The organism is Cupriavidus campinensis (genome assembly GCF_905397395.1).
GTDB classification, from domain to species: domain Bacteria; phylum Pseudomonadota; class Gammaproteobacteria; order Burkholderiales; family Burkholderiaceae; genus Cupriavidus; species Cupriavidus campinensis.
In genome coordinates, this window is the sequence record NZ_CAJPVH010000009.1 from 1 (window position 1) to 114,062 (window position 114,062).

General features: G+C 66.5%; 102 protein-coding genes and 3 pseudogenes (1 of these 105 running past the window's edge). 42 read left to right on the forward strand and 63 right to left on the reverse strand.

Annotated elements, in window-relative coordinates:
• Window positions 1–177: 177 nt before the first annotated feature.
• The 9 genes from KHO18_RS07885 to KHO18_RS07925 form a co-directional block, all read right to left on the reverse strand.
• Window positions 178–693, reverse strand: coding sequence for an RNA polymerase sigma factor (locus KHO18_RS07885; protein ID WP_144198520.1), 516 nt, complete (start codon window positions 691–693; stop codon window positions 178–180).
• A gap of 3 nt (window positions 694–696) precedes the next feature.
• Window positions 697–1,410: an STN domain-containing protein gene (locus KHO18_RS07890; RefSeq protein WP_144198523.1), complete on the reverse strand. Its 714-nt coding sequence runs from the start codon at window positions 1,408–1,410 to the stop codon at window positions 697–699.
• A 155-nt stretch (window positions 1,411–1,565) separates the two neighbouring features.
• The gene (locus KHO18_RS07895; RefSeq protein ID WP_144198526.1) at window positions 1,566–2,093 is read right to left on the reverse strand and encodes a YbjN domain-containing protein; all 528 of its coding nucleotides are present in this window, start codon (window positions 2,091–2,093) and stop codon (window positions 1,566–1,568) included.
• A 37-nt stretch (window positions 2,094–2,130) separates the two neighbouring features.
• Window positions 2,131–2,871, reverse strand: coding sequence for a hypothetical protein (locus tag KHO18_RS07900; RefSeq protein WP_092295233.1), 741 nt, complete (start codon window positions 2,869–2,871; stop codon window positions 2,131–2,133).
• A gap of 10 nt (window positions 2,872–2,881) precedes the next feature.
• A complete protein-coding gene (locus KHO18_RS07905) occupies window positions 2,882–4,720 on the reverse strand; it encodes a putative porin (RefSeq protein ID WP_211942956.1) in 1,839 nt (612 codons plus the stop codon).
• A gap of 47 nt (window positions 4,721–4,767) precedes the next feature.
• On the reverse strand, window positions 4,768–5,478 hold the full coding sequence (locus tag KHO18_RS07910) for an energy transducer TonB (protein ID WP_244844615.1): 711 nt from the start codon (window positions 5,476–5,478) through the stop codon (window positions 4,768–4,770).
• Between the two features lie 10 nt (window positions 5,479–5,488).
• A complete protein-coding gene (locus KHO18_RS07915; protein ID WP_092295239.1) occupies window positions 5,489–5,899 on the reverse strand; it encodes an ExbD/TolR family protein in 411 nt (136 codons plus the stop codon).
• 15 nt (window positions 5,900–5,914) lie between these two features.
• Entirely contained in the window at window positions 5,915–7,696 is a 1,782-nt protein-coding gene (locus KHO18_RS07920) for a DUF2341 domain-containing protein (RefSeq protein WP_211942957.1), read from the reverse strand.
• 39 nt (window positions 7,697–7,735) lie between these two features.
• Complete coding sequence (locus KHO18_RS07925; RefSeq protein ID WP_211942958.1) at window positions 7,736–9,361, reverse strand: ShlB/FhaC/HecB family hemolysin secretion/activation protein; 1,626 nt, start codon at window positions 9,359–9,361, stop codon at window positions 7,736–7,738.
• A gap of 282 nt (window positions 9,362–9,643) precedes the next feature.
• Between KHO18_RS07925 and KHO18_RS07930 the strand changes: the two genes are divergently transcribed.
• The 7 genes from KHO18_RS07930 to KHO18_RS07960 all read left to right on the forward strand — a co-directional run bounded on the left by KHO18_RS07930 (window position 9,644) and on the right by KHO18_RS07960 (window position 17,212).
• On the forward strand, window positions 9,644–9,997 hold the full coding sequence (locus KHO18_RS07930) for a hypothetical protein (protein WP_211942959.1): 354 nt from the start codon (window positions 9,644–9,646) through the stop codon (window positions 9,995–9,997).
• Between the two features lie 222 nt (window positions 9,998–10,219).
• Window positions 10,220–12,151, forward strand: coding sequence for a TonB-dependent receptor plug domain-containing protein (locus tag KHO18_RS07935; protein WP_244844616.1), 1,932 nt, complete (start codon window positions 10,220–10,222; stop codon window positions 12,149–12,151).
• Window positions 12,152–12,182: 31 nt separating this feature from the next.
• Window positions 12,183–13,502 carry an HmuY family protein gene (locus tag KHO18_RS07940; protein WP_144198546.1) on the forward strand — a complete coding sequence of 440 codons (1,320 nt, stop codon included), beginning with the start codon at window positions 12,183–12,185 and terminating at the stop codon, window positions 13,500–13,502.
• 28 nt (window positions 13,503–13,530) lie between these two features.
• Window positions 13,531–14,568, forward strand: coding sequence for a hemin-degrading factor (locus KHO18_RS07945; RefSeq protein ID WP_211942960.1), 1,038 nt, complete (start codon window positions 13,531–13,533; stop codon window positions 14,566–14,568).
• A 28-nt stretch (window positions 14,569–14,596) separates the two neighbouring features.
• Window positions 14,597–15,439, forward strand: a complete 843-nt coding sequence (locus tag KHO18_RS07950; RefSeq protein ID WP_211942961.1) for a heme/hemin ABC transporter substrate-binding protein — start codon at window positions 14,597–14,599, stop codon at window positions 15,437–15,439.
• A complete protein-coding gene (locus KHO18_RS07955; RefSeq protein ID WP_144198554.1) occupies window positions 15,439–16,428 on the forward strand; it encodes a FecCD family ABC transporter permease in 990 nt (329 codons plus the stop codon). The genes KHO18_RS07950 and KHO18_RS07955 overlap by 1 nt, the downstream gene beginning before the upstream one ends.
• Window position 16,429: 1 nt before the next feature.
• The gene (locus KHO18_RS07960; protein WP_144198557.1) at window positions 16,430–17,212 is read left to right on the forward strand and encodes a heme ABC transporter ATP-binding protein; all 783 of its coding nucleotides are present in this window, start codon (window positions 16,430–16,432) and stop codon (window positions 17,210–17,212) included.
• A gap of 36 nt (window positions 17,213–17,248) precedes the next feature.
• Here KHO18_RS07960 and KHO18_RS07965 read toward each other — a convergent pair whose 3' ends face one another.
• The 5 genes from KHO18_RS07965 to KHO18_RS07985 are packed head-to-tail and all read right to left on the reverse strand — an operon-like array spanning window position 17,249 to window position 22,083.
• A complete protein-coding gene (locus KHO18_RS07965; RefSeq protein WP_211942962.1) occupies window positions 17,249–17,950 on the reverse strand; it encodes an RraA family protein in 702 nt (233 codons plus the stop codon).
• 26 nt (window positions 17,951–17,976) lie between these two features.
• Window positions 17,977–19,179, reverse strand: a complete 1,203-nt coding sequence (locus tag KHO18_RS07970) for a pyridoxal phosphate-dependent aminotransferase (protein ID WP_211942963.1) — start codon at window positions 19,177–19,179, stop codon at window positions 17,977–17,979.
• Between the two features lie 2 nt (window positions 19,180–19,181).
• Window positions 19,182–19,781, reverse strand: coding sequence for a LeuD/DmdB family oxidoreductase small subunit (locus KHO18_RS07975; protein WP_211942964.1), 600 nt, complete (start codon window positions 19,779–19,781; stop codon window positions 19,182–19,184).
• Entirely contained in the window at window positions 19,778–21,091 is a 1,314-nt protein-coding gene (locus KHO18_RS07980) for a 3-isopropylmalate dehydratase large subunit (RefSeq protein ID WP_244844617.1), read from the reverse strand. Before KHO18_RS07980 ends, KHO18_RS07975 begins: the two co-directional genes overlap by 4 nt.
• A gap of 17 nt (window positions 21,092–21,108) precedes the next feature.
• Complete coding sequence (locus KHO18_RS07985) at window positions 21,109–22,083, reverse strand: Bug family tripartite tricarboxylate transporter substrate binding protein (protein WP_144198569.1); 975 nt, start codon at window positions 22,081–22,083, stop codon at window positions 21,109–21,111.
• A 158-nt stretch (window positions 22,084–22,241) separates the two neighbouring features.
• On the opposite strand from KHO18_RS07985, the gene KHO18_RS07990 reads away from it, so the two are divergent.
• From KHO18_RS07990 to KHO18_RS08005, 4 genes are all read left to right on the forward strand, one after another.
• Complete coding sequence (locus tag KHO18_RS07990) at window positions 22,242–23,180, forward strand: LysR family transcriptional regulator (protein WP_144198572.1); 939 nt, start codon at window positions 22,242–22,244, stop codon at window positions 23,178–23,180.
• 112 nt (window positions 23,181–23,292) lie between these two features.
• The gene (locus KHO18_RS07995; protein ID WP_144198575.1) at window positions 23,293–25,395 is read left to right on the forward strand and encodes a hydantoinase/oxoprolinase family protein; all 2,103 of its coding nucleotides are present in this window, start codon (window positions 23,293–23,295) and stop codon (window positions 25,393–25,395) included.
• A complete protein-coding gene (locus KHO18_RS08000) occupies window positions 25,392–27,017 on the forward strand; it encodes a hydantoinase B/oxoprolinase family protein (protein ID WP_211942965.1) in 1,626 nt (541 codons plus the stop codon). Before KHO18_RS07995 ends, KHO18_RS08000 begins: the two co-directional genes overlap by 4 nt.
• Window positions 27,018–27,122: 105 nt before the next feature.
• Window positions 27,123–28,115, forward strand: a complete 993-nt coding sequence (locus tag KHO18_RS08005) for a Bug family tripartite tricarboxylate transporter substrate binding protein (RefSeq protein WP_244844618.1) — start codon at window positions 27,123–27,125, stop codon at window positions 28,113–28,115.
• Between the two features lie 51 nt (window positions 28,116–28,166).
• Here the strand turns inward: KHO18_RS08005 and KHO18_RS08010 are convergent, their stop codons facing one another.
• Both KHO18_RS08010 and KHO18_RS08015 read right to left on the reverse strand, forming a co-directional pair.
• Entirely contained in the window at window positions 28,167–29,177 is a 1,011-nt protein-coding gene (locus KHO18_RS08010; protein ID WP_211942966.1) for a LysR family transcriptional regulator, read from the reverse strand.
• A gap of 217 nt (window positions 29,178–29,394) precedes the next feature.
• On the reverse strand, window positions 29,395–30,306 hold the full coding sequence (locus tag KHO18_RS08015; RefSeq protein WP_144198584.1) for a LysR substrate-binding domain-containing protein: 912 nt from the start codon (window positions 30,304–30,306) through the stop codon (window positions 29,395–29,397).
• A 248-nt stretch (window positions 30,307–30,554) separates the two neighbouring features.
• On the opposite strand from KHO18_RS08015, the gene KHO18_RS08020 reads away from it, so the two are divergent.
• A complete protein-coding gene (locus KHO18_RS08020) occupies window positions 30,555–31,505 on the forward strand; it encodes a ring-cleaving dioxygenase (RefSeq protein WP_144198587.1) in 951 nt (316 codons plus the stop codon).
• A gap of 26 nt (window positions 31,506–31,531) precedes the next feature.
• Window positions 31,532–32,158, forward strand: a complete 627-nt coding sequence (gene wrbA, locus KHO18_RS08025) for an NAD(P)H:quinone oxidoreductase (protein WP_144198590.1) — start codon at window positions 31,532–31,534, stop codon at window positions 32,156–32,158.
• Between the two features lie 101 nt (window positions 32,159–32,259).
• Here wrbA and KHO18_RS08030 read toward each other — a convergent pair whose 3' ends face one another.
• Genes KHO18_RS08030 through KHO18_RS08045 form a run of 4 tightly spaced genes read right to left on the reverse strand, consistent with a single transcriptional unit; the run spans window position 32,260 to window position 36,762 of the window.
• Entirely contained in the window at window positions 32,260–33,306 is a 1,047-nt protein-coding gene (locus tag KHO18_RS08030) for a glutathione S-transferase family protein (protein ID WP_211942967.1), read from the reverse strand.
• On the reverse strand, window positions 33,303–34,205 hold the full coding sequence (locus tag KHO18_RS08035) for a tryptophan 2,3-dioxygenase (protein ID WP_211943004.1): 903 nt from the start codon (window positions 34,203–34,205) through the stop codon (window positions 33,303–33,305). Before KHO18_RS08035 ends, KHO18_RS08030 begins: the two co-directional genes overlap by 4 nt.
• A gap of 23 nt (window positions 34,206–34,228) precedes the next feature.
• Window positions 34,229–35,644 (reverse strand): amidase, encoded by a 1,416-nt coding sequence (locus tag KHO18_RS08040; RefSeq protein WP_144198596.1) that lies wholly within the window; start codon window positions 35,642–35,644, stop codon window positions 34,229–34,231.
• Window positions 35,644–36,762 carry an iron-containing alcohol dehydrogenase gene (locus tag KHO18_RS08045; RefSeq protein WP_144198599.1) on the reverse strand — a complete coding sequence of 373 codons (1,119 nt, stop codon included), beginning with the start codon at window positions 36,760–36,762 and terminating at the stop codon, window positions 35,644–35,646. The genes KHO18_RS08040 and KHO18_RS08045 overlap by 1 nt, the downstream gene beginning before the upstream one ends.
• 427 nt (window positions 36,763–37,189) lie before the next feature.
• On the opposite strand from KHO18_RS08045, the gene KHO18_RS08050 reads away from it, so the two are divergent.
• Window positions 37,190–37,879 carry a nitroreductase gene (locus KHO18_RS08050; RefSeq protein ID WP_144198842.1) on the forward strand — a complete coding sequence of 230 codons (690 nt, stop codon included), beginning with the start codon at window positions 37,190–37,192 and terminating at the stop codon, window positions 37,877–37,879.
• A gap of 10 nt (window positions 37,880–37,889) precedes the next feature.
• Here the strand turns inward: KHO18_RS08050 and KHO18_RS08055 are convergent, their stop codons facing one another.
• Window positions 37,890–38,711, reverse strand: coding sequence for a sulfite exporter TauE/SafE family protein (locus tag KHO18_RS08055; protein WP_211943005.1), 822 nt, complete (start codon window positions 38,709–38,711; stop codon window positions 37,890–37,892).
• A gap of 122 nt (window positions 38,712–38,833) precedes the next feature.
• On the opposite strand from KHO18_RS08055, the gene KHO18_RS08060 reads away from it, so the two are divergent.
• Window positions 38,834–39,604 (forward strand): AraC family transcriptional regulator, encoded by a 771-nt coding sequence (locus KHO18_RS08060; RefSeq protein WP_144198602.1) that lies wholly within the window; start codon window positions 38,834–38,836, stop codon window positions 39,602–39,604.
• Between the two features lie 7 nt (window positions 39,605–39,611).
• Here the strand turns inward: KHO18_RS08060 and KHO18_RS08065 are convergent, their stop codons facing one another.
• The 10 genes from KHO18_RS08065 to KHO18_RS08110 all read right to left on the reverse strand — a co-directional run bounded on the left by KHO18_RS08065 (window position 39,612) and on the right by KHO18_RS08110 (window position 50,212).
• Window positions 39,612–40,205, reverse strand: a complete 594-nt coding sequence (locus KHO18_RS08065; protein ID WP_144198605.1) for a helix-turn-helix domain-containing protein — start codon at window positions 40,203–40,205, stop codon at window positions 39,612–39,614.
• A gap of 52 nt (window positions 40,206–40,257) precedes the next feature.
• Window positions 40,258–41,607: a M20 family metallo-hydrolase gene (locus KHO18_RS08070; RefSeq protein WP_211942968.1), complete on the reverse strand. Its 1,350-nt coding sequence runs from the start codon at window positions 41,605–41,607 to the stop codon at window positions 40,258–40,260.
• A 12-nt stretch (window positions 41,608–41,619) separates the two neighbouring features.
• Window positions 41,620–42,921 carry an amidase gene (locus KHO18_RS08075; RefSeq protein WP_144198610.1) on the reverse strand — a complete coding sequence of 434 codons (1,302 nt, stop codon included), beginning with the start codon at window positions 42,919–42,921 and terminating at the stop codon, window positions 41,620–41,622.
• A gap of 34 nt (window positions 42,922–42,955) precedes the next feature.
• Window positions 42,956–43,669 carry an ABC transporter ATP-binding protein gene (locus KHO18_RS08080; RefSeq protein WP_144198613.1) on the reverse strand — a complete coding sequence of 238 codons (714 nt, stop codon included), beginning with the start codon at window positions 43,667–43,669 and terminating at the stop codon, window positions 42,956–42,958.
• Window positions 43,666–44,448, reverse strand: a complete 783-nt coding sequence (locus KHO18_RS08085; protein ID WP_211942969.1) for an ABC transporter ATP-binding protein — start codon at window positions 44,446–44,448, stop codon at window positions 43,666–43,668. The genes KHO18_RS08080 and KHO18_RS08085 overlap by 4 nt, the downstream gene beginning before the upstream one ends.
• Complete coding sequence (locus KHO18_RS08090; protein ID WP_186296867.1) at window positions 44,445–45,653, reverse strand: branched-chain amino acid ABC transporter permease; 1,209 nt, start codon at window positions 45,651–45,653, stop codon at window positions 44,445–44,447. Before KHO18_RS08090 ends, KHO18_RS08085 begins: the two co-directional genes overlap by 4 nt.
• Entirely contained in the window at window positions 45,640–46,569 is a 930-nt protein-coding gene (locus KHO18_RS08095) for a branched-chain amino acid ABC transporter permease (protein ID WP_092295344.1), read from the reverse strand. The genes KHO18_RS08090 and KHO18_RS08095 overlap by 14 nt, the downstream gene beginning before the upstream one ends.
• 86 nt (window positions 46,570–46,655) lie before the next feature.
• Window positions 46,656–47,831, reverse strand: a complete 1,176-nt coding sequence (locus tag KHO18_RS08100; RefSeq protein ID WP_144198619.1) for a branched-chain amino acid ABC transporter substrate-binding protein — start codon at window positions 47,829–47,831, stop codon at window positions 46,656–46,658.
• A gap of 388 nt (window positions 47,832–48,219) precedes the next feature.
• Entirely contained in the window at window positions 48,220–49,209 is a 990-nt protein-coding gene (locus KHO18_RS08105) for a Bug family tripartite tricarboxylate transporter substrate binding protein (RefSeq protein ID WP_144198622.1), read from the reverse strand.
• Between the two features lie 211 nt (window positions 49,210–49,420).
• Window positions 49,421–50,212 (reverse strand): HpcH/HpaI aldolase family protein, encoded by a 792-nt coding sequence (locus tag KHO18_RS08110; protein ID WP_211942970.1) that lies wholly within the window; start codon window positions 50,210–50,212, stop codon window positions 49,421–49,423.
• Between the two features lie 118 nt (window positions 50,213–50,330).
• On the opposite strand from KHO18_RS08110, the gene KHO18_RS08115 reads away from it, so the two are divergent.
• A complete protein-coding gene (locus KHO18_RS08115) occupies window positions 50,331–51,269 on the forward strand; it encodes a LysR family transcriptional regulator (RefSeq protein WP_144198628.1) in 939 nt (312 codons plus the stop codon).
• Between the two features lie 45 nt (window positions 51,270–51,314).
• Here KHO18_RS08115 and KHO18_RS08120 read toward each other — a convergent pair whose 3' ends face one another.
• From KHO18_RS08120 to KHO18_RS08145, 6 genes and pseudogenes are all read right to left on the reverse strand, one after another.
• Window positions 51,315–52,343, reverse strand: a complete 1,029-nt coding sequence (locus KHO18_RS08120) for a hypothetical protein (protein WP_211942971.1) — start codon at window positions 52,341–52,343, stop codon at window positions 51,315–51,317.
• A gap of 187 nt (window positions 52,344–52,530) precedes the next feature.
• Entirely contained in the window at window positions 52,531–56,388 is a 3,858-nt protein-coding gene (locus KHO18_RS08125; RefSeq protein ID WP_211942972.1) for an autotransporter domain-containing protein, read from the reverse strand.
• 265 nt (window positions 56,389–56,653) lie between these two features.
• Window positions 56,654–57,739 (reverse strand): alpha/beta hydrolase, encoded by a 1,086-nt coding sequence (locus KHO18_RS08130; protein WP_211942973.1) that lies wholly within the window; start codon window positions 57,737–57,739, stop codon window positions 56,654–56,656.
• 9 nt (window positions 57,740–57,748) lie between these two features.
• Window positions 57,749–58,341 (reverse strand): annotated as a pseudogene (locus KHO18_RS08135) (aldo/keto reductase).
• 27 nt (window positions 58,342–58,368) lie between these two features.
• Complete coding sequence (locus KHO18_RS08140; RefSeq protein ID WP_244844620.1) at window positions 58,369–59,190, reverse strand: (R)-mandelonitrile lyase; 822 nt, start codon at window positions 59,188–59,190, stop codon at window positions 58,369–58,371.
• 17 nt (window positions 59,191–59,207) lie between these two features.
• Window positions 59,208–60,188 carry an aldo/keto reductase gene (locus tag KHO18_RS08145; RefSeq protein WP_144198643.1) on the reverse strand — a complete coding sequence of 327 codons (981 nt, stop codon included), beginning with the start codon at window positions 60,186–60,188 and terminating at the stop codon, window positions 59,208–59,210.
• Window positions 60,189–60,317: 129 nt separating this feature from the next.
• On the opposite strand from KHO18_RS08145, the gene KHO18_RS08150 reads away from it, so the two are divergent.
• Window positions 60,318–61,292 (forward strand): LysR family transcriptional regulator, encoded by a 975-nt coding sequence (locus KHO18_RS08150; RefSeq protein WP_211942974.1) that lies wholly within the window; start codon window positions 60,318–60,320, stop codon window positions 61,290–61,292.
• A 15-nt stretch (window positions 61,293–61,307) separates the two neighbouring features.
• Here KHO18_RS08150 and KHO18_RS08155 read toward each other — a convergent pair whose 3' ends face one another.
• Genes KHO18_RS08155 through KHO18_RS08175 form a run of 5 tightly spaced genes read right to left on the reverse strand, consistent with a single transcriptional unit; the run spans window position 61,308 to window position 67,451 of the window.
• A complete protein-coding gene (locus KHO18_RS08155) occupies window positions 61,308–62,126 on the reverse strand; it encodes an enoyl-CoA hydratase (protein ID WP_144198648.1) in 819 nt (272 codons plus the stop codon).
• A 25-nt stretch (window positions 62,127–62,151) separates the two neighbouring features.
• On the reverse strand, window positions 62,152–63,567 hold the full coding sequence (locus KHO18_RS08160; RefSeq protein WP_211942975.1) for an aldehyde dehydrogenase family protein: 1,416 nt from the start codon (window positions 63,565–63,567) through the stop codon (window positions 62,152–62,154).
• The gene (locus tag KHO18_RS08165; RefSeq protein WP_144198654.1) at window positions 63,564–64,334 is read right to left on the reverse strand and encodes an enoyl-CoA hydratase/isomerase family protein; all 771 of its coding nucleotides are present in this window, start codon (window positions 64,332–64,334) and stop codon (window positions 63,564–63,566) included. Before KHO18_RS08165 ends, KHO18_RS08160 begins: the two co-directional genes overlap by 4 nt.
• Window positions 64,335–64,336: 2 nt before the next feature.
• On the reverse strand, window positions 64,337–66,427 hold the full coding sequence (locus KHO18_RS08170; protein WP_244844621.1) for an acetate--CoA ligase family protein: 2,091 nt from the start codon (window positions 66,425–66,427) through the stop codon (window positions 64,337–64,339).
• Window positions 66,420–67,451 carry a Bug family tripartite tricarboxylate transporter substrate binding protein gene (locus KHO18_RS08175; RefSeq protein WP_144198660.1) on the reverse strand — a complete coding sequence of 344 codons (1,032 nt, stop codon included), beginning with the start codon at window positions 67,449–67,451 and terminating at the stop codon, window positions 66,420–66,422. Before KHO18_RS08175 ends, KHO18_RS08170 begins: the two co-directional genes overlap by 8 nt.
• Before the next feature lie 127 nt (window positions 67,452–67,578).
• Between KHO18_RS08175 and KHO18_RS08180 the strand changes: the two genes are divergently transcribed.
• Window positions 67,579–68,487: a LysR family transcriptional regulator gene (locus KHO18_RS08180; protein ID WP_144198663.1), complete on the forward strand. Its 909-nt coding sequence runs from the start codon at window positions 67,579–67,581 to the stop codon at window positions 68,485–68,487.
• 142 nt (window positions 68,488–68,629) lie between these two features.
• Here KHO18_RS08180 and KHO18_RS08185 read toward each other — a convergent pair whose 3' ends face one another.
• Window positions 68,630–69,496, reverse strand: a complete 867-nt coding sequence (locus KHO18_RS08185) for a LysR substrate-binding domain-containing protein (RefSeq protein WP_092293593.1) — start codon at window positions 69,494–69,496, stop codon at window positions 68,630–68,632.
• A gap of 125 nt (window positions 69,497–69,621) precedes the next feature.
• On the opposite strand from KHO18_RS08185, the gene KHO18_RS08190 reads away from it, so the two are divergent.
• The 7 genes and pseudogenes from KHO18_RS08190 to KHO18_RS08220 all read left to right on the forward strand — a co-directional run bounded on the left by KHO18_RS08190 (window position 69,622) and on the right by KHO18_RS08220 (window position 78,656).
• Entirely contained in the window at window positions 69,622–70,209 is a 588-nt protein-coding gene (locus KHO18_RS08190) for a cysteine dioxygenase family protein (protein WP_144198666.1), read from the forward strand.
• A 149-nt stretch (window positions 70,210–70,358) separates the two neighbouring features.
• On the forward strand, window positions 70,359–71,972 hold the full coding sequence (locus KHO18_RS08195) for a rhodanese-like domain-containing protein (RefSeq protein WP_144198669.1): 1,614 nt from the start codon (window positions 70,359–70,361) through the stop codon (window positions 71,970–71,972).
• A gap of 72 nt (window positions 71,973–72,044) precedes the next feature.
• Window positions 72,045–73,046 (forward strand): annotated as a pseudogene (locus KHO18_RS08200) (Bug family tripartite tricarboxylate transporter substrate binding protein).
• A 99-nt stretch (window positions 73,047–73,145) separates the two neighbouring features.
• A complete protein-coding gene (metC, locus tag KHO18_RS08205; RefSeq protein WP_211942976.1) occupies window positions 73,146–74,369 on the forward strand; it encodes a cystathionine beta-lyase in 1,224 nt (407 codons plus the stop codon).
• Window positions 74,353–75,378: a M14 family metallopeptidase gene (locus tag KHO18_RS08210; protein ID WP_211942977.1), complete on the forward strand. Its 1,026-nt coding sequence runs from the start codon at window positions 74,353–74,355 to the stop codon at window positions 75,376–75,378. Before metC ends, KHO18_RS08210 begins: the two co-directional genes overlap by 17 nt.
• A 58-nt stretch (window positions 75,379–75,436) precedes the next feature.
• The gene (locus KHO18_RS08215) at window positions 75,437–76,405 is read left to right on the forward strand and encodes a Bug family tripartite tricarboxylate transporter substrate binding protein (protein WP_244844622.1); all 969 of its coding nucleotides are present in this window, start codon (window positions 75,437–75,439) and stop codon (window positions 76,403–76,405) included.
• 4 nt (window positions 76,406–76,409) lie between these two features.
• Window positions 76,410–78,656 carry a molybdopterin-dependent oxidoreductase gene (locus KHO18_RS08220; RefSeq protein WP_244844623.1) on the forward strand — a complete coding sequence of 749 codons (2,247 nt, stop codon included), beginning with the start codon at window positions 76,410–76,412 and terminating at the stop codon, window positions 78,654–78,656.
• 21 nt (window positions 78,657–78,677) lie between these two features.
• Here the strand turns inward: KHO18_RS08220 and KHO18_RS08225 are convergent, their stop codons facing one another.
• The 5 genes from KHO18_RS08225 to KHO18_RS08245 form a co-directional block, all read right to left on the reverse strand.
• Entirely contained in the window at window positions 78,678–79,433 is a 756-nt protein-coding gene (locus tag KHO18_RS08225) for an aspartate/glutamate racemase family protein (protein WP_211942978.1), read from the reverse strand.
• Between the two features lie 11 nt (window positions 79,434–79,444).
• Entirely contained in the window at window positions 79,445–80,863 is a 1,419-nt protein-coding gene (gene hydA / locus KHO18_RS08230) for a dihydropyrimidinase (RefSeq protein ID WP_144198687.1), read from the reverse strand.
• Window positions 80,864–80,890: 27 nt separating this feature from the next.
• On the reverse strand, window positions 80,891–81,619 hold the full coding sequence (locus KHO18_RS08235) for a maleate cis-trans isomerase family protein (protein ID WP_144198690.1): 729 nt from the start codon (window positions 81,617–81,619) through the stop codon (window positions 80,891–80,893).
• A gap of 63 nt (window positions 81,620–81,682) precedes the next feature.
• Entirely contained in the window at window positions 81,683–82,882 is a 1,200-nt protein-coding gene (locus tag KHO18_RS08240; RefSeq protein ID WP_211942979.1) for a serine hydrolase domain-containing protein, read from the reverse strand.
• 25 nt (window positions 82,883–82,907) lie between these two features.
• Complete coding sequence (locus KHO18_RS08245) at window positions 82,908–84,206, reverse strand: MFS transporter (RefSeq protein WP_211942980.1); 1,299 nt, start codon at window positions 84,204–84,206, stop codon at window positions 82,908–82,910.
• Between the two features lie 193 nt (window positions 84,207–84,399).
• On the opposite strand from KHO18_RS08245, the gene KHO18_RS08250 reads away from it, so the two are divergent.
• Window positions 84,400–85,122, forward strand: a complete 723-nt coding sequence (locus KHO18_RS08250) for a GntR family transcriptional regulator (RefSeq protein WP_144198699.1) — start codon at window positions 84,400–84,402, stop codon at window positions 85,120–85,122.
• Between the two features lie 155 nt (window positions 85,123–85,277).
• The gene (locus KHO18_RS08255) at window positions 85,278–86,417 is read left to right on the forward strand and encodes a hypothetical protein (protein WP_244844624.1); all 1,140 of its coding nucleotides are present in this window, start codon (window positions 85,278–85,280) and stop codon (window positions 86,415–86,417) included.
• Between the two features lie 7 nt (window positions 86,418–86,424).
• Here the strand turns inward: KHO18_RS08255 and KHO18_RS28420 are convergent.
• Both KHO18_RS28420 and KHO18_RS08265 read right to left on the reverse strand, forming a co-directional pair.
• A pseudogene (locus tag KHO18_RS28420) lies at window positions 86,425–86,745 on the reverse strand (SDR family oxidoreductase); the annotation flags it as partial.
• 84 nt (window positions 86,746–86,829) lie between these two features.
• Entirely contained in the window at window positions 86,830–88,155 is a 1,326-nt protein-coding gene (locus KHO18_RS08265) for a hypothetical protein (protein ID WP_211943010.1), read from the reverse strand.
• Between the two features lie 251 nt (window positions 88,156–88,406).
• Between KHO18_RS08265 and KHO18_RS08270 the strand changes: the two genes are divergently transcribed.
• The 8 genes from KHO18_RS08270 (at window position 88,407) to KHO18_RS08305 (ending at window position 97,452) form a co-directional block, all read left to right on the forward strand.
• Window positions 88,407–89,114, forward strand: coding sequence for a LuxR C-terminal-related transcriptional regulator (locus KHO18_RS08270; protein ID WP_244844626.1), 708 nt, complete (start codon window positions 88,407–88,409; stop codon window positions 89,112–89,114).
• Window positions 89,115–89,187: 73 nt separating this feature from the next.
• Window positions 89,188–91,083: a sensor histidine kinase gene (locus KHO18_RS08275; protein WP_211942982.1), complete on the forward strand. Its 1,896-nt coding sequence runs from the start codon at window positions 89,188–89,190 to the stop codon at window positions 91,081–91,083.
• A gap of 108 nt (window positions 91,084–91,191) precedes the next feature.
• Window positions 91,192–91,584: a cupin domain-containing protein gene (locus KHO18_RS08280; RefSeq protein WP_144198711.1), complete on the forward strand. Its 393-nt coding sequence runs from the start codon at window positions 91,192–91,194 to the stop codon at window positions 91,582–91,584.
• Window positions 91,585–91,630: 46 nt separating this feature from the next.
• Entirely contained in the window at window positions 91,631–92,530 is a 900-nt protein-coding gene (locus KHO18_RS08285; RefSeq protein WP_211942983.1) for an N-acyl homoserine lactonase family protein, read from the forward strand.
• Between the two features lie 375 nt (window positions 92,531–92,905).
• Complete coding sequence (locus KHO18_RS08290) at window positions 92,906–94,096, forward strand: mandelate racemase/muconate lactonizing enzyme family protein (protein ID WP_144198716.1); 1,191 nt, start codon at window positions 92,906–92,908, stop codon at window positions 94,094–94,096.
• 195 nt (window positions 94,097–94,291) lie between these two features.
• On the forward strand, window positions 94,292–95,623 hold the full coding sequence (locus tag KHO18_RS08295) for an MFS transporter (RefSeq protein WP_144198718.1): 1,332 nt from the start codon (window positions 94,292–94,294) through the stop codon (window positions 95,621–95,623).
• Window positions 95,624–95,684: 61 nt separating this feature from the next.
• Window positions 95,685–96,614, forward strand: coding sequence for a 2-dehydropantoate 2-reductase (locus KHO18_RS08300; protein WP_211942984.1), 930 nt, complete (start codon window positions 95,685–95,687; stop codon window positions 96,612–96,614).
• Window positions 96,615–96,771: 157 nt separating this feature from the next.
• On the forward strand, window positions 96,772–97,452 hold the full coding sequence (locus KHO18_RS08305; RefSeq protein WP_211942985.1) for a GntR family transcriptional regulator: 681 nt from the start codon (window positions 96,772–96,774) through the stop codon (window positions 97,450–97,452).
• Window positions 97,453–97,466: 14 nt separating this feature from the next.
• Here the strand turns inward: KHO18_RS08305 and KHO18_RS08310 are convergent, their stop codons facing one another.
• A complete protein-coding gene (locus KHO18_RS08310) occupies window positions 97,467–97,871 on the reverse strand; it encodes a nuclear transport factor 2 family protein (protein WP_186296870.1) in 405 nt (134 codons plus the stop codon).
• Window positions 97,872–98,146: 275 nt separating this feature from the next.
• Between KHO18_RS08310 and KHO18_RS08315 the strand changes: the two genes are divergently transcribed.
• The 4 genes from KHO18_RS08315 to KHO18_RS08330 all read left to right on the forward strand — a co-directional run bounded on the left by KHO18_RS08315 (window position 98,147) and on the right by KHO18_RS08330 (window position 102,573).
• Complete coding sequence (locus tag KHO18_RS08315; protein WP_211942986.1) at window positions 98,147–98,332, forward strand: hypothetical protein; 186 nt, start codon at window positions 98,147–98,149, stop codon at window positions 98,330–98,332.
• Window positions 98,316–99,290 carry an LLM class oxidoreductase gene (locus tag KHO18_RS08320; protein WP_144198728.1) on the forward strand — a complete coding sequence of 325 codons (975 nt, stop codon included), beginning with the start codon at window positions 98,316–98,318 and terminating at the stop codon, window positions 99,288–99,290. The genes KHO18_RS08315 and KHO18_RS08320 overlap by 17 nt, the downstream gene beginning before the upstream one ends.
• Window positions 99,291–99,365: 75 nt before the next feature.
• The gene (locus tag KHO18_RS08325) at window positions 99,366–100,277 is read left to right on the forward strand and encodes a LysR family transcriptional regulator (RefSeq protein WP_144198730.1); all 912 of its coding nucleotides are present in this window, start codon (window positions 99,366–99,368) and stop codon (window positions 100,275–100,277) included.
• Between the two features lie 178 nt (window positions 100,278–100,455).
• The gene (locus tag KHO18_RS08330; RefSeq protein ID WP_144198732.1) at window positions 100,456–102,573 is read left to right on the forward strand and encodes a LamG-like jellyroll fold domain-containing protein; all 2,118 of its coding nucleotides are present in this window, start codon (window positions 100,456–100,458) and stop codon (window positions 102,571–102,573) included.
• Window positions 102,574–102,672: 99 nt separating this feature from the next.
• Here KHO18_RS08330 and KHO18_RS08335 read toward each other — a convergent pair whose 3' ends face one another.
• A complete protein-coding gene (locus KHO18_RS08335) occupies window positions 102,673–102,894 on the reverse strand; it encodes a tripartite tricarboxylate transporter substrate-binding protein (RefSeq protein WP_211942987.1) in 222 nt (73 codons plus the stop codon).
• A gap of 45 nt (window positions 102,895–102,939) precedes the next feature.
• Here KHO18_RS08335 and KHO18_RS08340 point away from each other — a divergent pair, with 45 nt between their 5' ends.
• Both KHO18_RS08340 and KHO18_RS08345 read left to right on the forward strand, forming a co-directional pair.
• Complete coding sequence (locus tag KHO18_RS08340; RefSeq protein WP_211942988.1) at window positions 102,940–103,224, forward strand: hypothetical protein; 285 nt, start codon at window positions 102,940–102,942, stop codon at window positions 103,222–103,224.
• Window positions 103,225–103,321: 97 nt separating this feature from the next.
• Window positions 103,322–103,819 carry an outer membrane lipoprotein gene (locus KHO18_RS08345; RefSeq protein ID WP_144198736.1) on the forward strand — a complete coding sequence of 166 codons (498 nt, stop codon included), beginning with the start codon at window positions 103,322–103,324 and terminating at the stop codon, window positions 103,817–103,819.
• 36 nt (window positions 103,820–103,855) lie between these two features.
• Here the strand turns inward: KHO18_RS08345 and KHO18_RS08350 are convergent, their stop codons facing one another.
• The 9 genes from KHO18_RS08350 to KHO18_RS08390 form a co-directional block, all read right to left on the reverse strand.
• Window positions 103,856–104,104 carry a hypothetical protein gene (locus tag KHO18_RS08350; protein WP_144198738.1) on the reverse strand — a complete coding sequence of 83 codons (249 nt, stop codon included), beginning with the start codon at window positions 104,102–104,104 and terminating at the stop codon, window positions 103,856–103,858.
• Window positions 104,105–104,272: 168 nt separating this feature from the next.
• Window positions 104,273–105,121, reverse strand: a complete 849-nt coding sequence (locus KHO18_RS08355; RefSeq protein WP_244844628.1) for a Pnap_2097 family protein — start codon at window positions 105,119–105,121, stop codon at window positions 104,273–104,275.
• Between the two features lies 1 nt (window position 105,122).
• The gene (locus KHO18_RS08360) at window positions 105,123–106,406 is read right to left on the reverse strand and encodes an MSMEG_0569 family flavin-dependent oxidoreductase (RefSeq protein ID WP_144198855.1); all 1,284 of its coding nucleotides are present in this window, start codon (window positions 106,404–106,406) and stop codon (window positions 105,123–105,125) included.
• A gap of 108 nt (window positions 106,407–106,514) precedes the next feature.
• Window positions 106,515–106,802, reverse strand: coding sequence for an MSMEG_0570 family nitrogen starvation response protein (locus KHO18_RS08365; protein ID WP_144198740.1), 288 nt, complete (start codon window positions 106,800–106,802; stop codon window positions 106,515–106,517).
• A 38-nt stretch (window positions 106,803–106,840) separates the two neighbouring features.
• Entirely contained in the window at window positions 106,841–107,866 is a 1,026-nt protein-coding gene (locus tag KHO18_RS08370; protein ID WP_211942989.1) for a sll0787 family AIR synthase-like protein, read from the reverse strand.
• Window positions 107,863–108,417, reverse strand: coding sequence for an MSMEG_0567/Sll0786 family nitrogen starvation N-acetyltransferase (locus KHO18_RS08375; protein WP_144198744.1), 555 nt, complete (start codon window positions 108,415–108,417; stop codon window positions 107,863–107,865). Before KHO18_RS08375 ends, KHO18_RS08370 begins: the two co-directional genes overlap by 4 nt.
• Window positions 108,414–109,493, reverse strand: a complete 1,080-nt coding sequence (locus KHO18_RS08380; protein WP_144198746.1) for an MSMEG_0568 family radical SAM protein — start codon at window positions 109,491–109,493, stop codon at window positions 108,414–108,416. The genes KHO18_RS08375 and KHO18_RS08380 overlap by 4 nt, the downstream gene beginning before the upstream one ends.
• Complete coding sequence (locus KHO18_RS08385) at window positions 109,486–110,502, reverse strand: Nit6803 family nitrilase (protein ID WP_144198748.1); 1,017 nt, start codon at window positions 110,500–110,502, stop codon at window positions 109,486–109,488. The genes KHO18_RS08380 and KHO18_RS08385 overlap by 8 nt, the downstream gene beginning before the upstream one ends.
• A 52-nt stretch (window positions 110,503–110,554) precedes the next feature.
• Window positions 110,555–111,037, reverse strand: a complete 483-nt coding sequence (locus tag KHO18_RS08390; protein ID WP_144198750.1) for an MSMEG_0572/Sll0783 family nitrogen starvation response protein — start codon at window positions 111,035–111,037, stop codon at window positions 110,555–110,557.
• Between the two features lie 404 nt (window positions 111,038–111,441).
• Here KHO18_RS08390 and KHO18_RS08395 point away from each other — a divergent pair, with 404 nt between their 5' ends.
• Window positions 111,442–112,833: an aminotransferase-like domain-containing protein gene (locus KHO18_RS08395; protein ID WP_144198752.1), complete on the forward strand. Its 1,392-nt coding sequence runs from the start codon at window positions 111,442–111,444 to the stop codon at window positions 112,831–112,833.
• A gap of 135 nt (window positions 112,834–112,968) precedes the next feature.
• Here the strand turns inward: KHO18_RS08395 and KHO18_RS08400 are convergent, their stop codons facing one another.
• Window positions 112,969–113,622 (reverse strand): BON domain-containing protein, encoded by a 654-nt coding sequence (locus KHO18_RS08400; RefSeq protein WP_144198754.1) that lies wholly within the window; start codon window positions 113,620–113,622, stop codon window positions 112,969–112,971.
• A 69-nt stretch (window positions 113,623–113,691) separates the two neighbouring features.
• Window positions 113,692–114,062 carry the 3' portion of a CBS domain-containing protein gene (locus KHO18_RS08405; RefSeq protein WP_144198756.1) on the reverse strand. It continues 94 nt past the right edge of the window, so only the last 371 of its 465 coding nucleotides appear in the window; its start codon lies beyond the right edge, outside the window; the stop codon is at window positions 113,692–113,694.

The window sequence follows — 114,062 nt, forward strand, 5'->3', positions numbered from 1 at the left end:
CGCGACACGGCGCACCCAGGCGAGCGCCTGCCGCTCGACGGGATCCAGTTCGCGCGGCGGGGGGACCGGAGCATTCATGGTTGGGATCATGGCGTCAGACGAGCCATCCTCGGGTAGCGCCCGGCAAGCAGGCTTACAGACAAGACGGTTGGGCGGACGCGGATCGGCACGATTTCTTCACTCATGCTTCGGCATGTGCGCCATGCAGTACTCATGGGCGCGTTTCAGTTCCAGGCCGACCAGCCGCGTGGATACGCCGAAGCGCACCGCCACCTCCTGGTTGGAACGCTCCTCCACGCGTACCGCGAGGAAGATCGCCCGCCGCCGGGGCGGCATGCTGTCGATCAGCCGCGCCAGCGCCTCCACCTCGTCGCGCGCGGCCACGGTCTGCGCCGGCCCCGGGGCGGGATCGGCGATCTCGAGCATCAGCGTGTCCACCTCGTCCGCGCTCATATAGCGGCGGTCGCGCTGGAGCCGGTCCAGCGCGAGGTTGGTCGCCATCCGCATCAGGTAGGCGGCCGGGCTCTTGACCGGGCCGCTCTCCTCGCTGCGGTCTTCCAGATGGACCCAGGTGTCGTGCAGCGCGTCGCTGGCCAGCTCGGACGAGCCGAGCCGCCACGTCAGGCGCCGCTTGAGGTCTTCGTAGCGCAGCGCGAGGAGATCGCGCAGGGTGGCGCGGGTGGAATCGCTCATGGCTCAGCCCGCCTGCCGTTCGCACGCGGGGCGGCACGCGCCGGCCTGCGCCGCCCGCGCGTCGCAGTGCACGGGATGGACCAGCAGCACGAAGGGCCGCGACGGATCGGTCGGCGACAGGCCCACATCGACCTGTTCGAGGGTCTCAACGATGGCTGCATCGCGTGCCTTGTCGCCGGTGGTGTCCAGCAGCCGCACGTGGCGAACATGGCCGGACGCATCGACATGCACCCGCAGCGCCAGCCGGTATTCCCCGAACGCCAGCGACGGCCGCGCGCACAGCGCCCGGTAGATGCGCGCCTGCACCGCGCCGTCGACCTGGCGCTGCCGGCTGGCGGTGGCCTCTGGCGCGGGCGCATCCGGCGGGCGGGGTGTGGGGATCAGCACGAAGGCATCGGACGCGGCGGCCTGCACGGCCAGTCCCGTGCCCTCCACCAGCCTGCGCAGCGCGTCCTCGGGGCGATAGCGCCCGTGAACCGGCGCCGAGCTGCGGCCCTCCGCGAGTTCGGAGGGGAAGAAGACGGACAGGCTGGTCAGCCTGTCGTACTGCGCCAGCGCCTGTTTCAAGGGCTGGGCCGGCAGGTCGAAGGCGATCTCGGCCATGCCGTCCGGCGTGGCCTGCTGGGCGCGGAGCTTCTGGCAGGCCATGCAGAGCACGAGCAGCGTCAGGTAACCCACCAGCGCGCGCGCACTGGGCGATGCGACCAGCCTTGCCATCACGATCCAAGATGAGTCGTCCGTTGAGGAATGCCCGACGGCGCTGCATGCGGGCGCCTTGAGCCGGTCCGCATCGTAGGACTCCTGTGTGACGTAACCGTGACTGCAAGGCGGTGCACTGCCCGCCCCCCTCCGGGAGAGGGGCGTGGCAAGTTTCAGCCGGCAACGGCGTCGGTGACTTCATCAGCGGCCAGCCCCGCCGATTCCGTCCCGGCGGCCTGGAAGTTGCGCAGATGCAGGAAGAACTGCCCCATCATCTGCACCCACAGCTGCATCGCCACGCCGACATAGGCGGGCGCAACGCCGCCGGAGACCATCACATCCATCTCCAGCACCACGAACTCGCCATGCTGCGCCACCCGCGCGAAGCGCCGGCTGCGGTGCCACTCGGCCACCACGCCCTCGGGCAGCGTGCCGCCCTGCACGCGCAGCGGGCAGCTCAGCGTGAAATCCACATACTCGCCCGGCGCGGCGGCATTGCCCCACAGCACCTGGAAGCCGACGCCGTGGCTGGCGCTGTGCAGGCGCGGCACGCCCTCCTGCTCGATGACGGTGACGGCGCAGCCGGCCGCCTTGATGGCGTCCGCTACCTGATCGGGCGTGATGGCCTGCAGGAGCGTGGGTTGTTCGGTGGTTTGCGCGACGGTGTCGAACGGCGTGGCGATGGTGGCGATGGTGGTCATGGACTTGTCCTGAGATCTGAAATACGTGGAAGAGGGGTTAGTGCGTCTTTTGCGGCGCGGCGTCCGGCTGGCTCGCTGACTGGGCCGATGGAGCCGCCGGCGCAGCCTGCGCTGCCGCGGCGGCGGAGAACTGCCCTTCGTAGAGCTTGTCGCCAAACTGCTGCGCAATCTGCTCGTAGCGCACGCGGCTCTGCGCGGCGAAGGGCTGGCGCGCGCTCAGCACCGTGCCGAGGTCGACGGTCTCGTAGGCCTGCAGCACCTCCTGGCCCACCGCGTACAGCTGCGCGTTCTTGGCTTCGCACTGGGTCAGCGCGGTCTTCTGCGCGGTGGTTTCGGCGGCCAGGCGCTGGCGCTCGGCGTCCAGTCCGCGCGCCATCCTGAGCAGTTCGTCGTACGCCCCGCGATACTGGGCAATCTGCGCGCCAGCCTTTTCCGCCAGCGCCTGGCCCTGCTGCTGGCTCTGGCGTAGCGCCTCGCGCGACTGGCGCTCGCCGGCCAGTTGCGCGCGCGCAGCCTCCAGCTCCTTCTTCAGGGCCTCGACATCGGCCGACGCCGCGCCGGCCTTGGCGGCGGGCTGGCTGCCGGCGCCGGCCTTGAGCACCGCCAGTTCGTTCTGCGCCTGCTGGAGCTGCGCGGTGGTGTTGCGGAGCTGGTTGCGCAGGCGCTCTTCCATGCTCTGGCCGGCCGGGGCCTGCTGGGCATGGGCGGCGTCGGCGGCGGCGCCGGCCACCAGCAGCGTGGCGGCCAGGGCAATGCCGGGGAGGAACGGATGGGACACGGTGTCCTCCTTAGAAACGGGCGTTGACTTCAAGCTGCAGCGTGTCGATCGACAGCGGCGGCCCGAACACTTCCTTGGTCGAGATCCAGCGGCCGGTCAGCCAGGCGTTCTTGTCGAACGCGTAGGAGCCGCCCAGGTAGTAGCCGCGCGCATTGGTGCCGCCCATGTGGAAGGTAGAGTCGTTGTAGCCGTCCGGCATGGCGTCCGGCTCGATGCGCTTGTAGCCAGCCAGCACGTTCCAGTCGCCGCGTGCCGAAGGCGTGGGCTTGCCGAAGGTGGCCTGGAACATGTAGGCGTTGCCGCCACTCTTGAAGTCCGCGCGGCTGGTGCCGCCGCTGGCGCCGAAGTTGTTCACGATGCCGCCGTTGGCGCGCGCGAACATCTCGTCCGGGTCGTAGGCCAGGTTGCGGATGTAGTTGCCGTCCAGGCGGAGCATGTACTTGCCGGCCACCTTGGTGTCCCAGCGCAGGTTGACGTCGAGCAGCTGGAATTGCGAGGCCAGGCCCACGTACTGCGGCTGCGGCGTATTGGCCGGGTCAAGCGGGTTGAGCGCGATATTGCGCAGCAGCATCAGCGTGTTGCCCTTCTGCATGAAGGCCGGGCGGCTCCAGTCGGTGCTGCAGCTGGTGGCGCCCGCGTAGAGCGCGCACGGGTCGGAGACGCGGCCGCTGACGTTGTGGAAGTCGTAGTAGGCCAGCGCGCCGCGCAGGCGATTGTCGTCGTTCACCTTCCAGCTCGCGCCGATCTGCGCGCCCAGCAGCCACTTGTTCTCGCTGCCCATCTTGTCCTGGCTGTTGCCCGGGAAGCCGTCCGACGAGTATTCGAGCGGGATCAGGCCGAGCGAGCCGAACAGCGAGACGTCGCGGTTGGGTAGCGCCTTGTCGAACTGCGCGGCGATGCCGTCGAAGTTCAGGTCGTTCGAGAACAGCGTGTCAGACGACACGAACGGGTTGCCGAAGCGGCCGCCGGTGATCTTGACCCACTCGAACGGCTGGTACGACAGCCAGCCCTGGTCGAGCCAGACGTCCTTCTTGGCCAGCCCACCGCCGAGCGTCTGGTTGGTGGAGACCGGGCTGTTGTCGTTGCCGGTGGCCAGGCGCACGCCGGCCTTCACGCTCTCGGACACATCGGCCAGCACGCCGAGCCGCGCACGGGCCTTCCACTGGAGCGTGCGGTTCTGGCGCGTGTTGAGCAGCGGCGGCAGCGCCAGGTTGGTGTTCGGGTTGACGTCGAAGCCGCTGCCCGAGTTGATGGCGGCCCAGTCGATCTCGATATTGCTGTTGTTGGCGGAATAGAAGCGCGATTCGTTGCGCAGGCGCACATCGCCCTCGACATGGATGCGCTGGGTCCACTCCGGCATCTCGTTGGGCGCGGCCCAGCCTTCGGCCTTGGCCTGGGCCATCACCTGGACCTTCACCTCGTCGCGGATCTCGTCCCGCACGGTTTCCGGGATGTACGGCACGCGCACGTCGCCCGGTTGCAGCGCGGCGGCGGTCACGGCCCCGGCGGCAACGCCCGTGGCCGCAGCGGCACCGGCACCCGTACCACTGGACGCCTGCATGGTCGCCAGCTGCCGCTGGGTCTGCTGTGCGGCCATCGCCTCGGTCTGGGCCTGCGCCAGCAGGGCCTCGCCGGCGTCCTTGCGCAGCGCGCCGCTCTCGATCAGGCCACGGATCAGCTTGACCATGGTGCTGTCTCCCGGCGCGGCGGCGGTCTGGGCGCGGGCGCCGCCACCCGCGGCCAGCAGCGCGACGGCCAGGGCAAGCGCCTGCGCGCGGCGCCGGGTGCGTGGAGCGCGCGTGATGTGCGGGGTGCACCGGGTGCGCGGGTGGATGGCGGAGGGATTCATCGGTGTGTTCTGCATGATGTGTTGGGAATGGGGGGCACGCGGCATCGTCATGGCCGGCGCCCCTTGATCGACATGCGCAGCGGCGAGCGCAGCGTGGCCGGCGGGCGTTCGTCGGCACGGAATTCGCGCACCATGGCGAGCACCGCTTCGTCAGTCCTCGCGTTGCCGGTGCCTTGCGTGAGCTGCACGCGCGTGACGGTGCCGTCCGCATCGAGCCAGAGGTCGATGCGGATATCGTCGAACGCCAGCTGGCGGGTGCGCGCATCACGGGCGAACGCCTGCTGCAGCGCGTTGGACAGCCACGACGCATAGGAGCGGCTGCCGAGCCCGCCACCGCCGCCGGTCATGCCGCCGCCGCGCCCCGCGCCGATGCCGAACGCATCGGTGCCGGCCTGCGCGGCGCCGTCGATGGTGACCGGGTCGCCCAGATCCTTGGAGGGACTGGGCGGGCTGTCGTCCTTGGGCGGATCGAGCGGTTCCATCGGCTTGGGCTCGGGCTCGCGCACCTCCGGCTTGACCTTCTCCGGCTCCGGCTCGGGCAGCTTCTCGGGCTCGGGCGGCGGAGGCGGCGGCGGGGGCAGCACCAGCGTGGGCGTGGCGGCTACCTCGCGCCTGGTGCTGGCCGTGCCGGACAGCAGGTGCCAGACCACGGCCACAAGCACCACGAACGCCAGCGCGCCAATCAGGTGCCCGCCCCAGCGGCGCCACAGCACCGCAAAGCGCGCGCGGATATCAGGCGGGGGATCGCGACGGTTCACGCTGTCTCCCTTACGCCGGCTTGCCGGTGACGAGGCCAATCTGGTTGAGCTCGATCCGCCGCAGCAGGTCGAGTACCTCCACCACCTTCGCGTATTGCACGGCGGCATCGCCGCGCACGATCACCGGGAAATCCGGCGTCAGCGCCTTCTCGGTGCGCAGGCGCTCCTCCAGTTCCGGCAGCGACACCGGGTAGGCGTCCAGGAACACCTGGCCGGCGTTGTCGATGGTGATGGCCTTGGTCTTGGGCTTCTCCAGCGCTACCGAGGCGCTGGCCTTCGGCAGGTCCACCTTGATGCCAGGGATGCTGGCGTTACTGGTGAGGATGAAGATCACCAGCACCACCAGCAGCACATCCACGAACGGCGTGATGTTGATGCCGCCGGTGCGCTTCTTGGTGCCGAACTTGGCTGCGTGTGCCATGGTCTCGGTACCCCGTCAGGCGCTGTGCAGCGCGGCGGGCACGCGGCGGCCCTCGCCCTGCTCTTCGGCCAGGCGCGTGGCGAACTCGTCCACGAACACCGCCATGTCGGCGCCGATGGCGTCCGAGCGCGAGGCCAGCCAGTTGTAGCCGAACAGCGCAGGGATGGCGACACCGAGGCCGGCGGCGGTACACAGCAGCGCCGCGGCCATGCCCGGTGCCACCGAGTTGATGTCCACGGCGCCGGCCATGGCCGCCACCACGAACACCAGCATGATGCCGATGACCGTACCGAACAGGCCCACGTAGGGGGCGCCCTCGATAGTGGTGGAGAGCCAGTTCATGCGTTGCGCCATGCGCTCGTTCTCGCGCACCATCACGCCGTCCATCGCCGCGCGGATCGCGCTGATGGTGGCATCCGACACCGCGTTGAGGTCGTAGCCCATCTGGTGGCGGCGATGCAGCTCCTCGGTGGCCACCTCGTACAGGCGCCACAGCGACGAGTACGCCTTCACCTCCGCCGGCACGCGGCCAGTCTTGGCGAGGTGGTCCAGCGAGGCCGCGGAGGTATCGCGGAAATGCGCCATGAAGGCGGCGTTGGCGCGCGCGTTGGCGCCGTAGCTGCGGCCCTTGGTGATCATGATGGCCCACGAGGCGGCCATCATCAGGCCCAGCAGCGCCACCACGATCCAGGCGTCCAGCGGCATGGCCGCAAGGATGAAGCCGAAATGGCTCTTGCCGGCCTGCTGCTCATCGGGTCCGTATGCCGTCAGGCGCGATTCGGCGCCTTGCGACACGGCATCCGCCAGCAGCAGCGGCGCCGGGCGCGCGATCTTCGACAAACGCAGTTCGTCGATGGCGCCGGCGAACGGCGTGCCACCGGCCTCGGCGGTAGCCCCCGCCAACGGCGCGCCGATGGCGGCGGGCGTGTTCAGCGCCGGCAGCGCCAGCGGCAGCGTCGCAGCCGAGCGGCCGCCCACGTACAGCGTGACCGCCTTGCCATCCGCACTGACCGCCAGGTGCGACCACTGCCCGGCCTGCACCGGCTGGCCCGGGCGGCTGCGCTGGCCGTTGACCTGTACGAACGGCACGCCCTGGTCGATGCCGATCACCAGTTCGCTGGCGCCATCGCGGCGGGCATAGATCACCTGCTGCGCGCCGAGCTGGTCCGGGCGTACCCACGCCGAGAACGTGAACGCCGCGCCGGCCTGCAACGCCAGCGACGGCGAGGCGGGCAGCATCAGCGGTGCAGCGCCAAGCTGCGCGCCGCGCCCGATGATGGTGCCGTCCTTGGTCACCACGGCGGTCTGGCTGTTGTTGCCGTAGGCGGTGGAGTCGCGCGCCGGCACGTTGGCCTCGGCGAAGTGATAGACCAGCGTGTAGTCGGGGTCGAAACTGCGCTGGCCGTTGCCCGATGCGGGCGCCTTGGGGTTGCCGTAGTACATCCAGATCTGCTGCGGACTGCCCGCCGAGACGGCCGGCACATCCACCCAGACCAGCGCGATGCCCAGCAACGGGTCGAACTGTTCGATCTGATGGTTCAGCACGGTCTTGTCGTCACCGGCGACGAAGCGCAGGTCGGCACCGCTCTCGCTGACGCCCTCGAAGCTGAAGTTGCCGGTATGCAGGCGCAGCAGTACCGGCGTGCGGCCGGCATCGCCGCCAATGGCACCGCCCTGCGGGCCGGCATCGATCGTGACCGGCTTGCGATAGGCCCAGTCGGGCTGCCACCAGGCGTGCGCCAGGCCCGGCAGCAGGGTGCTCGCTAGCGCGAGCAGAAGCAAAACGATGCGTCGCATGACAAGGATTCTCCGTAGATATATGAGGGGCGCCCGCGCTCAGTAGCTCGCGGTGACGCTGAAATTCAGGCGTGGATCGAAGCGTTCCGTGCGGGGGCCAGCCTTGAGCGGGAAGCCCAGGTCCAGGCGGCCCGTGACCTGCTGGCCGAGGCGGAAGCTGGTGCCCAGGCCCACCGAGGCCAGCGAGAAGGTGCTTTCCTGCTCGGGCAGCGGTTCGCGCAGCCGCAGCTGGCCGCCATCGACGAAGGCGTACACGCGCCAGTCCTCGACCACGGTGGGGAAAAACGGCAGCGGCGGCGCGCGCAGTTCGAGCGAGCCGACCACGCCGTAGTCGCCGGTGGCTTCGGCCGAGAGGTAGCCGCGCACCGAGTTCATGCCGCCGGCCGCGATCTGCTCGCTCGATACCAGCGGGGAATCGGTGATCTGCCCGGCCAGCCGCCACGCGAGCTGGGTGTTGCCGGGGAAGCTGTAGCTGCCGGTGGTGTCGGCCTTGAGCACGGTGAAGCTCGGCGACGCCTTGTAGCGCTTGTAGTCGAACTGTTCCCAGTTGCTGCCGTAGCCGAGGAAGCTGCGCGTGCCGGATACCAGCGCGATGTTCAGGCCGTACTGGCCGCGCTCGCTCTGGGTAAAGCCCGAATAGGACAGCGTGATGGGCGCGTACTTGAGCGGCACGTTGTCGCTGGCGCTGCCGAGGCGGGTGGTTTCCTGGTTGTCCTTGAAGTCCACGCCAAGGCTCAGCGCATGCCACCACGCGCCGGTGTCCGGCACGGTGTAGGTGCCCTTGACCCCGACCGAGTGGCCCTTGCCGAGCACGCTGGTGCCGCCCACCGTGGCGACATTGCTGTCCGACTTGTAGCCCGAGGCTTCCACGCTCCAGTTCGTGCCCCGGAACGGCGCCACGTAGGAGCCCGAGAACACCTTGGTCTGGTTCATGTCCTGCGGCGCGCCGAAGACGCTCAGCGAGGCGCTGTGGCCGAGCTGCCAGAGGTTGTCGTGCCCCAGCGAGGCGGTGGCGCGCAGGGCCTCGGTATCGGGGCTGTAGTCGTTATTCAGGCCGACGCTGGCGCGCCACGGGCTGCTGTCGTCCACCTTCAGGTCGACATCCATCGTGCCGGGCAGGCTGCCCTGCCGGACCAGCGGCGCCACCTGGCGCTTCGCGCCGCGATTCACGGCGGTCAGCTCCGCCTGTACCTGCGTGAAGTCGGGCACTGCGCCTTCCTTCAGCGCCGGCACCTGCTCGCGTACCTCGCGCGGGGAGTTGTACTCGGTGCCCACCACGCGCACGCGGCCCACGCGCGTCTCGCTGACCTGCAGGAACACGATGCCGCCGCTGACCTGCTGCTCGGGCAGTTCGACATAGACCGACTGGTAGCCCTTGGCCTGGTAGGCCGCCGTGAGCGCGTCGCGCGCGCCCTCGATGTCCTGCATGGTGCGGTCCGGGCCCAGGAACGGCCGGACTGCCCGCTCGATCGAGCGGACGTCGAGCACGGTATTGCCGCGCACGATGTACTCGTTGACGTTGACACGCCGCGCCGTCTCCGCCGTAGCCGCCGTAGCCACTGCGGCCTGCTGCGCGCCTGCCAGACCCGGGGTTCCCAGTCCAATGACCGCCAGCCACACCGCACTCCAGCTCGAAGGCGGGCCGTTCTTCTTCACGTCATGCATTGTTGACTCAATTGCTCTTGTTCGATTCGGTGCCGTGGCGCGCCCGCGGCCTCGACCAAGGCCCGTGATGCGGATGCATTCGGCAGCGGGAGACATGATGGAAAGCCTTCATGTCAGCGTTGCGCTCGGTTGCCTAGACGGCCGGCACGGCCGCCGACTGTCGTTTGTCACAAAAGCTTCATCGAGAAAAAAATGCTGCGTGGCCACACGGCACGGCTGGCTATACTCGGCCGAGGCAGAGCGCCGGAACGCCGGAACGCCGAAACGGACGGAGGGATCGACATGGGAATGCGGAACTGGCTGGGCGCGATGGCCGCCATCGTGGCGGGCAGCGCGGCGCCCATGACGTCGGCCTGGGCGGCGCCGTGCGTGCAGGTGGAGGTGAACGGGGAACGCGCGCCCTCGTACGACTGCCTGACCGAGAAGCTGAAGCCTGCGCGCGGCGGCCCGGCCGCCAAGGGGGAGACGGCAATGTCGTCCGAATCCACCGTGCAGCGGCCATCAAACCAGCTGGGGCTCTATAACCACGCAGCCACCAGCCACCGCATGGGGAACACCTTCGGCACCTCGGTGTATCCCCAGCGGCCAGCCCCCGCACCGCCGGCTGCGCCGGTGGTGCCACGCGGGCAGCCCTGACGGTTCTTGAGCCTGGGGCGGCGCGGTCCTGTGCCAGCCCGCCCCGCTGCCGCTCTCCATCTCCACCCAGCCTGAATCCCCTTAAATGTATCTAAACGTTTCCAAACGTATCTTCTTGTACAAATTAATACGAATCATTATCATTCGTACTTTCTTTCGTATTTATGCCCCCAACCCATGCGCCTCACACGCATTGCGCTCGTTACCAGTTCCCTGCTTTCCATGTGGCCGACGGCCCCTGCCCTGGCGGCCGATGGCCAGGAATTGCCAGCCGTGGTGGTCACCGGAACCCGTTCGGAGAAGCCGATCGACGAGACGCCCATCCGTACCGAGGTGGTGGATCGGCAGGAAATCGAGCGCACGCATGCGCGCACGCTGAAAGACGCGCTGGAGAACGTGCCCGGCCTGCAACTGCGGGAAATCCACGGCAAATCCGGCTACGAGGTGACGCTGCAGGGCATGACCAGCGACCAGGTGCTGGTGCTGATCGACGGCCTGCCGATCACGGCCAGCACCGGCTCCACGGTGGATGTCTCCCAGTACCTGCTGACCGAGGTGGACCGGGTGGAGGTGGTCAAGGGGGCCAGCTCGGCGCAATACGGCAGTTCGGCCATGGGCGGCGTGATCAACGTCATCACGCGCCCCATCCGCAAGGGCTTTTCGGGCGCGATGACGGCCGATGGCGGCAGCTACGGCGGCCAGAACGCCGATGGCTCGCCCGGCCTGCTGCACGGCAACGTGCGCCTGGAAGGCGGCACCGGGCAGTTCCGTGGCCGGCTTTCCGCCGACGCCCTGGACAACAAGGGCTTCGCAGTGGACCCCGATGGCTGGACCCGCCACGGCGACGCCGTGCGCCGCCAGCAGTACGCGGGCCGGCTGGAGTGGCTGCCCACGCAGGCCGGCAGCTTCTGGTTCGACGCCAGCGCCTATCGGGAAACCGACGAGCAGCGCTACCAGTACTACGCCCCGCCCAACTACGTGCCGCAGCGCAAGACCGAGGATATCGACCGCAACCGCTATACCTATGGCGGCCAATGGCGCTTCGACAACGGCGTGCGGGCCCGGCTGGCGGGTGTGGCCGAGACCTACGACACCACCACGCGCGAGTACTCCAACAGCTTCCAGACCGCCACGCGCAACAGTTCGCAGCGCACCGACCATGTATCGACCCAGTTCGACCTGCCGGCGTGGTACTCGCAACTCTGGCAGTTTGGCGCCGATTTCCACCGCGAGCGGCTGGACCAGACCGTCAACGGCGCCTCCGAGCTGGCCGGGAATGCCGAGCGCCGCGCCGGCGAGCTCTACTTCCAGAACGACATCCTGTTCAGCGAGACCTGGGAGATGATCGTCGGCCTGCGCGGCCAGCAGGATTCGGACTTCGGCAGCCATTTCGCGCCCAAGGTGGGCGTGCGCGGCAACCTGCTCGCCACCGAGGACTGGAAGGGCGTGCTGCGCGCCAACTATGGCCAGGGCTATCGCGTGCCGAACCTCAAGGAGCGGCACTACCTGTTCGACCACAGCTCGCTGGGCTACATGGTGCTGGGCAACCCGGACCTGAAGCCCGAGTCGTCGCACAGCTTCCAGCTCGGCGGCCAGCTGAGCTGGCGCGACCGCGTGACGGTGGATGCCAACCTGTTCTACAACCGCGTCTCGGACCTGATCCAGACCGACATGGCCAACTTCACCGTGGTCAATGGCATTGCCACCTACACCTACCGCAACGTGGCGCGGGCGCGCACGCAGGGCGCGGAAACCTCGCTGCGCTGGCGCGCCACCGGGGCGCTGGGCCTGACCGCCGCCTACACCTACACCGACGCGGACGACCTCGACACCGGCGCGCAGCTGACCCGCCGTCCGCGCCATATGGGCCGCCTTGGCGCCGACTGGCGCGTGCTGCCTTCCACGGAAATCACCGCACGGGCGCGCTTCCAGAGCAGCGAGGTGTCGGATTCCACCACCGGCGCACGCTCGCCAGGCTGGGGCACGCTCGATCTGGTCGTCAACCAGCGCATCGGCCGCAATGCCACCGTCTTCGCCGGCGTGAACAACCTGTTCGGCCGCCAGCGCGATTTTTCGAATGCCAGTGATTTCGGGCCCGTGGCGGGGCGCTTTGTCTATCTGGGCGCGCGATTCAACGTCGACGTCGCCCGCTGATTCCAACAAGCAACCAGGGGAGCGAACCACCATGAAACACACCCAACCCATCACCCGTCGCGCGCTGGGCGCGCTCAGTCTCATCGCGCTGGCCGCGACGCTGGCCGCCTGCGGCGGCGGTGGCGACGATGGCGGCACCGCCACCACGCCGCCCACCAGCGGCGGTGGCACGGTTACCCCGCCGACCACCACGCCGTCCACGTCCAGCTTCACGCAGACGGCCGAATGGACGTTCACGCTGCCGGCCGCCGGCACGTCGCTGTGCTACGACTTCAACACCAAGGCCGAAGTGGCCGGCTGCACCGGCACCGGCTGGGATCTGAAGGTCACCAGCAGCGGGCTCACCGGCACGCTCTGGAGCAATAGCGGCACCAGCGGCACGGGCGGCGGCGGCGTGTTCGGCAGTCCCCTCGCCAACACCTGGGCCGACCTGTCCACCTGGAAGAACGCCACCATCGATCCGGTCAACGGCACGCTGCCTGCCGCCGTGTTCCTGAAGGACTCCGCCGCCGGCGTGTTCGCGAACAGCAACGCGATCAGCTCGGCAGCCTTCGAGTACGGCGTGGCCAGCGCCACCGACCACCTGCTCTACCCGACCTATCGCACCTTCATCATCACCAGCAACAGCGCCAGCGCCGACACCACGGGCACCGTGGGAGCGCCGGTCTTCGCGCTGCAGGTCACTGGCTACTACGGCGGCTCGGGCGGCACCACGTCCGGCTATCCGTCGTTCCGCTGGATCGACCGCAGCGCGCCGGGCGTGGTGCGCACGGCCCAGGTCAATGCCTCGGCGGACTGGGTCTACTACGACCTGGTGGCGGGTGCCGTCAGCACGGCCAGCGGCACGTGGCATATCGCGTTCAACCGCTATAACGTGAAGCTGAATGGCGGCCAGTCCGGCAGCGGCACCGTGGCGGGCTTCCTGGGCAAGACGCCGGCGGGCTTCTATGACGGCACCGGTGCGCCGGTTGCGTCGAAGTTCACCGATGCCTCGAACCTCACCGCCACGCTGGCCGACCTCACCGCGCCGGACCTGACGCTGCCCACGGCCGCCAACCAGTGGATCAAGGACGCCAACGCTTCGGCCCTGAACCCGAAGTACACCGGCACCTACCCGAACGCGCTGAACTACGGCTGGCTCTCCTACTTCCCGACCGCTGCCGCGTCGGCCGCGAATGGCCTGCCCGCGGTGGCGCACCTGATCGCCGCCAATCCGCAAGGCGCCGTCATGCTGCGCGGTGGCGAGGGCTCCACCTACGCCCGCTTCCACCTGACCAAGATCCAGTACGCCGATCCGAACGTCAACAGCAGCGCGCAGACGTGGACCATCAATTTCGACGTGCAGCCCTGATACCCGACCCCCAAACAACCCGAACCCTATGGCACACGATAGTTTTGAAGCCCTGCGCCAGCGCCACGACGCGCTGGTGGCCGCCACGCCCGACCTGCGCATCCGCGAACGCGCCAGCCGCCTTGGCGCGACCGAGGCCGAACTGGTAGCCGCCGGCTGCGGCGTGACCTCGCGCCAGCTGGGCGGCACCGCGCAGGCGGTGTTCCGCGACCTCGGCTCCCTCGGGTCGGTCATGGCGCTGTCCCGCAACGACGCCGCCGTGCACGAGCGGCATGGCCACTACGAGAACATCCAGGCCGATAATGGCCCGGTCGGCATCGTGCTCGGGCCGGATATCGACCTGCGCATGTTCTTCAGCGCGTGGCAGTACTTCTACGCGGTAACCGAGAACGGCCGGGACAGCATCCAGTTCTTCGACAAGGCCGGCGAGGCGGTGCACAAGGTCTACCGCACCGCCCAGACCGACGCGGCGGCCTGGCAGGCGTACATCGACCGGCATGCCCTGCCGGCGGCGACGCCCGTGGTGGTGGCGCCGTTCGCGGCGTCCACGGAAGCCGCCCAGCCCGCTGACGCCGAAGCGCTGCGCACCGACTGGCGCGGCCTGAAAGACACGCACGACTTCTTCAGCATGCTGCGCCAGCACAAGGTCTCGCGCATCGGTGCGCTGCGCAACGCCGGCCAGGACCTGGCGCAGCAGGTGGCCGACGGCGCGGTGGAAACGGTGCTGCAACGGGCGGCGGAGACGGAGCTGTCGATCATGTGCTTTGTCGCCAATCGCGGCATCGTGCAGATCCACACCGGGCCGGTGCAGCGGCTGGCCCGGACCGGCCCGTGGTTCAACGTGCTGGACCCGGCGTTCAACCTGCACCTGAACACTACCGCGGTGACGTCAAGCTGGGTGGTCAACAAGCCTACGGTCGATGGCTGGGTCACGTCGCTCGAGCTGTATGGCGCGGACGGCGCGCTGATCGTGCAGTTCTTCGGCGAGCGCAAGCCCGGCAAGCCGGAGCTGCCGGCGTGGCGCGCCCTGCTGCAGTCCCTGTGCCCGACGGCGCTGGCGGCGTAAGCCGTCTTTTCAGGAAGGAGGTTTCATCATGACTTTGCTGCGCCTGGCGCTGCTTTCGCTGCTGTGCGCAGCCGGCATGACCCACGCGGCGCCGCCGGCCCGCGTGGTCGGGCTGGGCGGCGCCATCACCGAGATTGTCTATGCGCTCGACGCTGGCGGCACGCTGGTCGGCGCCGATTCGTCGAGCATCTACCCGCCCGAGGCGCTCAAGCTGCCCAAGGTGGGCTACTACCGCACGTTCTCGGTGGAGGGCGTTGCCAGCCTGAAGCCGAACCTCGTGCTGGCGTCCGACCAGAGCGGCCCGCCGCAGGCCTTCGAGCAATTGCAGCGCCTGGGCAGCAAGGTGGTGGTGCTGCCCTCCGCGCCCACGCTGGCGGCACTGGACCAGCGCATCCTCGGCGTGGCCGCCGCGCTGGACATGCAGGCCCGGGGCACCGCCCTGGTCGATCGGCTGCACGCCGAACTGCGCGAGCTCAAGCCGCCGGCACAGCGTCTGCGCGTGCTGATGGTGAGCAGCCATACCGGCAAGATGCAGGCCGCCGGCGAGGAGACCGCCGCCGACGCGATGCTGGCGCTGGCCGGCGCGACCAATGTGCTGGCCGGCCAGACCGGCTACAAACCCTTCTCGGCCGAGGCGGCTGCCGCGCTCAAACCCGATGTCATCGTCACCACAACGATGTCCGTCAGTGCCAGCGGCGGCGTGGACAAGTTCCTGGCGCAGCCCGGCCTGAACGCCACACCGGCCGCGCGCCAGAAGCGCGTGATCGTCATGGATGACCTGCTGCTGCTCGGCTTCGGCCCGCGCCTGCCGGACGCGCTGCGCCAGCTGCAGGCCGGCTTTGCGGCCCGCCCGGTGGCCGCCGCACGCTGATGCCGCGTCCGCCGCTTGCCGTATTCACGGCCCTCTGCGCCGTGCTGGTGGTCTCCGCGCTATGGGCGTCCGCCAGCGGCGCGCTGTCGATCCCGCACGGCAGGCTGCTGCCGCTGCTGTGGTCCGGCGCCACCGACGGTGACGACGTCATCTGGCGCAATGTGCTGATCGAGGTGCGGCTGCCCCGCATCGTGCTGGCGGTCACCGCGGGCGCCGCGCTGGCGCTCTCCGGCGCCGTGATGCAGGCGCTGTTCCGCAACCCGCTGGCGGAGCCGGGCCTGATCGGCATTTCGCTGGGCGGCGCCGCCGGTGCGGTGGCGGCCATCGTGCTGGGGGCGGAAGGGCTGTTCGGCATCGCGCCGGCCGCTTTCGGCGGCAGCCTGATCGCCACCGCGCTGGCCTATCGCCTGGGCACGCTACGGCCCGGCGTGGCCAGCCTGCTGCTGGCGGGCGTGGCCATCAACGCCATCTGCGCCAGCATCGTCGGCTTCTTCACCTATCAGGCCAGCGATGTGCAGCTGCGCAACCTCACCTTCTGGAACATGGGCAGTCTGGCCGGCGCCACGTGGAGCATGCTGGCCTGGCTGGTACCGCTGGTAGTGGTGATCTGCGCGTTGATGTTGCGTGACTGGCGCGCGATGAACGCGCTGCTGCTGGGCGAGCGCGAGGCGCAGCACCTCGGCTTCGACCTCGCACGCCTGCGCCGGCGCCTGATCGTGCTGACCGCCCTGCTGGTGGGCCCCCTCGTCGCCGTGACCGGCACCATCACCTTCGTCGGGCTGGTGGTGCCGCACCTGATCCGTCTGCCGCTGGGGGCCGATCACCGATGGCTGCTGCCGAATACGCTGGCTGGTGGCGCGATTGCCCTCACGCTGGCCGACTGGCTGGCGCGCACGGTGGTGATTCCTGCCGAGTTGCCGATCGGCATCGTCACGAGCCTCGTGGGCGGCCCCTTCCTGTTGTGGATGCTGACGCGCCGGAGCGCCTGACATGCTGACTGCACGCAACCTGCAATGCAGCCGTGGCCGCCGCCGCGTGCTGGACGCCATCGATATCGACCTGCCCGCCGGGGAAGTGCTGGGCGTGCTGGGCGCCAACGGCGCCGGCAAGAGCACCCTGCTCGGCACGCTGGCCGGCGAGCTGACTCCGGAGCCGGGCCTGTTGCTCAATGGGCGGGAGATGGCCGCGTGGTCGGTGGCGTCGCTGGCGCGCTGCCGCGCCGTGCTGCCGCAATCGCCGGGGCTCGGCTTCGACCTGCCCGCGCGTGACGTGGTGGCGATGGGTGCCTACCCGTTCCCCGAACTGGCGCCGCGCGCGCTCGCCACGCTGATCGACCGCACGCTGGAGATTGCGGACGTGCGCGCGCTGGCGCCGCGCGCCTACCAGAGCCTGTCCGGTGGCGAACAGCAGCGCGTGCAGTTCGCCCGCACGCTGGTTCAGGTGCTGGCCTGCCGGGCGGCTGACGAGTACCGGGTGCTGTTCCTCGACGAACCTACGTCGAGCCTGGACCCGCGCCACCAGTTGCTGTTGCTCCAGGCCGTGCGCACGCTGAGCCGCACCGATGGCCTCGCGGTGCTGGTGGTGCTCCACGACGTCAACCTCGCCGCGCGCTGGTGCGACCGCCTGCTGTTGCTGGCCGATGGCCGCACCGTTGCGCTGGGCGCACCGGCGGACGTGCTGTCGCCAGCCCATCTGGCCACGGTGTACGGCATGGACGCCACCGTCATCGACTCCCCGGTGCATCCGGGCACACCGATGGTGGTGTTCGGCTAAGCGCCGCGCACAGCCGAGGCCGCAACCGGGGGCCGGTCAGATCGGCAGGCCCTTCTCGCGCAGTACCGCGTCGAACCGTTCCGGGTCCGCGGTGCCGAGCCGGTTCGTTTCGCGAATCCCGGCCTCGCGCTCCAGGTGCAGGCGCGTGCGGCGCAGGACATCGGCGGCTTCGGCCGCCGGCACCGCAATCACCCCATCGGCATCGCCGACAATCAGGTCGCCGGGCAGGACGGCCATGCCCGCACACGAGACCGGCACGTTGATCTCGCCCGGGCCATCCTTGCTCGGGCCGCGATGGGTATGACCCCTCGCAAAGATCGGCATGCCGTCCTCGGCCCACTCCAGCAGGTCGCGGATGGCGCCGTCGATCACCAGCCCGCCGAGCTGCCTGGCCATGCAGGTGGTGCGCATCAGCCCGCCAACGAGGGCCTGCGTGACGTCGGCGCCGCCGTCGATGACAAGCACGTCGCCGGGCTGCACCATCATCAGCGCCTTGTGGATCATCAGGTTGTCACCGGGCCGCACGCGCACGGTCACGGCCGGCCCGCAGAGCACGGTTTCCAGCCGCGCGTGATACTGCCGCAAGCCGTACGTGCCGACGTTGCGGCTCATGGCATCGCCAATCGCCGCCACGGGCATCTCGCGGAACGCGTCGACGATGGCTTTCGCAGGCCCCTCGGCGCGCGGGTTGATGCGATAGCCGGCCGGCCACTGCACCGGTTGGGTGGTATCGGTCATGTCAGGACTCCCTTGTCAGCGGTGATTCAGCGCAGTTGTTCGCAGGCCGTACGCAGGCGCGCCAGGCCGGCTTCGAGCCGCTGCATCGACGTGGCAAACGAGATACGGAAGAACGGCGACACGCCATAGGCGCCGCCCTGCAACACCGCGAGATTCTGCGCATCCAGCAGGTACATCACGAAATCCTCGTCGGTCTCGATCCGCTTGCCATCGGGCGTGGTCTTGCCCAGCAGGGCCGCGCACGAGGGAAACACATAGAACGCGCCTTCGGGCGCATGGCAGGTGATGCCCGGCATGCTGTTCAGCGCCGTCACCACCGCGTCCCGGCGCGACTGGAACACCCGGCTGCGTTCGGCAATGAAGTCCTGCGGCCCGGTCAGTGCTTCCAGCGCTGCTGCCTGGCTGATCGATGACGGATTCGACGTGCTTTGCGACTGCAGCTTGACCATCGTCTTGACCAGCGCCGCCGGCGCGCCGCCGTAGCCAATGCGCCACCCGGTCATGGCGTAGGCCTTCGATACGCCGTTGATGGTCAGCGTGCGTTCCTTGAGCGCCGGCTCCACCTGCGCAATCGTCGCGAACTCGCGGCCATCGTAGAGGATGTGCTCGTAGATATCGTCCGTCATCACCCAGACGTGCGGATGCCGCAGCAGGACCTCCGCCAGCCCTTTCAGCTCCGCATAGGAATAGGTGGCGCCGCTCGGGTTGTTCGGCGCATTCAGCACCAGCCAGCGTGTGCGCGGCGTGATGGCCGCCTCAAGCTGGGCGGGCGTGAGCTTGAACGCGTTCTCGGGCAGGCAGTTGACGAAGACCGGCTTGCCTTCGGCCAGCAGCACGATATCCGGATACGAGACCCAGTACGGCGCCGGCACGATGACTTCATCGCCGGCCTGCACGGTGCACATGAAGGCGTTGAAGATGATCTGCTTGCCACCCGTGCCGACGATCAGCTCGTTGGGCGCGTAGTCGAGCCTGTTGTCGCGGCGGAACTTGTCGGCAATGGCCGCGCGCAACTCGGGCGTGCCGCCGACGTCGGTGTACTTGGTCTGCGACGCCGACATGGCGCGCGTGGCGGCCTCGCAGATGTTCTGCGGGGTGTCGAAGTCAGGCTCGCCGGAAGTCAGTCCGATGATGTCGCGGCCAGCGGCGCGCAACTCCCGGGCGCGCTGGCCCGCCATGGAACTGGGCGACGGCTTGATGCGGTTCAGGCGTTCAGCAATGAGGGGCATGATCAGAGCGGTTGGGGGGTGATGGGACCGGGTACGGAACCCGGCCGGGATGGCTTGAGGAACTGGCGGTGCTGCCGCAAGTACGGCACCAGGCCGCCAGCTTCGCGGATGGTCAGGACCACATCGGGCACAGGCTCGCACGCAATCACATGCGCGCCCTCAGCGCCGACGTGCAACGTGGCCTGTGCGCCAGCAAGCCGCAGCGAGAGCGGCGCACCTTCCGGAATGGCGTCGGTATCGTCGGTATCGGCGGTAATCAGCAGCAGGCCGTTATTCACGGCATTGCGCCAGTAGGTGCGGGCAAAGCTCTTCGCCACGACCACGCGAATGCCGGCAGCCAGCACCACGGTGACGGCCACCTCCATGGCCGAGCCACAGCCGAAGTTGTGCCCGGCGACGAGGATGTCGCCATCGCGGACGCTGCCAGCGAAGTCCGGGTCGAGGTCTTCCAGCAGGAAGTGCCGCAGCATGTGCGGATCGACACTGTGTTTCTTGCGGCTGGAGGCGATGATGTAGTCGGTGTTGATATCGTCCCCCAGACGGCGGGCGCGGCCTTCGATGACAAGGGAACGGGAATCGGCTGCGGGTAACGGCGAATTCATGACGTGACGACGGAGTCTCGGGGGTCCGCCAGATGGCCACTCGCTGCGGCGGTGGCGCATGCAAGCGGCGAGGCGAGGAAGATCTGCGCATGGCGATTGCCCATGCGCCCCTTGAAATTGCGGTTGGCGGTCGAGATCACGCGTTGGCCGTCACCGGGAATGCTGCCGCAGGTGCCGCAGCAACTGCCGCACCCGGGCGGCTGCAGTTCGGCGCCGAGGGCGACGAACTCGGCCAGCATGCCGTTGCGCTCCATCTCGGCCCGCACCGGTTCGGAAGCCGGCGTGACGATCAGCCGCACGCCGGGCGCCACGCCGCCGCGTGCGCGCAGCACCGCCAGCGCCTCGCGGTAGTCCTTCACGCGGCCACCGGTACAGGTACCCAGGTAGACGATGTCGATCCTGGTGTCGCCCGCGTCGGCCAGATCGACCACGTTGTCCACGCGATGCGGCAGCGCCACCTGCGGCGCGACCGCCGACAGGTCGAAGGTCAGCGTGTCGACATAGGTGGCGTCGGCATCGGCGGAGACCGGCGTGTAGCGGTCGGGGCTGACGGACGCGTTGGCCGAAAGCCAGTCCGCCGTGCATTCGTCGAACGGAAACAGCCCGGCCTTGGCGCCCATTTCCACAGACATATTGGCGAGCACGATGCGGTCGTCCATATCGAGCGCCGCCACGCCGGGGCCGGCGAATTCCAGCCCCAGATAGTTGGCCCCGCCCACGCCGAGGCGCCGGGCCATGGTCAGGGCGACATCCTTCGCCGAGGCGTAGGCCGGCAGCGCGCCCGTCAACCAGATGCGCAGCGTGCCGGGGACCTTCAGCCAGAGCTGTCCGCACTGGAAGATGCCGGCGAGATCGGACGAGCCGATACCGGAGCCAAACGCGTTGAGCGCGCCATAGCTGACCGCATGGGAATCGGCACCGACCACCAGCTGGCCCGGCAGCACGCGGCCGCGTTCCAGCATCAGTTGATGGCCGATGCCCTCCCCCACCTCGAACACGCACAGGCCGTGCGCCCGGGCGTAACTGCGCGCCCGGTCCTGCAGCCGCAGCGCCTGTTCGCCCGACGGGGCGCCGTAGTGGTCCAGCGCGAATACCAACCGCTCCGGGAAGGCTGGCGGCGGCAGGTTGCCCTCGGGCTGCATGTCGCGGAAGTAGTCGAGCGCCATCGGGATCGACCCATCCGTGCCCATGGCGCCATGCGGCGCGCAAATCGCCAGGTCGTCGGCGTAGACCGCTTCGCCTGCGGCCCGCGACAACAGCTTCTCGGCAAGGGTCTGGCCACGCGTAGCGGCCGGCTGGAGAGACATCATGACTATCAGGGCGTGGCTCAGTTGAGCTTGATCTGGGCGGTCTTGATGACCTTGCCCCACTTGTCGTGCTCGGCCTGGATCAGGCGCCCGAAGTCCTCGGGCGTGCCGCCGACCGGTTCCACGCCCAGGTTCAGAAGCTTCGCCTTGACGTCATCGGACTTCAGGATCGCATCGATCGCACGGTTGAGCTTGAGCACGATCGCGCGCGGCGTGGCGGCCGGCGCCACCACCCCACTCCACGAGAGCGATTCGTAGCCCTTGACGCCTGCCTCGTCGAGCGTGGGCACATTGGGCAGGCCTGGCAGACGCTTGCGGCTGGTCACGGCCAGCGCCTTGAGCTTGCCTTGCTGCACGAAGCCGATGGACGACGGCGCGTTGTCGAACAGCATCGTGACATTGCCGCCGAGCAGATCGGTCAGCGCTGCCGAACTGCCCTTGTAGGGCACGTGCAGCATGCTCACGCCGGTCATCGACTTGAAAAGTTCGCCGGACAGGTGCGTGGAGCTGCCGGGGCCGGACGACGCGAAGCTCAGCGCGCCGGGGCGCGTCTTGGCCAGTTGCACGAGGTCCGCCACGTTGGTGGCCGGCATGCCCGGCGACACCACCAGGATGTTGGCGTTCTGCGTGGCGTAGCTCACGGGCACGAAGTCCTTGGCCGCGTTGTAGTTGAGCTTGCCGTACAGGTGGTCGTTGATCGACAGGATGCCCGTGGCCCCCATCAGCAGCGTGTAGCCGTCAGCGGGAGACTTGGCCACCAGCTCGGCACCGATATTGCCGCTGGCGCCGGCGCGGTTGTCCACCACGAACGGCTGCTTGAACTGCTCCTGCAGCTTCTCCGCGAGGATGCGCGCCACCACGTCGGTGGAGCCGCCGGCCGCGAACGGCACGACAATGCGGACCGCCTTGTCGGGGTAGGAATCTTCCGGCCCGGCAAGGGCCAGCGTGGGCAAACAGGCAAGCAGGACTGCGGCGCGACCAAACAGGTTCTTCATGGGGGGATCCTGGGCAGAGGGGGTAGGGTTTTGCTTGGCCACGTATGCAGCCCCGTGGTTGCGAACACAGTCTAGAGAGGGCCATTACCGTGGACAATCGACTTTTTTGCGCCCACTATTACCAAATTCTGATAAATCGCCCGCCGCCCCCCCGCCTGATGCGTCACAACGTCACCCTCAAGCAGTTCCGCTGTTTCCTGGCCGTGGCCGAGACCGGCTCGTTCACCGCCGCGGCGTTGCGGCTGCACATCACCCAGTCCGCATTGACCGCGACGATCCAGCAACTGGAGGAGGTGCTGGGCCTCCGGCTGTTCGACCGCACCACCCGCCGGGTGACGCTGACCGGCCATGCGGAGCGCTTCCGGCCCGAGGCGGAGCGGCTCGTCAACGGTATCGACGGCGCCGTCTCGGACCTCGTGGCGCTGGCCCAGGGCGAGCGTGGCCATATCCGCATCGGCGCGGCGTCGTCCGTCATCAGCCAGTTCCTGGTGCCGGCGCTGCCGCGCTTTCGCGACGCGTATCCGGGCATCACCGTCTCCCTGCGCAACCCCGCCGCACAACAGACCGAGCGCCTGGTACTCGAGGGGGAAGTCGACTTCGCCATCGACAGCAAGTATCGCGGTGCGGAGGAACTCGACTACACGCCGCTGGTAGGCGACTGCTATGGCGCGGTCTGCCACCGTGATTCGCCACTGGCCACCCTTGATCGCCCGATCCACTGGACCGACCTGCCCACGGGCGGCTATATCGGCTTCAGCGCGGACACTGGCATCGGCCACTTCCTGCGCACACACGCGGCCCACTGGTCCATGCTGCAGGGCGAGCACGATGAGGTGGAAAGCACCACCTACCTCTTCGCCATGCTTGCGCGCGGCAACTACTACTCGGTGCTGCCGGCGCTGGCGTATCAGCGCAACGAGTTTCCGGAACTCGTGTTCCGCGAACTGCACGGCCCGCGCCTGTCGCGCGAGCTTTGTGTCATCACCCGGCCGCTGCGCTCGCTGGCGCCCAGCGCGCAACGGCTGCTGGCCCTGCTGACCGATACGCTGACCGAGATGCCCATGCCGCCGGGGGTGACGCTGCTGGCCAGACGGTAGTCGGCAAGCGATATATCGCCACGACTGATCAATCGATCTTTATTTTTCATTGGTCATCATCAATCGGTATTCCTATCATCGTCTGACGATTTCATGACGACGGGAGTGCCTTGTGACGACGTGGGCAATTGGCATCGATATTGGCGGCACCTTTACGGATGTCGTCGCACTGGACTACGGCGCGGGCAGGCTCGTCAGCCTGAAGGTCCTTACTACCCACGGTGACCCGGCGCAGGGCGTGGCCGATGGCGTCAGCCGGCTGATGCACACCCACAACATCGACCCACGGCGGGTCACCCGCGTGGTCCACGCCACCACGCTGTTCACCAATGCGTTGATTGAACGCCGTGGCAGCACCACCGGCTTGCTGACGACCTTGGGTTTCCGGGACGTGCTGGAGATTGGCCACGAGCGCAAGTACGACCTGTATGACCTGACGATCGAGCCAGCGCCGACCCTGGTGCCGCGCCGGCTGCGCGCCGAGATTCGGGGACGCATGGATGCACAAGGCCACGAGATCGAGGCGCCGGACGCCGGGGAGGTCCGCGCGGTAGTGGGACGGCTGGTCGAGCAAGGCGTCGATTCACTTGCCGTGTGCCTGCTGCACGCCTACGGCACGCCGGCGCACGAGCGGCTGGTGCGCGACTGGATCGAGCGTGATTTCCCCGGCCTGCACGTCACCTTGTCTTCCGATGTGGCGCCCGTCATCCGCGAGTTCGAGCGCAATTCCACCACCGTCGCCAATGCCTATATCAAGCCGCTGGCAACGCGCTACCTCGACGCGCTCGAAGGTCGCCTGCAGGCGCTGGGTCTGCACGCTGGCGTGCTGATGATGCTGTCCAACGGCGGCCTGGCGCATATCGGCGAGGCCAAGCGCAATCCGATCGAGCTGCTCGAGTCCGGCCCCGCGGCTGGCGCGATCTCGGCGGCCCACTACAGCCTGCGCGATGCACAGCCAGACCTGCTGGCCTTCGACATGGGCGGCACCACGGCCAAGCTGTGCCTGGTGGAGGATGGCAAGCCGGCCATCACCTTCGGCTTCGAAGCGGCTCGGCGCAAACGTTTTGCCGAAGGCAGCGGCCTGCCAATCCGCATTACCACCATCGACCTGATCGAGATCGGCGCCGGTGGCGGCAGCATTGCGCACCAGGACGCCCTGGGCCTGCTGAAAGTGGGGCCGCAGAGCGCCGGTTCCGAGCCGGGGCCGGCCTGCTACGGGCTGGGCGGCACCGATCCGACCGTGACGGATGCCAATCTCGTGCTCGGCTACCTCAATCCCGATTACTTCGCAGGCGGCACGATGGCCATCAGCGTGGACCGCGCCGCCGAAGCACTTGGCCGTGCAGGCGAGCGGCTGGCGCGTGACGTCACCGGCGTGGCCTGGGGCATCCATGACATCGTTGCCGAGAACATGGCCGGCGCCGCGCGCGTGCACGTGGCCGAGCGCGGGCGCGATCCGCGCGGCTTCGTGCTGCTGTGCACCGGCGGCGGGGGGCCATTGCATGCGTACTACGTTGCCCAGAAGATTGGTGTGCGGACCATCCTGTGTCCGCCCGCCGCTGGCGTGGCGTCTGCATACGGCCTGCTGGTGTCACCGGCACGCGCCGACCGCTCGCGCACGGTAAGCGTGCGGCCCGCCACGGATGCGCTCGACCGGCTGGAAGCCGCCTTTGCCGAACTGGAATCGCAATCGCGCGAGGCGCTGGCACCACTGGACGATAGCTTCGGCCCGATACAGCTGGTGCGTCACGCCGATGGCCGCTTCGCCGGGCAAGGCTTCAACCTGTCGGTGCGCCTGCCCGATGGCCCCTACATCGGCAAGCAGCCGGCGGACGTGGTGCGCGCCGCCCTGATCGCCGCGTTCGAGTCCGGCTATCGCGAGAAATTTGGCCGCACCCCGCCCGATGTACCCGTTGAACTGGTGACCTTGCGCGTGACGGGCGAGGCGCCGCCACGGCAGGCTTTCGTGGCCGAAACCCTGCCTGAAGGCGTGGACGCCGCCCCCGGCAGCCGGCGCAAGGTCTATTTCAGGGAGGCCGACGGCTACCTGGACACGCCGGTCTTCGACCGCGCCACACTGCCAGCGGGATTCCGCGCGCAGGGGCCGCTGCTGATCGAGGATGCCGGCTCCACGCTGGTCGTGGGACCGAAGGGCCGCGTCACGCAGGGCGCGAGCGGCAATCTCGTCATCGAACTGGAGGAGCACGCAGCATGACCCGCCACCCCATGCCCGGCGCGGCTTCCGCCGCCGACCCCATCTTCCTGGAAGTGTTCTGGACGCGCGTGCGCGCGGTGGTGAACGAAGCCGCCAAGCTCATCGTGCGCACCTCCTTCTCCACCCTCTCCACCGAGGCCAACGACTTCGCGGTGGTGGTCACCGATTCGGCGGGGTGCGCGCTGGCAGAGAACAGCGGCAGCATTCCCTCGTTCATCGGCACGCTGCCACGCACCGTGCGCGCCGCCATCGCGCAGATCGGCGCGGACAACATGCGGCCCGGCGACATCCTCATCACCAACAACCCGTGGATCGGCACGGGGCACCTCAACGACGTGTGCCTGGTCAAGCCGATGTTCCATGGCGAGCGCCTGGTGGGGTTCGCCGCGACGGCGGGCCACGTGCCCGACATCGGCGGCAAAATCCGTTCGGTGGATGCGCGCGAGCTGTTCGAGGAGGGCTTCCACATCCCGATGATGCCGCTCATGCGCGAGGGGCAAGTGGACGACACGCTGCTGCAGCTGATCCGCACCAATGTGCGCACGCCCGAGCAGACCGTGGGCGATATCTGGTCGCAGGTGGGCGCGGTGGAGCTGATTGCGGCGCGCCTCCATGACATCCTGGCCGAGTACGCCCTGCCCGGCATCGACGATCTGGCACAGGCCCTGTTCGACCGCAGCGAGGCTGCCATGCGCCACGCGATTGAGCAGCTGCCAGCGGGGGAATATCGCTACACCATGCAGACCGATGGCTTTGGCGAGCGCTTCACCTATGCCGTCACGGCGCGCATCGGCAATGGCGAGATCGAGTGCGATTTCGCGGGTACGTCGCCGCAACAGCCGCGCGGCATCAACTGCGTGCTGGCCTATACCAGCGCGATGACCGCCTATGCGATCAAGTGCCTGCTGCTGCCCGACCTGCCGAACAACGACGGGCTGTTCCGCCCGATCCGCGCCGTGGCGCCGGAAGGCTCGCTGCTCAATCCGCGCTCGCCCGCACCGGTGGGAGGCCGCGCATGTACGGGCCACTACGTGCCCACCGTCATCTTTGGCGCGATGCAACAGGTGCTGCCCGAACGCGTGATGGCCGGCGCCGGCTCGCCACTGTGGATTGCCAACCTCAGCGGCACCCGCGAGGATGGCCGCCCGTTTGCCACGGTGCTCTTCTATAACGGCGGCCTGGGCGCCACGGCCGGCAAGGATGGCGCGTCCGTCATGTCCTGGCCCAGCAATATCTCCCCCACGCCAGTGGAAGTGGCCGAGCGCGACGCGCCGCTGTTTTTCCGCTACAAGGCCCTGCGCCCGGGCACGGGCGGTGCCGGGAGGCAGCGCGGGGGGCTTGGCGAAGAGGTGTGCTTCGTCAGCCGTCACCCAATGCCCCTGTCGATTGTCTTCCTGACGGAACGGCTGATTGTGCCGGCGCCAGGTTTCGCCGGTGGCGAGGCCGGCGCCTGCGGCGAAGTGCTGATCAACGGGCAGGCCGTGGATGCACGCCAGCCGCAGACGCTGCAGCCCGGCGACGAAGTGATCCTGCGCACCCCGGGCGGTGGTGGCTTCGGCCCGGCCACCGAACGGGACATCCAGCGCATCGCGTACGATCGGGAACAGGGCTACGCCACCTGAATCGGCACGCATCATGCATGCGGAGGAGACAAGAGCCGGCACCCGAAGGTGCCTTTGCCACACAACATCCGGGCGGACCCACGCCGCACCGGTGGAGAGGTAGTCATGCATTGCATCTTCAAGACGCTGTCCCTGCCCGTCGCGCTGTTGTTGCTGACGCCCTTGGCCCACGCGGCCGATGCCACGCCCGCGGAGATCGCCGCGTATCCCAGCAAGCCGGTTCGCATCATCGTGCCGTATCCGGCGGGCGGCTCCACCGACGTGCTCGCGCGCGTGCTCGGCCAGAAGATCGGCGAGGAAATGGGCCAGCCGGTGGTGGTGGAGAACCGCCCCGGCGCCAGCGGCAATATCGGCGCGAGCTATGTCGCCAAGTCGCCGGCGGACGGCTACACGCTGTTCCTCGGCACCTCCACCGCGCTGGCCGCCAATCCCGGCCTGTACAAGACGCTGCCCTACGATCCGCAGAAGGACTTCGCGCCGATCATCCTGGCCACCACGCTCGCCAGCCTGGTCGTCGTCAACCCATCGGTGCCGGTGAAGACCATGCAGGAGCTGGGCGCCTACCTGAAGGCGCATCCGGGCACGAGCTATGCGTCGTCCGGCAACGGCACGCCGGCGCACCTCGGTGGCGAGCTATACAAGAAGATGGCGGGCGTGCAGATGAACCATGTGCCCTACAAGGGCGGGGCGCCGGCGCTGACGGACCTCATTGGCGGGCAGACCTCGCTGATGTTCGCGATCCTGCCCGAGGCGATGCCATTCGTGAAGGAAGGCAAGCTGCGCGCCCTGGCGGTGACCACGGCCAGGCCCACATCCAACGCGCCGCAACTGCCGACGGTGGCCGAAGCTGGCGTGCCGGGCTATGAGCTGATCGGCTGGTATGCGTTCCTGGCGCCGCGCGCCACGCCACAGCCCATCGTCGCCCGGCTGAACAAGGCGTTCGACGAGGCGCTGCAGGACAAGGCCGTGCGCGAGCGGCTGACCAGCCTCGGCTTCGATGTCGCCGGCGGCCCGCCGGAGCGCCTGGCCAGTACGATTCGCAGCGAGACGAAGAAGTGGAAGCAGGTTATTGACGAGGCGCACATCAGCCTCGACTGACGGTTGCAGCGCCGGATGGGCTGGGGCGGCGCGGGCGCGGGGCCGGCCGCTTCAGCCCGCTTTCCGGCGCGTGGTGTGATGCGTGGTGTGATGCGTGGTGTGACGCGTAGGGCTGCGCGGTGCGGGTTCCTCGCCAATGATCGACACGCCATCGGGCAACGCCTGCGCACGGATGGTGTCCATGATGACGTCAAGCATGCGTTGCGAACTGGGCGACAGCGAGCGTAGCCGCCGCGTGATCAGGCAGATCTCGCGGGACAGCACCGGCGCGGCCAGCTCGCGGTACGCCAGATCGGTAAAGCCGGCCGCCTTGGCCGCCAGCGCGGGGATGATCGAAAAGCGCCCACCTTCGTTGAGCACTGCGAACAGCGAGGTCGTGCTCGAAATCTCGTCGCGTTCCCCGCCGAAGACCGGCCAGTGTCCCGCGTTCTCGTGCAGGAAGGTGCCGATGCCCGTGTCGGCCGTGAAGGCGACGAAACCTTCCGGACCAAGATCCGCCCACCGCAAGGGCCCGGAACGCCGGGCAAGCGGATGGTCCGCACGGCAGACCACGCCGTAACGGTCTTCCAGCAGCGGCACGTAGGAGAGTTCGTCGATGCCCTTGTGGCGGCTGGTGATGGCAAAGTCGAGCTCACCATCCATCACCATCTGTTCGACCTGCTCCGCGCCGGCATCACGCAGCGTGAACGTGACGCCCGGATACTGCTGGCGGAACTTGCCTACGGCCGTGACCAGGAACTGATAGATCACCGACGCCGCTGCCGCGATGCGGATATGCCCCTTCTGGCTTTCCGCGAACGATTGCAGGTCGGAAATGGCGCTGTCGAAATCCCGAAGGATCCGGTCGGCCTCGGCCTTGAAGCGGACCGCCTCCTGCGTCATGATCACGCGCCGCGTACTGCGATCGAACAGCTTGAGCCCGATCGATTCCTCGAACTGCTGGATGGTCGCCGTCAGCGCTGACTGCGTGACAAACAGGCGCGCCGCCGCCGTGGTGAATGATCCGGCATTGGCCACCTCGACAAACGAGCGCAGGTGACGCAGGGAGATAGTGCGATTCATGAGGCGTGCGACGTGCCGGCGTTGGGAGGGATGCCTGCCAGCATATATTCGATGCGGTGAATGATCAACGATGACTGATCGCGGCTGGCGAAAAGCCACGCGCCGCGCATCCAACGCTGGCCGGCATCGCCGCCTAAGGACGCGGTTTGATGAGAGTCCTGCAAAACGGCTGCGGACCTCGCCGCCGCCGGGACGGTCTGGCGCAAACCGCGCGCGACTAACCGCGGTCGAAGGCGGTCACCTTGGGCAGCACCACGGCCAGGTAGTCCACCATCGTGCGCACCGCCGGCAGCAGGCCGATACGGTATGGGATCAGGGCGGTGATGCGCGCGTCGGCGGCGATCCATTGCGGCAAGATCTGCCGCAACGCCCCGGCCTTCAGTTCCGTCTGGCAGATGTATCCGGGCAACGCCGCGATGCCGATGTTTGCGCAGGCGGCTTCCTTCAGTGAAATCAGGCTGTTGCTCTGGAACCTCGGATCGATCGGCACCGTAACGGTGCGCTTGTCGGGGCCCTGCAAATGCCATTGCAACGGTCCCTTGCTGACCATGCCGATGAGCGAATGGGTCATCAGGTCTTCCGGCTCGGCCGGCACAGACATCCGTTCAAGGTATTCCGGACCCGCGAACAGGTACCACGGCGCCTTCGCCAGCGGGTGCTGGATCAGGTTGGAGTCCTGCAGTTGCCCCGTATGTCCGCGAATCGCGAGGTCGAAGCCCTCCCCCACGATATCCACCAGCCTGTCCGTAGCGGTCTCGACGATCTTGACCTTGGGATTCTCGGATAGGAAGGTGGGCAGCACGTGCCGCAGCGCAAACTGCGCGATCTCGGCGGCGGTGGTCACGCGGATCACGCCGCTCGGTTCCGCCAGCCGCTGGCGCATCGCCTCCTCGGCCACCTCCGCGCTGCGCAGCAGGTTCATCGCGTACTGGTAGAACTCCTGGCCCACCTCGGTCATGGCGAACTGCCGCGAGGTGCGGTTAATGAGGCGCACGCCCAGCGACGCCTCCAGTTCCTTGACCCGATGGCTCAGCGTCGACTTCGGCAGGCGCAGCACCTCGCCGGCCGAGGTGAAGCCACCACGGTCAACGACCTGCACGAAGAAATAGACATCCTTCAGATCCAGCATTGCATGGGGGCGCGCAGTCCGCTGTCGCGATGGCAACGGCTGTCATGGCAGTATGGTATCGAGCTCCGATCATACTGCACGGCGCGCCCAGTGGCATCCGGGCAAACCTTGGTACGCCGATCGTTCGGTTTTGCCGAACCTTGCGTACACGATCTGACCGCTTCCCAATCGATATTGAACGCTTAAGCTGTTGCATATGAGCGGCTTCGCGCTGTCTCGTGACCATCAATACTCAAGTGGAGAGGACAATGTCGATGATCAAGGGATTTCATCATCTGACCGCCGGCGTGAGACACGCGCAGGAGGATGTGGATTTTTACGTCAAGCTGTTGGGGCAAAGCCTCGTCAAGAAGACTGTTCTTCTGGACGGCGAGGACCCGATCTATCACCTCTACTACGGCAATGCCAACGGCGACCCGGGTACCCTGGTGACATCGTTCCCGTTCCGGCAGAAAGGGGTCACGGCGCGCCCCGGCTCGGGCCAGGTCCGGGTCATCAACTACTCGGTGCCGACTGGCTCGCTCGATTTCTGGCGCGCCCGCTTCGACGCGATGGGCATTGCCTACGACAACGCCATCACCGCGCGCTTTGACGAGCGGCGCCAGCGTTTCCATCACCCCTGCGGCATCGAGTTCGACCTGGTCGAGACCGATCTCGATAAGCGTCCGGCCTGCGTAGCCAGCGATATCCCCGAGGCGTTCGCGATTCGCGGCGTGCACAGCATCACGCTGTCGCTGCGCGAGGTGGCCGAATCGATCCGTTTCATGAGCGAGGCGATCGGCTTCCGCCAGGTTGGCCAGTCCGGGCCGTACTACCGCTTCGAGACGCACACCGGAGGCCCCGGCATGGTCGTCGAGTTTCTGCATGAACCGGACCGCCACCAGGGTTCCTCGGTCTATGGCGAAGGCACGATCCACCACGTGGCGTTCGCCGTCGACACCATGGACCAGCAGATGGCCCTCAAGGAAAAGTTCATGGCGCTGGGCTACATCGACACCTCGGAGTCGGTGAACCGCAACTACTTCCGCTCCATGTATTTCAAGATGCCGGGCGGTGTGATGTTCGAGGCGGCCACCACCGATATCGGCTTCGCGATCGATGAGGAACCCGGCCACTTCGGCGAGGAATTCCAGCTGCCGCCCTGGCTGGCCGACCGCAAGGACGAGTTGCTTGGCCGACTCGAACCCATTTCCGTTTGACCGACTTCACCCTGTCTGGACCTGACATGCAGAAACCCAAAGTACTGATCGCCTTCTATTCCCGCAACAGCTCCACCGAACTGCTGGCCAAGGCCGTGGCGGCCGGCGCCATCGAGGCCGGCGCGGAAGTCCGCCTGCGCCGCGCGCGCGAGGTGGTCGGCCCCGACGTGATGCGCCAGGCGCCGGGCTGGCTCGAGAACGCCACCGCAATGAACGACCGCTACGAAGCGCCGACCGAGGCCGACGCCGAGTGGGCCGACGCCATCGTGTTCGGCACCCCGACGCGTTTCGGCTCGATCTCGACGGAACTCAAGGCCTATATCGACAGCCTGGGCGGCCTGTGGTTCCAGGGCAAGCTGAACGGCAAGGTCGGCTCTGTGTTCGGATCGACGTCGTCGCGTCACGGTGGCAATGAATCGACGCTGCTCTCGATCTACACGCCGATGGCACACCTGGGCCTGATCATCGTGCCGCTGGGCTACGCCGACGCCGTGATGTTCAAGGCCGGCACGCCGTACGGCGCGACCCATGTCTCGCACCTCGACGCCAACAAGCCCGACGAAGACCACCTGGCCGTGGCCCGCTTCCAGGGCCGTCGCGTGACCAGCGTGGCGCGCTCGCTGCGTTGTGCGCAGGAACCCGTGGCCGCTTGATGTCAAAAAAGGGCGGGGACTTGCGGTCCCCGCCCTTCTCTGCCCTCCGCCCTTCTCAATACCCCGCCGCCTGTTTGCTTCCCGCTTCCAACGCTGCAACCCTAAACCGCCACGGCCTCACCGCAGCTCGCCACCGCTTCCATGTACAACGACGGCGGCATCGCGCCGAGCGTAGCCTGGATGGCTTCCTTGCACAGCGACGGCCGCCTGGCGAGCAGATCCACATAGCGCGAGACGTTCGGCAGATCCCCCCACAGCAACCCCAGCCCGAGGTATGCCATCCGCACCAGGTTGACGCCCCACAGCACATCGCCCAGCGTGAACGGGCCGCCCTTGAGATAGGTTTCCGACGACAAGGACAGCGCCCGTTCGAGGTCTTCCAGCAGGCTTGCCACGTGAAGGCGCGCAGCCCGCTGGAACGCCGCATCGTGGCGAACTGACTTGCCACCGCGCTCCTTGGCGATCTTGGCGCGATAAGCGGCTACCAGCGCGGCATCGTCCGCGTTGGCGGCAATCATCGCTTCGAGCGCCATGATCTTGTAGTCGTAGACCCGTTCCATGCCGGCCTTGAGTGCATCGGGCCGCGCATCGGCATCGGGATGGAAGCCATAGAGCAGCGTGCCGTTCGGGATCCTGTCGACAATATCGACCTGCTGCATCACCGCCGCGCGCGCCACTGCGTCTTCCGGCACCAGTTTCACCGGATCATGGGACACCGCGTCCAGGTAGCCGCAGATCCGCTTCGAATCGGCGATCACCCGCCCGGCCTCGTAGTCCACCAACAGCGGCACCACGCACGGATCGAAGCCTTCGGTCTCGACCGAGGTACGCCCGCTGTAACCGCTGACAAATGCCCTGTTCACCTCCTGCCCGGCGATCAGGCGCAGGCGGACATAGGGCGGATGGTAGTGCTCGGCCGGGATGACGCCCTCCGGCCCCATCGAGCCCAGGATCATCATGTCGTTCGAGCGGTACGACAGGCGCTTCTCGGCCAGCACCGTGCGCACTTTCTGCGAGCACAACGAGCTCGCCGCATGAAAGAGCTCGAAGCGCGGCGCCGCATCACCCCCGACGATCGTGATCCGCGCGGGATCGGCAATGGCGGCACGGGCACCGGCCGCCAGACTCGTCAATGTCGTATGGTTCATTGCTGTGCGCCCCCTTGCTTGTGCATGTGCGGGCATGCCGCCGGCGGGTCGCCGATAAAGCCACGCGCCGACCAGAGTTCCGGAAACGGGATCTCCGCCATGGTCGGCACCAGCCAGGCAACGCCCTCGGAGCCGAAGTAGGCCGGGCGGGCGCCGAACGTGCGGCGCGTGGCCATCAGATGCAGGTGCTTCCAGGCGGAGAAGCCCTCCGCGACATCGGCCAGCGTCTCGCCGAGATGCTGGAGTTCGAGATGCTGGTGCGGGTCGGCATACACATCGCGCCATGCCTTCTCGACGTCCTTGCTGGGCGTATAGGGTTGGCTGAAGTCGCGCTGGAACACGGCTGCCGGCACCGGGAAGCCGTGGCGGTCCAGGTAGCCGAGCACATCGTCGTAGACGCTCGGCTGGTGCAACGTCGTGTTGAGCTGGTCCCAGCGCGCGGGTTGCGGTTCGAAATGCTGCAGGTGCTCCCCCTGCTTGATACCGAGCAGGTAGACCATCTGCCGGTAGGTCCAGCCCTGCAGCGCGGTGTCCTTGCCGAACGTCGCCACCGCGCGCGACAGGATAGCCAGCAGGTCGGTAGGGGTCATCCACGCCAGCGAGCGCCACGTGGCGTTGAGCGGCTCGTGATGGGCAACCACGCGTTGCAATGTCTTGATGGCCTGCGCCAGATCATTGGCCCGCAACTGCGCCTGGGCGATCCGCAGCTCCTTGATGATCAGCATCCAGTAAAGCTCGGACACCTGCACCGACGTGATCCATGCATGCTCGCCGGGATGATCGCTGACCGGGTGTTGCAGCGAGTGCAGCACGTCGGTGCGCATCCAGGCGCTGTAGGGCGTCTGCCCGGGGGAAGCGCTGGCCGGGGCGGCGCGCTCTGGCTTGACGGAGTCGTCCATCATTGTCTCCTGGTTGTGAGGGGTTAGATCTCGTGGGCCGTACCAGCCCGCAGCAGCAGTTCCATCTGCTGCGCGATCTGCAGCAGCGCGCCGTCGTCGCCCGGCTTGGCCACGACCTGCAATGCCGCAGGAAGACTGCAATCGCCGCTCGGCAATGGAATCGAGATGGCGGGAAACCCGGCGATGTTGAACGGCGCGGTGTACGTCATCAGCGCTTCGCGAACCGTGCCGGACCAGGCGCCGATCTCCACGGTGGCGGCACCAAGATAGGGGGCAACGCACGGGCAGGTCGGCAGCACGAGGTAGTCGACCGTCGACATCGCCTCGCGCAGCCTGGCCGTGAATTGCCGCCGGGTCTGCTGGGCCGCCGCGTAGCCGCTCAGGTCCATCGTCTCCGCGCGCCGCAATCGGTCGACGGTCTCGGGGTTGTAGTGCGTGGCGATGCGGTCCCGGTCGTTGCGCCGGAAGTGCTCGATGCCGCCCTCGATCAGTACGATGTTCGCGAAGGCATCGAATGCGCCGTCGAACACGCCGGACGTGTCGACATTCACGCAGGCGAAGACCCGCCCCAGTCGTTCGATCGCACGCTCGAATGCCGCGGCGACAGCCGGGCTCGCCGGTACCGGCGCGATCTCCGGGATCACGCCAACGCGTGCGGACAGCCACGCATCGCTTTCGGGCACCTCGATGTGAAGGGCATCGGCCAGCAACAACACATCGTCGACCTGCGCGCCAAGCAGGCCAACGTGGTCGCACGAGGGCGCCAGCGGAAACACGCCACGCGTGGAGAACGTATCGAACGTCGGCTTGTAGCCGACCACGCCGCACAGCGCGGCGGGAATACGCACGGAGCCGCCGGTATCGGTGCCCACCCCGGCCATGACCGCACCATAGGCGATCGCCGCCGCGGCGCCGCCGCTGGAACCGCCCGGGATACGTGTGCGGTCGAGCGGGTTCAGCGTATCGCCAAACCTTGCGCTGGCGGTGGTCACGCCCCACGCGAACTCATGGGTCGTGGTCTTGCCGACGACGATCGCGCCCCGCTCCGTCAGCGCTTTCACGATGTCGGCGTCGGCGGCAGGCAGGTGCCCGAGGTAGGCCGCCGAACCGTAGCGGGTCTCCATGCCCTTGGTGTCGATCAGGTCCTTGATCGCGATGGGCAGCCCTTCCAGCGGCCGCTGCCGATTCTCGGCGTAGCGACGGTCACTCTCCGCCGCCGCCTTGAGCGCGCGGTCCCAGTCGATGGTCGAGAATGCATTGACGGCTCGCTTGCTGGCTTCCGCCTCGTGGAGCGCCTGCTCCGCCAGCGCCGTCGCGGATACCTGCCGCGTCGCCAGGGCGTCGAGCGACCTGCGCAGCCCGGCTGGTTGCGTGGCCGCGCGGGCCGACTGCAGCAGATCACGGTGATGAAGGTCGGGATGGATGTCAGGATGGGTCATCACCACATGCTCTCCAGCAGTGCATCGAGCTTCTGTCCGGCGTGGTCGCCCAGGTCACCGACCTCGGCGGGATAGTTCTGCTTCAGCAACGCCGCCACCTCGGACAGCTTCGCGCGGTCGAAATCGAAGGCGGCGAGCCGGCTCGGCAAGGCCAGGGCGTCCACGACATGCGCAATGCGGTTGGCCAGTGAAGTGGCAGCCGTTGCGTGCCCCGTACCGGAAGCGAAGATGCCGAACTTGTCGCCATAGGCATCGGCGCAGGCGCGAATGACGGGCGCCAGCGTGATGCACGAGGTCATGCTGTGTGGCAGCCCGAACGTGCCGCCCAGGATGTGCCCGATGCGATGGCTCAGTCCGTAGATGACCGACGCGGGATAGAAGTAGCACTGCCAGGCACCAAGCTGGAGCTGCAGCAGGTCGTCGGCCGAGACCAGGCCGCGCGCGATGGCTTCCCGTGTCTCAAGCTGCGGCGGCCACTTCTCCAGCACGGCGAGGAAGCGCTCGACGCCCCGCGCGGCCAGGATCGCGTGCGGATGATCCACGCCCACCCTGCGCATCCCTTCCACCGCGTGGTCGATACCCTTGATGGCCGAGCTCAGCAGTAGCGCGCGGGGGGTATCGATGACCAGGCGCGGATCGATGGCCACGATCTTGGGCGCCGTTTCACGCACGGCGTAGCTACGCTTGAATTTCTGCGGACCATCCGTCTCCGTCACACCGAAGTAGTGGGAGAACTCGGAGCCGGACAAGGTGGTCGGGAAGGCCGCGATGGGCAGGTAGCGCCCGGTCTGCTTGAAGTGCTCGTAGGAGACCGCCTTCGCTGCGTCGAGCACCGAGCCCCCGCCCAGCGCGACGATGGACCCCGCGTCACGCGTGAGGCACGCTTGCAGGCCGTCGCGCACGGCGAAGTCCGGCACATGCGGTGGCAGGTCGATAAAAGACCCCACGCCATCCCGGATGCCCGGCTTCAGGATGTCACGATGCAATGATTCGAGGAACCCGACCGTGAAGGTGATCGGGCGGCGGATGCCGCGGTCTCCCAGCGACGCGGCAACTTCCTCCAGGATGTCGTGTCCCCAGACAATCTCTTCTTGCGGCAGGCATTTCAACTGGTTCATCCACTCGCTCCAACGTATGTCGCATGCAATCGATGCAAGGATCTCGAGTGAGAAGATAGGCGATCCGGATTCAGCCGTGCGCGCGGCTTTCAGGAACATTGCGTCCATGAATATGGACGCCGGAATGCATGCATTGGCGCGCGCTTGCCAGCGGTGCATCGCGGCGATGTAGCGGTGCAAGCGGCATATTTTTCGTCCCACTTGCACAGGTAAACCCTCAGAGATCGGCACCGTCTTCACGCATGGCGCGCCGGTGCGGTGCATCGTTCATCGTTCTCGGACGAAGCATGCAAAGATCGCCATCTTTTCAGCGTCCACCACACGGCTATGATTTTTTCACCGCGACCCCCACATGGAGAAAAGAGCGATGGAAATGGAATTGGAGGCTGAGATGGAGACGGCGATGAACACAGAGACGGGCACGGAGATGAGCACGGCGGCGACCCGGTTCACGGAGACACTGATTCGAGGACGCCGCAGCAAGCGTGCGTTCCTCGACCGGCCGGTGCCGCTCCGGACGGTGCGGGATATCCTCTCGGTGGCGAAGTACGCGCCGAGTTCAAGCAACACGCAACCGTGGAAATGCTATGTCCTGACCGGCAGCGCACGCGAGCGCATCACCACCGCCGCGGTCGACGCCTATCGCGCCGGCCCGGACACACTGGCCCACGAGTATCCGTTCTTTCCCAAGGATCTGCCGGCGCCGTATTCGTCGCGTTTCAACATGTTCCGCGGCATGCTCGGCGACGCGCAGGGCGTGGCCCGGAGCGATATCGCCGGACGCCGGCGCGACGTGGAACGCCAGTTCCGCTTCTTCGACGCGCCGGTCGGGCTGATCTTTACGATGGACCGATGCCTGGAATGGGCCAGCTTCCTCTGCTACGGCTGCTTCCTCCAGAACGTCATGCTGGCCGCGCGCGCGGAAGGGCTGGATACCTGCCCGCAGCAGATCTGGTCGCTGCAATCCGACGTGCTCCGCAAGGGCCTCGGTATTCCCGACTGCGAGATGGTGGTGGCCGGCATGTCGCTGGGTTATGCGGACAACAGCGTGCCCGAAAACAACATGGCTCTTCAGCGGCTTGAACTCGACGCCTTTGTCTCGTTCATCGACAACTGAAGCTGGCAAGTCACGCAAAGCTGCCGCCCGCCACCATCGTCACCAGCACCAGGGCGAGCAGCGCGATATACGTGACGGCGTGGACGCGGTCGGGGATGCGGCCGATCCACCGCGCCGCCAGCCGGATACCCGCCCAGGAACCGGCCGCCAGCACGACGAACGCCAGCAGATCGACATACCCGGCGTGGCCGGGCCCGAAGCTCGCGCCGTGCCGCCAGGCCAGCGCGACGTAGGTGGCGGTGGCCGCCACCGCCATCGGCAATGACAGCGGGTTGGCCACCGCCGTCGCCTGCGTCATGGTGGCGCCGCGCCGGCGCATCAGCGGCACGGTCATCACGCTGCCGCCAACCCCCAGGAAGGCGGCAATCGCCCCGATACCGACGCCGATGGCGGCCGTGGCGGCTGCCGTCAGCGGCCGCGCGGTGCCCGGGCCGACACGCATGAATCCGGGGCGCAGCGTGCTGTCCAGGATCGTCGCGGCCAGATAGGCGACGAACGCCCACCGCACCCAATCGCTGCTGAGCCAGCTCGCGGCGGCGGCACCAGCAACGGCGCCAACGGCGATATAGGCGCCCATCGCCCGGATGCGCGGCCAGTCCAGATTGCCGGCGCGATGATGGCGCCACGTGGCCATGGACGCGCCAAAGATCATCACGCACGACGACGTGGCCACGGCGATCTGCATCGCCGCCTGCGCCACAGCGCTGCCGGCCGCGTGCGTCATCGTGAGCATCGTATAAAGCAGCGGCACCACGACAAAGCCACCGCCAAAGCCAAACAGCACCGTCGTCACGCCGGCAAGGCCGCCGCAGATCATGAGTACCGCGTACATCGACATCGTCAACCCTCGTTTCCCATCGAATGGATCATGACGATACGGCGGTCGTCGCTGGCAAACTTGCGAGGTTTGGACAATAATCTTCGAGATTCTGCCAACGCTTCCGCGGCGCCCACATGCTCAATGTTCCGCTCGACAGCGTCGATGCCAGCCCGTGTGCCGCGCTGGCCATCGGCACCGATTACAGCTTCGGCACGCTACTCGATACGCACAGCCACCGCCGCGCCCAGTTCCTGTATGGCATGACGGGATTGATGGAGGTGGGCACCGAAGAAGGTGCGTGGGTGGTGCCGCCCTATACGGGCGTGTGGATTCCTGCGGGGAAGCCGCATCGGGTCCGCATGAATGGTGTCAGTACGCGCAGCGTCTACGTGCTGCCGGAGTCCGCGCCGCGCAGCAGTCCAGGCTGCGAGGTGCTGGTGGTCAGCCCCTTACTGCATGCGTTGCTGCTGGCTTCGTCAGACGTGCCCGCGCACTACGCGGCAGACAGTCGCGAAGGGGCCCTGATGCAGCTGATCCTGTTCGAATTGAATCGCGCGCCGACCTTGCCGCTGTTTGCGCCCATGCCGCGCGACCCGGCGCTAGCCAAGCTCTGCGCGGCACTGCTGGCGCACCCCGATATCCGCGCATCTGCCGACGACTGGGCGCGGCAACTGCATTGCAGCCCGCGCACGTTTGCGCGCCTGTTCCAACAGCAAACCGGGATGCCGTTCGGCGCGTGGCGCCAGCAGGCGTGCCTGTTGGCTGCGCTGTCCCGCCTGTCGGCCGGCACGCCCGTTACAGAGGTGGCGCTCGATCTCGGCTACGACAGCCCTAGCGCGTTCTCGACGATGTTCCGCAAGGCCCTGGGCGTGCCGCCCTCCTCGTTCCTGACATGGCATCCGTGATGGCCCGCTAGAACGTCGCCGGTGAATTCACCCAGAGCACCTTGGCCACGACGTCGCCGACGTTGCGGTAGCCGTGCGGCACCTGGCTCGAGAATGTGAACGCATCCCCCGGGCCGATCAGGTAGACATCGTCCCCGAGCATCAACTCAAGCTTGCCTTCCAGCACGTAGCCGACTTCCTCGCCCTGATGCTCGATCTGGCCGTCACTGGCTTCGCCCGGCCAGACGATGTGGATGTTGGCCTGCAGCAGGCCGCCGCGCTTGGGCAACACCACCCGTTCGAGCGCCACGCCCCCCACGCGGATGACGGGCCGCTCGCCATGACGGAGGATCGGGGACTGATGCGCATCATCCTCGCTGGTGAGCGCGCCGATATTGGTGTCGAGCGCCACGGCCAGCCGGTGAAGCGTGGTGAATGACGGCGTGGCCAGGCCGCGCTCGACCTTTGAAATCAGGCTTTCGGAGCAACCGGCCTTGTTCGCCAGTTGCAACAGGGTATAGCCGGCCACCAGTCGCGCGTGGCGCAGCTTGACACCAAGCGTCAGGGTGGCCGACTTGCTGTCGACCGGTTCTTGCGGGATCGGGCTCGCGGTCTTTGCCATGCGGGCTTTTTGATTGGGATTCAAAGGGGCGGCCACGCTGCGCCGGAGTCTGTCACGGCCGGCGGCAGGCCAGTTCGGCGACAGTGTACGCCAGCGCCTGCGCGCCCAGGAACAGGTCCGTGGCGTCGGTCTCCTCCGCGGCGTTGTGGCTGATGCCGTCCTTGCTCGGCACGAAGATCATCGCGGTCGGGCAATGATCGGCCAGGTACATGGCATCGTGAAAGGCGCCGGACGTGAGCCGCATGGGTGGCGCACGGCCCGCAAGCTGGCTGGCCCGCGCGCAGGCGCGCTGGATGGATGCCAGCATCGCTTCGGGAAAATACGTCGGGCCTCGATGGAAGAAGCGCGTGATCGCCACGTCAGAGGCCGGGGCATGACGCGTGCAGGCCAGCCGCAGCGCTGCCTCGGCGCGATCGAGGGCGGCGTCGTCCAGGCAGCGCATGTCCACGGTGAAGGTCACCTTGCCCGGGATGGTGTTGACCGAATTCGGTACCACCGCCCATTGGCCAAGCGTCAGGCGCAGCTCCGGCGCGCCCGTTGACCCCGTTGACCCCGGTTCGCGCGGTGCCAACGCATAGAGGTCCTGCGCGATGGCGACGGCCACGGCCATCGCATCGCGCCGCACGGCCATCGGCGTGGTGCCGGCGTGCGCCATGGTGCCCGCGCACTCCACGCGGAACCAGCGCACCGCCTGGATGCCGGTGACGACCCCGAGCGGCACGGCGGCCGCCTCCAGCACGGGGCCCTGCTCGATATGGAGTTCCACGCAGGCGGACATCGGTCGCGCCATCGGCACGCGCTCCACGTCAGGACTGGCGGCCAGCGCCGCGTCCAGTGCATCGCCAAATCGAACGCCAGCCTGATCGGCGGCATCGCGATAGCCGGCCAGCCGCGCCGGATCGACAAAGGCGCTGGAGCCCATCGCGCCGGGCCCGAAGCGGCTGCCCTCCTCGTTGGTCCAGGACACCACCTCGATGGGCCGCACCGTTTCAATGCCAGCCGCGTTGAGCGCTGCAATCACTTCGAGGCCCGCCAGTACGCCATACGCACCATCGTACTTGCCGCCCACGGGCTGGGTATCGGCATGACTCCCGGTCAGCACGGGAGGCAGTTCCTCGGTGCCGGCCCGCCGGAAGAACAGGTTTCCGCAATCGTCGATGCTGACCTGGCAGCCCAGTGCGCGCGCCTGATCCACAAGATGGCGGCGCGCCGACAGGTCGATCGCCGTCAGCGTTTCGCGCGACACGCCGCCGTCGTCACGACCGCCAAACTGCGCCAGGGCAGCGAGCGATGCCGCCAGGCGACTGGCGTCGACATGATCCTGTGCCCGTTCCGCGACGGCCTGTACGGCGCTGTCCACGATGCCCTCGGTATCCTTGGGCTGATGCAAGCGATTCAACATGTTCTCCTGATGTCAGGCTGCCAGAGCCAGCGCCTGATGCAAACGATGCGCCACGGCCAGCACGTGCGCATCGGTGTGGCGCGGCGCGGTCACGGTGACGCCCACGGGCATGCCGCTGGCGCCCGTTCCAGTCGGCACATGGACGCACGGCGTACCGAGCAGCGTCCACATGCGGCAGAAAATCGGATCGCCGGTGGCGGCCAGCCCCTCGGGTGCTTCGCCTTCGGCGCTGGGCGCCAGGACCACATCGAATCCATCCAGCAACACCGCCAACGACGTCCGTGCGGCTTCTGCGTGCGCAAGCGCCGCGCGGAAGCGCTCACCCGACACCGCGCGCCCGGCTTCGAGCTGCCGGGCAAACGCCGCGCTGAATTCCGCTGCCCGGTCACGCGCTTCCGGTGCAAACGCGGCGACGGCCTCGAAGGCCATGATGTCCATCTGGGCTTCGGTGAGGCCATGGCAGGCCACGGGCAACCCGACATCCTCTACCGTTGCGCCGAGGCCCTGCAAAACCCGTGCAGCCGTCTCCAGCGCGGTACGCGCATCCGCACTGGCGCGGTCCCAGTGTGGCGTGCGGACAATGCCGACGCGCAACGGCGTGGGTGCCTGGGCACAGGCTTCCGCAATCGAGACATCGCGTGCCAGCGTGCCGATAAACAACGCCGCATCATCCACGCGCCGGGCCAGCACACCGACCGTATCCAGGCTGGGCGACAACGGCTTGATGCCGGCCAGCGGCAACGTGGCGTGCGTGGGCTTATAGCCAATCACACCGCAGTAGGCGGCAGGACGAATGATCGAGCCGGCAGTCTGGGTACCAAATGCCAGCGGCACCATGCCGGCGGCCACGGCGGCGGCAGAGCCACTCGACGAGCCACCGGGCGTGCGGGGAGCCTCCACAGGTGCCCGCGGATTTCGCGTGGGGCCCGGCTGGAATGTCGCAAACTCCGTGGTAACGGTCTTGCCCACCACCACCGCGCCGGCACTGCGCGCCAGCGCCACGGCGGCGGCATCCAGCGCAGGCCGATGTGTCGCGTAAATCGGCGATCCATATGTCGTCGGCAGATCCGCCGTATCCATCAGATCCTTGACGCCGAGCGGGATGCCGTGCAGCGCGGCCGAGGCGGTGCCGGCATCCAGGCAGCGCGCCTGCGCGATGGCGGCTTCAGCCCCAACGTGCTGCCACGCATGGATGGCGTCGTCCTGCACCCGGATGCGCTCGAGCGCGGCGCGCACCACGGTTTCCGCACGCAGTTCGCGGCGGGACATGCGCGCTACCAGCTCACGCACGGGAAGATCGAGATATTGGTCCACGGCATCAGTCTCCAGAATCGATCCGCCAGCACACTCAGCCAAAGTACGCGGCGCGCACTTCGTCATTCTCACGCAACGCCTGCGCCGAGCCTTGCGCCACCACGCGCCCCTGCGTCAGCACATAGCCCTGGTGGGCAATCGCCAGCGTCTGGCGCGCGTTCTGTTCGACCAGCAGCACGGTCATGCCAAGCTCATTGATCTGCTGGATGACCTTGAAGTTTTCCTTCACGTACAGCGGCGACAACCCAAGCGACGGCTCGTCGATGACCAGCAGCCGCGGCTGCGCCATCAATCCACGGCCAATCGACACCATGGCCTGCTCACCGCCCGACATGGTGCCGGCCAGCTGCCCCGACCGCTCGCGCAGGCGCGGAAATATCTCGTAGACGCGCGCGATGCGCTCCCGCACCTTGGCCGGATCGGCCTCCAGAAAGGCGCCCAGTGCCAGGTTCTCGGCAACGGTCATGCGCGGAAATACCTTGCGGCCCTCCGGTATGCAGGAAATGCCGCGCGCGATGATGTTGTGCGTCTTCTCCGCGGCGATATCGGCGCCATCCCACAGGATGCGGCCTTTGCGCGCGGGCGTCAGGCCCAGGATTGCCCGGATCAGTGTGCTCTTGCCCGCGCCATTGGCACCGAGGATGCAGGTGATCTTGCCGGGCGGCACTTCGATGGAGACGTCATGCAGCACGTTGACCTTGTCATAGCCCGTGCTCAGGCCCTCCACGCGCAACGTGTTATCGCTCATGCGGCTTCCTCCCCGAGATAGGCTGTCTGCACGTCGGGATCGGCGGTGATCTCGGCATACGTGCCTTCGGCGATCTTCTTGCCGTAGTTCAGCACGACGCACCGTTCGGTGATGCGCTCGATCACGTTCATTTCATGCTCGATGAGCACGACGGACAGGTCTTTCAACTGGCTTCGCACCTGGAGGATGTCGTCCATCAGCTCATGGGTCTCGTCATGGGTCATGCCGGCCGATGGTTCGTCCAGCAGCAGCAGCCGTGGCCGGCTCATCAGCGCGCGGCAGACCTCGATACGGCGACGGTCGATCATCGTGAACGATTCGACCGGCTCGAACAGCCGACTCACCAGCGGCGGGCTGAAGATCCCCAGCAGTTCGCGCACCGATTCCACATAGCGCTCATATTCGGCCCGGAATGCCTGGCGGCGAAACAGGTTGAACACCAGCCCGTGCTGCATGTGCTGGTAGTCGCCGATCACGATGTTGTCGAATACGGTGAGCGGCAGCGACAGGCGCGAGCGCTGAAAGGTCCGCGCCACGCCGCTGCGATAGATGTCCTGCGGCGTCTTGCCGATGACGTTCTCGCCGTTGTACGTGATGGTGCCCGCGCTGGCCTTGTAGAGCCCCGTGAGCACGTTGAAGAACGTGGTCTTGCCGGAGCCATTCGGTCCCAGCAGGCCCAGCACTTCCCCGCGGCGGATGTCGAGCTGGAGATTGTCCAGCGCGGTCAGGCCGCCGAACCGCATCGTGAGGTTGCGTACCTCGATCATCGCGTCGCTCATTTGGCGTCCTGGGTCGGGAAGAACAGACGGATCTTGCGCGGCAGCAGCCCATCGGGGCGGAACAACAGGATGGCGATGACCAGCGCCGCGTAGAACAGGAAGCGGTACTCCTGGATGAACTGCAGCTTCTCCGGCAGCACCAGCACGATGATGGCGGCCGGGATCAGGCCAACCACATTGCCCAGACCGCCCAGGATGACGATCGACAGCATCAGCAGCGAGTCGGCGAACGTGAAATTGTTCGGTGCCACGAACGCCGTCACCATGCCGTAGACACTGCCTGCAACGCCGGCGAAGAAGTTGCCGAGCATGAAGGCGATGACCTTCCAACGCGCGATATGGAGGCCGAACGTCGCGGCGGCGGTTTCATCCGTACGCACCACGTCCATGGCCAGCCCTACCCACGAGCGCTCCAGTGCCTTGACCACGGCAAAGGTGCCCGCGCAAATCGCCAGGCTCAGCAGGGCGTAGCTGGCGTAGAACGACACGTCGACGCCGAACAGCGTCAAGCCCTCATTGAACTGGAAGCCGAACAGCGTCATGCCGGGAACCTGCAGGCCCTGCGGGCCGCCCAGCACATCGTTGACCTCGAGAAAGGTCTTGAACAGGATGCCGAACGCAATGGTCACCAGCGCCGCATAGTGACCACGCGTGCGCAGCACCGGCGCGATCAGCAGCGAGCCGATCACCGCAGCGGCGATGCCGGACAGCACGATCACGAGGATCGTAGGGATGGGCGTATGCGCGGCGAGCACCGCCGTGGCATAGGCGCCAATGCCGAAGAACGCCGCGCCGGCAAAGTTGGACACGCCGGAGAAGCCAAACTGCACCGTCAGCCCCAGGCAGGCGGTGGTGTACAGCAGCACCGCGCACAGCATCAGCAAGACAAAATGGCTTTCGTGGAACAGCACGATCAGCGCGAGCGTGCCCGCCACAGACCACAGCCGCGACAGCCCGGGCCGCCGGGCAGCCGCCTGCTCTACGGCCCGCGTGACCTTGAACCTGCCTGCGATGACCGTCGCTGCGACGGCCAACGCCAGCAGCGCGGCCACGGCAACCTGCGATTCCGCGTGCAGGAACAGATAGAGATAGGCCACGATGACGATGGCCGCGATGCCCAGCACCAGGGCCGGACTGCGCTGCTTGCCGCCCGCGACAACGGCGGCCGGTGGCAGTGGATTCGAGACGTTGTCAGACACGTTCACTGGCTTTCTCCGCAATCAGTCCGGTCGGTTTGAAGGCCATCAGCACGATGACCACGGCGAACGCAAAGACATCCTTGTAGGCGCTGGGGATATCGGGCACCAGCGCCGGTAGCGTCGCACTGCCCAGCACCTGTAGCGCGGCAAACAGGAAGCCACCGAGGATGGCGCCGTACAGGTTGCCCAGCCCGCCCAGAATGGCGGCCGCGAAGCCGATCACGCCGAGGAGCAGACCGACGTTGAAATTGATCTCGTTGTAATAGAGGCCGTTCATCACGCCAGCCAGCGCGGCCATGGCCGAGCCCAGCGCAAAGGTGACCAGCACCACCACTTCAAAGTTGATGCCCATCAGGCGCGCCGTCTCGCCGTCCTGTGCCACGGCGCGGATGGCCATGCCAAAACGCGTGCGCGTGATCAACAGATGGACGCCGATGATGATGGCGACACCCGCGGCCAGCAGGATCAGGTTGTCGGCACGGAGCGTCAACGCGCCCAACGACAGCTCCGTGGTGGGCAGCAGCGCAGGAAACGGCTTTGGGTTCGACCCATCCGGGTAGAACAGGCGCACGGCTTCACGCAGCACCGTACCCAGCATCAGGGTCGCCAGCAGGGTGTTCAGCGGCGGCGCCTTGCGCAAAGGCAGGATCAGGAAGCGGGCAATCACGGCGCCCAGCAGACCGGTCACGACGATCGCGCACACCACGATGGCCAGCAATTGCAGCCACGGCGAATCCACGTGCAGCGCCAGGACGCCAGCCGATGCGGCGAGCCCGGCGAATGCCCCCACCATCAGCACATCGCCGTGAGAAAACTTGATGACGTCCAGCACGCCGAAGAACAGCGTGAAGCCGACCGCCACCATGGCGTAGATCATGCCGAGCATCAGCCCGTTGAAGACATACTGTCCCAATACACTCATCGGTATCCCCAGAATGGCCTGAATAGACCGTCCAGCAGCGCCAGGCCGGGTCCGCAGACGGCGCGGGCCCGGCACCTGCACCACGCTTACAGTCCAGCCAGCTTCTTCTTGCCCTTGGCGTAGGCGCTGTCCTCCCAGATCACCCACTTGCCGTCCTCGACGACGTACTTGGTGATCAGCGGCACCACGTTCTGGCCGTGATCATCGAAGGTCACCTTGCCGATGATGGTCTCGACATCCTTCGTACCGTTCAGCACGTCACGCACTTTCTTGCGGTCCGGACCGACTTTCTCCACGGCGTCCATGATCAGGTTGGCGGCGGCAAAGGCGAAGGGGCCATAGGCTTCAGGCGGTTCACCATACTTCTGCTGCGTATAGCGTTCCATGAAGAACTGGCCGCCCGCCAGCTTTTCCACCGGAGCACCTTCGATAAAGGCCAGCGAGCCTTCAGACAGGGGCTTGCCCACGCCTTCGATATAAGCATCGGACTTGATACCCGACGTGCCTTCGAACTGCGCCTTGATGCCCAGCTTCTCCATCTGGGTGCGGATACGGACGCCGAGCGGCGTGAGGCCACCGAAATAGACCACGTCCGGCTTCAGCTCGCGGATCTTGGTCAGTTCGGTCGTGAAATCCTGCTGGTCGGCCGTTACGCCGAAGGTGCCGACGATGGTGCCGCCATCCTTCTTCAGGTATTCGCTGAAGTATTTGTTGTGGCCCTTGCCGTAGTCGGTGGTGTCATGGATGATCGCCCACTTCTTGTAGCCCAGGCCGGTCATGAACTTGGCCGCCACTTCACTCTGGTTGATCATCGTGCCGTTGACGCGATGAATCTCCTTGAAGTTGTTGCCATACGTGACCTCGGGGAGCACCGCGCCCCAGACCACGGCCGGCATGCCGAAGCGGTTGTAGACCCCCACGGTGCCCATGGCCACGGCCGAGCAGAAGTGCGTCACGCCGCCGACGATCGATTTGTCCGCGGCAATCTTGGTGGCCACCTGCACGCCCACGTTGGGCCGGCATTCGTCATCCTGGACGACCAGTTCGTAGGTGTATTTGGCCTTGGGATCGGCATTGCGCAGACGTACGGCCAGGTCAGCGGAGTTGCGCCCACCCAGGCCAATCGACGACACACCGCCGGTCAGCGGGCCCACAAAGGCGATCTTGACGACGTCCTTTGCCTGCGCCGGCGCGGACATCAGCACCACGCCCGTGGCAGCGGCGGCAATCGCGGCGGCGGCCGCAGTTTTCTTCTTCAGCACTCTGTTCCCCTATATAGACATGTCCAACGGGCGGCAGGCCCGGCGCCTGACCGAACGGGTGCAAGGCGCCGACCGCACGCCGGAACACAGTGAGGAAAGTCCTCTGCACCAAATTCAAGTCACTTGAATGCTATGCAACAGACGTGCCAAGGGGCAACGAGCAATAACCCGTAGGACTTTTGGGGGGAATGAGAGGGAAGATGCCGCGCGACGGCGCCAGAGCAGGGGCCGTGCGGGGCATTTCGGTGCATGACTTGCTTTTTCGGTGCATGGGCGGGGGGAGCCCGTCACGCGTCAATGGATGTCCGCCGACGCCCGATCGCCGTATCGGCACTGCGCATAGCCTTGAAATACTCGGGCGTAAAGAAGGAATCAGGTGCCGTCTCGCTCATTCCGGCACCACCCCGGCCGCCTGGATGATCTTGCCCCACTTGGCGACTTCCGCCCGCTGGAACGCGGCGAACGCGGCTGCCGGCTTGCCCTCCGGCTCCACGCCAAGCGCGCGCAGGCGCTGTTGCACGGCGGGCGTCGCGACGACCGCCGCGATCTCGGTGGCGAGCCGGTCGACAATCGGCTTCGGTGTGCCCGCTGGCGCGAAAATGCCCTGCCAGGACTGCATCTCGAAACCCTTCAGCCCCTGCTCCGCCAGCGGCCGGACGCCGGGCAGGCTCGGCAGCGGGTGCGCCGACGTCACGCCGATCGCGCGCACGCGCTTGCCGTCGAGCATGGGCTTGGCGGCGGCAACCGTCTCAAACACCATGTCGATCTGGCCGCCGATCAGGTCCGTCATCGCCGCGGCCCCGCCCTTGTAGGAGATCTGCTGCAGGCGCGTACCCGTAATGCTCTGGAACAACTGGCCCGACAGCTGCTGCGAGCTGCCCGGCCCCGCCGTGCCGAACGTCAACGCGCCGGGCTTGGCCTTCAAGGCAGCGACGATCTGGTCGACTGACTGGTACTGGCTCTCGTTCGACACCACCAGCACGTTGCTGACCGTACCCACAAGGTTCACCGCCACGAAGTCCTTGACCGGGTCATAGCCAAGCTTCTTGTAGAAGAACGGGTTGACGGCGTGCGTGGTAATGGTGCCGCCCATGATGGTGTAGCCGTCGGGCTCGGCACGGGACACGAATTGCGTGCCCAGGATGCCCGATACGCCAGGCTTGTTGTCGATGACGACCGGCTGTCCCAAGCGCTGCGACAGGCCTTCGGCAACAATGCGGGCGGTGGCATCCGACACCCCGCCCGGCGAGAACGGCACCACGTACTTGATCGGCTTGCTCGGCCAGGTATCGGCCCGCACGCCCGGCGCGGCCATGACGAGCGAGAGCCCGCCGATTGCCAGGGCCGCGCGCAACGCGCAGCGATTCACGAATCTCATGTCTTGTCTCCAGTTTTTATAGGAATGTCCCGCTTCAACATAGCGGGCGTCCACCATCGACAGAAATCACCACGCCAGTCGTGACAGGCATGGCACCTGCCGCAGCCAACACCATGGTGGCGACCTCCTCGGGATGCGCCAGGCGTCCGAGTGGCGTGAGCCGCGCCTGCATTTCCCGCCACGCCGGGTCCTGGCCCGGTGCCGGGCCGAGCTAGTAGCGCAGCGTCGGCGCCGGCATGTCGTGGGGCTGCGCCGCCTGCCGGAAAGCCTGCGTGATCAACGTGGTGGCAACCGTGGCGAAGTAGCGCGCGCCGAACTGGCCGTAGCGCTGCTCGTCCTCGGCGCCCAGCGCGATGATTCCGGCGCACTTGCCCTGGCCATCGACGGCACGCAGCGCTTGCTCGATGGCCGCTGCCACGGCCGGCGACTTCCAGTCGTTGCCGTAGCCCATGGCGTGTGACAGGTCGTTGGGGCCAACGAATACCGCGTCGATCCCGTCCACTGCCGCAATTTCCGCTGCGTTGGCCACGCCTTCGGGGGTCTCGATCATGGCGATCAATGCCACACCCTCGTTGCTGCGGCTGGTGTGCGGGACGCCGGGAAAGGCGCCATAGCCAGCCGCGCGACTGCTGAAAGCACTGCCGCGCCGGCCGATGGCAGGGTATCGGACGCGCTGTACAAGGTCGCGCGCCTCATCGGCAGTCTCGATCATTGGCACCTGGACGCCGCTGGCACCCATGTCCAGCACACGCGCGATATCGCCAAGAAAGCAGCGCACCACGGGAATGATCCCGCTGGCGCGCGCCGCGCGCAGCATGTGCTCGGTCGTCTCGAAACCGGCCGCGCCATGCTCGTTGTCGATAATGACGAAGGCAAACCCCGCGTAGGCGCACATCTCCACGATGGCCGGGCTGGGCAATGCGGTAAAGACGCCGCGGAGCGGGGCGCCGCTGCGCAGCAGCGCAGGCAGGCGGTCGTCGATGGGGTGTTGGATGGTGGTCATGTCTCGCGCTGTTGTTCTGGTCTCCCACCCTTGATGGCGGCTGGGTGACGACATTCTGCGTACTCGCGAGTTATATTTCCAATATTACTTCTGTATCTGACTTATACAACTCCTGTATATGTACACCCCCCTCGAACTCCGCGTGCTGACCTCGTTTCTCGTCCTGGCTGACGAGCTCAATTTCACACGCGCCGCGCGGCGCCTGAACATGACCCAGCCACCACTCAGCCTGCAGATCAAGCAACTGGAGGCGCAGATCGGTGCCCAGCTGTTCGAGCGCAACAAGCGCAGCGTGCGACTGACGCCGGCAGGCCAGGTCCTGCGGGCCGAGGCGGGGAAACTATTCGACATCGAGCACCGCGCGCGGCAAATGGTGACCCAGGCCGATCGCGGCGAGAACGTCGGACACCTTGGCATCGGCCTGACCGCGATCTCCGCCATCGAACTGGTTCCAGACATCCTGCGGCAGTTCTCGGCGCACGTGCCCGGCGTCCTGTACTCGCTGCGCGAGACCAGCTCCGAAGCGATGATCCAGTCGCTTTTGGGGAACGAACTCGATGTGGCGATCCTGCGGCCGCCAGTCACCGATTCCCGCCTGCAGGCGCGACGCCTGATGTCGGAGCCTTATGTCCTGGCCGCACCCGCCAGCCATCCCCTGGCCGGAAAGTCCAGTGTCAATGCGCGTGACCTCGATGGCCAAAGCCTTGCCACGCTCGAACGGCGCTACGGCCAGTATGCGCACGACCTGATGATGACCTGGCTGGCGGAGCACAGTGTGGTGCCATCGTGCATGCACGACGGGGCGCGCCACCACGCCATGATGTCGATGGTGGCAGCCGGCGTGGCGGTGTCGCTGGTACCCGCCTCGGCCGCTGCGCAGCCGGTCAAGGGCGTGGTCTATCGACGGATCGCCAATCGGGATGTGCCGACCCTGGAGCTTTGGATCGCCTTCCACAAGGAAATCGGCAATCCGCTGACCCGGCCGTTCGTCGAACAGGCGGTGGAGATCGCCGCTCGCTACAGGGTTGATCAGCGGTGCTTCACCGGCCAGGTATGAGTCGGTTTTCTTTGCGGAGACTGCCCGTTGCGCCGCGAGCCGCCCCTACAGGTAACGTTCGGCTTCTTCCAGCAGCCGCATGCGCGTCAGCATGACGGCTCGTGGAATTCGTACCAGCAGAAAGGTTCTTGTGGCGGGCGGGTCGCCGGGGATACTGGCAGTGGTGAACTCGAGCGCGTCACTTGGCGACATGCTGTCCTCGCCCGTGACGACATTCATCCGGCTCAGTCTGATATGACGGCGTTCGATGAAAAAATAGGATTTCGCGTCGGAAAACGTCGTCTGCAAGGAGAGCAACTGAGATTCCAGGGCGTTGACCGAATCCTTCGACACTGACGCAGTGCGCGCATTGGCATCGCCCTCGGCAAGCTGCGCCCGCAACCGCGCCTGCTCGTCGGGGTCCGGTGCCGCCGCGCCGCCGAGCATCGCGCGCATGCCCACGCCCTCCCCCTCCAGGAACCGCAACCGCTTGCCGAGCAACGCCATCTCCTGCAAGCGCCGGTCGCGGCCGACACCGCCGGCCGCCGCGCTCGCCAGGCCCTGCAAGGCGAGCTGGTCCAGCATGCGGCCCTCGATCTGCCGGCAGAGTGCGGGCTTGTCGCGCCCACACAAGCGCACCTGGTGGTCACTGAAATTGACGATCGTCTGCAGCACATCGGTCCGCATGACATCCCCTTCCAGACCCACGCCCAGCGTGCGCTTTTCAGTCATGTCCATACCGAGCACGGCGAACGCCTCCGTTGCATCCGGCGATGTCTCGAAGAATTGCTGCAGATCGGCTGAGCGACTGAAGATCAACTGAACATCATGGGGCGTGCCGAAGCACGCGTGAACGTAGGGGTCCGTTGCCCACGCCTGCGGACTGGCCTCCCGGGGCGCAGGGATGCCGGCGATCAGCGTGCGCACGTAGTCGAGTGCCGTGCCGAGGTGTGGCGCCAGCCTTTGCGCATAGCGCGGCAGCAATCGAAGCCGCGGACTCAGCCGGCGAATTTCCTGGGCCAGCGCCTCCAGCTCCCTGCTGCTGTGCGGGCTGGCACGTCTGCGGCCGTTCAGTCGCCAGTTCAAGATCCCCATGCACAATGCTCCGCTGACATGCGACGCGTACGCGCCGAGTCATCCGGCGCGATGTCCTGAAAGCCTAGGACAAAAGGTCGCGCAGCGCTTGCGCTGCATCAACGTCAACGTCAACGTCAACGTCGGGCGACGATGGCCCTGGTCCTGCAGTGTGACGAACCGGCCTCCGCGCTGGTACGCCCCGGCCCTAGAACCGCCACCGCAATCCCACCGTCCCGGTATGGTCCTGGTTGCCGCCGCCAAACTGGCCGGTATAGCGCAAGCCGAGCGTGGCCGTGGGCGAGATGGCGAGATCGGCGCGCAGTTCGGCCAGGGCCGCGTTCTGGGCAATCGGGGCGCCCGTCACCGTGAACGGCTGGCTGCCGTCGAAGGCCAGCGTGGTAGCCGGGCGTACGTCGCCGAACGCGTGGCGCCAGCCCGCCCCGACGTAGAACGCCGCGTCGGTGCCGCCAAACTGGACCCGTACGCTGGTGCGCAGGCCGAGCGTGGTGGTGGTCAGCGTGTTGCTGTCACCCGGGCTGTGCAGGGCCGCCGAGCCGCCCGTCTCCGCGAAGCTGCGCATGCGTGTATCGCTCCATGCCACGCCGGCATACGGTTCGAGCTGGGTTGCTGCCGATAGCGGCATGGCGAAGCCGGCTTCCGTGAAGACCTGCGCCGTGCTGGCGTGATAGCTGGCCGTCAGCGACTGGACCGTGCTGCCGCCAAGGCTGGCCTGCCGGTCGGTGTCGGCGTCGTGCCAGCTATAGGCGGTGCCGAACAGCCATTTGAGCTTGCCGCCGCCGAGCGCGAACGCGCGGCCGCCATAGAGCGTGGCGCTGAAGGAATCGGTGATGGCGCGTGAGGACCGTTCGCTCACGCGCAGCGTGCTGTTGGCGTAGCCGAACGCCCCGCCGATGCGCCAGTCTTGCCCCACCGCCCCGTCGCCGCCCAGATAGAAGCCGCCGGTCTGCTGGCGCACGCGCGCCACATCGGCGCTCCCGTGGAAGGTCTGCCAGTTACCCAGCACCTCCACCCACAGCGGCTGGGCGGCGGAAATGGGCAGGGCTGCGGCCGGCAGGGGGCCGCCTAGCTGGGCGATGGGCGCGCCAGGCAGCATGCCGGCGGACAGGCTGTCGTTCAAATGCGCCAGCGGCAGCGCCCGTGCGCCACCTGCCAGGGTCATCAGACCCGTGGCCACGCTGGCGTGGGCCTCCCCGGAGAGACTGTCGAAGACGGCCGGCGGCGCGCCCTGGGGCAACGTCACCACGGCTTCGTGCACAGGGTTGCTGTCCGGCAGGGTCTCCAGTGCGTTGGCCACGGCACGCTGGTTGCCGGTCACGGCCGCATCGGCAAAGCGCATCGGGCGCGGGGTGCCGCCACCCGTGCCGCCACCCGTGCCCGGATCGACCGGCGAGACAGGGTCCGTCACGTCCTTGCGCGTAAGTGCCAGGGTGACCTCGTTGGCGCCATAGGTCAGCGTCGGGTCAAGGAACGCGTAGTTCGAGCTGACCGACGCAAAGCGGCCCTGCACCGTCCCGGCCGTCAGGATGCTGTAGCGGCGCGTGGACGCGAAATTGCCGTCGGGGCCGACATGGATCACCGCCCCGCCGAGCGTGGCCGTACCGCTCACCGCCACGCGGTCGCTGGCCGACGAGGCCGGGTCGGCTTCCACGCGATAGGTTGAACCGGCGGCCAGCATCAGGTCGCCGTTGACGGTCAGCGTACCGACGGAATTGCCCGGTGCCAGCGTGCCGCCCGATGCAATCACGGTACTGCCCACGCTGCCAGCGCCGCCCAGCGTGGCGCCGTTGTTCACTGTGACCGCGCCGGCCACGCTACCGTTCACGGCCAGCGTGCCGGCGTTCACCTGCGTCGCACCGGTATAGGTATTCGTGCCGCTCAGCGTCAGCGTGCCGGCGCCGATCTTGATCAGTCCGCCGCCGGTGCCGCCACCGGCACCGCCATCCTCGATCGTGCCGCTCACGGTGGTGGAGGTATTGTTGCCGCCCACGGTCAAGACGTTCTGGCCGAGCTGGAAGCGCCCCGCTCCCGCGATGGCGCCGGCGGTGATCCGGTGGTCGAAGGCCGGACCGGATGTGCCCGAGAAATCGACCCAGCCCCCCGCATCCGTCACCAGCGAGGCGTTGCCGGCGGTACTCCAGCCCCAGAACTCGGTGTAGCTGCCGCTGCGGGTGGTGACCTGGCTGTTACCGCCGGTGCTGCCCTCCTGGAACGACATCACGCCGCCGTTGTTGACGATCGTCGCATTGGCCGCCGTGCTGCTGCCGAGCAGATACGTGAACCCGCCGAGGTTCGTCACCTGGGCATTGCCGAGCGTGCCGGCGCCGTACAGGTTGATGTAGCCGGACCGATTGACGACCTGCCGGCCGCCCAGGTCGAAGCCGCCGTTCAGGCGCAGCGTTGCGCCGCCATCGACACTGACCGCACCACTGCCCAGCGCGCCGTTGACGTTGGCGATCAGCATGCCGGCGTTGACCTGCGTGCCGCCGGCGTAGGGGTTCACGGCGTTCAGTTCGAGCGTGGCGTTGCCGGTCTTGGTCAGGCTGCCGGGGCCGTCGATGACGCCGTTGTGCGTCAAGGTGCCATTCGTGACCTCGAAGGTGCCGCCGCCCGCGCCGAGCGTGGTGGCGCGCGCGGTGGTCATGGCGGCGGTGGTCCGCAGCGTGCCGCCGTTCAGACCGAGCGTGCCGGCTGCCGCGCCGAGGTTGGCGTCCGAGGCAATCGCCAGCGTGCCGCCCAGGATTTGCCAGCTCGAGATGCCCGTGTTGCTGCCGGCCAGGGTCCAGACCGACGCACCGATTTTCTCGAAATGCTCGAAGCCACGATACAGGCCGGCGTTGCCGATGCCGCCGGTCAGCGTGAAAGCGCCGGTGTCGCCAGCCAGCGCGAAGGTGTCGTCGGTGCCATAGGCCTCGATGCTCCCCACGACGCTGTTGCCCCAGAACTCGAAACGGTTCGTGCCGCTGAAAAACTGGACAGCCGCCACGCCGGGGCCGCCTGCTACGATGGTCCCCTTGTTGACGATGGTCAGGTTGCTGCCGCGCACGCCCACGCCGGAGGCCCCCGTAGTGCCGTTCGCGGCCTGCGAAGCGTTGTAGTTCATGCCGCCCACGCCACCGGCGCCACCCGCCCCACCCGCGATCGTGCCCTCGTTCAGCAGCGTGGAGCCGCCGGCCAGTTCCATGCCGTTGCCGCCCCTGCCGCCGTTGCCGCCCAGGCTGCCGTAGTAATCGTAGACGCCGTCGCCGCCGTTGCCCCCGGCCCCGCCATTGCCACCCGCCACCACGGCATTTGCTTCGATATGTACCGTGGCCGCGCTGGTCACCGCCATGCCGACACCGCCGTCGCCGCCGTTGCCGGCGCCCTGGAGGCTCGCGATCGGCTTCGACCCGCCGCCATTCCCGCCATTGCCGCCCCAGCCGCCGGCCACCCGGCCGCCCGCCTTCACCACGATCTCGGCACCGCCCGCGTGGCTCAGGCCGTACCCGCCTTCGCCGCCGCCGCCGCCACCCCCCTGATACGCAGGCGGCAAAAACGAGCCGTCATTGCCTCCGTTGCCACCTTTGCCGCCGTTGCCGCCGAACACGCCGCCGGAGATGGTGGTCGGCACGGCGCCCGTCACCATGCCATCCGCGCCACCCCCGCCGCCGCCGCCACCGCCGCCTGTGAGCAAGGCATTGTCGAAGTTACCGTCGCCACCGTTGCCGCCGAACTGGCCTGGCGCGGTACCCGCTGCGCCCGCCAGCCCCTGCGGCGTTGCCTGGGACGCGTTGATGCCGCCCGCCCCACCGGCCGCGTAGCGCGCGCCGCCCCCGCCACCAGTGCCGTCGCCATCGGGCACGGTCAGTCCACTCTGGCCAGCCTGGCCCGAAGTGAAGCCGCCCACCCCGCCCGGCAGGTTAAGGCTGTAGCCCCCGACGCCACCGTTGCCGCCAGCGGCCTGCGCCGACGACGCGGAAAGGGACATCATGAGGATGGCAACCGCGCCGGCAATGGCGCGCAGGCACGGCTGTTCACCGGCGGCGAGGCTCGAATGTCTTGTCATGTGGATTTGCGGCCGGCCAGGCCGGCGACCCTATTCCCTGCGCGGCGGCCAGCGGCTTGCCGGCAATGCGCACGCTTTCATTGTTTTAATGTGCGGGCGGGCGCCCGTGCGAACCTCAGTGGCGTCGGCGAGAAGCCGAAACGGCGCACGAGACTGGCCCCCTCGGGGTGGGATTTTCGCAATTCTGCGGCGGGAAAGATACGCCGGCGTGGCATGAAAGGCCCCGATGACACATTCCGTGTCACTTTTGAGACACTCGGCTTGCTTAGTCGAGTTCCGCTCTCGAAAGAAACGCCTGCATCTGTTCTGCGACCTGGAGATTGTTCAAGTCGGAAAATGGGAAATGCGTGTTGCCGCGTATCCCCACGTCCGGCAGGTGCACCAGCTTCGCGTCGCCACCATGGCGATTGACGGCATCGACCCACAGCCTTGCCATGGCCAGCCGCACGCGCCAGTTGTCCAATCCAGGATCGCTGCTGGGCTCGGTCGGAATGTTGTCGCCGTAGTAGATGACGATCGGAATCCGCGTCAGCGCCTGGAACTGGTCCATCGTCACCGCCGTTCCGGCCAACGGTCCGGTCAGGCTGGACATCGTCGCGGGCACCTCTCCTTCCGGAAACACGAAACCGCTGCCGGGTTCGAAGGACACCACGGCACGGATGGCCGGATTCCGCATCGCCGCCTGCCACCCCAGCCCGCCGCTGTAGGAATGTGTGATCAGGATGCCGGGGCCGATGCGCTGGAACAGTGCCGACACGGCATCCACAGCCACCTTGTTATCCAATGGCCCCGTATCCGGCACCATTTGCCGGAAGTACTGGTTCAGCGCTTCCGGATCCTTCGAGAACTGCACGCCGGGATAGAAGTTCGGCCAGGCGCCCAGGCGGAACATGTTGAACCAGCGTTGCTCGTCCGGTTCCGCGGCGATCCGCGCAGCCACCGTGCTGCGGCCGGCGCCACCCCGGCGCGGTTGGTCGATCAGGTACACGGGGAAGCGGCGGCGCACAAAGATTGTCTGGAACCCTTCGCGGCCGTCGGGTGTGGTCTCCCAGGTCTTCGAGAACTCGCCAAAGCCGTGCCACATGACCAGGGGCAGCTTTCGCGGATTCACGGGGATCTGGTACACCACGCGCGCGTGGTCGCCATGCAGCGTCTGCCCGTCCGGACCGGCCTTGCCGAGCGCATAGGTACCTGGGCTCTGCACGACCGTACCGCCGACCGCGAAGCTGCCTTGGGACTGGAGCACGATCGGCGCAGACGCGTCCGTCGAGTCTGTCGCATGGGGCGCTGCGCATGCGCCAAGGAGGGCCGCGCAGATCAGCGGCAAGATTCGTAGGGATTGTCGAAGCATGTCGCTGCCTTAGAGACCGAGCTTGCGCTCGCTCATCCACTTGACGATCTCTGGGTCGCGGTGCGAGAAAAAACTGCTCGTGCCGGTTTCCAGCGTGGAAATGGCCTGCATGTCATCGTCCGACAGGGCAAAGTCGAAGATGGCGAGGTTCTCCTCCATGCGCGCCTTGCGCACGGACTTCGCCAGCGCCACGATATTGCGCTGGACCAGCCAGCGCAGCACCACTTGCCCGACCGTCTTGCCGTGCCGCGCAGCGATGGCCAGCAGCACCTCATTCACGAAGAGGTTGTTTCGACCTTCCGCGAACGGCGCCCAAGCCTCCGCCTGCACGCCCAGCTCGCGCATGAAATCCACGCTTTCTGCTTGTTGGTGGAACGGATTGACCTCGATCTGGTTGACGGCCGGCGCAATCTCGTTGAACGCGTGGATGTCCATCAGGCGATCTGGCTATTGCGATAGGAGGCGGCGGTATCGATCAGGCGATAGCCGGCCTGCACGGCATCGACGACACAGCGCTCGCATTCGGACGCATCGGCGATCTGGAAAACACCGTAGCCGAGGATCGGCATCTTGACGCCGTTGTTCAGGGTTACTTCCTGCATGATTGGCTCCTGTTTCGGTCTGTGCCTTTACTGCGGCTTCCTGTTGAAGACTTCCTTGGCCACGTCAGCCGCCGTCACGGCGCTGGGCCAGCCAGCATAGAACGCGAGATGGGTCAGCGCCTCCACCAGCTCGGCCTCGCTCAGGCCATTCTGCCGGGCCAGCGCCAGATGCGAGCGTAGTTGATCCGGGCGATTCATGGCGATCAGTGCGCTGACAGTGACCAGGCTGCGGTCGCGCCGCGAGAGGCCGGGCCGGGCCCACACATCGCCGAACAGCACATCGTCGGTCAATTGGGCCAGCTTGGGCGCCACGTCGCCGAAGCGCTGCTGTGCCACGGAGGGGCCTTGTGCCAGCGGCTTGGCGGCGGCCGTGCCCGTGCCCGTGCCGTACTGAGCGTCGCTGACCTGCTCGAGCCAGTCCACGGTCTTGCCGTCCTGCGCTTCCTGGATGGCGATATGGGTCATCGGGCTGCCGGGCGCGGCACCGTGCCAGTGCTTCGTGTGGGGCGGGATGCGCACCACATCGCCCGGCCGGATCTCCTCGATGGCCCCGCCCCAGCGTTGGATACGGCCAACGCCGGCGGTGACGATCAGCGTCTGGCCCAGCGGATGGGTATGCCACGCGGTGCGGGCGCCGGGGGAGAACGTCACCGACCCGGCCGACGTGCGGTCAGGTCCGGCGGGCGTGAACAGCATCTCCACCTTGACGCTCCCCGTAAAGTTCTGCGCTGGCGCCGCCTGGGCCTGGCGCGATGCCGCGCGGGAAATCTGCAACTCGGGTTCCGCCGCGGCGGCGCCGTCCAGCATGGACAACGCGAGGGTGGCAATGGCAAAAGGCTTCAGCATCATTGGGGGGGCTCCTGTGTTCAACGGCCCACGCGGGCTTGCAGCGCGGCGGGATAACGGTCGCCGTGGACCTGGATCTGCGCAAGGGCAAGCTGGATCTGGCGCAATTCGTCACCAGACAGCGCCAGGTCAGCCGCGCCGAGGTTCTCTTCCAGCCGGTGCAGCTTGGTCGTGCCCGGGATGGGGACGATCCACGGGCGCTGCGCCAGCAGCCAGGCCAGCGCCACCTGCGCCGGGGTGGCGCCCTTGTCCCTGGCGATGACGCCCAGCGCATCGATCAAGGCCTGATTGGCCTGCCGCGCCTCCGGCGTGAAACGCGGGACGATGTTGCGGAAATCGTCCTTGGCGAAGCTGGTGTTCTGGTCGATGGCGCCGGTGAGAAAGCCCTTCCCCAGCGGGCTGAACGGCACGAAGCCGATGCCCAGTTCGTCGAGCGTGGGCAGGATCTCGTGCTCGGGCGCACGCCACCACATCGAATATTCGCTCTGGAGGGCTGCCACCGGCTGCACGGCATGGGCACGCCGGATCGCCTCGACCCCAGCCTCGGACAGGCCGAAGTGCCGCACCTTGCCCTCGGCTATCAGGTCCTTCACCGCGCCGGCCACGTCCTCCATCGGCACTTGCGGATCGGTGCGATGCTGGTACAGCAGGTCGATGCGGTCAGTTCGCAGGCGTTTCAGCGAGGTTTCCACCACGGCGCGAATGCGCTCGGGGCGGCTGTCGAGACCCTTCTTCGAATCACCGTCCTGGAAGCCGAACTTGGTGGCGATGACCACCTGGTCGCGCATGGGCTGCAAGGCTTCGCCGACCATTTCCTCGTTCAGGGCGCCGTAGGCTTCGGCGGTATCGAAGAAGGTGACCCCGCGCGCGAAGGCGTCACGGATCAGTTCAACCCCAGCGGCACGGTCCAGCCCGGGACCGTAGCCAAAGCTCAGGCCCATGCAGCCAAAGCCCAGGGCGGAGACCTCCAGGCCGGAACGGCCGAGTTGTCGTTTGTTCATGATGCGCTCCTGTCCGGTGGAATACAGCCTCCGACTGTAAAGCGCGACGTCTCAACCTACTAGCCCTCGCCGGCTTGCATGAGTAACAAGAAAAACTTGATAATCGGCAGGCATCCGAGGGAATAGACCATGCCGATCAACGAGTTCCGCGCCATTGCCATGTTCGCCAAAGCGGTGGAAATGGGCAGTATCCGCCGCGCCGCGTTTGCGCAGGGCATCAGCCCCCAAGCGGCGAGCCAGGCCATCGCGCAATTGGAGCAGCACCTTGGGGTGCGCCTGCTCCACCGCACGACCCGCAACCTCGCACTGACCGAGGACGGGCAGCGCCTGCTCGAGAACACCCAGCCGGCCATCGCGGCACTGGACCGGGCGCTGTCCACGGCCCGGGAGGCCAAGGACGAGATTGCCGGCCCGCTGCGCATCGTGGGCCCGAAGTCGTGCTTCGCGGCGATCCTCATGCCGGTGCTCGATGCCTTCTGTCGCAGCCATCCCGGCATCCAGCCGGATGTCCAGCTCGACGATGGCATCGGCAACTGGGTGCTGGACCGCATGGATGTCGGCTTCCGGATCGGGGCGTCGCCCAGCGAGGGTGTGATTGGCCGCCAGTTGTTCCCGCTCCAGATGATGGTCTGCGCCGCACCTGCCTACCTGGCCAGGTACGGCATCCCCGCCACGCTGGATGACCTGGTGAACCACCGCTGCAGCGTCTTCCGGCGGCCGGCCACCGGCGCGGTGGCGCCCTGGTATCTGACTGTCGATGGCAAGCTGGAGCATCGCCCAGTGTCGCCCGCCTTCTCCACGAACGACGCCGAACTGGAATTGCAGGCGGTACTGGCAGGACACGCGCTCGGGCAACTGGCGAACTATTCGGCGGCGCCCCACATCCGTGCCGGCCGCCTGGTTCCCGTGCTGTTACCGCATATCAGCGCCCATATGGGCCTGCACATCTACTACGGCAGCCGCGCCGCCCAGCCGAAGCGCGTGCGCGCCTTTATCGAACATGCCATCCATCACTTGCTGGACTGCCCGGATGTTGTGCTGTCCGGCCAGGAACTCGAGATGGCTTTGCAGGGCTGGCGCGAACGCCGCGATGCCGCTCGCTGAGGCGGCGGCCTTCCGTCACCGGCCGGAGAACCGGGCGGGCCTGCGCTCGATGAAATGCGCCACGCCTTCCGTAAAGTCCTCGCTCTGGATGCTTTCGAACATCTCGGCGTTGGCAAGGCGCGTGGCCTCGGCCAATGACTGGAACGGCTGCTCCCACAGCTGGCGCTTCATCACGCGGATGGAGCGGGGCGAAACGTTCTCGGCCAGGTCGTCGGCGTAGTCGAGCGTGGTTGCCATGAGGGCGTCCGCATCGACCACACGGTCAACCAGGCCGATCCGCAGCGCCTCGTCGGCCAGCACCTTGCGCGCCGAATACAGCAGGTCAGCCGCATGACCGGGGCCGACCACGCGCGGCAGCAGCCAGGAGATACCGTGCTCGGCGATCAGGCCCCTGCGCGCGAACGCGCTGCTGAATGCGGCGTTGGCGCCGGCAAAGCGCATGTCGCAGTACAGCGCGAACACCAGCCCCAGCCCCGCTGCCGCGCCATTGATGGCCGCGATCACGGGCTTGCGCATGGCCGGAAAGTAGCCGTAGCGCGTCTGGTAGTCGGCGCGCCGGTTCATGTCGAACGGGCGCATCCACTGGGCGGCGCGGATATCGCCCGGCGGCAGCACTTCGAGCTCGTTGATGTCCATGCCGGCGCAGAAGCCCTTGCCGGCCCCGGTCAGCACCACCACGCGCACGTTGTCGTCGCGATCGACGGCCTCCATGGCGTCGCGCAGCTCGGCCTCCATGACCTTGGTCAGCGCATTGAGCTTGTCCGGCCGGTTCAGGGTGACCACGGCGATCCGCTCGCTCTTCCCCGCGCGAGCAACGGTAACCTGACTGTACATATTGCGACTCCTTTCGATGTCGTGATTAGGGAAGCTGAACGGCTCTCGGCTCCAGGAACTCCTCGAGCCCATACACCCCGCCTTCCCGCCCCACACCGGACATGCCGAAGCCGCCGAACGGTGCGGCGGGATTGAACCGGGCGCCGTTGACGTCCACCTGCCCGGCCCGCAGGGCGTTGGCAACCGCTTCGCCGGCCCTGTCATCGGCAGCCCAGACTGCGGCGGCCAGCCCATAGCGCGTGCCGTTGGCCAGGGCGATGGCTTCGTCGACGCTGTCGTAGCACAGCACCGCCAGCACCGGCCCGAAGACCTCCTCGTTCGCCAGCCGGCTCTCGGGGGCGACGTTGCCGTAGATGGTCGGCGCGACGAAATAGCCGGTTGCCGGCACCGGCGCATCGGGGCCGCCGGCGATCCGGTCGAAGCCTGCCTGCTCCGCTTGGGCGATATGCGCCTGTACGCGCTGACGCTGCACAGCCGACAGCAAGGGACCGATCCGGGTGTCGCCCTCGGCGGGATCGCCGAGTTTCATCGCGGCCACGGCCTCCGCCAGCAGTGACCGGCATCGCGGGTAATCCTCGCGTGCAACGATCAGCCGGGTGGTCGCGCTGCAGGTCTGCCCCGAATTGAGGAAACATGAACTGACCGTCGCCTTGACCGCCCTGGCGAGATCCGCGCCCGGCAGCACCACAGCCGCCGACTTGCCACCCAGTTCCATCGACACGCGCTTCATATCGCCGGCCGCCTGCGCAGCGACCTTGCGACCCACCGCCGTCGAGCCGGTGAACGACACCATCTGGATATCGGCATGCGCTACCAGCGCCTCGCCCACCTCCGCGCCCCCCAGCACGAGATTGAGCACGCCGGGCGGCAGTTGCGCCTGCTCGCAGGCGGCCATCAGCCGCTCGGTCACCGCCGGGGCCAGCTCGGAGGGCTTCAAGACCACCGTGCAGCCGGCCAGCAGCGCCGGCGCCAGCTTGGCCGTGATCTGATGCAGCGGGTAATTCCACGGCGTAATGGCGGCCACCACCCCGACCGGTGCCAGCGTCACGCGGGAATTGCCGATCGTGCGGACAAAGGCGAACGTATCGGCCAGCGCCGCCGTGGCGCGCCACGCGGCGATTGGCGCATCCACCTGGATGCGGCGCGACAGCTTCAGCGGCATGCCGACTTCGCGCGAGATCTCAGTGGCCAGTTCCGCCGCACAGCCTTCCAGCGCGTCGGCCAGCGCGAGCAGGTATGGCGCCCGCCCGGCTGCGCCCAGCGCCTGCCAGCCTGGCTGCGCCCGCGCGGCAGCCGCCACGGCTGCGGCCACATCTTCCGCACTGCCGAGGCTCACCTCGCCCAGCGGCGCTTCGGTCGACGAATCATGGATGCGCACTGACGCGCTGGCGCGTATCGGGCGACGTGCGCCGTCTATATAGTGTTGGGTCCACTGCTTCACTGCGACTCCCTTGTGTTGCGTTTTTCGAGGAACGCAGCCATCACGCGCTGCGGTTCACCGTCGGCATAGCATTCAAGCTGCGCGCGGATGCCGGCGACACAGGCCTCATCGAAACCCGGCTGCGTCATCGCGCGGAAGCGCTGCTTGGACAGGCGTACGGCGGTGGGCGGCAGCGCCGCGAGCGACCTGGCCTGGGCGAGTGCCTGCGACATCAGTTCGGCCTCGCCGCAAAGCGCGGTCACCAGGCCAATGTCGAAGGCGCGCTGGCCATTGACCAGTTCACCCGAGAGCGACATCTGCACGTTGTGGGTGTGCCCCACATGCAGCGTCATCAGATAAGACCCGACGATGCTCGCCAGCCCCGCCTTGACCTCGGGCTGCCCCCAGCGGCTGTCGGCAGTGGCGAGCCGCCAGTCCGCGCACAGCGCCAGTTGGAAGCCCGCGCCTGCGGCCACCCCCCGCACGGCGGCCACGCAGGGCTTGTCCAGGTCGCGGACGGCCTGGTACATCGCCCGCTGCCGGTTCAGCCAGGGCACGAGCTGCTGCCAGGTCACCGTGGCCGCCTCATCAAGATCCTGCCCGGCGCAGAAGGCCCGCTCGCCGGCACCGGCCAGCACCACGGCGCGCACCGAAGGGTCGGTGTTGAGCCGGCCCAGCGTTTCGATAAGCTCGCCGCGCAGGACGTCGTTGACCGCGTTCATGCGTGTCGGCCGGTTCAGCGTGACGATGGCGATGTCGCGATCGTGTTCAACGCGTACGGTTTGCATTGTCAATTCCCCTTGAGTTCCACCACGGCATCGACCGCCATGACCCCTTGGCCGGCCGCCATCACCATCAGCGGGTTGATATCGACCGAGACCAGCGCAGTGCGATGACGCAGTGCCCAGTCGCCGAGCGCGACAGCGGACGCCGCCAGGGCATCCAGATCGAGCGCCGGAATGTCCCGATAGCCATCGAACAACGGTGCCAGACGCAGCCGCGCGCAGGCCGCCTTGACGTCTTCGGCCGTGAACGGCGCCAGCAGTGTCACGACATCCTTGCGGAGTTCAAGCAGCGTGCCGCCCTCGCCGATCATGACCAGCGGCCCGAACAGGGGATCGACCGAAACGCCCAGCGCAAATTCATGCCGGCCCTTGACCATGGCCCCCACGACCACCCGTGGCGATGCCACGCCGAGCCGCTGTAGCGTATCGAGGCAGTCCTGCGCGGCCCGGGCCACGCTCGCGGCATCGGTGAGCCGAAGGTGCACGAGGCCATGCTCGCTCTTGTGCGGGATATCTGCCGCACAGCCCTTGACCACCACGGGCGTCCCGCCGAGCGCCTTGAACGCGGCCAGCGCCGCCTCCACGCTGTCACACAGCCGGTGCGGCACGGCCGGCACGCCAGCTTCGGCGAGCAAGGCCAGGCTGTGGGCCTCGTCCTGCAAGCCGCTGCCGTCGAGCCGCTTCGCATCGGGCCAGCCCGGCGTGGGCGCCCCCTTGGCCAGCCGCTGGTGCGCGGCGTACTGGGCGAGCGCGCCAATGGCATCGGCCTCGGTGACGAATGCCGGCACGCCATGCCGCTCGAAGACCTCGCGGACGGATTGCTGCGGCGCGCTGACCACCAGCGGCTTGGCCCGGTCCGCGCTGAAGGCCGCGGCGTCGCGGGCCAGCGCCTCGACGTCGTAGCCGGGGCCTGCCACCGGGATGCCGACCATCACCATGTCGGCCTGCGGATCGGCGCCCAGCGCATGGAGTACACGCGGGAACATGTCGCCCTTGCCCAGCAACGCCGCCGTCATGTCGAGCGGATTGCTGGCCGTACCGAACTCGGGCAGGATCCCGCCCAGTTCGCGCAGCGTTGCCGGCTGGAGTTCGGTCAGCGGCAGATCGTGCCGTTCGGCCAGGTCGGCCGCCATCACGCCCACCGCGCCGCTATGGCTCATCACCACCGTGCGGCCCTGCCCCGGCTGGCGCTGCTGCAAGTACAGCGGCACCGCACGGACCAGTTCGCCGATGTCGCGCGCACGCCATATGCCGTGCCGGGCCAGGAACGCATCGATGGCAGCATCGTTGCCGACCAACGCACCGGTATGCGAGGCTGCCGCCTTCGCGCCGCGCTGGCTGTTGCCGGCCTTGATCGCCACGATGCTGGCGCCGCGCGCTCGCGCCACCTGCGCCGCATGGGCAAGCTGGGCCGGGTCGGACACCGATTCGAGATAGACCAGGATCAGCCGCACGTAGGGGTCCGCCGCCACGGCGGCTGTCATCGTGCAGGCGTCGAGATCGGCGTCGTTACCGGTTGCCACCAGGTAGCGCACGCCGTAGCCGGCCTGGCGCAGCAGCGCATAAGGCATGACGCTCGCCGCGCCGCTCTGGCTGATGATCGCGATCGGGCCGTCCTGGGGCGCCACCTCCATGAACATCGTCGAGAAATTGAGCACCGCGCCGTTGGCGAAGTTGGCCGTGCCTTGCGCGTTCGGGCCCACCACCCGCATGCCGCTGGCATTGGCCACCGTCACAAGCTCCTGCTGCCGCTGGCGCCCCGCCTCGCCCGTTTCGGCAAAACCGGACGCCATGATGACGGCGGCCTTGACGCCCGCCGCGCCGCACTGGCGCACCTGCTCTAGCGTGGCATCGCCGGACACGGCAATCACGACGGCGTCCGGCGTCTTGCCGATTGCATCGAGCGTGGGGTAGGCCCGATAGCCCTGGATGACCTCGCGCGCCGGGTTGACCGGAAACACCTCGCCCGCGTAGCCGAAGGCGCGCATGTAGTGGATCGGACGCCCGCCCACCTTGTTGGGGTTGTCCGAGGCGCCGATCACGGCCACCGAGGCCGGCGAGAACAGCGCGTTGAACGTTGCGGAGGTCTCAGTCAAGGGTCGCTCCCGATGCCTTGACCACCGGCGACCACTTGCCCGCGTCATGCTCGATCATCTTCGAGAAGTCAGCCGGCGTACCCGGTAGCGGCCGGGCGCCCAGCGCGGCGAGCTGGCTCTGCACGTCAGCCTGCACCAGCACGGCCTGTAATTCGCTGTTAAGGCGGCGGATCACGTCGGGGGCGGTGCCCTTCGGTGCCGACAGGCCGAACCAGATCGTCACGTCGAAGCCCGGCAGGCCTGCCTCCGCAATCGTCGGCACCTTGGGCAGCGCTTCCGAACGCGTGGCGCCGGTCACGCCAAGCGCCTTGACCTTGCCGGTGGAGATGTACTGCACCTGGCTCGATACGGTGTCGAACATCATCGAGATGCGGCCGCCCAGCAAATCGGTGAACGCCGCCGCCGAGCCCTTGTACGGCACATGGACGATATCGATGCCCGCCATCGACTTGAACAACTCGCCGGACAAGTGGTTGGAGCTGCCGTTACCGGCCGAGCCGAAGGTCAGCGCGCCCGGCTTCTGCCTGGCCAGCGCCACCAGTTCCTTGACGTTGCTGACCGGCAGGCTTTTCGGTACCACCAGCACGTTGACCGTGGAGGCCACCGAGCCCACGGCATCGAACGACTTGAGCGGGTCCACCTTCAGCGAGCGGTAGAGCCACGGGTTGATCGCCATGGTGCCGGTGGTGGAAAAGAACAGCGTGTAGCCGTCGGGGGCTGCCTGTGCGGCGGCCTCGGTGGCGATGGTGCCGCCGGCCCCGCCACGGTTGTCGATCACCACGGGCTGTCCGAGTTGCTGCGACAGGTGCTGGCCAATCAGCCGCGCCATGGCGTCCGTGGGTCCGCCGGCCGGAAACGGCACCACCAGGCGGATCGGCTTGGCGGGATAGCCGGTGGCGGCGGTAGTGGCGGCGGTAGCGGTAGCGGCGGCGCTAAAGCCGACCAGGGCGGCCGGGGCGGCCGCCACCAGCAAGGCGCAAAACGGCCGCCGGAATGCGCGAAGCGCAGCGGAAAAGCACGGCATGTTGTCTCCATTTATGTCGTAAGCCCTCTCTGCGGTGAGGGATGACCTCAGTGTATGGAGTCCTGGCCCAACGCAAAAGAGTATGATCAGCGATATCTGATATCGACTTTTTAGATGGATCGACGGCGTGAACCTGAAACAGCTAGAAACCGTGGCGCTGGTGGCGGAAGTGGGCTCGCTGTCACGTGCGGCGCGCTCGCTGGGGATTGCCCAGTCGCTGGTCAGCCGCGCCATTGCCCAGATCGAGGCGGAATGGGGCGACCGGATCTTCGAACGGACCGGCCGGGGTGTGGTGTTATCGGAATTCGGCCAGCGGATCTTCCCGCATGTCCAGTTGCTGCTGGCCCAGTCGGCCCGGCTGCGCGACGAGGTCAAGGACGCCTCGGGCGTACCGTTCGGGCAGGTCAGGATCGGGGTGCTGCCGTCCATGGCGCCACGCCTGATACCCACATTGTTCGAGAATCTGCGCGCCACGGCGCCGGGTGTCCGGCTGCGCGTGGCCGAGGGGTTCAGCGGACAACTCGACGAGGAACTGGAATCGGGCCATCTGGACCTGGCGGTCATCAATCGCTATGGGCCCGGGCCCCGCCAGGGAGAAGACGTGCTTGCGGAGGTGGCCACTTATCTGATCTGCGCGCCCGGGCATCCGCTCGCCGGGGTGCCGACGGTGCCGTTCCGCAAGCTCGATGGCCTGCCGCTGGTCCTGCCACCGGCCCCGAACGGGCTGCGATCGATTCTCGACCAGCATGCGCGCCAGCTAGGCGTCTCGCTGGACGTGGCACTGGAAGTCGAATCGCTGAATACGATGAAGGAGGTTGCGCTTGCGGGTGGCGCGCTGACTATCCTTCCGATCCTCGCCGTGGATCACGAAGTGGCCGCCGGCCGCCTGTCCGCCGTCGAGATTGTCGAGCCAAGCTTGCCACGGACCATTGCCCTGGGCGTCACGCGGCATCATCCGCTGTCCCGGGCGGCACGACTCGTTCTTGCCCGACTGCATGAGTTGGTGCCTGAGGTGGCAAGCCACCCGCATGGCTAGTGGCCCCCTGCCGCAAGTCAGAACGTCCCCATCGACAGATAACGATAGTCAGTCTTCTTCGTTGGCATGCCCGCGCCGCGCGCCTACGATGATGCCTTCCTCAATCCGGCACCGGCGGCACCGCCGGAGTCGCGGGTAGCGGTCACGCGCTGACCAGCCCGCGCTGCAGGGCAGTTTTGAGCATCGAGAAGACATGACGCGCGACGGGATTGACCGCATTGGGACGTGCCCAAAGGTAATAGGTGACATCGGGCAGCCGCGGCAGGCCGTCGGCCTCGCCAAGGATGCGCATGTCCGCCGCCAGCAGGTCGATGCTGCGCGCGGTAATCCCCAGCCCGCCGCGCAGCGCCGCCTTGATGCCGATCAGGCTGGGCGCCAGATACGCAATACGCCACGGCACGCCGGCCTGCGTCAAGGCTTCGAGCGACAGCTTGCGGAACAGGCTCGGCTCGTCGGCCAGGATCAATGGCACCGCCGTACCACGCTCGTAGACAAAATCCGCCGAACAGACCCAGATCGTCGGCGTGGTCCGCAACACGATGCCGTCGAGCGTATTGTCCTCGCGCGTGGAAACGGTCAGGTCGATCTCCCCGCGCCGCAGCGAATCCATCAGGAACGGGCTGCGCCCCACGTGGATCTCCAGCCGCAGGGCCGGCGAGGATCGCGCGATGTGCGACAGCAGCCCCGGCAGGATGGTGTCGGCCACGTCATGCGGCGCGCCGATGCGCAGGGAGCCGGTCAGGTCGCCCTCGCGCAGCATGCGCAGGGCTTCGTCGTTGATGGTCAGCAACTGCCGCGCGTACTCCAGCAGCTTCTTGCCGTGCCGCGTCAGGTGCTTGCCACGCCCCTGGCGCTCGAACAACGGCAGCCCGATCTGCTCCTCCAGCCGCTGCATCTGCTGGGTCACGGCCGATTGCGTGCGCTGCACGGTTTCGGCGGCCGCGCCAAAGGTCTCGTGGTCGGCAATGGCCACCAGGGTACGCAGCAAGTCCAGGTCAAGATTACGCATTCATTAGATCCGCTAATGGATTTTCGTTGCGCATTAAGTGGTTTTCAGGACAGGTGTTCATTACAGTGAAACAAGAAACACCGTTCTACCCGTCAAAAACAACGATTGCAAGGATTGATCGCATCATGTCCATCGCACAACAGCGCCATGCAGCTGTCGGAGACACCATTGAATCCATTAGGAACATCGTAGACAAGGGCGGCGTCACCCGTGCCAGCCTGGCCGATGTCCTGACCCAGGTGGAAGACCTGGCCGCGCGTACCGAACTGTGGGCCGAAGCCGATTACCCGCCGCCAGAGCCCGGCGAGCGGCAGGCGCGCTACCTGATCGCCGAGGACCCGGACAAGTCCTACGCGCTTTACCTGAACGTCTTGCGTCCCGGCAAGCGCATTCCGCCGCACAACCACACCACGTGGGCCTGCGTGGCCGGCGTCAGCGGCGTGGAATTCAACGATGTCTACCTGCGCACGGACGATGGCAGCCAGCCCGGGGTGGGCACGCTCGAGCATGCGCGCACGGTGGAGGTGGGGCCGCGCAACGGCATCGCCCTGCTGCCGGATGACATTCACTCGGTCGAGATCCGTGGCGAGGACATCATCCGCCACCTGCATATGTACGGCCGCGCGCTGGAAACGCTGACCGACCGGCTGACGTTCGACCTCGAGACCGGACGCTGCCAGATCATGACCGTGGGCGTACAGACCCGCCGCTAACCACAGCCGCCACAGCCGCCACAGCCACCCCAGCCACCGGGGGGACTTGAGCCAGACAAGCCAAGGCCGACAGCCCCCCGACTCCTGAGACACAGCACGCCGCAATTTCCTCTCCGCGCAGAGGACGGCCCCCTATCGCCCGGAATTTCATGAGCCACCCACACTACACCGCTGTCGACGCCGCCACCCTGAAAGGCTGGCTGCACGATGCCGACGAAATCGCGCTGTTCGACGTGCGCGAACACGGCCAGTACGGCGAAGGCCATCCGTTCTACGCCGTGCCGCTGCCATTCAGCCGTCTGGAACTCGATGTCGGACGCCTGGCGCCGCGCACCGACGCGCGCATCGTGCTGGCCGACAATGGCGACGGCGTGGCGCAAGCCGCCGCCAACGCGCTGGCACGGCTCGGCTACACCCAGCTGTTCGTGCTCGACGGTGGCATGCCGGCGTGGCAGGCCGCCGGCTACACCCTGTTCGCCGGGGTCAACCTGCCCTCGAAGACGTTCGGCGAACTGGCCGAGCATCACTACGGCACGCCGCGCGTCTCGGCGGCGGAACTTGCCGCGATGCAGGCTGGCCCGAACGCTCCGGTCGTGCTCGATGGCCGCCCGATCAGCGAATTCCGCAAGATGAACATCCCGGGGGCCATCTGCTGCCCCAATGGCGAGCTGGCCTATCGCCTGCGCGACCTGGTGCCCGACCCCACCACGCCGATCGTCATCAATTGCGCGGGCCGCACGCGCAGCATCATCGGCGCGCAGTCGCTGATCAACGTCGGCGTCAGCAATCCGGTCTACGCGCTGGAGAACGGCACGCAGGGCTGGTATCTGAATGACTTCACGCTCGAACACGGCGGTACGGCGCGTTATCCGGACAACGCCTCGCCACGCGATCTGGACGCCGCGCGCCATGCCGCACAGGCACTGGCAACGCGCTTCAAGGTGCCACACGTCACCGCGGCGCAGGCCGTCGCCTGGCTGGCGGACCCGGCGCGCACCACCTATCTGTGCGACGTGCGCACGGCCGAGGAATTCGCTGGCCAGACCCTGCCCGGCGCACAGCACACCCCGGGCGGTCAGCTGATGCAGGCCACTGACCAGTACATCGGCGTACGCCGGGCGCGACTGGTGCTGTTCGACGCCGAGGGCGTCCGTGCCACGGTGGTGGCGAGCTGGCTGCGCCAGATGGGCCACGACGCCGTGGTCCTCGACGGCGGACTGCAGGCCGGGCTGGCAGCGGGCGTCAAGGCTGCACCAGGGCCCGCGCATGGCGCCATCGCCTCGGAGACCGTCAGCGTCGCGGCACTGGCTGCCGGTCTCGCGGGCCGGTCGATGCTCGCCGTCGATCTGCGCGCCAGCATGAGCTTCCGCGCCGGCCATATCGCCGGTAGCCAATGGACCACGCGCGCGCGACTGGCGAGCGACCTGCATGGCGTGCCGCACGACACCACGCTCGTGCTCGTTGGCGATGCCGAGGGCGCAGATCCGGCCGATATCGCCGTGCGCGACCTGCATGCGCTCGGCTATTCCGATGTGCGGCGCCTGCAAGGCGGCGTGACCGCATGGCGTGACGCCGGCCTGCCGATTCACCAAGGCGCCGACACCCTGCCCGATGCGCGCTGCATCGACTACCTGTTCTTTGTGCATGACCGCCACGACGGCAACAAGGCCGCCGCACGCCAGTACCTGGCGTGGGAAACGGGCCTGATCGCCCAGCTGGACGCGCAGGAACTGGCCACGTTCCATTTCCCGCCCATCGACTGATTTCGCCTCACCCCCTGCATCGCCACCCTAAACCTGCCATAGAAGAACGAGGTCCGCCCCATGTCACGCCCGATGTCATCCCGTCTTTCGCAGTACCTGGTTGCAGCACTCGCCGTCACCACCGCTGTGGCGACCAACCTTGCGGCGGCCCAGCAGCCGCTGGCACCGGTGAATGGCTTCCCGACGCAGCCGCTGCGCATCGTGTCGCCCTTCCCCGCCGGCGGCGGCAACGACGCCGTTTCGCGCGTGGTGGCCACGCGCCTCTCGCAGGTGCTGGGCCAGAGCGCCGTCACCGACAACCGTGGCGGCGCGGGGGGCAACATCGGCACGCGCTATGTGGCGGAAGCGAAGGCGGACGGCTACACGGTGCTGACGTCACAGGTGTCGATCATGGCGGTCAACCCGACGCTCTACCGCTCGCCCGGCTTCGACCCCATCAAGCAGTTCATCCCGGTCACGCAGATCAACGCCGCGCCGCTGGCCATCGTGGTATCGGCCAACGCCCCGTGGAAGACCTTCTAGGAACTGGCCACCCAGGCCAAGGCACAGCCGCAGAAGATCACCTACGCCACGCCCGGCAACGGCACGCTGTCGCATCTGGTGGGCGTGGTGCTGGACAAGGACAGCAATGTCTCGCTGCAGCATGTGCCCTACAAGGGCGCGGGGCCGGCCATCAACGACCTGCTTGGCGGACAGGTGGATGTGCTGATCACCTCGACGTCCTCGGTGGCGGGATTCATCCAGACCGGCCGCATGCGGGCATTGGCCGTCACCAGCCCGCGCCGTCTCGGGGTGTTCACCAAGGTGCCGACGCTTGAAGATCTGGGCTATCGCAATGCACGCTTCGAGGACTGGTACGGCTTCTTCGTACCGGCTGGTACGTCTCCGGAACGCGTGGCGCTGTTGAATCGCGCCATCGTGCAGGTGCTGCAGATGCCGGACGTGGTCAAGACGATCAACGAAGGCGGCAGCGACGTCGTGGCCAACACGCCGGAGGCATTCGCGGCGCAGCTGAAGCAGGACATCTCGCGCTGGTCACAGATCGTCAAGCTCTCCGGCGCGCACGTCGACTGATCCACGCTCCGGCACTCACGCAACAGGACACCACAGGGCACAACAGGGCACGGTCCTTGCGACGCCCGTACAACCATGAGCCATCCCCACAGGCCAACCATGACGTCATCGCTCCCTACCCGCCTTGCACATGCCGGACGCACGCATGCCGTGCAAGGCGGCCAGCCCGTGAACCCGCCTGTGGTGCGCGCCAGCACCGTCCTGTTCGAATCCGTGGCCCAGCAACGCGAAATGCGTGCGCGCCGCGACACCGAGCGGCTATTCACCTACGGCGCGCGCGGCAATCCGACCAACTTCGCGCTGGAAGACATGGTGACCATGCTCGAAGGCGGCTATCGCACGCGGCTGTTTCCCTCGGGACTGGCCGCTGCCGCGATGACGATCCTCGCCTATGTGCGGCCGGGGCAGCACGTGCTGCTGCCCGACTGCGTCTACGAGCCCGTCCGCAACCTGGCCAACGGCTTCCTGCGCCAGCACGGCATCGCCACCGACTTCTACGCGGCGGATGGATCCGATCTCGACGCGAAGCTGCGGCCCGAGACGCGACTGGTCTATGTGGAAGCGCCCGGCTCGCTGGTCTACGAGATGTGCGACCTGCCCGCGCTGGCCGCCCGCGCCCATGCCCATGGCGCGCTGGTTGCGGCGGACAACACCTGGGGCTCGGGCCTGCTCTACCGGCCACTGGAACTGGGTGCCGATATCTCGCTGATGGCTGCCACCAAGTATCTCGGCGGTCATTCCGATGTGATGATGGGCACCGTCTGCACCACCGAGGCGGCGTGGCCGGCACTGGCGACAATGGCTGACGCGTTCGGCATGACGGTGAGCCCGGACGACGCATATCTGGTGCAGCGCGGTATCCGCTCGCTTGGCGCCCGTCTGGCGCAGCATCAGCAGAATGCACTGACGGTGGCACTTTGGCTGCTCGATCGCCCCGAAGTGGCCGACGTCTTCTGCCCTGCCCTGCCGCAGGATCCCAACCATGCCCTGTGGCAACGCGACTGCCACGGCACCAATGGTCTGCTGTCATTCACCTTGCGCTCGCAGGCACCGGTGGCGCCGGAGCGGTTCGTCGACAGTCTCACGCTGTTCGGCATCGGCGCCTCGTGGGGCGGTTTCGAGAGCCTCGCCGTGCTGGCCGACATGCGCCGCGCGCGCAGCGTCACCGACTGGGCCGCCCATGGCACCGTGATCCGCCTGCACATCGGCCTGGAAGGCGTGTCCGACCTGCTGGCGGACCTCGACCAGGCCTTCGCCGCCATTGCCGATATTGCCGATATTGCCCTCACACCTCAGGAGTCTTCCCATGCCCATCATCGGTGACTGGCTGCGCCAGCAATCCGGCCCTGCCCGCACCAGCGGGCAACTTCCCGTTGGCTCGATGGCCTCCGGGATGTCCGTCACGCTGCCCTATGTCGCGGTGCGCGGCGCACAGCCGGGCCGCACGCTGTGGCTGCACGGCCAGGTTCATGGCGATGAAATCAACGGCATGGTGGCCGCGCTGCGCTTCGCGCGCAGCCTAGATCCCGCCACCCTGCGCGGCAATGTCGTGGTGACGCCCACGGGCAATCCGCAGGCGCTCGACGCGCGCCGCAAGCGCAATCCCTACGACGAACTCGACCTCGACCAGACCTATCCGGGCAACGCCGGCGGACTCGTGTCCGAGCGCCTCGCCCATGCACTGATGGCCGAGATACGCGGCGTGGCGGACGTGCTGATCAACCTGCATACGATGAACCCGCTGTTCGACGCACGGCCCTACACGGTCTACAAGGTGCACCCGGACAGCCGCGTCACCGAGGCCGATGTACTGGCGGCGATGGCACCGTTTCATCCGCATGTCGCCTGCCAGCAGGACGTGGGCGGCAAGGGCGAACTCCCCGGCAATATCGCCGGCGCGCTCGACTACCAGTGCCTGGCCGCCGGCATCTGCGCGTTCATGCTCGAACTGGGCAGCGGCAGCCGCTTCGAGGCCGACAACATCGACGTGGCGGAAACCGGCTTCCACACGCTGGCCGTGCAGATGGGCATGCTCGATGCCACGCCGGCCAGACCGGCCAGGCCGGCCGCCACCAGCCTGCGGCGCGTCAGGCGGCGCGGCTGGATCACGGCCGACGAAGGCGGCCTGTTCCTCCCGGCTGCGCGTGCGGGCGATCTGGTGCCGGAAGGCGCGTCGATTGGCGACACGCTGAAGCTCGACGCATCGCTCACGCCCGTCAAGCCCCTGTCACGCGATGGCGTGCTGATCGGCCTGCGCAGCGATCCCGTCGTGCACACCGGCGAACGCCTGGCGTTCGTGGCCTGGGAATGGGACACGGTGTCCGTCCCCTGATCCTGCCGCGCCCCCCATGTGGCGAAGTGAAATTTGACTGTTCCATCGGAGTTTGATCATGTTTGCTCGCGCGATGCGCATCCTCTTTCCCCTCCTTGCCGCCGCCGCGCCGCTCGCCACGCATGCGGCCTGGCCCGAAGCCTCCAAGCCCATCCGCGTCGTCGTGGGCTTCCCGCCGGGCGGCGGCGCCGATGCACTCGCGCGCGCCGTTGCGCCCGCGCTGTCGGAGCAGTTGAAGGCCAATGTCATCATCGACAACCGTCCCGGCGCGGGCGGACTGATCGCCACGGATATGGTCGCGAAGTCCGCGCCGGACGGCTACACGCTTTACGTCGCCACGCCGGGCTCGTTCACGATCTGGCCGAACCTGCGCAAGCTGAACTACGACCCGCAGAAGGACTTCGCGCCGATCAGCGTGCTGGTCACCATGCCCAATGTGCTGGTGACGGGCGCCGACGCGCCATACAAGGACGTGCAAGGCATGCTCGCAGCCCTGCGCAGCGCCAATGGCAAGTTCTCCTACGCATCGGGCGGCAACGGCACCATCGGCCAGATCGCCGCCGAGCAGTTCAAGATGCTGACCGGGCTGCAGATGCAGCATGTGCCGTACAAGGGCACCACGCCTGCGCTGACCGATGTGATGGGTGGCATCGTGCCGATCACGTTCTCGGATCCCTCGGCGAAGCCGCTGATCGCATCGGGCAAGCTCCGTGCGCTGGCCGTGACCACCGCCACGCGCTCGCCGCAGTTCCCCGGTGTGCCGACCGTCGCGGAGTCGGGGGTTCCCGGCTATGACGTCACCAACTGGTACGGGATGGTGGCGCCCGCCGGCACGCCGGCCGAGGTTATCGCGCAGCTGAACAAGGCACTCGTGAAAGTGATGGCAGACCCCGATATCCGACAGCGTCTGGCGGTCTCGGGCATGGACGCCACGTCCAACACGCCGCAGCAATTCGCCAAGCTGCTGAGTACGGAGCGCGCCAAATGGGGCGACCTGATCCGCAAGGCCGGCATCCAGGGCGATTGAGATCGTGACTATTCGCCGCTATCCGCAACTGGCGCATTGGGGCGCCTTTACGGCAGTCGTGGATGACGGCCGGCTCGTCCGCTGCGAACCTTTCGCCGCGGACCCCAACCCCTCGCCGCTGCTCGAATCGATCGCGCCGATGGTCTACTCGCCCACCCGGATTCGTACGCCGATGGTGCGGCGCGGCTGGCTCGACAAGCGCGAGGCGGCCGATGGCCATGCACGCGGACGCGATGATTTTGTCGAAGTGTCGTGGGACGTGGCGCTCGATCTCGTCGCCAGCGAGATCACGCGGGTACGTGACGCCCATGGCCCGTCCGGCGTGTTCGGAGGATCGTACGGCTGGTCCTCGGCAGGCCGGCTTCACCATGCGCGTTCACTGATCCGCCGCTTTCATTTCAGCGGCGGCGGCTGCGTCGATCAGGTCGGCAACTACAGCTGGGGCACGGCGCAGTTCCTGTTGCCCCATGTGATTGGCACCGACCGTCCGTTGACCGGCCGCGTGACCGCGTGGCCCAGCCTGATCGCGAACACCGAGATCTTCATCGCCTTTGGCGGACTGGCACTCAAGAACGGTCAGGTCTCCTCCGGCGGCGCGGCCGAGCATACGCAGGAAGGCTGGCTGCGCAAGCTGGCCGCCAGTGGCGCCACGGTCATCAATATCAGTCCAACCCGCGACGACTGCCCCGACTTTCTCGGTGCCGAGTGGATTCCGATTCGACCGAACACCGACGTGGCGTTGATGCTCGCGCTGGCCTACGCCCTGCGCCGCGCCGATGCGCACGACAAGGCGTTCCTGCAGACGCACTGCAGCGGCTGGGCCGAACTGGAAGCCTATCTGCTCGGACACAGCGACGGCACGCCAAAGACACCCGCCTGGGCCGCCGCCATCACCGGCATCCGCGCGGTCCGCATCGAACAGCTCGCCACGCAGCTCGCCGGTAAACGTAGCTACATCACCTGCAGCTTTGCCGTGCAGCGCCAGCATCGCGGCGAGCAGCCGTACTGGATGGCCATTGCGCTTGCCGCCATGCTCGGCCAGATCGGCCTGCCCGGCGGCGGGTTCGGCTTTGGCCATGGGTCGATGAACGGCGTCGGCAATCCGCGTGTGGCTACGCCGGGGCCGGAGATGCCGGTCGGGCGCAACCCCGCCGGACTGGACATTCCCTGCGCGCGGCTCTCGGACATGCTGCTTCATCCGGGCACCCCTTATCGCTTCCGTGGCGAAACCCGCCACTATCCGGACGTGAAGCTGATTCACTGGGCCGGCGGCAATCCGTTTCATCATCACCAGCAACTGTCGCGGCTGCGTGAGGCGTGGGCGCGGCCACAGACCGTCATCGTCCAGGACATCTACTGGACCGCCACGGCGCGCCATGCCGACATCGTGCTCCCCGTCACCACGGCGCTGGAGCGCAACGATATTGGCGGATCGTCGCGCGACCGCTACGTGCTGGCGATGCATCAGGCCATTGCGCCGCTGCATCAGGCGCGCAGCGATCTCGATATCTTTACCGATCTGTCGGAAAGGCTGGGGTACCGCGAGGCCTTTACCGAGAACCGCGACGAGAGGGGTTGGCTCGCTGCCATCTACGCGCGATGCCGCGACGCGCAAGCGCGTGCCGGCATCGAACTCCCGGCGTTCGAGGAATTTTGGCGAACCGGCTACGTCGCGCTGCCGCCACCGACGGAGGACTTCGTGCTGTTCGATGATTTCCGTCACGACCCTGCCGCGCATCCTCTGCGCACGCCGAGCGGACGCATCGAACTCGCCAGCCCGACCCTCGGGACCCTATCGGAAGATTGCGGCACGCATCCCAACTGGCACCCCCCGGTGGAATGGCTTGGCGCCCCGGCGGCAGAGACGTATCCGCTGCATCTCGTGTCCGTTCAGCCCGCCGATCGGCTGCACAGTCAGCTCGACCCCGCCCCGCTGGCGCAGGCGGGCAAGATCGCCGGGACGGAGCGGTTTACGCTCCATCCCGAGGATGCCGTGGCGCGCGGCCTGCATCCCGGCATGCGGGTGCGGGTGCACAACGCGCGGGGCGCGCTTTCCGCCGGACTGGCGACCAGCGACGGCGTGGCGCGCGGCGTGGCCGTCATGGCCACCGGCGCCTGGTACGACCCCGATGCGGATGGCGTGGACCGTGCAGGCGCCGCGAATACGCTCACGCTGGACATCGGCACGTCAGACCTGACGCAGGGCCCCAATGCCATGAGCTGTCTGGTAGACGTGTCGCCCGATGCCTGAAGCCGGGGCGCCAACAGGGGATTAGCCGCCCTGCCCCAGCAGCCGCGCCAGCGTCGGCGGCAGGCCCGCGTTGGGCTTTTTCGGCGGCCGTGCGAAGCTGCCTTCGCGCGCGCTGCCGGCCTGCAGCGCCACCAACGCCACCAACGACTCGCAGTGCCGCACGGCGCTGCTGACGCCATCCACCACGGGCACCGGGATCTTTCCCTTGAGCGAGCGCGCCAGCCCGGCCAGCGGCGCGCCGGCCACGATGATCACATCGGCGCCATCCTCGCGCACGGCCTGCAGGCTCATGGCCTCCAGCCGCTCCGCATGGTCCTCCTGCACGCTGCCAATGTCGCGCAGCGGCGATTGCAGCGAGCGGATGCTGGCCAGGCGCGACGTCAGGCCATTGGCAGCCACGCATTCGCGATACCACGCCTCAATGCGATGCGAGATCGCAATGATCGAGAAGCGCTGGCCCAGCAGGCAGGCACTGGCCAGCGCGGCTTCGGTCATGCCGACGACCGGCACATCGAACAGCTCCTTCAGACCGGCCAGGCCCGGATCGCCGAATGCGGCGACCACCAGCCCGTCAAACTGGCCGGCGTGCTCGGCCGCCGCGCATGCAGTGGCATAGCCACCCACCAGCGCCTCGAAGCGCGTTTCGATATAGGCCACGCCAAACGCCGCGGTGGCCATCGTGATGCGGGTGTTCGGTGCGGCGGTGCGCTGCGCCTCCGCGTGGATCAGGTCGGTGACCGACGCGCTGATATTGGGATTGACGATCAACAGGTTCATGGTTTGCGCCCTCAGATCTCGGGTTGGCCCGCTTCGAGGAACCGGCCACGGCCGGCCGTGGGTTCCAGGTATTCGCCGTTGCGCACGATCAACTCGCCCCGCGAGAACGTGGTCATCGGCCAGCCAGTCACCTCGATACCTTCATACGGCGTGTAGTCCACGGCGTGATGCAGGTTGCTGTTGGCGATGCGCACCTGGCGCGCCGGGTCCCACAGCACGATGTCGGCATCGGCGCCAATCGCGATGGTGCCCTTGCGCGGGTAGAGCCCGTACAGCTTGGCCGGTCGGTACGCGGTCAGTTCGACGAACTGGTGCAGAGACAGCTTGCCGCGCGTCACGCCATCGAACAGCAGCGGCAGGCGGGTCTCGATGCCGGGCACGCCGTTGGGGATGTGATCGAACGGCTGCGCCGTGCCGCCGAGCTTCTTGCCCTCGGGATCGTCGTAGTTGAACGGCGCGTGATCCGACGAGAAGACGCTGAACACGCCGTTGGCCAGCGCGCGCCACACGGCGGCCTGATTCTCCGGGTCGCGCGGCGGCGGACTGCACACGCACTTGGCGCCCTCGTAGCCGTCGTCGCCAGGCAGGCCCATGTCTTCGGCGGTCAGGTACAGGTATTGCGGGCAGGTCTCGGCAAGGATCTTCATGCCGCGGCCCTGCGCCCAGCGGATCTGCTCGATGGCTTCCTTGCCGGACACATGCACGATCAGGATCGGCACATCGACCAGTTCCGCGAACGAGATCGCGCGATGCGTGGCTTCCCGCTCCACCACTGCGGGGCGTGCCAGCCCGTGGAAGCGCGGCGCGATGCGGCCTTCGCCCACCAGCTTGTCGGTCAGCCACGAGATGCAATCGGCATTCTCGGCATGCACCATCACCAACGCCTTGTTCTGGCGGGCGACGTCCAGCACTTCCAGCATTTCCCGGTCCGACAGCTTCAGGTCGTCGTAGGTCATGTAGACCTTGAACGAGCTGTAGCCCTGGCGGATCAGCGCCGGCAGTTCGTCCTGCAGCACGGCGGGCGTCGGGTCCGCCACGATCAGGTGGAAGGCATAGTCGATGACCGCGCGGCCATCGGCGCGGCGATGGTAATCGGCCACCGCCGCCCGGAGCGAATGACCCTTCTCCTGCGCGGCGAACGGGATCACCGTGGTGGTGCCGCCGCACACCGCCGCGCGCGTGCCGGTAAAGAAATCGTCGGCCATACGCATGCCGTCTGGCATGGGCTGGTCCAGGTGGCAATGGCCGTCGATACCACCGGGCAGGGCCAGCAGGCCCGTGGCGTCGACTTCCGTTGCGGCGGCGGGCAGGTCGTGCCCGAGCGCCACGATGCGGCCGTGGCGCACGCCGATGTCACAGCGGAAGCGGTCCGAAGCGGTGACCACGTCGGCATTGCGGATCACGAGGTCAAGAATGTTGTCTGCAGGCATGGTCATCCCTCCGTTACGCGCCCTGGCTTACTCGACTTCGCGGAACAGCCGGCCCCAGCCCGTCAGGGCGCGGGTGTCCACGCCGGCCAGGCGCAGCGACTTCCACACGACCGTGGAGATCGTGTCATAGAGCGGGATGCCGGTCTCGGCTTCCAGTTCCTCCGCCAGATGCGCGGCGTGCAGGTTGGTGCAGAACGTGGAGATGGCCTGCACGTTTTCCTTGGCCAGTTCGCGCACCATCGCGCGGATCGTGTCCTCCTGAACCTCGGCGAAGCTGTAGTTCACGTGGAGGTCCAGGTGACGCTCGGCCGAGCAGTCGAAGCCGCTGCGCTGGTAGTTGGCAATGATGCGCTGCTGCACGTCGGCCAGATACGGCGTGGCCAGCCCGAAGCGGCGCGCGCCGGTCTTTTCGAGGATTTCGTTCAGGGCCAGGACCGAGGTAGTGGCGGGAATGCCGGTGGCTTCGGTGATCTGCTTGCACAGCGCCAGGTCACGGTCGAAGCCGAGCCAGCCGGACGAGGTGCCGTTCCACGCAATCACGTCGACACGGGCATCGGCCAGCAGGCGGGCCGCCGCGAGGATCTTCTCCAGGTCGAACTGGCCCAGCGCCTGGTCACGCAGTGAAATCTCGGTGACCGTGAAGCGCGAGAAATGCGCGCTGACGTTGGGCAAGCCGCTGACCATCGCGCTGGTAATCGGCTCCAGCGCGGTGTTGGAAGACGGCGTCAGCATGCCAAGGCGAATCTGTTTGCTCATGGTTGTTTCTCAGGAGTTTGCGGGCACCGTCTGGGGGCAGCGCCTCTGCAGGTTGTATTGGTTTTATTGTTCGGGCTTGTCGTTGAAGGCGAGCTGCGTGCCGGGCACACCGTGGCTGGTGCGCGCCAGTTCGAGTTCTCGCTTCAACGCGGCTTGTCGCGCGGCGTCCGGCTTGACGGCGTTGCCGGCCTGCAGCGCGGGAAGCACGTAGTCGTTGACCATCTGGCGATAGAGGTCGAGATACTTCGCGTCGCGCAGGCCGCCCTGCGTCGACATGATGCTGTTCATGACGATCACCGCGTTCTGCTTGGGCAGCACCGTGATGAACTGGCCCTTGTAGCCCATGGCGCTGAATTCGCGCTCGCTCTTGACGATGTTGTTGACCCAGCAGTAGTAGCCATAGTCCCCGGCGGGGCCGGACGGCGTGGTCATCTGGGCCACCCACGAGGCGGGCACGATCTGCTGGCCGTTCCAGCGGCCCTGGTTCAGCATCAGCATGCCGAGCCGGGCCATGTCGAGCGAGCGCAGGCGCAGGCCCCATCCCCCGGATACGGCGCCCTTGCCGTCGGCACCGTCCCAGCGGTAGTGCGCCATGCCCAGCGGCTTGAACAGGCGCTGCGCGGCGTACTGCTGCTCCGGCATGCCCGTGACCTGGCTGATCGTGGCGCCGACCAGCACGGGGTTGACGTCGATGTAGTCGAACTCCGTACCGGGCTTGGCCCGCACACTGGCGGAGGCGGCCACCTTGAGGCGGTCCGGCACGCCGTAGTACAGCGTGTCGGTGCCCTCCACCAGCTTGTACGACAGGCCGCTCGACATCGACATCAGGTGCCGCAGCTGGATCTGCTGCTTGTCCGCCAGTGACGGGGCAAGATCGGGGCGAGCAGCCGCCAGCCTTGGGGCCGGTGCGTCGCTCGCGCTGAGCTTGCCGTCACCGACCAGCGTGCCAACCAGCAGCGCGCTGATGAACTTGGTGACGGAGTACAGCTCGTGGTTGTAGTCCCGCGAGAGGCCGTCGCCGTAGCGCTCGAAGACGATCTTGCCGTCCTTGATGACGAGCAGGCTGCGCACGTCGAGCTGGTCGCGCCGGATCCATTCGGACAAGGCGACGAGCCGCGTGGAATCCACGCCGACCGACTCGGGCTGTGCCGTGGGAATGCCTTCGGTGGTAGCGGTGGCGGTGGCGGCGGCAGCCATGGCCGGCTGTGCCAGCAGGGTGCCAGCGGCCAGCAGCGCCGCCACCACGGGGTGGAATCGTTGCATGTTGGTCTCCTCCAGCCGATGCCCGTCAGACCGGGATCTTCTTTTCGTAGTCGATGGCGGTGGACGACAGCAGCAGGCCCACGCCGGCGGCGGCAAAGAACATCAGCGCCAGGAAGTACGAGCCGGTGAACTGCACAATCATGCCGACGATGATCGGCACGCAGATGCCGCCGATATTGCCACCGAGGTTCATCACGCCGCCCAGGAAGCCGATCTTGTCACGGGTACCCAGGATCGACGGGATGCACCAGAACAGGCCGCACCAGCGCAGGAAGAACAGCGTGGAGGACAGCAGGGCCACGACCACGGTGGCGTTGGTGACATAGGCCACGGAGAAAATCGACACAGTGGCGACCACGGCGGCGATGCCGAACAGCGTACGCATCACCACGTTGGGGCGGCCGCCGGCCTCCTTCCACTTGTCCGCGATCCAGCCGCCGATCAGTTCGCCCACGAAGCCGCTGAAGAAAATGATGAAGCTGGCACCGCCCATCGCCTTGATGTCGAAGCCGTGCACCTTGTTCAGGTAGTTGGGCATCCAGGTGAGCAGGCCGTAGAACACGGTGTTGAAGCACATCCAGCCGATGGCCATGCACCAGACCGAACGGTACTTGAAGAAGTCGAGCGAACGGCCCGACAGATTGGCCGGCTCGGCACGATGCTCGCTGGCCTGGGCTTCCTCGATATAGCGTGCCTCGAGTTCGTTCACGCCGGCGTGCTGGCGCGGGGAATTGCGGATGTACCACCAGGCCACGGCGCCGGCGATGACGGTGCCCACGCCCGCCACGACGAAGGCCAGGCGCCAGGAGTCGAGCGCGGCAATCAGCCAGGTGATGATGATCGCGCCCAGTGCCGCGCCAAGCGGCGCGCCGCCATCGAGCAGCGTGGCGCCACGGCCGCGTTCGTTCTGCGTCATCCAGATGGCGTTGAGCTTGCCGCCTGCCGGATAGATCGGCGCTTCGGCGGCACCGAGGCCCAGGCGGGTCAGCATCAGCGTCGTGGCGCTGGTGCACACGGCGGCCAGGGCCTGGAAGGCACCCCAGAACACGGTGGCGCAGGCAATCACGATGCGCGGCTTGTATTTGTCGGCCAGCATGCCGCCCGGCACCTGCATCAGGGCGTAGGTCCAGAAGAACGAACTGAGGATCAGGCCCTGCATGGTGGGGCTGAGATCAAACTCCTTCGCGATCAGCGGCATGGCCACGGACAACGACGCGCGGTCGATGTAGTTGATCGCGATCAGGAACAGCATCATCAGGAAGATCTTCCAGCGGACGGTGCTGCGCGTGGCCGGCATCGTGGCGGCCTGGCTCGTGGATGGCATGACGGGGGTCTCCTTGCTCCTTGGGTGCTGCGTTGTCGAGGCGTTTCTGTTCGGGGTGTCGCGCAACTGGACGGAGTATAGGATACGTAATCTGTAATTACAACGCGTGTAAGTCGTTGATTTATATGCATAGGGAAAGCACCAATTCCGGGTGTGATAGGCTTCGCTTCAGTGCAATTTCCCCATTCTGGTGATGTCCGTGACACAAGCGCTGCCCAAAACCGCCCGACTCCGCACTCTTGGCATGTCCGCCGAAATCGCGGCGCGGCTGCGCACGATGATTCAGGAGGGCGAGCTGCCGCCCGGGGTCCGTATCGACGAAAAGGCGTTCTGCGAAGCGTTCGACGTTTCCAAGACGCCCCTGCGTGAAGCGCTGAAGGTGCTGGTGTCGGAAGGGCTGGTGCTGCATCGCCAGTACATCGGCTACCGCGTGGCGCCGCTGGACCTGGGGGAATTGCGCGAGACCTTTGAAACGCTGCATGGGCTGGAAGCCCATGCCGGTGAACTGGTGGCCCGCCGCATGAGCGACGCGGCGCTCGCCAAGATCGAGCGCAAGCACCAGGCCATGATCGACGCGCATGCAGCCAGCCGGCGCACGGACTACTTCCGCATCAACCAGGAAATCCACCAGCTGATTGTCGACAGCGCGGACAACGCCGTGCTGTCCGGCATCTACGCCACGCTGATGAGCAAGGTGCATCGCGCGCGGGGCGCGGCCAACACCGACATGCTGCGCTGGCAGGAATCGCACGAGGAACACGAGGCCATCATGGCCGCCCTGCGCGAAGCGGGCCGCCCGCGACTGCCGCAGATCCTGCGCGAGCATTCCGAGAACACTGCGAAGGAAGTCTTGCGGGTACTCGAGCAAACCCTCGCGGAGCCTGCCGCGCGCGTGGCTGGCGCCAGGGGGCGCTAGGGTACGCCAGGGGGCGCCAGGGCGGGGCCCGCTGCGGCAGGAGGGGGCCCGCGCGTTCTCCTTGGCGATTCGGTCGCCCTTGGAGCAAAATCCGCTTCAAATCGGTTCGCGCGCTTTCGCGACCGATCACCGAAAAGGCAGCAAACCGCGCAGCCATGCAGCCCACACCCCACAAAAGTCTGCCCGACACCACTCGCGGCCCCGCCAGCCGGGTCGCCCGGAAGCACGGCGTGTGGCTCGGGGCGTGGCTCGGGGTGTTCGCACTACTCCCCGGCTGTACCTCCATTGGCCCCACGACCATCGTGGCGGACCGCTTCGACTACAGCGCGGCAATCGCCGACTCCTGGAAGCAGCAAACCCTGTTGAACATCGTCAAGCTCCGCTACGTGGACCTGCCGATCTTCGTGGATGTGGCATCGGTGGTTAGCGGTTACTCGTTGCAGGCGGGCGTATCGATGGGCGGTACTGTCTCGACGGCGAGTGCGGTACAGGGCAACTTCCTGGCTACGGGCGTGCAAGGCGTCTATACGGACCGGCCCACCATCACCTACACGCCTGCAACCGGCCAGAAATTCGTGCGAGGGCTGATGGAGCCCATCGATCCCAAGAACATCTTCCTGATGCTCCAGAGCGGCTACGCCGCCGACTTTGTGCTGGGCATGACGGTGGAGTCGCTCAACGGCGTGCGCAATCGCGCAACCGCTGCAGGCATGGTGCGCGAGGCGGACCCGGAGTTCCTGCGCGCCATCGAGTTGATGCGCGACGTGCAGGCCGCCGGCGCGTTCTCCATGCGGGTGGAGGAAGACAAGGTCAAGGGATCGATCGGCGTACTGCTGTTCCGGCGCGAAGACATGCCTGCGGACATCCTGGAAAAAGTGGTGGAGATCCGCCGCTTGCTGAAGCTGCCCGCCACGACGCAGAAGTTCACGCTCAGGTATTCACCGGCCCGTGGCGCGGAGGACGAACTGTCGGTGAACAGCCGCTCGATGCTGCAGATCATGCTTGCCTTCTCCAGCTACCTGGAGGTCCCCGAAGCCCACCTGAAAGAGCAAAGCGCCCTGCCTGGCCTCGCGCAGACTACCGAGCAGGCGCAGCGGGGCGCGGTACGGATTCACAGCGGTAAGGAAAAGCCAATGGAAGCCTATGCCGCCGTGCACTACCGGGGTTACTGGTTCTGGATCAACCAGAGCGACCTGACCACCAAACGGGCGCTCTCGGCCATCATGCTGTTCTTTACGTTGACGGATACCGGCAGCAAGGAGCCGCTGCCGTTGATCACCATTCCCGCCCAATAGGCCAATAGCCTAATAGCCCGATAGGCGGACGATTCCTGCCGAAGGCGTCGCCGTGCTGTCGCGGGCGGGTGTCTGCCTGTGCGCTCAGATCTGCGCCAGGCCGCCATCTTCGGATCGGGCCGGGGCTGACGACGTTGACGCGGATCGCGCGGTCCTTCAGGTCCAGCGCCCAGGAGCGGGCGAAATTGCGCACGGCAGCCTTGCTGGCGCTGTAGACGCTGAAGTTGGCAGTGCCCTGGATCGACACCCTGGAGCCGGTCAACACCACGGACGCGCCATCGACCAGCAGCGGCAAGGCCTTTTGCACGGTGTACAGCACGCCACGCAACTGGCCGCAACCGGCCGCAACCGGGCCGCAACCGGGCCGCAACCGGGCAGGATCGCGGGCCGATGTCGCGCCGGCCGGCGGCGGCTAACGCTTCCGGCAGGTACCTTGCACAAGGAAGGTCCAGTTCACTGGATCGGTCGGCTGGCTGGTCACCTCGGCGTAGTAGGCCATGCTGTTCTCGTCGAGCGGCATGAACACCTGCGTGCGCAGGCCGGTGACGGTGCTGGGCGGGACCGCCGGCACGATCCAGTCGGCGTACATGGTGCCCGGGATGGCGGCCGGGGATGAGAAGCCCAGCAGGTTATTGGCCTGATTCAGCGTCAGTGAGGCAACCTGCCCGGTCCCGGCACTGGTGACCTGCCCCGTGTCTGAGATGGTCAGCGTCTCTTCCTGCATCGAGCCATCGAGCGCGGCCCGGATGCCGAGGCCCGTGACATCGGCATACGACACGCCCGGCTGCCGGCAGACCCACTGCCCTGCTGCCTGGCTCGCCGTCAGCGTCTGGGCGGGCCGGAAGACGCCCGTTCCGGTGATGCGGTTGCCGCCAGTATCGAGCTGAAGGTGGTCGAGGTACAGCGATGTCACACCGTTCACCCTCAGCGGGAACACCTGTCCCCAGAGCTTGCCGCCCAACGTCAGCGTGTAGGCGCCCGGGTAGCGCGTCTGGTCCGCCAGCGCCAGGGTGCCGGCATAGCCCATGCTGCAGGTGTCGCTGTACGGACCAGCCTGGCACATCCGCACCGTGCCATCGGCGCCCACGCGCATCTGCCCGCCCATGCCGTACTGCACCTGGAGATTCCCCGAACTCGTGTAGTAGGTGGATTGCCCGCGCAGGAACGTGTAGGTACCGGCCAGCTCGGCCGCCGTCACCGGCGTGCTGACACTGCTCGCCGTGACCTGCCCCGACAGCTTGCCATCGCCGAGTTGCTTCGGCAGGCCGGTGATCTCGCCCGTCAGCGTGGTGCCGGACACCGTGAACGACGCCGTCACCGCGCCCAGCAGCGCGGTCACGAATGCCGGCGGTGATTCGGCGCTGTCGGCCTCGAGTGTGCTGACGGTGTAGATGTTGCCGTTCTTGACGTAGTGGCCGATCACCGCGCCGGACAGGCCGAACGCCGAATCGGAGAAGCGGATCCGCACCTGACCAGCGGCCGGGGCATCCAGCGTCACGGCAAGCGTGTCGCCAAAGCTGATCACGCCCAGGTACGTCACGGCCTGGGGCGTCGCTGGCGTCTCCGGCGTGCCCGGCGTGGATGGCGTGTCCGGCGTCACCGCACCGCCGCTACCGCCCCCGCCGCCCCCGCTGCCCGTACCGTTCCCCCCGTCATTTCCCCCATCCCCGCCGCACGCCCCCAGTGCGACGCTGACCGCCAGGGCCGCCCATGCCTTCACCAAGGTTTCCCGTTTCATCTGCGACCCCTTCCCCGTTCGATAGTCTGCTGGCTCGCCGAGCCTGTTGTTTTGGTGCATGCCCACGTGCGCCGTCTTTGCATCCGGTCCCACGCGTGCAACAATCCGGCTGGATCATAGCCTTGGGTTTTCGGGCTGTATGTCCCCAGATCGTGCGACATGCCGTCATGCCCTACGATCGTGGGGGCGTAGCGGCAGCACGGGCCGTTGCATATCGTGCCTCGACCCGCTCGTTTCGCATCCAACCTCCCGTGCCACCTGACCACGCCCCGCCGCTTGACTCGCCCATCCGCGTCGCCCTGATCGAGGACGATACCCGTTTCAGCACGGCATTCCTCGAGGCACTGTCCGGCGCCCCCGACATGCTCACCGCTGGCGCCGTCACGACGTTGCGCGACGGACTGGCGCTGCTGCAATCCGCCCCCGCCGCCGACATCCTCGTCGTCGACCTGGGGCTGCCCGATGGGTCCGGCATCGATGCCATCCGCGCGGCACGCGTGGCGTGGCCGCGCTGCGATGTGATGGTGGCCACGGTCTTCGGCGACGAAAGCCACGTCATGCAGTCGATTGCCGCGGGCGCCACCGGCTACCTGCTCAAGGACAGCACGGCGGCACATATCGTGCGCGAGTTGCGGTCGCTGCATCAGGGCGGCAGCCCGATCAGCCCGCTGATCGCCCGCCAGGTGCTGTCCCGCCTGCAGGCGCCGCCAGCCGGCGCGCTGGCGCAAGCCCCCCAGGCACCAGCAGGCCCGAAGCCTTCCGCGCTATCCCCGCGCGAAGTCGAAGTCCTGAACGACATCACGCGTGGCTTCTCCCACGACGAGATCGCCCAACGGATTGGTGTATCGCGACATACGCTGCTGACCTATGTGCGACGCATCTACGTCAAGCTGGACGTCCACTCGAAGGTCGAGGCCATCAACGTGGCCCGGCAACACGGGCTGCTGCGCGATGGCTGACTGCGCTGGCGCGCCAGCATGGCAACCGTGGCGCCAACGGTGGCGCCGACGGTGGCTCCCCCTCGTCCTGGCCATGCTGCTTGCCGGTTCGCTGCACGGCGCTCTGGCGCAGGCCCTCCCCTGGCACATCACCTCGGCGCAGCTACGGATCACGCCCGGCGGCACGCTCGACCGGCTTCCGCCGCAGCTTGCGCTGCCCGCCACTGGCGAAGGATGGCAGGACACGCCATTGCCGATGGTGGTGCCGCGCCACGTGACTCCCGATGAGGTGGGGTCAGGCCACATCGAGACAGTCTGGGTGAAACTGGCGCTTCCGGCGGCCAGCGCCGCGGCCGCGACCAGTGAGCCCCTCTACCTCTATGCGCCGCGCTGGCAGACCGTGGGACGTCTCACCGTGTATGCAGACGGCGAGCAGCTCTGGCAGTCTCGCGGCGGGCCGGTGTGGAACGGCTACAACTACCCCTTGTGGATCGCGCTCGGGCACGCGCCGCGCGACATCGTCATCCGTATCGATGTGATGGGCCAGGTTGGCGCCGCGCTGTCGTCCGTGCGGATCGGCACGCGCGAGGACCTGTTCTGGCGCTTCGCTGTACGCAGTTTCCTCCAGACGCAGTTTCCCTACCTGTCCAGCGGCGGCCTGCTTGCGGTGGGCATCTTCTCCCTGCTGGTCTGGCTCCGGCGTCGGGACGAAACGCGTTACCTGCTGTGCTTCCTGGCTGCGGGTGCATATTTCCTGCACACGCTCCAGTATCTGGTCGGCCAGGACCCCTTGCCGATTCCGGAGGCCTGGTTCAGCTGGCTGGCGTTCAACAGCATCGCCTGGCTGATCCTGGCCTGCTACCTGTTCATCTTCCGCTATCTGGGCCTGCGCTACCGGCGCCTGGAGACAGCGCTGTACGGCTCGGTCGTGTTCCTGGCCACCAGCACGCTGCCGTTGTCGTGGCTCACGCATGTGGTGTTCCTCTACCCGCTGTCCCAGTTGCTGCTGGTGGGGTTGAATCTCGTGGTGTCGATTGCGGCGTTGCGGGCCGCCTGGCGGGCCGGATCGCGCGAGGCGATGACATTTTCGGCCTGGAATGCGATGAGCACGCCGATCGCCCTGCATGACCTGCTGCTGCAGAACTACCGCATCGATATCGAGAGCATCTATCTGCTGTCCTACCTGGGATGCGTGCAGCTGCTGCTGTTCATGATCCTGATGTATCGCCGCTATATCAGCGCGCTGGATGAGGTTGCGCAGGCCAACGCCAATCTGTCGCTGCGTCTGGCGCAGCGGGAAGCGGAACTGCTGGAAAGCCATCGGCAACTGCGCGACGTGGAGCGCCGCGAGACCCTGACGCGCGAGCGGCAGCGGCTGCTGCAGGACATGCATGACGGCCTCGGGTCATCCTTGATCAGCGCCTTGCGCATGGTCGAGAAGGACGCCTCCGGCACGGCGCGCGCCGACGATATCGCCCAGGTGCTGCGGGAATGCATCGACGATCTCAAGCTGACGATTGACTCGCTGGAGCCGGTATCGACGGATCTGTTGCTCCTGCTGGCCACCTTGCGTTACCGGCTGGGGTCGCGACTCGAAGCCGCCGGCATCTCGCTCGCGTGGGAGGTCGACGATATCCCGCCGCTGCAATGGCTCGGCGCCCAGAGCGCGCTCCACATCCTGCGTATCCTGCAGGAGGTCTTCACTAACGTGCTCAAACACAGCCGCGCGACCGCGATCCGCGTGCAGACCTGCCGCGATGACGACACGGTGCTGGTGCGTGTACACGACAACGGCACGCCCTTCTCTCCTGCCGGGACGCCCCCGGCACATGGCGGCAGAGGGCTCGCCAACATGCAACGCCGCGCGTCGGCCCTCGATGCGGCGGTGTCCTGGCAACCGGACGCGAGCGGCACGTGGTTCACGTTGCGCCTGCCTGTCGCGCCCGTGACCGCATCGCTTGATGCGCCAGGCAACGGACTTGTTCCGTGATGTATCAATTCATGTTCATCGCCGTGCCTTTATCCCGCTAAAACGCCCCCCTAAAGTCTTTTCCCAGGCAACGACCTGATAACAATGATTTCATTGAGGAGAAGACAAATGTCACCCGTGACACGACCGCTGGCTGCATTTTCCACTGCCATGTTGTTGTGCGCGCTGAGCGGTACCAGCTCATTTGCTCAGACGCGTACACCACTGCAGACGATCGACTTCCCTCAGGGCTACCAGACGGTGAGTGTGATTGCGGAACTCGAGCCGGGTGCCTGCACGGGCCGGCATGCGCATCCAGGAGTCGAGAGCGCCTATGTGGAGGAAGGCGAGGCGGTTGTGAAGTTCGATGAGAAGCCGGACCTGTATCTCAAAGCCGGACGTCCGCTGCAATTCGCGCAAGGCGAAATGCATAACGTGTGCAATACCGGCAGCGTGCGGTTCAAGGCGATTGCCCACTACATCGTTGAGAAAGGCAAGCCACTGGTCTTGCGCGGGCAGTGAAATTGCGCCGTGATGTGCGGCGTGCATTCTGAAGAAAGGATTGATCATGCTGAGACAAGCAAAACTGGCGGGGGCGTTTATCCTGGCTGCCTGTATCTTCGTACTGGAAGGGGTGCCAGCCGCCCACGCCACCACAAAGCTTCCTGACCCCGCCAAGGCGGGGGTCGCCGAGAAGCTGTTCAGGCTGGATTGCGGTCGCTCCCTTGCAAACGACGAGTCGGTGTGGACGCCGGGCGCGAACGCTGGGCGCAGTATCGAATTCTCATCCACCTGCTGGCTGGTAAAGCATGGAGACGAATGGCTGCTTTGGGATACCGGTGTTCCTGAAGAAGCATTCAACGACCCCAAGGGGTGGTCCACGCTCCCTAAATTGATCGTCTATCACCTCGACAAGACACTGACCGATCAATTCGCTGAAATCAACCTGAAGCCAGGCGACATCACGCGAGTCGCCATATCGCACACACATGGCGACCACATCGGTAACGTGCGGTTGTTCCCCAGCGCCAGGGTCATGATGCAGCGGGCGGAGTATCAGTGGATCTACTCGCCGAACGGGCCAAACGACAATGTCAATCAACTGATGGCACTGGCGCGCAAACTCCTGGGAACGCCGAAGAACCTTCAGCTCGTCGACGGTGATACCGATGTGTTTGGCGACGGGAGCGTCATGCTCGTTTCCACGCCAGGGCATACCCCCGGCAGCCAGTCACTGCTGGTCCATCTCAAGAACGCCGGCTTCATCATCCTTTCCGGCGATGTCGTTCACCTGGAAGGGAATTTCGAGAAGAACATCGTTCCATCCCTGAATACGAATAGCCCTGAATCCATCGCTTCCATGGAAAAAATCAGGCAGTTGATGGCAAAGTACAAGGCGAAGCTCTTCATCAATCACGACAAGAAGCAATCCAACAAGTTGAAGCTGCTCCCGGCTTACTACGACTAAGGGCGTGGCGGATTGATTATTGCCCCGGCGAATCGCGTACGTTCGCCGGGGCGTGACCTGACAGGCATCGAATATCCCCTGAATCGCCGCACGTTGTGCGGTCGTCATCCGTGAGTCATGCGGGGTGGACGGCATAGCCGCCCTCTCCGTCGGCCACGCCCTCCCTCCCCCGCCGTTCAGAGCCATCCCCGCACGCCGCACACGCCCCACGCCCCATCTGGAGCGCGGCGCCACGTAGTCCGCAGCCAAGTGCTTATTGCGCCTCATTACGCCTCATCACGCCGTATTTCGGGTTAACCATGCTTGCAGTCTGGCGCCTTGCACCTTAGATTAATTGTTAACAATTAACTGTCAACACTGAAGTGAGCAGACATCATGCGAATTGAGCACTTTGAAACCCTCTCCTGCGACGCCGGATGGCGGAACTACTACTTCCTGAAGGTGGTGACGTCAGATGGCACTGTGGGCTGGAGCGAGTACGACGAGTCGTTCGGGCCTCCCGGCTTGACCGGCGTGATCGAACAATTGGGCGCTCGCCTGGTCGGCAAGTCGGTGTATGACCACGAGGAGGCCTATGGCCGGCTGGCCGCGTCCTTGCGCCCCGCCCCGCATGGGCTCAGCGCCGAGGCAATCGGCGCCATCGAAAACGCCCTGCTCGATGCGAAAGCCAAGAGCCTCGGTGTGCCGGTCTACCAGCTGCTGGGCGGCAAACATCGAGACAGCATCCCGATCTATTGGTCGCATTGCGCCACCTGGCGCATCAGCCATCCCACGCTGTACCCGCCTGCCATCGTTGATCTGGACGGCGTCAAGAAGGCCGGCGAAGACGCCCGGGCATCCGGGATTTCCGCGCTCAAGACCAATCTGTTCGTCAATGAGAATGGCAAGCCGCGCCAGTGGATGGCCGGATTTGGTTCCCCGTACGCGCCGTCTCTCAATGTCGACAAGGCGATGCTGCGTAACCTGCGCGCGCACCTCGAGGCACTTCGCGACGGCGCTGGCCCCGACGTCGATATCCTGGTGGACCTGAACTTCAACGCGCGTACCGAGGGTTACCTTTCGCTGATCAAGGCCATCAGCGACTTCGACCTGTTCTGGGTGGAACTCGACATCTACAACCCTGAGGCCATGGCGTATATCCGCCAGCGCAGCCACGCCCCGATTGCCGCGTGCGAAACGCTGTTCGGCATCCGCCAGTTCCTGCCCTATTTCCAGGCGCAATCGATGGACGTTGCCATCATCGATGCGGTCTGGAACGGCGTATGGCAAGCCATGAAGATCGCCAACGTGGCGGACGCCTTTGACGTCAACATCGCGCCGCACAACTTCTACAGCCATCTGTCGACGATGATGAACGTTCATTTTGCCGCGGCGGTGCCCAACCTGCGCGTGATGGAGGTGGACGTGGATCGGCTGGCCTGGGACGACCACTTGTTCACCCGAAACCCCGAGATCGTGAATGGCGCCATTCAGGTTCCGGATGCCCCGGGCTGGGGCTGCGATCCGATCGAAGACGCCCTGCGCGCCCATCCCCCGAAAGTGCGCCGGAGCCATCTGGGTCTGTAGGCCATGTAGGACCAGCACCGCAGGCCCGGTACCGCGCGCCGCAGGCGCAACAGCATGGGCGCGCGCTTCCCGCCGCGCCTGCCTCACCCCTCGACGCAACTTCCGAGATGGAGCGGAGACCTGTTGTGGATCGACACTGCAGGCTCCTCCCGGAAGCCACCGAATAGACAAACTGAACGGATAGCGAGAGCAATCATGAAGACGGCCTCCCCCTCTGCGGTATTGCCAGGCACGGCACCCGCTCACACACACGACGATGTGCAGCGCGCCTATTCCAAGGTGACGTGGCGCATTATCCCGTTCCTCTTCATCTGCTATGTGTTCGCCTATCTGGATCGCGTGAACATCGGATTTGCCGCGCTCCAGATGAAGCAGGACCTCAGCTTTTCCGATGCCGTGTATGGGCTTGGCGCCGGCATATTCTTTATCGGGTATTTCCTGTTCGAGGTGCCGAGCAACCTCCTGCTCGAAAAAATTGGCGCTCGCAAGACACTGATGCGCATCATGATTGTCTGGGGCGTAATTTCAGGAAGCTTCGCGTTTGTCACCACGCCCACGCAGTTCTACGTGGCGCGCTTCCTTCTCGGCGCTTTCGAAGCCGGGTTCTTTCCGGGCATTGTGCTCTACCTGACCTACTGGTTCCCCCCCATGATGCGCGGGAAGATCATCACGGTCTTCATGTCGGCCATCGCCGTGTCGGGCGTCATCGGCGGGCCGCTGTCCGGCTGGATCATGGCGAATATGGGCAGCGCTTCAGGGCTCGCCGGCTGGCAATGGCTGTTCATCATCGAAGCCATTCCCTCCATCATCCTGGGTGCCTTTGTCTACTTCGTACTCGCCGACAAGCCGGCCGACGCCAAGTGGCTTTCCGCCAGGGAAAGAGCGGTCATCATCCACGCCGTGGGTACGACGGGCGGCCATGGCCACGACGCCACCTTCTGGAGAACCCTTCGGGATCCGCGGCTGTATGCACTGTCGGCCATCTACTTTGCGATTGCGGCCGGCCTCTACATCATCAGCTTCTGGCTCCCGGCGATGATCCGCAGCTACAACGTGACCGACCCCCTGCATATCGGCTTGCTGACCGTGATTCCGTACGGCATCACCACTGCCGGCATGGTTGTCATCGGCAAGCATTCGGACAGGACGCGCGAGCGCCGCTGGCACGTTGCATCGGGCATGATCGTGGCAGCGCTCGGCCTGGTGACCGTGACGTACGTGCATGACAGCCTCACCCTCGCACTGACTGTGCTGTCGATCACTACCCTGGGTATCCTGACTGCCATGCCACTGTTCTGGACGATCCCGACCTCATACCTTTCCAGCGCTGGCGCGGCGGGCGGCATTGCGGTCATCAACAGCATCGGACTGATTGGCGGCTTTGCCAGCCCGTCCGTCCTCGGGTGGGTGAAAACCACGACGGGCTCGCTGGACTACGGCTTGTACACCTTCGCCGCGATCCTGGTGCTCGGCTCCGTGCTGCTGCTCCTCGCCATGCCACAGCGTCTGCTCCGAGAAGACACCTGACCCGGGGAAGCATGGAAATGCTTCCCCGGCTGCGAACACGACATTCTTGATGGAGAACTTCATGCGAATTCTAGTACTGGGTGCCGGCGCAATTGGCGGCTACTACGGTGGCCGACTGGTCCAGCAAGGTGCCGACGTCACCTTCCTCGTGCGTGCGGCGCGGCGCGCCATTCTCGAACGCGATGGCCTGAACATCCGAAGCCAGTATGGCGATTTCCACGCCCCCGTGAAAACCGTCACGCAGGAGGAGCTTGGGGGGCACTGGGATATCGTGCTGCTAACCAGCAAGGCCTATGACCTGGATTCCGCGATCGAAGCCATCCGCCCTGCCGTAGGGCCCGATACGGCCGTCCTGCCACTTCTGAATGGCATGGCCCATATCGATAAGCTCAACGCCGCCTTCGGGGCCGAGCGTGTGCTCGGCGGCCTTGCAAAGATCATTGTCACGCTCGATAGCGAAGGAACGATCCAGCACCTGAACGACTGGTGCTATATCAAGTTCGGCGAACAGTCCGGCATCCTGAGCGAGCGGGTTCAGACGCTTCAACGCGCGTTTCCCGCCGAGGGCGTGGTCGCGAGCGCCGTTCCGGACATCATGCGCAATATGTGGGAGAAGCTTGTCCACCTGTCCACCGTGGCGACGGTCACGACGCTCCTGCGCGCAAGTGTTGGCGAAATTGCCCAGGTAGCGGGCGGCACGGACCTCTTCTATCAAGTGCTGTTGATCCACGCCGAAGTGGCCGCGCGAGAAGGATATCCGATGACCGAGGCCTTTCTTGCGGAGTACCGCCAGTTGTTTGCCAACAAGGCATCGGCCTACGTGCCATCGATCCTGCGCGACCTGGAAAGGAAGTCGTCGATCGAGGGCGAACATATCGTCGGGTACATGCTCGCCCGTGTCAGGGCACATGGGCTGGACGATACCGTGCATCGTCTGTGCTGGATGAACCTGAAGGCGTACGAGCTGCGGCGCGCCAACGGCAGGCTATGAGCGCCCTGATTGTTAACAAATCATTGCCTACAATTAACAAGGGCCCCTTCCCACGGCGGTATCATGTCGGGCATGGCTCCCTCGGGCACCGGAATCGGACCACAGCGCCCGGTTATGCCGATGGAGTCACAATTCCCGCCTGGCAAATCGAGCAAACATGAATACTCGCGTTGAAATTGACAAGCGCAGCCTGGACCGACAGGCTGCCGACTGGATTCGCGACGCCATCTTTTCCGGAGATCTGGCGCCGGGTTCCAGGCTCACGGAAATATCCCTCGCGACGCAGATCGGCCTTTCCCGCTCGACGGTTCGCGCGGGCATGCAACGTCTGGCCAACGAGGGCCTGCTCATCCAGCACGCCTACACCGGCTGGGAAGTTGTGTCGCTTTCCGCTGAGGACGCCTGGGAACTCTATACGCTGCGCAGCAACCTGGAAGGGATGGCCGCACGGCTGGCCGCCGCGCGCATCGATGAGGCAGGCCGCGCGCGCCTGCTCAACGCCTTGGCGGACCTGAAGTCCGCCATTGGGGACAAGGATCCCCGACGCATCGCCCAGGCCGATCTCGCCTTTCACAAGACCGTTGTGGCGCTGTCGGGCCATCGGCGGCTCATCGTCCAGTACGGACTGATCAGCGACCCGGTCCTGCTCTATATCCTCCTGACCACGAAATTGATGGAGTATTCGCAGGCGATCTATGACGAGCACGAGCAGATGGCGGCGGCAATCCTGAGCGGCGACGCCGCGCAGGCGGAGAAGCTTGTCTGCGACTCAGCGCAGATGCATGGCGAGCGCCTCGTGAAGACACTGCAGGCGCAAAGCGAGGTTCAGGCGGCCTAGCGCCGCACTGACGATCACTCGGCTCGCTCCTCGATGTGCGTGTAGAGCTTGTTGACGATGACCCAGTCACAGCCAATCCTCAACATCGAGAGGAAGTCATAGTAGTTGTTGCCCGACACCTTCACGCGGACTTTGGCCGACGCCATCTTGCCGAGAACCTCTACCGACAGGATGGACATGCCGTAGGGATCATTGCGCGACGCAGGGCTCTCGCGGCTGGCAACGCCCTGCAGATAGGCCTCAAGCGTCTTCTGCACAATCTCGCCGCGCACTTCGCCAAACAGCAACGCATCAGGATGAAAGGTCGACTGCAATGCGTCGACATCCCCGTCGTAGATGGCGTCCAGGTAAGTCTGCAAGAGTTGAAGGATGCGCTGGTGGGCGCAGTCCACGGTCGCCTGGGTAGGTGACACGGTCATGATTTTCTCCTTGGGCGGGCGCAACCGACAGCCCTGGACCGCACTGTAGGCGCGCGAACGCGGCAGATAAACAGCACCGGCGGAACGTGTCTTTCTACGCCATGTAACAAGCCAGTCGACACCCGGGGCCGATGCACTATCAATGCAGCGGAACAATTGATTTGCGGCTGACCCCGATGATCCGGCGCGGTCGATTGCCCAGAATTGTGAGCATCCACCCGTCGCGGACGCATTGCGGAATCTCGGGTGCCACTCACTCCTCTTGATTAGCCGCCATGACATTCCACGCACCTGAAGCTGCAAGCGCAGCGCAAGAGCACTGGGCCGACGAGTTGCCGCAAGCCCTATGGCTCGACGCCGCCGAGCTCGACGAACTCCCCTATACCTTCATCTGGCGTTCGGCGCACGAAGGGAACACCCGCCGTGCCAGCACCGGAGGGCGCCATGCTGAATCCCTCTGACACCCTGCCCCAGACCAACCCCGGGTTCTCGCGCATGTTCGCACCTGGCCGCCTGACGCTCGGTGTGCTGTTCGCGATCGAGTCATACCCGGGCGATGCGCCCACGATGGTCGACCAGATCCGGCTGGCGAAGCGGGCCGAGCAAGCGGGATTCGCCGCGCTGGGCGTGCGGGACGTGCCGTTGCGCGACCCTTCCTTCGGTGACCTCGGCCAGATCTTTGATCCCTGGACGTGGCTCGGATACGTTGCCGGTCAGACGTCATCGATTGCGCTCTTTACCGCAGCCATCGTGCTGCCGCTACGGCACCCGCTGCACACGGCCAAAGCGGCAGCCAGCATAGACAGGCTGACGGGAGGCCGACTGGTCATGGGGATTGCCTCCGGCGACCGCGCTATAGAGTTTCCGGCGTTTGGCGTAGAACACGCCCAACGTGGCGCGTTGTTCCAGGAACAGGTTGCCTACCTTGAAAACGTGTGGGGCAACGCCTATTCACAAATCCACGGCACGTACGGCACGTTGCATGACGCGGACCTGGTCCCCAAGCCGGTTGCCCGACGCGTGCCGCTCATCGTAACCGGCCACAGCCAGCAATCGATCGATTGGATCGCGCGCAAGGCTGACGGCTGGATCACCTACCCGCGCCGCATGGATCTCCAGGTGGAAGTGATCCGCCAATGGCATGACGCCGTCGCGGCTACGTCGCCGGGCAAGTTCAAGCCTTTTGCGCAGCCTTATCACATTGACCTGACGGCCGATCCCGACGTCTCTCCCACCCCGATCCACGGGGGCCATCGCCTGGGCCGCAGCTGGCTGATGCGGCACCTGGAGACGCTCGAACGCGCGGGCGCGAACCATGTCCTGTTCAACCTGAAATATGGCAATCGCGCCGCCGAAGCCGTACTCGAGGAACTCGCCACGCATGTGACGCCCCGCTTTCCTGCCTTGGGCACGGCTTGATACCACGGCCGCCGCCGCACAAGCGGCGCATCGAGCATACCTCGCAACGACAGTCATGACACGGTGTCAACGACCATGAAGCGTCAATTCGACGATCTGCAACTTGGCAGCATCGAACTCTTTTGCCTGGCCGCGGAGCTCAGCAGCTTCACGGCGGCAGCGGTGGCTGCCGGCGTCACACCCGCTGCGGTAAGCCGCAGCGTTTCACGCCTTGAAGAGCGCCTCAACATTCGTCTCTTCGTGCGCACGACGCGCCAGATCCGTCTGACCGATGAAGGCAGGGCGTACTTCGAGCAGAGCCGCACAGCGCTTGCGCTGCTGGTAGAGGCCGAGCGGCACATCGGCGGCCAGCATGCGACGCCCGCTGGACGCCTGCGCATCAGCCTGCCCACGCCCTACGCGCACTATCGGGTGCTGCCGGTGCTTCCCGCGTTCCGGGAGCGCTTTCCCGAAGTCGAGATCGACGTGCACATCAGCAACCGGAACGTCGACTTCGCCGACGACACCTATGATCTGTCGATTCGCGGGCGGGCACCCGACGATTCGGCACTCATTGCGCGCAAGCTCGAGGACGCGGAACTGGTGGTCGTCGCCACACCGGACTACCTGAGGCGGCGCGGCACGCCAAAGTCGCTTGACGATCTGCTTGGGCATGAGTGCATCCAGTTTGAACGCCCAAGCAGCGGGCGCCGCATTCCGTGGACTTTCCGCCAGAATGGCGAAGACGTGAACGTGATCACCACCGGCACATACGCCGCATCCGAAGACGTGCTGGGCGGTGCAACGCTCGCGCGCGCGGGCGCCGGCCTATTCCAGACCTATCGCTTCGTGGTCGAGGAAGACTTGCGCGATGGCACGCTGGTGGAGGTGCTGAAAGATCTCGGCGGCAGCTCTCGACCATTCATGCTGCTGTATCCGCACGCCCGACACATGTCGACCCGCGTGCGGGCCTTGATTGACTTTCTGATCGAGAAGTTCGCGCCCTAGGCAACGGCGCGCTCACGCCCTTGCCGGTAGCCGGTGTGGGCGCTGGCATTCTCCCCGGTACGCGGCGACGCACTGACAGCCCGCCCCCCCGCCTCCAAAACGTCACATTTCGATCAACACCCTGTCACGAGTGCTGCTCAGAATCACGGGCTTTTCGTGGGTCAACAGGGAAGTCGCAATGCAAAGCAAGACACCGGGCAAGCCAACCACAATCGATACCGTCAAGCTCGAGGGCATTCCAGACCGCCAGCGCCGCCTGCTGCTCAGGGCCGGCCTTGGCATGTCGCTCGGCACCTCGGCCCTGCTGGCCGCCTGCGGCGGCGGCGACGATGCCGCGCCCGGCACGCCGGCCACGACGCCCGGCACCACGCCGGGCGGTGGCACGCCGTCGGGCAAGGTCTCGAGCTTCGCGCTCGCCGTGCTGCCCGACACGCAGTTCTATTCGCGCTACGCCACCACCGACGAGAACCTGCAGTTCCAGCGCAAGTACGGGTCCACGCCGTTCCTGGCACAGACCAAGTGGATCACGCAGAACGCCGCCAGCCTGCGCATCCCGTTCACGATCCACCTCGGCGATGTGGTGGATCAACAGGGCAAGCCGCTGCAGTGGCAGATCGCCGACGAGGCCATGGAAGTCATGGAGGCGGCCCGCGCGCCGTACTCGATCCTGGCCGGCAATCACGACGTGATCTCGGACGTGGACTACGTCAACGCCGGCAGCCAGGCGTCAAACACCGACGCGCAGCGCAACCTGGCCAACGAGCCGTACCTGAAGACGTTCCCGACCACCCGTGCGCAGCGCCAGGCCACCTTCGGCGGCCGCGATCCGTCGGGCTTCCACGAGTACCACTTCTTCGAGGTGGACGGCAACCGCTTCATGGTGCTGTCGATGTCGTGGCGCGCCTCCGACGCCGCCATCACCTGGGCGCGCAACGTACTCAAGCGCTACCCGAAGGTGCCGGTCATCCTCTCGACCCACCAGCTGCTCAATATCGGCCCGGATGGCGTCAGCCCGCTGGAAGTGCCCTACGGCCTGATGCTGTGGGAGACGCTGATCAAGGACAACGACCAGATCTTCATGACGCTGAACGGTCACTACCATGGCGCGGCGCACCTCACGAAGACCAACGACTTCGGCAACCGCGTCGAGGAAATGGTGGTCGACTACCAGATGGCGTACATGGGCGGCAACGGCCTGATGCGCCTGTATGAGTTCGACCTGACCAACAACAAGATCAAGGTCATCTCGTTCTCACCGTGGGTGCCGCAGAAGCCCACCGAGACGCTGAACGAGTTCGACGTGGCGGTGCTGACCGACAAGAACCAGCAGTTCGAGATCGACTTCGATTTCCGCAAGCGCTTTGCGCGCTTCAACCCCGACTTCGCCACGCCGACGGCCGGCAACGACCCGATCAACGACCGCGCCAAGGCCGCCATCCTGGCCAACTACACCGAGCCGAGCGTGACCGACAAGAAGGCCGCCGCCGACACCAACGACTACCCGCAGGTGGCCTCCACGGTGGCGCACTGGCGCTTCTTCGGCGGTGCCGACGGCGCGGCGGTGCCGGTCGGCCAGGTGATCGACGACCTGACCGGTGCCAACCCCCTCTCGCGCGAGGCACTGGCCAACGGCGGCGCGGCGCAACTGGGCGACATGACGTGGTCGAATGACCACCACTACCTGTCAGCCGCCCCGGGCAGCGTGAAGTTCGCCAACTCGGTGAACAGTCCCCAGCGCATGAGCTACTTCGCCACGCAGACCACGGCGGCACTCAATGCGATGACGTTCGACAACGGCTACACCGTGGAGGCGTTCATCAAGGTGCCGGCGTCGTGGACGGCCGGCAACAATGCGTGGATGAACATCATGGAGCGCGAGGGCCAGCGCAGCGCGGTGACCGGCTTTGGCAGCGGCGACGGCGACGAAAGCCCGCTGATCTTCGCCATCTCCAGCCTGCGCGAAGTGCAGTGGGAAGTCACGCCGAGCACGGCCGGCACCAAGAACCCGGCCGCGAACTGGTCTGGCGAGATCATCGCCGAGAAATGGGTCCACGTCGCCGTGGTCAACGACCCGGCGAAGAACGAGACCGTGATGTACGTGGAGGGTGCCCCGGTGCTGCGCAACGCGTCGAACACGCGCGGCATTGCCGCCGTCAGTGCCACCAGCCGCTTCTTCGTGGGTGGTGGGGTCTACGGCAACGTCCCGTCCAACGGTTTTCTCGGCCAGATCGGCGAAGTACGCCTCTGCACGGAACCGCTGGCGTCAGACAAGTGGCTGACGGCGCGGCGCGCCTGAGCTGAGCTGCGCTGAACTACTTCGGCGCCAGGCGCAACAGGCCCATGCCGCCATGCGATGTTGCATGGCGGCACGGGCCTTTCTACACCAACGCCAGGCTTATTGTGGCTGGAGACTGCTCCGCTTCGCCATCGCGCGGAACTTGCCGGTCTCTGTCTGCAGGAAGCGCTGCGAGTCAGCCACCGAGCTGGGCTTGGCCACTTCCGCACCGGTCGCCTCCAGACCGCTGACCACCTGCGCGTCCTGCAGCGTTTCGACGAGCGCCTGGTGCAGCCGTGCCACCACGGCCTCTGGCGTGCCCTGCTTGAGGCGCTGGAGCATGCCCGGTGGACTCTGAACCTGTCCCCGGGCAGCCAGAGCGAGACGTTGCTGGAATGGCTGCGGACGAGCGACCTGCCCGTCCCGCGCCAGATCACGGCGTGCACGTCGCCCACGCTGATGACGGAGCTGATGCGTCGCACCGACGCCATCGGCTACTGCCCCACGCAGTTGCTCACCGATCCGATGTATGGCAATGGGCTGCAGGCGTGCGCGGCGCTGTCGCCGTTGCCGCCCCCGATGCTGGTCGGCCTGATCGGCCTGCGCGCGATGCCGCTGGGGGCGTCGGCGCGCATGCTGGCCGAACTGTTTGTCGGCTACCTGGCGCCATAGGACCCTGCGAACACGCAAAGCCCCGGCTTTCGGAAAAGTCCCCTGCGCCGCACAGCCGTAGTGTGGCTCCAGTCATTGATCCAGACAGGAGCCGCCCATGCTTTCCACACGCCGCCCTTCATTGCTGCACCGCCCGCTGGCCGCCATGCTGCTGGCCAGCACGCTGCTGGCCTCTGGCTGCGCCGAGTTCGCGCCGCCGGGCAGCGTCTACAGCGCCGGACAGACCTCCCTGCCCCAGACGGTGACGATGGCCACGGTCGAGCGCGTGCGTGTGGTGCAGATCGATGACAGCAGCCAGGGATCGAGCCTGGCAGGGGAACTGGGCGGCGGCCTGCTGGGCGCCGTGGCCGGCAGCGCGATCGGGCACGGTCATGGTTCGCTGCTGGCAGGTGTGGCCGGCGGCCTTGCCGGCGGACTGGCAGGGCACGAGATCGAGTCGCGCGTGGAGCGCCATCCCGGCTATGAAATCACGGTCCGGCTGCCCGACGGCCGGCTGCAGGCGATCACCCAGCCGGCATCCGAAGGCAGCTTCTACCCCGGCCAGCGCGTGCAGCTGCTATGGTCGGAAGACGGCAAGGTGCGGGTGACGGCCTGAGCGGCCAGGGAGCGCGGCGCGGCGGCTGCGCGGCGGTCAGACCTTGACGGCCGCGAACAGAATCAGCGCGGCGATCGGCGAGGACACCAGCGAGATCACGGCGCTCTGCTTGAGCGTGGCCTTCAACATCACGACGAAACCGAACGAGAACGCCACGAACGTCACCACCCAGGTCACGAGCGTGGCGGGACCGGACAGCGATCCGCCCGTCAGCTTGGCCATGGCCGCCGCCGCGATGGCGTTGAACAGCAGTGCCACGAATACGGCCTTGAGAGCCTCGGTCACGGTTGGGTCTTCACCCGTCACCATCCTGGCGACACGGTTCGGCTATATCGGCCTCGCGCCGAGATTCTTTCGGGGAAATGGAAATTCCCCCAGGCGGAGCTGATGAACTGACCGAAGGTGCCGATAGGCCATCGGCGCGAAGCCCGGAGTGAACGGCTTTGGGCTGGGTCAACGCTGCCGCCAACGTTTGCGCGTCACCACGTCGGCGATCTTCTCGCCATCGGCGACGCGGCGGATCTCGCACCAGTGCGCGATACCATCATGGTGGTGCTCCACGACGCTGAATGACAGCTTCAGCGACTCACCGACGTTGACGTTGCCGTGGAAGAACAGGTCACGCTGCGCAACCGTGGGCGGCTCGCCGAACCGCAGCCACTGCCATTCGGCGCGGTCGACCATCGACTGGAAATTTGCGAAATAGAGCAGGTCCGCGCCATTGAAATCGGCATAGGGGCACGGCAGATACTCTGCCGTGTGCCGCGCCGGTTCCAGGCTCTGACGTATGCCCAGGTGCTCGCCCCAGGCACCGGCTCGAAAACGCTTGGCGAGTGTCACTAGTGCATCGGCAGATTGCGCCACGGCTGAATCGGGCTGCGTGTCCTGCTGCGGAAAGGCTGCCCTGACAACGGAGCGATTGTCGCGCTCACGCTCGCGCCGGATAAAGGTGGACATCATCTCGACGTCCACACACCGCGTCCCGTCTGCCACCAGCACGTGGCGGCTGAGATGGCGCGCACCCGCGACGCGGTCCAGCCGCGTATCGATGCGAAACGCCGCATGCTCGCCGAGCGCCTCCAGTGAGGCATCGCGCACGCGAATGGCGAGGAATGCTGCATAGGCGATATTGCCATCGGCGTCGCGGAACTCGGGCACGGCCTGGCCCGCGCGAGCCGCCAGCGCCTGCCAGTGCAGGTCGCCGCAGGTCTTCAGCAGCCAGTTCTCCGAAAGCCCGGTGTATGAAAGCTGCGGCATGCCCGCGACATAGTGCACGCAACCGTGCGCGCGCCCAATGCTCATGTCAGGCTGCCCGTTGATAGCCGGCGTGGCGCTTGCCGATCAGGTCGGCGAGATGCCCGGCGTCGCGCGCGATACCCGAGAAGCGACCCGAGCCCCAGGTATGCAGCCACGGCAGGCCCAGGAAGTAGAGACCATCGTGCGGCGTGACGCCACGCACATGCCCTGGATAGCCGCGTCCGTTGAAGGCCGGCACGTCGAGCCAACTGAAGTCCGGTCGAAAGCCGATGCACCAGATGATGGCGCCAATGCCCGCATCGCCAAGCGCCAGCGTGGTGCGTTCCGCGTCCGGCTGCCACACCGGCACGTACACGCTGGCGGGCGGCGCCTCGATGCCGTTCTTCTCAATATACTTGTCGATGCCGGCATTGATGCGGTTGTAGGTCTGGTCGGCGTCGTCGAGACTGGCCGCGAGATTGGGCGAAAAATGCAGCGCGCCGTCCCGATAATCCTCGAGCACGCCATACAGTTCCATGCCCTCGGTGGCGAATCTTCGCAGGTCGATGTCGCGTCCGCCGTCCCGGCCGGTAACGTAGTGGTTGGTGTTGTCCCGCACGCCTTCACGCAGCGGGTGCTCGCTGACGGGCATGTCGTAGTACTGCATGTCCGCGAGCCAGTCCACCACGTCGCGTCCACGATAGAAGCGTGCGCAGCGTGGAGCCTCGCCCACGGCCAGGATCACCTGGCGCCCGGCCAGGTGCAAGTCCTCGGCGATCTGCGCGCCCGACTGGCCCGAGCCCACCACCAGCACTGCGCCTTCGGGCAAAGCCTGCGGATTGCGGTACTCGGAGGACTGGATCTGACGGATGCCGGCGGGCAGGCGCTCGGCCATGCGCGGCACGATGGGGGCGTGATAACCGCCGGATGCCACCACCACCTGGTCGGCACTGAATTGCCCTTGCAAGGTAAAGACGTCGTAACCCCCCTGCGGCCGCGGCGTGACGCGGCGTACCTCCGTGTGCTCCAGCACCGGGGCGTCCACCATGGCGATGAAGCCGTCGAGGTAATCGATGATCTCGTCCTTTTTCATGAAGCCGTGCGGGTCGTTGCCCCGGTACGGGTAACCCGGCAGCGCGCATTGCCAGTTGGGGGTGACGAGGCAGAAGGCATCCCAGCGCTGGCTGCGCCAGGTATGCGTGACGGTGTGCTTCTCGATCACGAGATGATCGATACCGGCCTGCTTCAGGTAGTAGCTCATCGATAGTCCGGCCTGGCCGCCTCCAACGACGATCACGCTGTAGTGATGCGCGGTGGCTGCGGGCTGAGACGGTTCGGGTGTGCTGGGCATGATGAATTCCTTTGTGTGCGTGGTTGTGGATGTCTTTTCGCTCACTGCGCTGGCGTTGGCCTCGGCGCTGGCGTTGGCGATGGCGCCCCGGCGGACGGACGCGGTCACCTAGCAATCAAAGCCGATCAATCGCACGCTGGCGCCCGGAGCAGCCTGCCATCGTCGCGCAGTGCTTTCCATCGCTTCCAGCTCGGCCATGGCGGCGGTGCATGCATAGCCGTACTTGGCGCGCACGCGCTCCGAAGCCTCGCTCAGCGCCAGGCGCGCCCGCCTCATGAATTCGTCGAGCGGATAGTCCTGGCCCGCGTCGAAGTAATCAGTGACCACCGAGGATGGCGAGTAGCAGTTCGACTCCGTCAGGTCGGGCCAACGGACGCGGAAATAGGTGACTGGCATGTGAGGGTCTTACGGATGGGTGTCGGTCGTGGCGGGCGTCAGGCGCCCGTGGGTTCGGCTTCACGTGGCACGATAAATGGGTCGCCTGCAAAGTCCCAAAGCACAGCGCGCTGTGCCATGGAGCCAGTGCCTGCGCGGATGTTGACCAGGCGTGTGTCGTCGATCGTCCCGATCTCGGCACAGGCGATGTCCCGATCCTGGAAGCGCATCAGGACTGCCGGCACGTGCGCCTCGTCCACAGCCAGTAGGTAGCCGAAGCTTGGGAACGCCGTCAGCCAGCGCGCCAGGGGCACGCCGAGCGGCAGCGGGATCGCACCCAGATCGATGTTCGCGCCTACCCCCGAGCATTCCAGCAGCATCAGCGCTGTGCCAAGGGTGCCTGCCATGCTGATGTCCTTGGCTGCGTCGCAAAGCCCTTCCTCGGCCAGCGCTGGAAGTACCTCCAGATCCGCACGCAGGCGGCCAGCTGGCGCCGTCGTCGACGCATTCCAGAAGGGATAAGGCTCGGCAAACGCGCCGCGCAGATCTACCGCCATCAGCAGACGTTGGCCGGGGCGCGCGGCGAAGCTGGACAGCAGTTGGCGCGCGCGGCCGAGAATGGCCACTGCCAGTTGTGCACGGTCGCTGCGCGCATTGCTGTGGCCGCCAACAATGGGCACGCCATAGGCGGCCGACGCCGCAGCCATGCCTGCGAGGATCTCCGCCGCATTGTCCAGGCCTTCGCTCCAGATCGCATCGACCACAGCCAGCGGCCGGCCGCCCATCGCGTACACGTCGCTGACATTCACCATGACGGCGCTGTAGCCAGCGAACCAGGGCATCGATTCGACGAAATCGCTCACCATGCCCTCGATGGCGAACAGCAGGTAGCCGTCCGCGTCGGCAATGGCGGCACAGTCGTCGCCAATGGCCACGGCCTGACCGAGGTCTTCGGTGCCGTTGGGCAAGGCGCGGCCCAATGACGACAGCATGCCGGCAATGTCAGTCTTGTGTGCGAATCCGCGGCTGGCACGCAGCGACTCGACCAACCGGCCGAGGTCGAGATCCAATGCCTGATCTGTCATTGCCGGGCCCTGCCTTCGACGATAAAGCCCGTGCACGGCGTATGGCACGGCGGGTAATGATTGAGGTCGGCCTGCATCAGATGATGCGGGCGCCCGAGCATCGTTTCCTCCGACAGCACGCTCCAGTGCAAGCGCCGGAATAACGGCACATTCTGGCTTTGGACGTGTGCCAGGAAGCGGCGGCAGCCAAGCGCGTGGGCGCTGCTCACAGCCAGGCGGATCAGCGTGGCGCCGATCCTGCTGTGGCCACGAAACGCGTCGTGTACGGCGAGCCGGGATCCAAACCACACGCTCGGCTCGCTCTCGTGGATGCGTACCGTGCCGACCACGGTCCCGGGGTTGTCGGCATCGTCGGGATGGTGCAGCACGGCCACAAGCGGTTGCGCGACATCGTCCACGACGTCGCGGTCGTCGCCACTGAAGATGCCCTGCTCGTCGCAGAACACCGTGCGCCTCAGCCGATAGGCCTGCTCGACTTCCCAGGGTGCCTCCGCCCAGCGGACGCGAAATGTCGGGGCCACCGGCACCTCGATGCAAAGCTCGGTTTTCATGCGGCGAGGTCCTCGTAGGATGACAACGACGAGCACGCGCCGCACTTGCCGCAACCGGCCTTGATGTCGGCCGATCGGATGCCGCCGGCGCTCACCATGGCGCCCAGTGGCTGCAGCACCGACTTCATGAATTCGGGTGTAGGCGCTGGATGGTCTTCGAGGGGCGTGCCAGAGATGGGCACGAACGGCACCACGAACGGATAGACGCCGATGTCGACGAGTTCGCGCGAGATGGAAAGAATGGCCTCGGCCGTATCGCCGAGCCCCGCTAGGATGTAGGTACTGACCTGGCCGCGGCCGAACACGGCCACCGCCGCCTTGAACGCCTCCATGTAGCGGCTGATGGGAACAGAGGCCTTGCCGGGCATGATGCGTTCGCGCACCGTCGGCGTGACCACTTCCAGGTGCATGCCGAGCGTGTCGATCCCCGCCGCCCGCATGCGGCTGAACCAGCGGTCATCGTCGGGCGGCTCGCACTGCGCCTGAATCGGCAAGTCCACTGCCGCACGGATCGCGAACGCGCTGTCGCATAGGATGGCGGCACCGCGATCGGGCGTGGGAGGCGTCCCCGTGGTGAGCACCATGTGCTTCACGCCGTCGAGCAGCACGGCCGCGCGCGCAACTTCGGCCAGTTGCTGTGGCGTCTTGTGTGCAACCGTGCGGCCTGCCGCCAGCGACTGTCCGATTGAACAGAACTTGCAGGTCTTCTTCCGACTCTCGTACCGGATGCAGGTCTGCAGCACCGTGGTGGCCAGCACATCGGCCCCATGCAGCGTGGCGATATGGGAGTACGGCACGCCGTCCAGCGTCTGCATCGCGTAGAAGCGCGGGGTCTTCGGAAAACTGATGCTGGCGATGGGTATCGTGCCGCGCGATAGCTTGACCGTGCCGTGCGCGTCGGGCGCCGACGCAGCAAACGGCGAGTGCCATGCGGTGTTGGTGTGTACCGGCACCATGATTGTCACGCCATCGATGGTCACCGCCTTGTGGTCCGATGGCCCCGCCCCGCCGCGGCGGCTCGCGGCCCCCGCGCGCGGATCATCCAGACGCATCCCGACCGATTGAAGTTCAGTCATCAACTGCCGGATCGAGGCCGGCGTCGTCTCGCTGGAGTGCATGTTGGGTGCTCCCGTTGATGTTGGTAGAGGCGGCTGCCATCGGCGATGCTGTGACTGCCGGACGGTCGTTGATGGCAAGGCTAAGCAGTTCCGGGCGTGCATAGTGGCCCACCGAGTCCATCATGCGCTTGCGCTTGGTGATCAGCGACATGTCGAGATCGGCGATGACCATGCCTTCGCCCTCGCGCAGTGGTGTGGCCAGGTGCTGGCCCTCCGGCGAGACGATGGCTGTGTTGCAGCCACCACGCAGCGCCTTCTGCAGCACGGGGTCGGTGGTAACCGAGGCGATCTGGCTCTCCGTCAGCCAGCCCGTGGCGTTGACAACGAAGCAACCCGACTCGAGCGCGTGATGACGGATGGTCACGTCGATCTGCTCGGCGAAGATCGGGCCGACCAGCGAGCCCGGGAACTGGCTGCAATGGATTTCCTCGTGCTGGGTCATCAGCGCGTAACGTGCCAGCGGGTTGTAGTGCTCCCAGCAGGCAAGCGCGCCGACTCGGCCGATGGTGGTGTCGGCCACCTTCAGGCCTGCAGCGTCACCTTGGCCCCAGATCATCCGCTCGTGGAACGTGGGTGTGATCTTGCGGCGCTTTACCGCGAGCTTGCCATCTGTATCAAAGATAAGCTGCGTGTTGTAAAGACTGCCGTGGTCGCGCTCGTTCACGCCGAGCACCACCACCATGGTGTGTCTGCGCGCGCGCTCGGCCACGGCATGGGTAACGGGGCCAGGTACCACCACGGCCTGGTCGTACAGCCGCATATGATCAGCGCCAGATTGCACCGGCGGCCGCACGAAGGAGAAGTACGGGTAGTAGGGGACGAACGTTTCCGGGAAGACTATCAGCTGCACGCCCTCGCGGGCGGCGTTGTCGATGGCCTCGCAGACTTTGGCGAGCGTCCCGGCGCCGCTCTCCAGATCGGGCGAGATCTGGACGGCGGCGGCCCGCACGATGCGTTTCTGTGACATGGCGATACCTGTTCCGTTTGGCTTGATGTGGCGGTGGTGCTCGCGGTGGTGCTCAGACGGTCCAGGTGTCGATGATCACGGCGTTGTCGCGTACGTGCAGCAGCTTCAGATCCAGCACGTCGAGCGGGTTGATCGGGCGCACACCCTCGATGAGCGATGCCTCCCCGTGGCCGTACAGCGCTTGCAGTGCGAAGCGGCATGCATAGACCTTGCCGCCTTCGGCCATGAACTTGGTCAGTTGGTTGTTGAAGTTCAGGTGCCCCGGGAACGCTTCGTCGCCGAGCGTGGGGAATCCGCGTTGCAGCCCGAGCGTGACGCCGGGCCCATAGAGCAGAATCGACGTCTCGAATCCCTTGCGTTGCAGTCGCGTGGCCTGAAGCATGTTGACGAAGCCAATGGATCCTTCGAACGCCACCGTATGGAACGTGACGAGCGCCTTCTGGCCCGGCTCGGCCTTCACGTCTTCGAACACCTTCTCCTCGTAGTCGACCAGGAAGTCGCCTTTCTTGTGTGCGGGCTTGTTGACTGCGGGCATGCATGACTCCATTTCGTTGGGTTGGTCGATCAATCGATGCGATGGCCTGACGATCAATCGATCGGCTCAGGGGCGGCCGATGGAGGAGCTTGTGCAATCGATATGCCCATCGGCGCGGGTGGCCATGCGATCAATTGCCGATCAAGCAGGAAAGCCCGAGTTGATCGCATCAATGATCGGATGCGAAGCATGCCGAGATCGTGCTGGCGTGTGGCTTCAGCGCCACCCTGTGCAAGCAGTCCGCATGCACGGTTCCGTGGAATCTGGCGATGGCATGCACACAATCCGTGCCGGATCGGGGTAGCTTCGCACCATCAATGAACGGATCCGATGCGATCAATAGGGCACGATTTATGCATTCAATCGAACACCGTCGGACAGTGATCGATTCACCGGAGCCACCGTTGTCAGCCCTCACCATGCACTGGGAGAAATGCATCGCAGAAAGCGCCAAGCCGGCGTACCTGATGATTCCCGACCTGATCGAAGAAGCATTACAGAGCGGGCGTCTGCAAGCGCGCGACCGGCTTCCGGCGTTACGCGATCTGGCCAATGCGCTACGGCTCAACTACACGACCGTGGCGCGCGGCTATAACGAGGCGCGCAAGCGCGGCCTGATCGATACCAAGGCCGGCAGTGGTACCTTTGTACGAGGCCGCGCACCGTCCATGCCATTGCGCGGGGGCACCGGCGCCGAAATGACCATGAACAATCCGCCCGAGCCGGCGAGCATGGCGGCGCGGCTGCGCGAATCGGCTGCGCAGTTGATGGGAGCGGCCGACCCTTACACCCTTCTGCGCTATCAGGACTTCGGCGGCACGCCCGCCGACCGGGCGGTGGCTACGCGCTGGCTCAAACGGTTGGTTCCCGCGTGTCGCCCGGAGACGGTGCTCATCACACCAGGCATCCATAGTGCGCTGGTGGCATTGCTTTCACAGCTTGCGCGGCCGGGCCAGCCGATCTGCGTGGATACGCTTGCTTATCCCGGTATCAAGGCAATCGCCGCGCAGCTCGGCGTGCATCTGCAGGCATTGCCCGGTGACGAGGACGGGCCGCTTCCAACTGCGTTCGAGTTGCTGTGCAAGTCGCAGAAGCCCTGCGCGTTCTATTGCAACCCGACCATCCAGAATCCCGGCACGCGCACCGTACCGCAGGCACGGCGCGAACTGCTGGCCGATGTCGCCCTGCGCTACAGCGTGCCGATCATTGAGGACGATGCGTACGGAATGCTGCCGCCGAACGGACCGGACGCGTTCGCTACATTGGCGCCGGAGCTCACGTACTACGTGACCGGCTTGTCCAAGTGCTTTGGCGCCGGGCTACGGATCGCGCTCATCCACGCACCGACGCCGCGCCAGACGCAGCGGCTCGCCGGCACACTGCGTGCCACCACGGTGATGGCGAGCCCGTTCAACACGCTGCTGGCCACGGCTTGGATCCAGGATGGGACGGTGGACGACATGCTCAAGGCGTTGCGGGCCGAGAATGTGGCGCGCCAGGCGATTGCACGTGAGGTACTCGGCGAGCGGCGCTTCGAGGCCGATCCGAACGGGTTCCATCTGTGGCTACCCATTCCTGCGGCAAGCGCATGGACCCCGTCCGAGCTTGCGCTGCACCTACGCTCGCGTAGCATTGGCGCGGTGTCGAGCGTAGCGTTTTCCACGGACGGCAACCCTCCCGATGCGATCCGTCTCTGCCTCGGTGGCCCGGGCGATCGTGATGAAATCGAGGAATCACTGCGGATTGTGGTGGACACGCTGGACGACCCGCATCACCTGCATTCGGCGATGCTTTGAAGTCCAGTCTCCAGGGTCTTCCCGGCGCCGGCACAGGCCGGCCGGCCAATTCATCGGTGAATCGATCGGTCGTGCATCGAGCGGTGGTGCATGAATTCACAAGCGTCGGCAGGACCTGCCAACGCTTGTCACCGCCTACAGATTCACGCGGATGTTGTTGACCACCGAGCTCACACCTGGCGCCGACCACGCTGCGTTCATCGCGGCCTCGCGCTCGGCCCACGTGCGCAGGCTGCCACCCAGGGTGACCACGGCACCTGCGACGGCCACCGTCACCTGCGCGGCATCGTTTACCGCCTGGCGCTCGATGGCGGCCTTGATGCGCGCACTGAGGTCCTCCCGGCTTGCCTGCGGGCGGGTGCTGATCGCGTTGATCACGTTCTTCACACCGAGCAATCCCGACACCGCGCGTTCCGCGGCCATGCGCTGGTAGTTCCAGTCCACGGTTCCAGTGAGCCGGACTACGCCCTGCTCCACCGTCACCTGAACGCGATCAACCGGAACGAACGTATTCCACGCCAGCACATTGGCCACCGCCCGCGCGATATCGCCATCGGTACGCGCCGCATCGGCGGGCAGTCGCACGTCGATCTCCACAGCGAGCGCCTTCACGCCCGGGATGCGCCGTATCGCTTCTTCCGCCGCATTCTTCTCGGCAAAACTCGCCAGGTGCCCGGTCAGCGTTACCACGCCGTCGCGCACCTGCACGCCGATGCCGGCAGCATCGACTGAGGGCTCCCATTCCAGTTCCTCCAGAACACTCTCCTTGAGTTGCGTATCGTCTTTCATGCCTGACTCCCCTGTGTCGTTGCCATTTTCAACCCGGCGCCACTACCTGGCGGTACCCCCAGCGCGCCACTACACGCGCAGCGGCGGCTGCACGTATCCCGAACGCTCACGCTCCTGTTCATTGCGCACGAGCGCGGCCAGCATGCTCCAGTCTGCCGCGATTGCGCCGAGCAGATCATCGAGCGAGACCACGCCGGTCAACGCATCGCCGTCGAGCACGCCGAGCCGGCGTACGCCATGCGATAGCATCAGCTGCATCGCATCCTGGATCGTCGCCTGGCTGTGGATCGTCACCAGACCGGGCGTCATCGCATCGATCACGCGCGCCAGGCACGGGTCCGCACCCATCGCGGCGCCAGCGAGCACGATGTCACGGTCCGTCAGGATGCCCACCACGCGCTCGCCGGCCGGCGTGCTGTCGGTCACCACCAGGCTTCCGA

Bases quoted from the DNA above. Each gene is read 5' to 3' on its own strand.
- KHO18_RS08345 (WP_144198736.1), top strand. From the start codon at position 103,322: ATGCTTTCCACACGCCGCCCTTCATTGCTGCACCGCCCGCTGGCCGCC.
- KHO18_RS08385 (WP_144198748.1), bottom strand. From the start codon at position 110,502: ATGTCACAGAAACGCATCGTGCGGGCCGCCGCCGTCCAGATCTCGCCC.
- KHO18_RS08050 (WP_144198842.1), top strand. From the start codon at position 37,190: ATGAGCACGGCGGCGACCCGGTTCACGGAGACACTGATTCGAGGACGC.
- KHO18_RS08130 (WP_211942973.1), bottom strand. From the start codon at position 57,739: ATGCTTCGACAATCCCTACGAATCTTGCCGCTGATCTGCGCGGCCCTC.
- KHO18_RS08355 (WP_244844628.1), bottom strand. From the start codon at position 105,121: ATGAGCATTGGGCGCGCGCACGGTTGCGTGCACTATGTCGCGGGCATG.
- KHO18_RS07925 (WP_211942958.1), bottom strand. From the start codon at position 9,361: ATGCATGACGTGAAGAAGAACGGCCCGCCTTCGAGCTGGAGTGCGGTG.
- KHO18_RS07890 (WP_144198523.1), bottom strand. From the start codon at position 1,410: ATGGCAAGGCTGGTCGCATCGCCCAGTGCGCGCGCGCTGGTGGGTTAC.
- KHO18_RS08120 (WP_211942971.1), bottom strand. From the start codon at position 52,343: ATGGGGATCTTGAACTGGCGACTGAACGGCCGCAGACGTGCCAGCCCG.
- KHO18_RS08380 (WP_144198746.1), bottom strand. From the start codon at position 109,493: ATGACTGAACTTCAATCGGTCGGGATGCGTCTGGATGATCCGCGCGCG.
- KHO18_RS08015 (WP_144198584.1), bottom strand. From the start codon at position 30,306: ATGCTGGATCTGAAGGATGTCTATTTCTTCGTGCAGGTCGTTGACCGT.
- KHO18_RS07920 (WP_211942957.1), bottom strand. From the start codon at position 7,696: ATGCGACGCATCGTTTTGCTTCTGCTCGCGCTAGCGAGCACCCTGCTG.
- KHO18_RS07885 (WP_144198520.1), bottom strand. From the start codon at position 693: ATGAGCGATTCCACCCGCGCCACCCTGCGCGATCTCCTCGCGCTGCGC.
- KHO18_RS08150 (WP_211942974.1), top strand. From the start codon at position 60,318: ATGCCGATCAACGAGTTCCGCGCCATTGCCATGTTCGCCAAAGCGGTG.
- KHO18_RS08335 (WP_211942987.1), bottom strand. From the start codon at position 102,894: ATGCTCCAGCGCCTCAAGCAGGGCACGCCAGAGGCCGTGGTGGCACGG.
- KHO18_RS08065 (WP_144198605.1), bottom strand. From the start codon at position 40,205: ATGGCAAAGACCGCGAGCCCGATCCCGCAAGAACCGGTCGACAGCAAG.
- KHO18_RS08255 (WP_244844624.1), top strand. From the start codon at position 85,278: ATGCAGCCCACACCCCACAAAAGTCTGCCCGACACCACTCGCGGCCCC.
- KHO18_RS08400 (WP_144198754.1), bottom strand. From the start codon at position 113,622: ATGAAAGACGATACGCAACTCAAGGAGAGTGTTCTGGAGGAACTGGAA.
- KHO18_RS08245 (WP_211942980.1), bottom strand. From the start codon at position 84,206: ATGCCATCCACGAGCCAGGCCGCCACGATGCCGGCCACGCGCAGCACC.
- KHO18_RS08235 (WP_144198690.1), bottom strand. From the start codon at position 81,619: ATGAGCAAACAGATTCGCCTTGGCATGCTGACGCCGTCTTCCAACACC.
- KHO18_RS08370 (WP_211942989.1), bottom strand. From the start codon at position 107,866: ATGACAGATCAGGCATTGGATCTCGACCTCGGCCGGTTGGTCGAGTCG.
- KHO18_RS08285 (WP_211942983.1), top strand. From the start codon at position 91,631: ATGCTGAGACAAGCAAAACTGGCGGGGGCGTTTATCCTGGCTGCCTGT.
- KHO18_RS07895 (WP_144198526.1), bottom strand. From the start codon at position 2,093: ATGACCACCATCGCCACCATCGCCACGCCGTTCGACACCGTCGCGCAA.
- KHO18_RS08240 (WP_211942979.1), bottom strand. From the start codon at position 82,882: ATGCAACGATTCCACCCCGTGGTGGCGGCGCTGCTGGCCGCTGGCACC.
- KHO18_RS07940 (WP_144198546.1), top strand. From the start codon at position 12,183: ATGAAACACACCCAACCCATCACCCGTCGCGCGCTGGGCGCGCTCAGT.
- KHO18_RS07930 (WP_211942959.1), top strand. From the start codon at position 9,644: ATGGGAATGCGGAACTGGCTGGGCGCGATGGCCGCCATCGTGGCGGGC.
- KHO18_RS08145 (WP_144198643.1), bottom strand. From the start codon at position 60,188: ATGAACAAACGACAACTCGGCCGTTCCGGCCTGGAGGTCTCCGCCCTG.
- KHO18_RS08265 (WP_211943010.1), bottom strand. From the start codon at position 88,155: ATGAAACGGGAAACCTTGGTGAAGGCATGGGCGGCCCTGGCGGTCAGC.
- KHO18_RS08165 (WP_144198654.1), bottom strand. From the start codon at position 64,334: ATGCAAACCGTACGCGTTGAACACGATCGCGACATCGCCATCGTCACG.
- KHO18_RS08055 (WP_211943005.1), bottom strand. From the start codon at position 38,711: ATGTACGCGGTACTCATGATCTGCGGCGGCCTTGCCGGCGTGACGACG.
- KHO18_RS07985 (WP_144198569.1), bottom strand. From the start codon at position 22,083: ATGAAGAACCTGTTTGGTCGCGCCGCAGTCCTGCTTGCCTGTTTGCCC.
- KHO18_RS07915 (WP_092295239.1), bottom strand. From the start codon at position 5,899: ATGGCACACGCAGCCAAGTTCGGCACCAAGAAGCGCACCGGCGGCATC.
- KHO18_RS08375 (WP_144198744.1), bottom strand. From the start codon at position 108,417: ATGAAAACCGAGCTTTGCATCGAGGTGCCGGTGGCCCCGACATTTCGC.
- KHO18_RS08105 (WP_144198622.1), bottom strand. From the start codon at position 49,209: ATGAGATTCGTGAATCGCTGCGCGTTGCGCGCGGCCCTGGCAATCGGC.
- KHO18_RS07965 (WP_211942962.1), bottom strand. From the start codon at position 17,950: ATGACCGATACCACCCAACCGGTGCAGTGGCCGGCCGGCTATCGCATC.
- KHO18_RS08140 (WP_244844620.1), bottom strand. From the start codon at position 59,190: ATGATGCTGAAGCCTTTTGCCATTGCCACCCTCGCGTTGTCCATGCTG.
- KHO18_RS08155 (WP_144198648.1), bottom strand. From the start codon at position 62,126: ATGTACAGTCAGGTTACCGTTGCTCGCGCGGGGAAGAGCGAGCGGATC.
- KHO18_RS08325 (WP_144198730.1), top strand. From the start codon at position 99,366: ATGAAGCGTCAATTCGACGATCTGCAACTTGGCAGCATCGAACTCTTT.
- KHO18_RS08000 (WP_211942965.1), top strand. From the start codon at position 25,392: ATGACCCGCCACCCCATGCCCGGCGCGGCTTCCGCCGCCGACCCCATC.
- KHO18_RS08060 (WP_144198602.1), top strand. From the start codon at position 38,834: ATGCTCAATGTTCCGCTCGACAGCGTCGATGCCAGCCCGTGTGCCGCG.
- KHO18_RS07905 (WP_211942956.1), bottom strand. From the start codon at position 4,720: ATGAATCCCTCCGCCATCCACCCGCGCACCCGGTGCACCCCGCACATC.
- hydA (WP_144198687.1), bottom strand. From the start codon at position 80,863: ATGCCTGCAGACAACATTCTTGACCTCGTGATCCGCAATGCCGACGTG.
- KHO18_RS08210 (WP_211942977.1), top strand. From the start codon at position 74,353: ATGCCCATCATCGGTGACTGGCTGCGCCAGCAATCCGGCCCTGCCCGC.
- KHO18_RS08290 (WP_144198716.1), top strand. From the start codon at position 92,906: ATGCGAATTGAGCACTTTGAAACCCTCTCCTGCGACGCCGGATGGCGG.
- KHO18_RS08190 (WP_144198666.1), top strand. From the start codon at position 69,622: ATGTCCATCGCACAACAGCGCCATGCAGCTGTCGGAGACACCATTGAA.
- KHO18_RS07960 (WP_144198557.1), top strand. From the start codon at position 16,430: ATGCTGACTGCACGCAACCTGCAATGCAGCCGTGGCCGCCGCCGCGTG.
- KHO18_RS07990 (WP_144198572.1), top strand. From the start codon at position 22,242: ATGCGTCACAACGTCACCCTCAAGCAGTTCCGCTGTTTCCTGGCCGTG.
- KHO18_RS08010 (WP_211942966.1), bottom strand. From the start codon at position 29,177: ATGAATCGCACTATCTCCCTGCGTCACCTGCGCTCGTTTGTCGAGGTG.
- KHO18_RS08035 (WP_211943004.1), bottom strand. From the start codon at position 34,205: ATGGACGACTCCGTCAAGCCAGAGCGCGCCGCCCCGGCCAGCGCTTCC.
- KHO18_RS08330 (WP_144198732.1), top strand. From the start codon at position 100,456: ATGCAAAGCAAGACACCGGGCAAGCCAACCACAATCGATACCGTCAAG.
- KHO18_RS08280 (WP_144198711.1), top strand. From the start codon at position 91,192: ATGTCACCCGTGACACGACCGCTGGCTGCATTTTCCACTGCCATGTTG.
- KHO18_RS07955 (WP_144198554.1), top strand. From the start codon at position 15,439: ATGCCGCGTCCGCCGCTTGCCGTATTCACGGCCCTCTGCGCCGTGCTG.
- KHO18_RS08115 (WP_144198628.1), top strand. From the start codon at position 50,331: ATGTACACCCCCCTCGAACTCCGCGTGCTGACCTCGTTTCTCGTCCTG.
- KHO18_RS08275 (WP_211942982.1), top strand. From the start codon at position 89,188: ATGCTGCTTGCCGGTTCGCTGCACGGCGCTCTGGCGCAGGCCCTCCCC.
- KHO18_RS08320 (WP_144198728.1), top strand. From the start codon at position 98,316: ATGCTGAATCCCTCTGACACCCTGCCCCAGACCAACCCCGGGTTCTCG.
- KHO18_RS08030 (WP_211942967.1), bottom strand. From the start codon at position 33,306: ATGAACCATACGACATTGACGAGTCTGGCGGCCGGTGCCCGTGCCGCC.
- KHO18_RS08295 (WP_144198718.1), top strand. From the start codon at position 94,292: ATGAAGACGGCCTCCCCCTCTGCGGTATTGCCAGGCACGGCACCCGCT.
- KHO18_RS07935 (WP_244844616.1), top strand. From the start codon at position 10,220: ATGTGGCCGACGGCCCCTGCCCTGGCGGCCGATGGCCAGGAATTGCCA.
- KHO18_RS08225 (WP_211942978.1), bottom strand. From the start codon at position 79,433: ATGAACCTGTTGATCGTCAATCCCAATATCAGCGCGTCGGTCACCGAC.
- KHO18_RS08215 (WP_244844622.1), top strand. From the start codon at position 75,437: ATGTTTGCTCGCGCGATGCGCATCCTCTTTCCCCTCCTTGCCGCCGCC.
- KHO18_RS08315 (WP_211942986.1), top strand. From the start codon at position 98,147: ATGACATTCCACGCACCTGAAGCTGCAAGCGCAGCGCAAGAGCACTGG.
- KHO18_RS08250 (WP_144198699.1), top strand. From the start codon at position 84,400: ATGTCCGTGACACAAGCGCTGCCCAAAACCGCCCGACTCCGCACTCTT.
- KHO18_RS08070 (WP_211942968.1), bottom strand. From the start codon at position 41,607: ATGTTGAATCGCTTGCATCAGCCCAAGGATACCGAGGGCATCGTGGAC.
- KHO18_RS08305 (WP_211942985.1), top strand. From the start codon at position 96,772: ATGAATACTCGCGTTGAAATTGACAAGCGCAGCCTGGACCGACAGGCT.
- KHO18_RS08185 (WP_092293593.1), bottom strand. From the start codon at position 69,496: ATGCGTAATCTTGACCTGGACTTGCTGCGTACCCTGGTGGCCATTGCC.
- KHO18_RS08365 (WP_144198740.1), bottom strand. From the start codon at position 106,802: ATGCCAGTCACCTATTTCCGCGTCCGTTGGCCCGACCTGACGGAGTCG.
- wrbA (WP_144198590.1), top strand. From the start codon at position 31,532: ATGCAGAAACCCAAAGTACTGATCGCCTTCTATTCCCGCAACAGCTCC.
- KHO18_RS07980 (WP_244844617.1), bottom strand. From the start codon at position 21,091: ATGATGTCTCTCCAGCCGGCCGCTACGCGTGGCCAGACCCTTGCCGAG.
- KHO18_RS08310 (WP_186296870.1), bottom strand. From the start codon at position 97,871: ATGACCGTGTCACCTACCCAGGCGACCGTGGACTGCGCCCACCAGCGC.
- KHO18_RS07945 (WP_211942960.1), top strand. From the start codon at position 13,531: ATGGCACACGATAGTTTTGAAGCCCTGCGCCAGCGCCACGACGCGCTG.
- KHO18_RS08085 (WP_211942969.1), bottom strand. From the start codon at position 44,448: ATGAGCGACGCGATGATCGAGGTACGCAACCTCACGATGCGGTTCGGC.
- KHO18_RS08110 (WP_211942970.1), bottom strand. From the start codon at position 50,212: ATGACCACCATCCAACACCCCATCGACGACCGCCTGCCTGCGCTGCTG.
- KHO18_RS07975 (WP_211942964.1), bottom strand. From the start codon at position 19,781: ATGAATTCGCCGTTACCCGCAGCCGATTCCCGTTCCCTTGTCATCGAA.
- KHO18_RS08175 (WP_144198660.1), bottom strand. From the start codon at position 67,451: ATGCCGTGCTTTTCCGCTGCGCTTCGCGCATTCCGGCGGCCGTTTTGC.
- KHO18_RS08080 (WP_144198613.1), bottom strand. From the start codon at position 43,669: ATGAGCGATAACACGTTGCGCGTGGAGGGCCTGAGCACGGGCTATGAC.
- KHO18_RS07970 (WP_211942963.1), bottom strand. From the start codon at position 19,179: ATGCCCCTCATTGCTGAACGCCTGAACCGCATCAAGCCGTCGCCCAGT.
- KHO18_RS08045 (WP_144198599.1), bottom strand. From the start codon at position 36,762: ATGAACCAGTTGAAATGCCTGCCGCAAGAAGAGATTGTCTGGGGACAC.
- KHO18_RS08360 (WP_144198855.1), bottom strand. From the start codon at position 106,406: ATGCCCAGCACACCCGAACCGTCTCAGCCCGCAGCCACCGCGCATCAC.
- KHO18_RS08195 (WP_144198669.1), top strand. From the start codon at position 70,359: ATGAGCCACCCACACTACACCGCTGTCGACGCCGCCACCCTGAAAGGC.
- KHO18_RS08095 (WP_092295344.1), bottom strand. From the start codon at position 46,569: ATGAGTGTATTGGGACAGTATGTCTTCAACGGGCTGATGCTCGGCATG.
- KHO18_RS08005 (WP_244844618.1), top strand. From the start codon at position 27,123: ATGCATTGCATCTTCAAGACGCTGTCCCTGCCCGTCGCGCTGTTGTTG.
- KHO18_RS07950 (WP_211942961.1), top strand. From the start codon at position 14,597: ATGACTTTGCTGCGCCTGGCGCTGCTTTCGCTGCTGTGCGCAGCCGGC.
- KHO18_RS08040 (WP_144198596.1), bottom strand. From the start codon at position 35,644: ATGACCCATCCTGACATCCATCCCGACCTTCATCACCGTGATCTGCTG.
- KHO18_RS08390 (WP_144198750.1), bottom strand. From the start codon at position 111,037: ATGCCCGCAGTCAACAAGCCCGCACACAAGAAAGGCGACTTCCTGGTC.
- KHO18_RS08125 (WP_211942972.1), bottom strand. From the start codon at position 56,388: ATGACAAGACATTCGAGCCTCGCCGCCGGTGAACAGCCGTGCCTGCGC.
- KHO18_RS08300 (WP_211942984.1), top strand. From the start codon at position 95,685: ATGCGAATTCTAGTACTGGGTGCCGGCGCAATTGGCGGCTACTACGGT.
- metC (WP_211942976.1), top strand. From the start codon at position 73,146: ATGACGTCATCGCTCCCTACCCGCCTTGCACATGCCGGACGCACGCAT.
- KHO18_RS08020 (WP_144198587.1), top strand. From the start codon at position 30,555: ATGTCGATGATCAAGGGATTTCATCATCTGACCGCCGGCGTGAGACAC.